The organism is Xanthomonas sp., assembly GCF_017163755.1.
In the GTDB taxonomy this organism is placed as follows: domain Bacteria; phylum Pseudomonadota; class Gammaproteobacteria; order Xanthomonadales; family Xanthomonadaceae; genus Xanthomonas_A.
On sequence record NZ_JAFIWC010000003.1, the window covers coordinates 1 to 111,475 of the forward strand.

Consider the following 111,475-nt stretch of genomic DNA (forward strand, 5'->3'; position numbering starts at 1 on the left):
GTGGTAGTTCAGTCGGTTAGAATGCTGGCCTGTCACGCCGGAGGTCGCGGGTTCGAGTCCCGTCCACTCCGCCAGTTGTACCGAAGCCCCTGAGAAATCGGGGGTTTTCTTTCTCAAAGCGCCTGCGTTGCCGTACGGCACGCCGATGCGAGGGAAATCGCAGGCCTCGCCGCCTGCATCCGTTCAAAACGCGGAGTGGTAGTTCAGTCGGTTAGAATGCTGGCCTGTCACGCCGGAGGTCGCGGGTTCGAGTCCCGTCCACTCCGCCAGTTCAAAAGGAAGCCCGTGGGTCGACGACCCGCGGGCTTTTTCTTTGCGTGCCGTTCGGCGCGGTGCGGCAAACGCCTGGACGAAAACAGGGGCCGCGCAAACGTTGCCGCGGGCCTGAGCGCGCCGGGTTCTGCTCGCCGACCGGATGCGGCGGCCGCGGCCCCGCCGGCTTGCAGGCCTGGGCTGCGTCGCCGGCGCGGCTGGGGCGGGGCGTGGAGCCGGGCGTCCGCATCTGCCGGCGCGCCGTCTGCCTGGCAAGGGCTGAAGCGGGTTAAACTGCGCGGCTCGCCTACAGGCCTCGGTTCCCAACCAATGCTGCAGAAACTTCGCGAAAAGACCTCGGGCTGGATCGCCACCGCGATCATCGGCCTGTTGATGATTCCGTTCCTGTTCGTCATCGACAACAGCTATCTCGGTGGCGTCGGTGCCAACAACGTCGCCAAGGTGCAGGCGCCGCCGTCGTGGTGGCCGTCGGCGCCGGGCTGGTGGCCGGCATCGTTCCTGTGGAAGCATCACGAGGTGAGCACAGAGCAGTTCCGCGAGCGCTTCGAGCAGGAGCGGCAGATGGAACGGCAGCGGCAGGGCGAGAACTTCGATCCGCGCGATTTCGAGAGCGCCGAGAACAAGCGCAAGGTGCTCGACCGGCTGATCGACGAGCAGGTGATCAAGCTGGCGGCCGAGCAGGCCGGCGTGGTGATCGGCGACGGCGCGGTGCGCGACTACATCGCATCGATCCCGGCGTTCCAGAACGACGGCAAGTTCGATCCGGAACGCTACCGCCTGGCGCTGGCGTCGGGTACGCCGCCGCGCACGCCGGCGATGTTCGAACAGCTGGTGCGCAACGAGCTGCAGCGGTCGGTGATCCCGGCCGGGCTGGCGCAGTCGGCGTTCGCGACCAAGCAGGAAACCGAGCGCCTGCTGAAGATGCTCGGCGAAACCCGCGACGTCGAGATCGCGCTGCTTCCGGAAGTACCGGCCGACACCGCGCCGGTCACCGACGCGCAGATCAAGCAGTGGTACGACGCGCACCAGGGCGACTTCAAGCAGCCGGAAAGCGTGTCGATCGAATACGTCGAGCTGAACGCGGCCGGCCTGCCGGCGCCCAAGCCGGCCGACGAGGCGACGCTGCGCAAGCGCTACGAGGACGAGAAGGCCCGCTTCGTCGAACCCGACCAGCGGCTGGCCTCGCACATCCTGATCAGCGCCGGCAGCGACGCCGCCGCGCAGAAGGCCGCCGAGGCCAAGGCCGCCAAGCTCGCCGCCGACGCCAGGCAGCCCGGCGCCGACTTCGCCGCGCTGGCGCGCGCCAATTCCCAGGACCCCGGCTCCAAGGACGCCGGCGGCGATCTGGGTTGGGTCGAGAAGGGCGTGATGGTCAAGCCGTTCGAGGACGCGCTGTTCGCGATGAAGCCCGGTGAGATCGCCGGCCCGGTGAAGAGCGAGTTCGGCTACCACGTGATCCAGCTGCGCGAGATCAAGGGCGGCCAGGGCAAGAGCTTCGAGCAGGTGCGCGACCAGCTCGCCGGCGAGCAGTTGCAGGCCGACAACGAGAAGGCCTTCAGCGACCTGAGCGGACGCCTGGTGGACCTGGTCTACAAGAACCCGAGCGCGCTGGCGCCGGCGGCCAAGGAGGTCGGGGTGCCGGTGCAGACGCTGGGGCCGTTCTCGCGCACCACCGCCAGCGGCATCGCCGCCAACCCGGCGGTGCTGCGCGCGGCGTTCTCCGACACGCTGGTGCAGGACGGCACGGTCAGCGATCCGATCACCCTGGGGCCGAACCACAGCGTGATGATCCGCGTGACCCAGCACACCCCGGAGCAGGCGCAGCCGCTGGCCAAGGTGCGCGACCAGGTGATCGCCGCGGTGCGCGCCGACCGCAGCGCCAAGGCGGCGGCGGCCGCGGCCGACGCGCTGCTGGCGCGCCTGCGCAAGGGCGAGACGCTGCAGGCGCTGGCCGGGCCGGAGAAGCTGCAGGTCAGCCCGATGCCGGGCCTGCCGCGCACGGTGCCGATGCCCAGCCCGGAGGCCAACCGCGCGATCTTCAGCGCGCCGCTGCCGGCCGAAGGCAAGCCGTCGGTGGGCAAGGTCGAACTGTCGGCCAATGGTCCGCAGGGCGGCGCCAAGCGCTACGCGATATTCGTGGTCAACAAGGTGACGCCGGGCGACCTGAGCACGGTGCCGGCCGAACAGCAGGCGACGCTGAAGGACCAGCTGGCCCAGATCGACGGCGCGGCGGCGGCCAAGGCCTATGTCGACGCGATGCGCAAGCGCTTCAAGGTCACGGTGGAGGAGGCGCAGCTGTAACCGGCTGCCTCGTCCGCCTGCGAAAAAGCCCGGTTCGCCGGGCTTTTTCTTTTTCGGTTCGAGCTATCGCGGGGAGGGGGAGGGCGTTGCGTTTCGCAGATCGACGCGCGGGCGAGCGGCGATCCGCACCTGTGGCCGATCGTTGACCAGGACGACGTGCGTCTAGCGGTTCTCCATCGGCCCCGAGGCGCCTTCCCGTTCACGACGTGCGCAGGCCGGTGCCGAGGTGGATGCGCGGAATGCGAAGCGCCGCGGCTGCGATCGGCACGAACGAGCGCTCAGGCATGCGGCTCGCGGTTCGGTGCCCGATCGGCCTGGCGACGGGCAAGGCTTCAACGCTGTTTGTCGGCGCAGCGACGCGTGTGCCGATGCGACGAAGCCAATGTCGGCGCTGTAATCGGCCGACGACCGCACGAGGGTGGTGGAAACGACGCGCAACCCCATGGCAGCCGGGCTGGTTCGGCCCCGGCGATGTCGGCGCGATGCCGGCGTCGCATAGCCGCAGTGCAGGGCGGCAGCGCCGCCCGCAGGCTCATTCCTCGTAGGTGAGCACCATGCCCGGGCGCAGCACGCTGCGTGCGGACAGGCCGTTCTTGCTGAGCAGCGCCTGCACGTTGACGCCGTAGCGCTTGGCGATGGTCCAGGCAGTCTCGCCGTTGCGCACGGTGTGGGTGCGACCGGACGGATCGCGCTTGCGCTTGCGCGGCGGCGCGGCTTCGGCGACGGTCGCCACCACCGTGGGCTCGGCGACGGCGAGCGTGTCGCCCTGCGGCGCGACCATGGCGGCCGTGTCGGCGCCGTGCTGTCCGGCCGGCGCAAGCACCGGCAGCGCGCGGCGGATCTTGCGCGCGTTGCCCAGCGCCGGATTCAGGCGCGCCAGCTGCGGCGCCTGCAGCGCGCGCTGCCGCGCCCACTCGTCCAGGGCGACGCCGGCCGGCAGCGTCTGCGCCTGCAGGATCGGCACCGGTCGGTCCAGCGACGCCATCCACTCGTCGCGGGTCTGCGCCTGTTCCAGCACGCAGGCCAGCGCATGCAGCTTCTCGACATAGGCGTAGGTGATCGGGGACAGGCCGGGCAGCTTCTCCGGTTGCGCGTTCTGCGCGTTCATGCCGGCGCGGCGCATCGACTGCAGGATCCGGTACTCGCCGGCGTTGTAGGCCATGATCGCCAGTCGCCAGTCGCCGCCGAACATCCCGTGCAGCGTCTTCAGGTAGCGCACCGCGGCGCGGGTCGAATCCACCGCCGACAGGCGGCCGTCGTAGCCGCCTTCGACCGGGACGTCGTGGTTGCGCGCGGTGTCGGCGATGAACTGCCACAGCCCGGCGGGGCCGCCGCTGTTGCGCGCGGCCGGACGGTAGCCGCTCTCGACGAACGGGATCAGCGCAAATTCGGTCGGCAGGTCGGCCGCGCGCAGTTCGTCCACCACGTAGCCGAACAGCGGCAGCACGTCCTCGTCGGCATTGGCCAGGTGCGCCGGCGCGCGCGAGAACTGCTGTTTCCAGCGCGCGTCGGTGGCGCCGCCGTCGCATTGCGCGTCGGCCAGGCCGTCGCGGAAGTTGGCCAGGATGTCGCGGCCGTTACGCGTGGTCGCCGCCGGCAGCGTCGCCGCATCCAGCGGCAGCACGCCCAGGCCGGCGATGGTCTGGTCCAGCGTTGCCCCGATCGGGGCGCCCGCCGCGTGTCCCGGGGATGCAGGGGCCGTCGCCAGCACCAGCATCGCCGCCCACCACACCGACCTCATGCGCGGAATTCGTCTTTCCAGCGCCGCAATTCGGCGAATACTTCCACCTCGTCGCGGGCGCCGCGGCCGAGCCGCGCGGACACCGCCTGCTGGATCGCGGCGGTGCCGGTACGCAGGAACGGGTTGCACGCCGTTTCGCTGGCGAGGGAGACGGGAACGGTGGGACGGGCGGCATGACGCATGGCCTGGGCTTCCTGATGGCGCTGCCGGAGGGCGGCGTTGGTGGGATCGACCGTGACGGCGAATGCCGCATTGGCCAGGGTGTATTCGTGTCCGCAGCAAACGAGGGTAGCGGCCGGCAGTGCGGCCAGTCGTTGCAGCGAACCCAGCATCTGGATCGGCGTACCTTCGAACATCCGACCACAGCCCAGGCTGAACAGCGTATCGCCGCTGAACAGATGGCCATGGCCGAAATAGGCGATATGCGAGCGGGTGTGGCCGGGTACGGCGATCACCTGCAGCGTCCAGCCCAGCGCCTGCACGCCGTCGCCGTCGCCGACGCGGCGGCTGGCGAGGGGAATGCGCGGCTCGTCCGGCGCGTACACCGGCAGCTCCGGCCAGCGTTCGCGCAGCGCGGCGACGCCGCCGATATGGTCGTCGTGGTGGTGGGTCAGCAGCACCGCGGCGGGAGTCAGGCCTTGCGCTGCCGCCTCCAGTACCGGCGCGGCCTGGCCGGGATCGACGATCAGCGCGCGCCCGTCCTCGGCGACGATCGCCCAGATGTAATTATCCTGGAATGCGGGCAGGGCGGTCAGTCGCATAGAATTGGCACCATGCCTGCCGCCCCATTCCCTCGTCAAGCCGGCGTCTCATCTTGGTTTGATACGGCTGTGGCGCAAATGCTGCTCCAGGCCGAGCAGCCCTTGATCCTGGAGGCGCTGCTCGGCCGGCCGGCGCAGCCGTGGTTGTGGCTGTCGCCGGTGCCCTCGGCGCCGCCGCCGCGCGAACTTCCCGGGCGCGGCGTGCGCCTGCACCGCACCCCCGGCGGCTTCGCCGGCGACCTGAACTGCGCGCTGCCGTTGCCGCTGTCGTCGGAGAGCGTCAACGCGATCGTGCTGCAGCACGTCGCGGCCGCCGATGCCGCGGCGCTGCTGGAAGAATGCGAGCGGGTGCTGATGCCGGGCGGGCAGCTGTGGCTGTTCGCGCTGAACGCGATGAGCCCGTACCGCTTGCGCTGGCGCCGGCAGGGCCTGGTGGCGCACCACCCCGGACATTGGCGCGACCTGCTGGCGCGCGCCGGGCTACCCTGTATCGACGACATCCGCTACCTGGGCCCGGTCTGGCCCACGCGCGGCGGCGTCGGCTCGGCCACCTCCGGCGCGCCGCTGCGCGCGGTGTGCGTGCTGCATGCGGAAAAACGCACCGCGGCCGGCATCGGGCCGATCCCGGTGCGCGCGCCGGTGCGCTGGCGCGGTTCGGCCGCCTCCATTTGATCTGCCACCCTGGACGTACATGAAGACAGTTGACATCCATACCGACGGCGCCTGCCTGGGCAATCCCGGGCCGGGCGGCTGGGCCGCGCTGCTGCGCTACAAGGGCCTGGAGCGCGAAGTCGCCGGCGCCGAGGCGCACACCACCAACAACCGCATGGAGCTGATGGCGGCGATCATGGCGCTGGAGACGCTGAGCGAGCCCTGCCAGATCGTGCTGCATACCGATTCGCAGTATGTGCGCCAGGGCATCACCGAGTGGATGCCGGGCTGGGTGCGGCGCCAGTGGAAGACCGCCGGCGGCGATCCGGTGAAGAACCGCGACCTGTGGGAGCGGCTGCATGCCGCCGCGCAACGGCACACGATCGACTGGCGCTGGGTCAAGGGCCACAACGGCGATCCGGACAACGAGCGGGTGGACGTGCTGGCGCGCAACCAGGCGCTGCGGGTGCGCGCCGGCGGCGCCGCGGTCGCGTCCTGATCCTTTCCACGCCTTATCCTGCAGCGAGCCCCATGCGCCAGATCATCCTCGATACCGAAACCACCGGCCTGGAGTGGAAGAAGGGCAACCGCGTCGTCGAAATCGGCGCGGTGGAACTGCTCGAGCGCCGTCCCAGCGGACGCAACTTCCACAAGTACCTGCGGCCGGACTGCGATTTCGAGCCCGGCGCGCAGGAGGTCACCGGCCTGACCCTGGACTTCCTCGCCGACAAGCCCGAGTTCCACGAAGTGGTCGACGAGTTCCTGGCGTTCATCGACGGCGCCGAGCTGATCATCCACAACGCCTCCTTCGACCTGGGCTTCCTCGACTACGAGCTGTCGCGGCTGGGCGCGTCCTACGGCCGCATCCTCGACCGCGCCTCGGTGATCGATACGCTGCTGCTGGCGCGCGAGCGCTTCCCCGGCCAGCGCAACTCGCTGGATGCGCTGTGCAAGCGGCTGGGCGTGGACAACTCGCACCGGCAACTGCACGGGGCGCTGCTCGACGCGCAGATCCTCAGCGACGTGTACATCGCGCTGACCTCCGGCCAGGAGGAGATCGGCTTCGCGCTGGCCGACGACCGTGGCGCCGGGCAGGCGCACGGCGCGGCGCTGTTCGACATGTCGGTGCTGCTGCCGCGGCCGCGGGTGCTGCCGACCCCGTCGGAGCTTGAGGCGCATGCGGCGCGGCTGGAGAAGCTGCGCAAGAAGGCCGGGCGTGCGCTGTGGGACGACGAGGCGCCGGTGCTGCCCGAGGCGGTCGCCGGCTGAGGCGCGCCACGGTGCGCGCCGCGCCGTTCAGTGGCAGCGCACCAGGATCGCGGTGATGTTGTCCGAGCCGCCGCCGTCCAGCGCCGCGGCGACCAGGGTGTCCACGCACTCCTGCGCGCTGCAGTCGTCGTAGCCCAGCGTGGCGGCGATGCCGGTGTCGTCCACTTCCTCGGTCAATCCGTCGCTGCACAGCAGCAGCTGCATGCCCGGGCGCAGCTCGCCGGTCATCGTGGCGACGTTGAGGTGCAGCGGGTCGGTCACTCCGAGCGCCTGGGTGACCACGTTGCGGTGCGGGTGCGCGCGCGCCTGTTCGGCGGTCAGCGCGCCCTGCGCGATGAGCTCCTGCACGTAGCTGTGGTCCTGGCTGAGCTGGGCCAGCTTGCCCTCGCGCCACAGGTAGGCGCGGCTGTCGCCGACCCAGGCCACTTCGAAGCGGTTGCCCTGCACCCGCGCGGCGACCACCGTGGTGCCCATCGGCAAGCTGTCGTTGCGCCGCCGCGAGGCGCGGATGATCTCCTCGTCGGCGATGCGGATCGCCTGCGCCAGCGGGGTGCCGCCGCGCACCTCGCGCACGATGGCCTCGCGTGCCAGCGCGCTGGCGACCTCGCCGCAGGCGTGTCCGCCCATGCCGTCGGCGACCAGCCACAGGCCCAGCTCGTTGTCGCCGTAATAGGTGTCTTCGTTGAGCTCGCGGCGCAGGCCGACGTGGGTGAGGTGTCCGAATTCGATCATTGCGCGCCCGCGGCTGGCCCGGCTTCCTGTCAGTCAAACGTCATCATCGCGGGCGAGCGGACATCCGGCAATGATCATCCGGGGCCGGGCGCAGGCGGGGTTCAGCGGCCCGGCGCGGGCGTGCCCGGCGACGACGGGAAAACGCCCGCTTGTCCGCGCCGGGCAGGAACCGTATGATGCACGCCCCCGGTCCGCCGGGGACCACCCGGAGAGGTGGCAGAGTGGTTGAATGTACCTGACTCGAAATCAGGCAGGCGTTTATAGCGCCTCGGGGGTTCGAATCCCCCCCTCTCCGCCAAGTTTGAAAGTGTCGAGATATGGCCCAGCCGCGTGAGTTTCGCCGGCGTCTGGGAGGGGGTGAGAGCCCCGGGGTTCGACAGGTGGCGTAGCCACCTGCACGGCGCAGCCGCCCGTAGGGCGAGGCATCGAAGATGCCGAGTGAATCCCCCCTCTCCGCCAGATTCGCAGAAGGCTCCCGTCTTGGGAGCCTTCTGTTTTTGTGGGGAGGGCCGTTGCGCCCATGCCCACATGGCGTTAAGACGCCATCGCTACACTTTCCCTTTCCATTGCGCCGGAGTCCCCATGTCCGAAATCCTGGTCCCCGTGTCCTTCGGCGAGTTGCTCGACAAGATCGCCATCCTGCAGATCAAGTCCGAGCGTATCGGCGACGAAGCCAAGCTGGCCAACGTGCGCGCCGAGCTGTCGGCGCTCGAGAAGACCTGGATGGCGCACCCGGCGGCCGGCGGCGACATCGTGCGGCTGCGCGCGGAGCTGAAGGCGGTCAACGAGCGGCTGTGGGTGATCGAGGACGAGATCCGGCTCAAGGAGCGGGCGCAGGCGTTCGACGAGGAGTTCATCAAGCTGGCGCGCAGCGTCTACTTCGAAAACGACGAGCGGGCGCGGATCAAGAAGGACATCAACCTGGCGTTGGGCTCCAGCTACGTGGAAGAGAAGTCCTACCAGGACTACCGCGCCGGCACCGCGTGAGAAGCGGGAGGCCTTGCGCCTCCCCCGAAACGCCCGCCTCGCCAGGCGCGGGCGACCTGCACCGAGTCAGGCGCCGCACCACCGGCAGCGCCACCAGCAGGGCGGAAAGGCGATCGGCCAGGACAGCGCCCAGGCGCCCAGCCACGGCGCCCAGGTCGGGTACCGGGCCGACGCCGCGCAGCGTGCTGATCAGCGCGACCGCGCAGGTCATCAGGATCGACAGCAACAACGGCATCGCCCGGCCGGCATGGCGAGGATGCAGCCTGTGTGGGGAGAACGGGAGGAAACCGGACACGGGCACTCCGTAAGCCGCCAGGTCGCAGGCGCTACCTGCACGCGCCCATCGGCACCGGCAGGAAACGGCCGCGGACGGATCCGGCGCGGTTGGCGCGTTGCTTGACGTGGACGCTTACGGCGGCGTCCGCAGGCCACCGGCGGTGGCGGATGCGCGCGGCGGTGCCGAGCCCGCGCGCTGCGGCGGCGCACCGCCGCGTCAGCGCTGGTCGGCGCGGTAGCGCTCGAACGCGGCGATCGCGTCGTCCACGCCGATCAGCGCCATCACGCCGTCGAACTCGATCTTGGCGCCCCACTTGAGCCGCTCGGCCGGCTTGCCGAGGAACTTGCGCGCCGCCGCGTCGTACTTGTCCACGCAGTAACGCAGGTCCGAGTACGGGCCGCTGCGGCGCGGGTTGCTCGCCGCGTGCAGCCCGAGCACCTTGCTGCCGACGGCGTTGGCGATATGCATCGGGCCGGAGTCGGGGGTCATCACCAGTGCGGCGCGTTCCAGCAGCGCCGGCAGCTGTTTCAGCGTGTCCTTGCCGACCAGGTCCAGCGCCGGCGCGCGCATCGCCGCGACGATCGCATCGGCGGTGCTGCGTTCCAGCGCGCTGCTCCCGCCGCACAACACCACGCGCCAGCCCTGCGCGGCGGCGTGGTCGGCCACCGCGGCGTAGCGGTCGGCGTACCAGTTGCGGCGCACGTGGCTGGAACACGGCGAGATCAGCAGGGCCGGCGCGCCGTCGTCGGGCCACTGCGCGCGCGCCCAGGCGCGGGCGTCGTCGGGGACCGGCAACTGCCAGCTGACCTCGGTCTGGCGCAGGCCCAGCGGCTCGCAGAAGCTGCCGATCGCGTCGAGCACGTGGATCCCCGGGCGGTCGGGGATGCGTTCGTTGACGAACAACCCGTGCAGGTCCTTGGAACGGCTGCGGTCGTAGCCGATGCGCCGGCGCGCCGGCACGAACGCCGACAGCACGTTGGCGCGCAGCGCCACCTGCATCTGCAGCAGCGCGTCGAACCGGCCGGGCGGCAGCGCGCGGCGCAGCGCGCGCATGCCGGCCAGGCCGCTGCGCTTGTCGTAGTCGTGGAAGACCACCCCGGGCAGGCCGTCGAGCAGCTTGTGCCCGGCCTTGTCGATGATCCAGTGCAGCGGCGGGGCGTCCGGCCAGGCGCGCTGCAGGGTGCGCACCAGCGGCACCACGTGGGTCACGTCTCCCAGCGCCGACAGGCGCAGCAGGCAGAGCGAGGGAGGCGTTGCGCGCATGGTGTTGTTAGACTCGCTGGATGGTTGTATTCGACGCCACCGAAGCACTGACGCCGTACCGCGATGGCCGCGGCTATGGCGCCATTCTGTTCGACCGTCAACGGCTGCGGCAAGCCGATCCTGCGCTGTTCTCGGCCGAGAAGTGGGCCGAGCGTGCGCGCCCGGTCGGCGAGGGCGGGCGCGGCGGCGCCTGGTTCGTCGATGCGCCGTTCGGCGCCTGCGTGCTGCGCCAGTACCTGCGCGGCGGCGCGATCGCCCGCTTCAGCCGCGACCGCTACCTGTGGCGCGGCGCCGACCGCACCCGCAGTTTCGCCGAGTTCCGGCTGATGCGCGCGCTGCTCGGGCACAAGCTGCCGGTGCCGCGGCCGCTGGCGGCCTGCTACCTGCGCCAGGGCCTGCGCTACCGCGCGGCGATCCTGATGGAGCGGCTGGAAGGCGTGCGCTCGCTGGCCGAGCGCGCGCGGGTGGCCGGACGCGGCGCGCCGTGGGAGGAAACCGGGCGGCTGATCGCGCGCTTCCACCGCGTCGGGCTGGACCATGCCGACCTCAACGCGCACAACATCCTGTTCGACGGCAACGGCCGCGGCTGGCTGATCGATTTCGACCGCGGCGTGCTGCGCATCCCCGCCACCCGCTGGCGCGAGGAGAACCTGCAACGGCTGCACCGCTCGCTGCTGAAGGTGCGCGGCGAGCGCGGCGTCGACGAGGTCGAGAAGGACTACGCGCGGCTGCGTCGCGCCTACGACCTGGCCTGGAACCGGGGCTACTGATGGCCTGGGCGCTGCGCTTCCAGGGCGTCGGCAACGCTTCGGCGGTGGAACTGGGCTCGCCGATGGCCACGATCGAGCGCGATGGCGCGCCGTGGCTGAGCATCGACTGCGGCGGCGAGGGCCTGAGCGCCTACCAGGCCCACTACGGCGCCATGCCGCAGGCTGTGTTCATCACCCACGTGCACCTGGACCACATCGGCGGCCTGGAGCGGCTGTTCGTGGACGCATATTTCTCGCCGGCGCGGCGCGGCAAGGTGCGCCTGTACGTGCCGGCGCCGGTGGTGCCGCTGCTGCATCGCCGGGTGGGCGACTACCCCAACGTGCTGGCCGAGGGCGGCGCCAACTTCTGGGACGCGTTCCAGCTGATCGTGGTCGGCGACGCGTTCTGGCACGACGGGGTACGGCTGGAGCTGTTCCCGGTGCGCCACCATTGGCCGGAAACCGCCTACGGGCTGCGCCTGGCCGGCGCCCTGGTATGGAGCGGCGATACCCGGCCGATCCCGGAAATGCTGAGCCGTTACGCCGGCGACGGCGAACTGGTCGCCCACGACTGTGGCGTTCACGGCAACCCGTCGCATACTGGGGTGGACGACCTGGAACGCGAATACCCCGCCGAGCTCCTGCAACGCACCATGCTCTACCACTACGCCAGCGCCGAGGATGCCCAGACCCTGCGCGCGCGCGGCCATCGGGTCGCGCGGCCGGGCGAATGCGTGGCGTTGAACGAACCGACCGCGGCGCAGGTCCAACCGGCATGAACGCGATCCTGCGCCCACCCGCCGCGCCGCCGCCGGCGGCCGCCGTCCCGCTGGACCGGCTGGGGCGGCCGCTGCGCGATCTGCGCCTGTCGGTGATCGAGGCGTGCAACTTCCGCTGCGGCTACTGCATGCCGGCCGACAAGGTGCCGGACGACTACGGCTTCGACGCCGCCTCGCGGCTGTCCTTCGAGCAGATCGAGACGCTGGTGCGCGGATTCGTGCGCAACGGGGTCAGCAAGCTGCGCCTGACCGGCGGCGAGCCGCTGCTGCGTCGCGACCTGCCCGAACTGGTGCGGCGGCTGGCACGGATTCCCGGGCTGGACGACCTGGCGATGACCACCAACGGCTCGCTGCTGGCGCGGCATGCGCAGGCGCTGCGCCTGGCCGGTCTGCGCCGGGTCACGGTCAGCCTGGACGCGATCGACCCGGCGACCTTCGCGCGCATGTCCGGCGGCCGCGGCGAGGTGGCCCAGGTGCTGGCCGGGATCGATGCGGCGGTGGCGGCCGGGCTTGGCCCGGTCAAGCTCAATTGCGTGGTCCAGCGCGGCGTCAACGACGACCAGGTGCTGCCGCTGCTGGCGCATTTCCGCGGCAGCGGCCACGTGCTGCGCTTCATCGAGTACATGGACGTGGGCACCTGCAACGCCTGGCGCCGCGACAGCGTGGTGCCGTCGGCCGAGCTGCGCGACCGCATCGCCGCGCAGTGGCCACTGCGTTCGCTGGACCCGCACTACACCGGCGAGGTGGCCTCGCGCTACGCCTTCGCCGACGGCGGCGAGATCGGCTTCGTCAGCTCGGTCAGCACGCCGTTCTGCGGCGACTGCCACCGCGCCCGCGTATCGGCCGACGGACGGCTCTACACCTGCCTGTTCGCCGCCGCCGGCACCGACCTGAAGCCGGCGCTGGCCGACGGCGAGGATGCCCTGGCCGCGCGCGTGGAGCAGGTGTGGCGGCGGCGCGGCGACCGCTACAGCGAGGTGCGCGGCGACGCCCAGGCGACGCGCGGCAAGCACGTCGAGATGTTCCTGATCGGCGGGTGAGCGGCATGGACGACGCTTCGGCCGAGCGTGTGGTCGCGCTGGAACTGAGCCTGCTGGAGCAGGCCGTGCGCGCATCGGCCGAACGGCTCGACGGCTTGCTCGACGAGGACTTCGTCGAGTTCGGCGCCTCCGGGCGGCGCTTCGGCAAACGCGAGGTGCTGGCGGAGCTGCCGGGCGAGTCCGAGGTCCGTTACCGTGCCTGCGATCTGCAGGCGCGGTGGCTGGCGCCGGATCTGCTGCAGCTGACCTATCGCAGCGAGCGCAGCAGTGGCGACGGCAGCTTCCGGCACGCGTTGCGCAGCTCGCTGTGGCGCTGCCGCGACGGGCAATGGCGCATGCTGTTCCACCAGGGCACGCCGATCGTCGGCGAGGCCTGAGAACCCGCCGTGGGAGCGGCATCGCGACGCATCATGAAGAAGAACCTGGCCAGGCAGGCGCCGCCGGCGCTGACCCATCTCGACCCGCAGGGGTTGCCGACGATGGTCGACGTGTCGGCCAAGACCGTCACCGCGCGCGTGGCGGTGGCCGAAGCGCGGGTGCGCTTTCCCGCGGCGGTGGCGGCGCAACTGCGCGCCGACGCCCTGCGCAGCGCCAAGGGCGGCATCGTCGATACCGCGGTGATCGCCGGCACGATGGCGGTCAAGCGCACGCACGAGCTGATCCCGTTCTGCCACCCCTTGCCGATCGACGGCTGCCGCTTCGCGATCGACTGGGCCTCGCCGCAGGTGCTGCGCATCGAGTGCAGCGTGCGCACGGTGCATCGCACCGGGGTGGAGATGGAGGCGTTGACCGGCGCCAGCGTCGCCGCGCTGACCGTCTACGATATGTGCAAGGCGCTGACCCACGCGATGACCATCGGCCCGGTCCGGCTGCTGGGCAAGCGCGGCGGCAAGCGCGACGTCGGGAGCGTGGCATGAGCGTGCGCGTGAGCGTGCTGTACTTCGCCAGCCTGCGCGAGGCGGCCGGCATTGACAGCGAGCAGTGGCACAGCGATGCCGCCGACCTGCGCGCGCTGTACGCCGAACTGGACGCGCGGCATCGCCTGGGCTGGCCGCCGGAGCGGCTGCGCGTCGCGGTGGATGGCGCGTTCGCGGCGTGGAACGCGCCGCTGCGCGACGGCAGCGAAGTGGTGTTCATTCCGCCGGTTTCGGGAGGTTGACGGTGTCTGCGACGATACGTTTCTGGCTGGCCGATACCGCGCTCGACGTGGCCGCGCTGCGCGCGCCGCTGGCGCATGCGCAGGCCGGCGCCTATGCCAGCTTCGAAGGCTGGGTGCGCGACCACAACGACGGCCGCGCGGTCGACGGCCTGCGCTACGAAGCGTACGCGGCCCTGGCCGAAGCCGAGGGGCAGCGCATCGCCGAGGAGGCGATGGCCAAGTTCGGGATCCTCGACCTGCGCTGCGCGCACCGCGTGGGCGAACTGGCGATCGGCGAGCTGGCGGTGTGGGTGGGCGTGGTGGCCGCGCATCGCGACGCGGCGTTCGCCGCCTGCCGCTACGTGATCGACGAGGTCAAGTCGCGGGTGCCGATCTGGAAGCACGAGCGCTATCGCGAGGGCGATGCCGGCTGGCTGCATCCGCAGGCCTGAGCCGCGGCCACCGGCCTGGGCGAGCGCAGCGCCAAACGAGGTGGCGGCCCGCCCGCCGACCTCGCTGCGCGCGGATCGACACGCGCCAAGCAAGCGCTGGCGTTGAAGGGATGTCTGCGCTGCCGCCGCGGTGGTGCCAGCCGCCGGGATCGAGCGTGGCGCCGCGAACTGCAGCGGGCGCGTCATCGCAGCCGGCAGCGCAAGGCCCGGCAGGAGGCGCCGATCGGCCATGCGTCGAAGAGAGGGTGGCGACCCCGCCGGCTGACCTCGGCGCCCGCGTCGATCGATACCGTTGCTGCCTTCCGGCCCTGGCGGAGTTTTCGACCTAGCGTCGCGAGGGGCCGACGGGGCCACCATAGAGACGGTATACACCGCGCCGAACAGCGCGGCCTTCCCTTCGAAATCCGCCGCCGGTGCGGAAGATGTCTGCGAGGGAATCGCATGGATCTGGCGGAGCGTATGCAGCCAACGGGTCGGCCGCGCTTCCTGCACGCAGCGGACAGCTGCCTGCCGGTGTGCGCGCATTGTAGACGGTCGCCGCGGTGGGCCGCTAGTGCGGGCGGGCGCACCTGCAGCCATGCCGTCGCTATGGCGGCGACTTCGCTGCCGCAGTGGGCGGCACCCGCGTCGCTTTCGCAGCCATCGTGCCGGTGGTGACGGCATCGCGTGCCAGGTTCGCAAGTTCGCCGTGCGAGCAAGACACCCCACGGCCGCACTCGCTCGCTGCCGGCTGCGCTAGCCGCGATCGAGTTCGGCGACCGCGCGTTCGGCGATCGCCAGGCAGGCGGTGAGCCCGGGCGATTCGATGCCGAACAGGTTGACCAGCCCGGCCACGCCGTGCACGCCGGCGCCGTCGATGCGGAAATCGGCGGCGCCTTGGCCCGGCCCGGCGATCTTGGGCCGGATGCCGCAATAGGCCGGGCTCAGCGCGCCGTCCGCCAGCGCGGGCCAGTAGCGCCGGATTTCCGCGTACAGCGCCGGGGTAGGGGGCACGGCGCGGTAATCCGGCGCCTGGACCCATTCGACGTCCGGACCGAAGCGCGCGCTGCCGGCCAGGTCCAGGGTCAGGTGCACGCCGAGCCCGCCCGGGCTGGGCAATGGATAGACCAGGCGCCGGAACGGCGCCGGCCCGCGCAGCGCGTAGTAGTTGCCCTTGGCCAGGAAGGCGCCGGGCACGTGCGTGGGGTCAAGCCCGTGGATCCGCTGCGCGAGCGGCACCGCGCCATGCCCGGCGGCGTTGACCAGCGCGCGCGTGCGGAAGCGGGTCCGCTCGCCGGCGTGCAGGTAGTCCACCTGGAAGCCGTCGGCCAGCACCCGCACCTCGCCGACGCTGGCGCGCAGCGCGAGCATGGCGCCGGCCGCCTCGGCATCGCGCCACAGCGATTGCATCAGGGCGTGGCTGTCGACGATGCCGGTTTGCGGCGAATGCAGCGCGGCGGCGCAGCGCAGCTCGGGCTCGAGCTGCCGCGCCTGCGCCGCCGGCAACCATTGCAGGCCGTCCACGCCGTTGGCCAGCGCCTGTTGCCACAGTGCGTGCAGCGCGTCGGTCTGCGCGGCGTCGGCCACGATCAGCTTGCCGCACTTGCGGTGGGCCACCGCGTTGCGCACGCAGTAGTCGTACAGCAACGTCCTGCCGCGCACGCACAGCGCGGCCTTCAGCGAGCCGCTCGGGTAGTAGATGCCGGCGTGGACGACCTCGCTGCTGCGGGAACTGGTGCCGGTACCGATCGCCGCCTCGCTTTCCAGCACGCATACCTCGCGCCCCGCCAGCGCCAGTTGCCGGGCGATGGCCAGGCCGACCACGCCGGCGCCCACGACGGTGCAGTCGATGTTCATCACGCTCCTGTGCCTGCATGAAAATTTTGCACAAAAGTCTCACTTTCACAAAATAATAACGGCTGCGACCGGATATTTTCAGATGCAGTGCGCTGTATGCGAGTTCCAGCGGAGCACCCAGCCTATACACATTCAAGGGAGGCGACCTCCACCCCACCTGCGGCCGCCGCGGCGCAGTCCGGAGGTCGTGGCCGAGGACACAGTGGATGACTACGCGGTCGGTGGTGACGGCCTCGAACTACGAGGCTTGGCCTGAGGCGTTCAACGGCCAGGCGTTTGCGTTCCTCAACGTGATCCGGCAGCTCGAAGACACCGATATCCACGTGCCCGCCGGCCTGGAACACACCGCAGGCAGAGGCGTGCATCCGACCCTGCGCTATCTGCGCAAGGAACTGTTCCATCGCCTGTCCAGCGCGGCATGGACGCGCCTGGGCGGCGCGCCGCTGGCCAACGCGGTGCCCTCGCCGATCGAGCGCGACCACGACCTGTTCTTCTACATGTGCCAGTTCCCGGCCGAACTGGGAACGCTGGGCGCATTGAAGCACTGGCGCCGGCGTTCGCATTGCGCGGTGGCGTACCTGCTGGAGACCTGGCCCGAGCTGCTCGCCTCGCAGCGCAGCCAGCTCAGGGTGCTGAACGAATTCGACCACGTGTTCCTGCTCAACGCCAGCTGCGTGGAGCCGATGCGCGACATGATCCGCACCCCGGTGAGCTTTCTTCCCAGCGCGTGCGACACGCTGCTGGCCACGCCGCTGCCCAGGCCGCCGGAGCGCAGCATCGACGTGCTCAGCATCGGCCGGCGCCAGGCCGCGGCGCACGACAACCTGCTGCGGCATGCCGCGCAGCATCCGGACTTCTTCTACGTGCACGACGTGGTCAAGGGCGGCGCGGTGCTGGATTGGGCGGCGCACCGCCTGCAGTCCGCGGCGATGATCAAGCGCGCCAAGTTCTTCCTGGCGTTCGACTTCGACGTGGACCGGGGCGGACACTTCAAGGGCGTGCGCAAGCGCGCGCTGGCCACGCGCTACTTCGAAGGCGCGGCGGGGGGCGCGGCCGTGCTGGGTTCGCGGCAGCAGTGCCCCGAGTTCGACGCGTGCTTCGACTGGCAGGACGCGGTGTTCGAAGTGCCGGCCGGGTGCGAGCGGATCGGCGAGTTCATCGCCGAGCTTTCCACCCAGCAGCGGCGCCTGGAGCGCGCCAGGCTCATGGGCATCTCCCAGAGCCTGCGCCGGCACGACTGGGCGCACCGCTGGGCCGCGATCCTCGACACCGTGGGCATGCGCCCCACCGCGCGGATGAACGAGCGGCTGGACACGCTCGGCGGGCTGGCGCGGATCGCCGAGCAGGCGCTGCAGCCGGAGGAAGCCAAGGCGGTGGGGATGACCGCCTGATCGCGTCAACGACTGATGCCGCAACGAAAGGGGGAAACGGATAAATGAAGGCGGTGATCCTGGCCGGTGGACTCGGCACGCGTATCTCGGAGGAAACCTCGGTGCGGCCCAAGCCGATGGTCGAGGTCGGTGGCAAGCCGATCCTGTGGCACATCATGAAGATCTATGCCCATCACGGCATCACCGACTTCATCGTCTGCCTGGGCTACCGCGGCGAGGTGATCAAGCGCTTCTTCCTCGACTACCACTACATGGAGTCCGACGTCACCTGCGACCTGTCCAACAACACCATCGCGCTGCACAACATGCGCGCCGAGCCGTGGCGCGTGACTCTGATCGACACCGGCGCCAAGAGCATGACCGGCGGGCGCCTGCGCCAGGTGCGCGCGCACCTGGAAGGGGAGGACGCGTTCTGCATGACCTACGGCGACGGCGTGGCCGACGTCGACATCGGCGCCTGCATCCGCCTGCACGAGCGCGAAGGCCGGCTGGCCACGGTCACCGCCGTGCAACCGCCCGGACGCTTCGGCGCATTGCGCGTGGAGGGCGGGCAGGTGACCGGCTTCCGCGAGAAGGCGGTGGACGGCGACGGGCTGATCAACGGCGGCTTCTTCGTGCTGCATCCGCGGGTGATCGATACGATCGACGACGACGCCACGCCCTGGGAAAGCACGCCGCTGGAGCGGCTGGTCGAGGCCGGGCAGTTGAGCGTGTACCGCCACGAAGGATTCTGGCAGCCGATGGACACGCTGCGCGACCGCAACTACCTCGAAGAACTCTGGGCCACCGAACGCGCGCCCTGGCGCGTATGGGAGTGACATGCGAATCCTGATCACCGGCAACATGGGCTATGTGGGCCCGGTCGTGGTGGCGCACCTGCGCCGGCGCTATCCGCAGGCGCACCTGGTCGGCGTGGACCGCGGCTGGTTCGCGCATTGCCTCACCGAGCCGCTGCGGCTGCCGGAGGTGCTGCTGGACCAGCAGTGGTTCGGCGACGTGCGCGACCTGCGCGCCGAGCAGTTGCGCGGGTTCGATGCGGTGGTGCACCTAGCGGCGATCTCCAACGACGCGATGGGCAACCGCTTCGAGCAGGTCACCGACGCGATCAACCATCGCGCCAGCGTGCAGGTCGCGCGCGCCGCCTCGGAGGCGGGCGTGCGCCATTTCGTGTTCGCCTCCAGCTGCAGCGTGTACGGCGCCGCCGCCGACGGCACGCCGCGCGACGAGCGCAGCGCGCTGGCGCCGCTGACCGCCTACGCGCGCTCCAAGATCGACACCGAGCGCGCGCTGGCCGGCCTGCACACCGACATGGTGGTGACCTGCCTGCGCTTCGCCACCGCCTGCGGCGCGTCGCCGCGGCTGCGGCTGGACCTGGTGCTCAACGATTTCGTCGCCAGCGCGCTGGTCCATCGGCGGGTCGACGTGCTTTCCGACGGCACCCCCTGGCGTCCGTTGATCCACGTGCGCGACATGGCGCGGGCGATCGAGTGGGCGCTGTCGCGCGGGCCGGAGCAGGGCGGCCGCTACCTGGCGGTGAATGCCGGCGCGGCCGGCTGGAACGTGCGCATCCGCGAGCTGGCCGAGGCGGTCGGCGCGGCCACCCCCGGCGTGGACGTGCGCATCGCCGACCAGGCGCCGCTGGACGCGCGCTCGTATCGGGTCGATTTCTCGCTCTACGAGCGGCTGGCGCCCGGGCACCAGCCGGCCGAATCGCTGGGCGAGGCGATCGCCGAACTCCACGCCCTGCTCACCCGGCTGGGCTTCGACGATCCGGACTTCCGCAATTCGCGCCTGGTCCGGCTGCGGGTGCTGCAGGCGCTGGTGGATTCGAACGCGCTCACCGACCAGCTGAGGGCCGCCGCATGATCTTCCATCCCACCCCGCTGCGCGGTGCCGCAGTGATCGAGCCGGAGCGACGCGGCGACCAGCGCGGCTGGTTCTCGCGGCTGTTCTGCGAGAAGGAGATGCGCCAGGCCGGGCTGCAGGAGCGCTTCGTGCAGATGAACAATTCCAGCAGCGCCGACGCCGGCACGCTGCGCGGCCTGCACTACCAGTTGCCGCCGTCGGCCGAGGCCAAGACGGTGCGCTGCATCCGCGGCGCGTTCTGGGACGTGATCGTGGACCTGCGCCCGGATTCTGAAACCTACCGGCAGTGGTACGGGCTGGAGCTGAGCCCCGACAACGGCCTGGCGCTGTACGTGCCGCAGGGCTTCGCCCATGGCTTCATCACCTTGAAGGCCGACAGCGAAGCGCTGTACCTGTCCAGCGCCTTCTACGACCCGGCCTGCGAGCGCGGCCTGCGCTGGGACGACCCGGCCATCGGCATCCAGTGGCCGATCGCGCCGGAGACCGTGTCGGCCAAGGACGCGGGCTGGCCGGACTTCGATCCCGCCTTCCATGGCGTGGAGCAGTTGCGCGGCCTCGGCGCGGACCGGGCGTTCGCATGATGATCGATCGCCTGCTGCGCGAACGCGCCGCGCAGGGGCAGCCGCTGCGCGTGGGCCTGTACGGCGCCGGCTTCATGGCCCGCGGCCTGATCAACCAGATCGCCAATTCGGTGCCGGGCATGCGCGTGGCCGCGGTGTGCAATCGCAACGTGGACAAGGCGCAGCGCGCGCTGCGCGAGGCCGGGCTGGAATCGCGACGGGCGGATTCGGCCGCGGCGCTGGAGCGCTGTATCGGCGCGGGCGAGCCGGCGGTGACCGACGATCCGGCGTTGCTGTACGCGTGCGGGCTGCTGGACTGCCTGGTGGACGCGACCGGCGCAGTGGAATACGGCGCGGCGCTGACCCTGGGCGCGATCGAGAACGGACGCGACGTGGTCAGCATGAACGCCGAGCTCGACGCCACCGTCGGGCCGCTGCTCAAGCGCAAAGCCGATGCCGCCGGGGCGATCTTCAGCGGCTGCGACGGCGACCAGCCCGGTGTGCAGATGAACCTGTACCGCTTCGTGCGCTCGATCGGCCTGACGCCGCTGCTGTGCGGCAACATCAAGGGCCTGCAGGATCCCTATCGCACGCCGGCGACGCAGGCGGCGTTCGCGGCCAGGTGGGGCCAGGATCCGCACATGGTCACCAGCTTCGCCGATGGCACCAAGATCAGCTTCGAGCAGGCGATCGTCGCCAATGCCACCGGCATGTCGATCCTGCAGCGCGGCATGCGCGGGCTGGACCACCGCGAGCACGTGGACCGGCTGGTGGAGCGGTTCGACGCGGAGGAACTGAAGGCGGTCGGCGGCGCGGTCGACTACGTGGTCGGCGCCACGCCGGGCCCGGGCGTGTTCGTGCTGGCCAGCCACGACGACCCCAAGCAGCGGCACTACCTCAACCTGTACAAGCTCGGCGAAGGGCCGCTGTACAGCTTCTACACGCCCTACCACCTGTGCCACTTCGAAGTGCCGCTGTCGGTGGCGCGGGTGGCGCTGCTGCGCGACCCGGTGCTGCAGGCCCTGGCCGGCCCGCGGGTGGAGGTGGTGGCCACCGCCAAGCGCGACCTGAAGCAGGGCGAGGTCATCGACGGCCTCGGCGGCTACATGAGCTATGGGCAATGCGAGACCGCGGAGGTGACCGCCGAGGCGCGGCTGCTGCCGATGGGCGTGGCCGAAGGCTGCACCCTGCTGCGCGACGTCGCCAAGGACCAGGTGCTCGCATACGCCGACGTGCGCCTGCCGCCGGGGCGGCTGCTCGATGCGCTGCGCGAGGAGCAGTACGCCGTATTCGGGCGCGGCCGGCCGGTCGCCGCGTGAGGGACTGAGGCGGCATGGCGAGCGCGCCGCGTCCGACCCTGGACGTGCTGCAGGGCGGACGCGCCCTAGCGGCACTGGCGGTGGCGCTGAGTCATTCGGTGCTGCCGACCGAGCACTTCGTCGGGCCGATGCCCGATGCGCTGACCGGCGTGCTCGCATACGGCTACCTGGGCGTGGACTTCTTCTTCGTCCTGTCCGGTTTCATCATCCACTACGTCAACGCCGACCGCGCCGCACGGCCCGGCTGGAGCTGGCGCTACGCCGAAAGCCGCCTGACCCGCATCTACATTCCGTACTGGCCGGTGGGGCTGGCGCTGGCGGCGCTGTATACGTTGCGTCCGGCCGATGGGCCCGGCTACGACTGGTCGTGGCCGGCGACGCTGACCCTGCTGCCGATCGGCGGCCAGGCGGCGCTGGGCGTGGCGTGGACGCTGGCGTTCGAACTCACCTTCTACCTGCTGGCGTGGGTGTTCTACCGCTGCGGGCGGCCGCTGCTGCTGGCGTCGGCATGGGCGCTGGCGATCGCGGCGAACGCGCTGTTCGGCGCGCCGTTCGAACAGCCGCTGGACCTGTCCGCGCGCTCGCTGCTGCTGAACCCGATCAACCTCGAGTTCGTGTTCGGCATGGCGGCGGCGGCCCTGGCGCAGACGCGGCGCTGCCCGCCGTGGCTGTGCGCGCTGTGCGCGCTGGCGGCGCTGGCCGTGTTCGCGGCGCTGGGGCTGCAGCGGCAGCAGTCGCCGTGGTTCGGCCTGGCCACCGCGTGCGCGATGGCGGGACTGGTGCAGATGGAGTGGCAGGGCAGGGTGCGCGTGCCGCGCTGGCTGGTGGCGCTCGGCGACGCGTCCTACGCCATCTACCTGATCCACATGCCGCTGCTCTCGCTCAGCTCGCGCGCCACGGCGCACCTAGGGCCGCTGGCGCTGTATCCGGTCAACCTCGCCATCGGCCTGGTGACGGTGGCAGCCGCGGGCCTGGCCTACCACTACCTGTTCGAGCGCCGCGCGTTGGCGCTGGCGCGGCATGCGCTGGAACGGCTGGCCGTGGCGCTTCGCCGCTAGCGCGGATCGGCACCGGCCGCCGCGCCGCCGCGCTGCGCTTCGATCCGCCGGCGTTTGCGCCAGGCCAGGTACTGCCCCACCAGCGCGGTGAGCAGCACCAGGCTGTTGGTGACCACGAACACCAGGTTGTCGACCAGCGCGCTGTAGGCGATGAACAGGCACGATGCGGTGATCTGGCCGACGAACAGCCAGCTGGATACGGCCTGGATATCGCTGGACTGCGATTGCTTGTAGATCTGCCGGCTCAGCGTGGCGATCAGCACCGCGGTGGCCAGCCATCCGACGAGGTCTGTCAGGTTCATTGCGCAGCGCGGCCTGGTCTGGGAAACGGGCAGTGTGTTGGCCGCGGCGTGGTGGGCGGGTCAATGGGATGCGATGGTTTCGTCTGGATCGGACGCCGAGCGGTACGTCGGCGCGGCGCGGGAACGCGGATGCCCGCTTGCGCCACCGCAAGCCGTTCGCGCCGGCAGGTCCGCCCCCAGTGCGCATCGGCAATCGCTGTTCCATGAGCCGCTCGCTGGGTCGCCGAGCCTGCCGATGCCGATCTCCATGCGGAGCGGCCGCAGAGCCTGCAGGTTGTGCAAGATCCGCTTATTTTTCGCGATAGAAGATCATTCCGCCATGGTGCAGCTCGTCCTGGCTGACGAACGTACCGTCGGCAGTGAAGCCGGTGTCGTCCCAGTAGTCGATATGGTTCCCATCGACTTCGTAGCGTCCCTGGTACGCGCTCTTGCGCGTGCCGCGCGCTTCGTCGTAGCGACCGTTCGGTAGCAGTGCCTGGCGGATATGGCCATCGGCCGTGACCCACATGCCGACATAGGGATGGTGTCGCATCTTCTGGTTCCGTTGCGTGTCTGTGGCGGGTTGGTTGGGATTGGAAGCGGCCGCCTGCGCGCTCGCGGCGGCCACGGTGGCCGCGAGCAGGGCCGCTGCGGCGAGCGACGCCCACCTGCGTGCCGCGTTCGGTTCGCCGCTCATCGTTCGCCTCCGCCGGCGGGCGCCGGAACGCGGTGGAGCACGTCGTCGTAGGGGGCGAGATCTAGGAATGCATTGACCTCGACGGCCTTGCCGCCTGCCATGCGGAAGATCCAGACATAGCGGTTGCGGTAGGGGCGGCCGTCGCCGGCGACGGCTTCGCCTTCCCAATGGATGATGACGTGGTCGCCGTCGGCCCAGACCCGTTTGGACACCGGGCGCACCGGCGTGCGCAAGCGGCTGACGAACGGCCGCACCGCGCGGGCCATGAACTCGTCGCGGCCCCGGTACGTGCCTGCGCTCGGTCCGGATCCTTCCACCGTCCACACGCTGTCGGCGGCGAGCATCTCGTCGAAGAAGCCCGTGCCGCCGGCCGCCCAGCGGTCGAACGCGGCGGTGACGGTGTGCCTGTTGCGCTCGGTCTGCATCGGCTCGGGCGCCGCAGCCGTCGCCACCGGCGCTGCCTGCAGCGCCATCAGCGCGGCCGTCCAGCCGAGCAGCATTCCGGCGACGGCAATGGCGGTTCTCTTGCTGAAGTTCATGCGGGCCATGGCGTCACCTGCGCCCCTGCACGCTGGACGTGCCGAAGATCAACTGCTGCGCCATCGGCCGGCCGATGAAGTTCTGCGGGAAAATCGGCGCAAGCGCGCTGGCCTGGTCCAGCCGCTCCAGCTGGTCGCCGCTGAAGGCGATGCCCAGCGCCCCGAAATTGTCCTGCGCCTGCTCCAGAGTGCGCGCGCCCATCACCGGCGAAACCACCGCCGGATGCTGCAGCGTCCAGGCGAGCGCGACCTGCGAGCGCGACGCGCCCAGTTCCTCGGCGATCTCGCCCACCACATCCGCGATCGCCAGCGCGCGTTCGTTGAGATGGCCCGACGAGGCGATGACGCCCTTGCGCGTGGCCGAGACGTTCGCGGCGTTGTCGCCGGACAGGTCGGCGCGGCTGTACTTGCCGGTGAGGATCCCGCCGCCGAGCGGCGACCAGGGCAGCACGCCCAGTCCCATCGCCTGCGCCATCGGCAGCAGTTCGTGTTCGACGCTGCGCTCGACCAGGCTGTATCCGATCTGCAACGCGACGAAGGGCGACCAGCCGCGCAGGTCGGCGAGGGTCTGCATCTGCGCCACCCGCCACGCCGGCGTGTTGCAGATGCCGACGTAGAGGATCTTGCCCGAGCGGACCAGGTCGTCCAGCGCGCGCATCACCTCCTCGGGCGTGGTGGTGAAATCCCAGGCGTGCACGTAGAGCAGGTCGATGCGGTCGGTGTCGAGCTGGCGCAGGCTGGTCTCGACCGAGCGCACGAGATTGAGCCGGTGGTTGCCGCCGGAATTGATGTCGGCCGGATCGCGCGCCATCGTGAACTTGGTGGCCAGCACGATGCGCTCGCGCTTGTCCTTGAGCAGGGCGCCGAGGATGCGCTCGGACTCGCCATTGGTGTAGTTGACCGAGGTGTCGACGAAGTTGCCGCCACGCTCGGTGTAGGCGTCGAAGATGCGCCGGGCCTCGCCCTGGTCGGCGCCCCAGCCCCAGTCCTGGCCGAAGGTCATGGTGCCCAGCGCCAGCGGCGAGACCCGCAGGCCGGAGCGGCCGAGCAGCCGGTAATGGTCCAGAGAAGAGGGTGCGGTCATGATGCGGTCGCTCCTGGGCAGTGGTCGATGCGCTGCAATTTGCGCCGGAGCGGTGCCGGGGCGATAGTCGGCTTTTCCCGAATCCTTGCACGATCGTCCGAGACGTCGGTTTTCGCCTTCCGCGGCGCGGGAGGATGTGGAATAAGAGGCCCATGACCCCACTGCAGACGCTGATCGACCTCATCGCCCGGCACGCGCCGCACGACGGCACGTTCGGTGGCCGCCTTCCGGGCGTGAAGCTCATCCGCTCGTCCACGCCGACCATGCCCATGCCGGTGATCTACGAGCCGACGGTCTGCTTCGTCGCGCAAGGGCGCAAGCGGGCGATGTTGGGAACGACGGCCTACAACTACGAGCCGGCGCGGCATCTGGTGGCGTCCGTCGGCCTGCCGGTGATGGGCGCGGTGACCGAGGCCACCGCAGCGAAGCCGTATCTGAGCCTTCAGCTGGACCTGGACCTGGCCGAGCTGGGCGAACTCGCCATCCGGCATCCGCCGTTGCCCGGCGAACCGGTCGCCTTGCCGATGGGCCTGACGCTCGACCAGACCGGGCCGGCGCTGCTGGATGCGGTGGTGCGGCTGGCGCGCCTGCTCGACGCGCCGCGCGACATCGACGCGCTCGCCCCGCTCACCACCCGCGAGATCCTGTATCGCCTGCTGACCGGGCCCGGCGGCAACGTCATCCGGCACATGGCGCAGGCCGACAGCCGGCTCAGCCAGGTCGCACGCGCCATCGTGTGGATCCGCACGCATTTCCGCGAGGCGTGCCGCATCGAGGACGCGGCGGAGGTCGCGGGAATGAGCCGCTCCGCGTTCCACCAGCACTTCCGCACGGTCACCGCGATGAGTCCGATCGAATTCCGCACCCAGCTGCGCATGCAGGAAGCGCGACGGCTGATGGTGAGCAGCGCGATGGACGCGGCCAGCGCCGGGTTCCACGTCGGCTACGACAGCCCTTCGCAGTTCAGTCGCGACTATTCGCGCATCTTCGGCACCCCGCCGGCCAAGCACGCGAAACTCCTGCGCGCGTCGTGAGCGCCGAGCCTGGATACAGGCGGCGAGGGTTCGCCGGCGACCAGGTCGAGCCTGGTTGCCTGGCGGCCCGCGGCGGCACTCGGGCCGAACACGACGATTGAGCTAGAGCGCTTTTCCCAAGCGTCTTGCCTCAGCCTTCCAGCGCCAGCGGCACCACGCGCTGCAATAAGGCTTCGACCAGGGCCGGGTCGAAGTCCGGTTCGCGCGCAGCCATCAGGGCCAGGCCGTCGGAAAAGCACTGGATCATCGCGGCGGCCAGTTCCAGTTCGTCCGCAGCACGGGTTCGGCCCTGGCTGGCGTCGCGCTGCTGCAGCCAACCCACGACCATCTGGCGCATGTCGCGGCCGTTGCGCTGCAGGTCGCGCGCGACGTGGACATCGCGCATGCCCAGCGCGGTGATCTCGCTCTGCAGGCCGACATGGAACGCGCTGACCTTGCGGCTGCGCCACAGTTCGAACGCCGATTGCAGCGCATCGGCCAGGCCGTCCGCGGCCTGGATCCGCGCCAGGCCCTGGCGGCTTTCCTTCAGGTGCTGTTCGATCAGCGCCAATACGATCGCGCGCTTGTTCTGGAAATAGTGATAGGGCAGGCCGGTGCTCAGGCCCGCACGCGCTGCGATCTTCGCCATCGACGCGGCCTCGAAGCCGTCCTCGATGAAGCACTCGCGCGCCGCGTCGAGGATGCGCTGGCGCTTTTGTTTGGCGTACTCGTTTTCCGAAGCGACGTCGCTGCTGGCGAATGAAGGCATGGATTCGCTCGCACGGTGGGATTGACGCCGATGGTAGCCCAGGGACGTACGTTGAACGGTCATTCAACTGTCAACGGCGGCTCGCAAGATTGCCGGCTAATTCCTCCCCCCTTCAGGAACCATCACGATGCGTCATCCTCTTTCCCGCGCCGTCGCCCTGGCGCTGGCCGCGTTGGCCGCCGGGCCGGCATTCGCGCAGGAAGCCCCGCAGGCAACCGCGACCCGCCAGGCGTCCGACCCGGTCACGCTCGATCAGGTCGTGGTGAGCGCGCAGAAACGCGAGACCAACCTGCAGGAAACGCCGATCTCGGTGTCGGTGCTCAACGACGAGGAACTGAAGGACCGCAGCGCGATTTCCCTCGGCAGCCTGGCCGACGGTTCGATTCCCTCGCTGCGTGTCGCGCCGTTCGCCACCCGCAGCTCGGCGCTGAACATCGGCATACGCGGCATCGGCGCCAGCGGCGACGCCAACCAGCCGGCGCGCGACCAGGGCGTGGGCGTGTACGTCGACGGCGTGTTCCTCGGCCGCGCCCAGGGACTGGGCACCGCGCTGTACGACGTGGAACGCATCGAGGTGCTGAAGGGACCGCAAGGCACGCTGTTCGGCCGCAACACCGAAGGCGGCGCCATCAGCATCGTGACCAAGGCGCCGACCGGCGAATTCGGGCTGAGGACCAGCTTCGGCGTCTCCAACTACGACGGCTACAGCAGCGGCATGCACCTGGATCTGCCGCGCGCGGGCCAGGTCAGCTTCAAGATCGACGCGGTGCAGGCACGCCGCGGCGGCACCACCGACAACCCGATGCGCGGCCAGGAGGATTTCAACGGCTACGGCAAGCGCGGCGCGCGCCTCAGCGCGCTGTGGCAGCCGAGCGACAGCTTCGAGGCCCTGTACGCGCTGGACCATTCCTACGACGCGACCACGCCCTACCATGCCCAGTACCTCGGCGGCGGCAGCGCGCGGCGCGGCCCGCTGCTCGGCGCCGGCGCGCAGCGCGACCGGCGCGACGCGGCCATCATCGGCGTGCCGCAGGAAGAGAACGTCGGCAAGACCGATGGCCACCTGTTGAACCTGACCTGGACGCTGTCGGACGATCTGCAGCTGAAGTCGATCAGTTCGTACCGCCAGCTGGAGCAGGGCCAGTTCGACAACGGCCTGAACGACGCGATTTCGACCTTCGCGCCGAATGGCGAGTTCGGCCGCTACAGCCTGGCCCAGTTCTACCAGCACCAGTACAGCCAGGAATTCCAGTTGATCGGCAACACCGCGCAGGTGGAATACGTCGCCGGCGCGTTCTACTACCACGAGACCGTGGGCGACAACGCGCAGACCCCGAACACCCTGCGCTGGAACGCCGACGGCAGCGCCTACACCACGATCAACCAGCCGCTGGACCTGGGCAGGGTGCGCATCGACCGCGCCAGCAAGGCCGAGGCCGACAGCGTCGGCGTGTTCGGCCAGGCCACCTGGACCCCGGCCTCGATCGAGGACCTGCACCTGACCGCCGGCGGGCGCTGGACCCAGGACGACAAGGAAGGGCGGCTGCATACCTTGAACGGCGCGGCGTCGAACCTGGCGTTCGAAGGTTCGTGGAGCCGCTTCGACCCGATGCTCAACGTGGCCTACGACCTCGGCGAGGACGCGATGGTTTACGCCAAATGGAGCACCGGCTTCAAGGCCGGCGGCGCCAATTCGCGCTCGATCAGCTACCGCGCGTTCGCGCCGGAAGAAGTCGAAGCGATCGAGCTCGGCGCCAAGACCCAGTTCTGGGACGACCGCGCGCGCCTGAACCTGGCGCTGTTCTCCGCCACGGTCAAGGACCGGCAGATGGATTTCTACCTGCCGCTGGGCCCGGGCCAGACCCGCACCGTGTCCGACACCACCAATGCCAGCACCGACGGCAAGTCCAAGGGCGCGGAGCTGGAACTGAGCGTCATGCCGCTGGACGGCCTGACCCTGAGCCTGGACTACGCCTACACCAAGGCCGATCCGCTGAGCGCGCCCAATCCGTACGTGGCCGGCAACCCGCTGGTCACCGTGCTGCCGTTGTACGCGCCGGAAAACGCCGGCAGCGTCGGCATCGACTACCTGCTGCCGCTGGGCGCATCGGCGCTGAAGTTCCATCTCGACGGCAACTGGTCCGACGGCTACTACACCAGCGAAGTCGAGCAGACCCTCACCGACAGCTCCTTCGTCGTCAACGCGCGCCTGGCGCTGATCGACGTGCCGATGGGCGGCAGCGGGGCCACGGCGGAGTTCTCGCTGTGGTCGCGCAACCTGCTGGACGAGGAGCACCTGTTCTACACCAGCAACACCGCCAGCCTGGGCACCTACGGCATCTTCAACGACCCGCGCACCTTCGGGCTCGACGTCGCCATCCGCTTCTGAGGAACCATCACATGAAGAACCGCAAGCCACTGTTGGCCCTCGCCATCGCCGCCCTCGCGTTCGACGCGCAGGCGCAGCTGCCGACCGACATCGCCGTCGAGCGCGTTTCGCCGACCAGGATCGCCGTGGTCTGGACCGGCGCGCTGGCCGCCGGCGAAAAACTCGACCTCGTGCTCGGCGATGCCCAGGGCAAGGTTCCCGGCAACGCCAGGCGGATCGACGATGCGCCCGGCACCCTCGGCCGCGTGGAGCTGGAACATGCCGCCGGCACGCGCCCGTACGTGCTGGTCGACGACAACCAAGGCCACCAGGAAGTCGTCGCCGAACGCGTGCTGTCGCTGGAAGGCGGGGTCAACTTCCGCGACCTCGGCGGCTACCGCACCACCGACGGCCGCAGCGTCAAGTGGGGCCGGCTCTACCGTTCCGGCGTGATGAGCGACCTGACCGACGCCGACTACGCCTACCTGCAGAAGCTCGGCATCAAGACCATCTGCGACCTGCGCTCGCAGGAAGAGCGAAAGGTCGAGCCGACCGATGCGCAGCGCATCGCCAACGGCGGCAACTACTACAGCCTCGACTACACGCTGGATTTCGATGCTGGCGGTTTCGCCAAGGCGTTCTCCACGCCGTCGGCCAACCCGGAGATGACCGCGCTGCGCGTATTCGGCAGTTTCTACCGGACGATGCCGAAGATGTACGCGGCGCAATTCAGGCAGGCCTTCGCCGACCTGCAGCAAGGCAACGGCCTGCTGTTCAACTGCAGCGCCGGCAAGGACCGCACCGGCGTGCTGGGCGCGCTGGTGCTCACCGCGCTGGGCGTGGCCCCGGACACGGTCAGCGCCGACTACGCGCTGAGCGCGCTGGTCTATCCGAAGCAGGAAGCCGCACGCCAGGCCAAGCATGCCGCGTCCAAGGCCAAGGGCGAGCCCAAGGCCGACGGGCCGCACAGCGCAACGATGGAAGCGATGGGCAAGCTGCCGCCGGAAGCGCGCAAGGTGCTGTCGGGCACCGACGCCTCGCTGATCGCGGCCGCGTTCGACCAGATCCGCAACGACTATGGCTCGCTCGACGCCTACTTCGAGAAGGAACTGGGCGTGAGCCGCGAAGACCGCAAGCGCCTGCAGGAGATCTACCTGGAGCCGGCGCCGCGGGTGGCCGCAAGCAAACGGGCTGCGGTCCGCTAGGATGCAGAGGCTCGACGGTCATCGCTCACCGCCGCGGCGCCTGTCGGGACGGCCGCGGGCGGTGACACGTAGCACCCAGCGCTGGGTGTGGCATTCACGGCACGCCCCTGTCCCAAGGCGCCATGGGCGCGAATGACCGCACCAGTTCGTCGACGGCTACCCTGACCTTCGGCGCCAGATTGCGCGTGGTGGGCCACAGCGCGTGAATCGGAGAGCCCTTGACGCCCTGCGGCCCAAGCACCGCGATCAGCGTGCCGTTGCTCAACGCGTCGGCCACCAGCCAGGTCGGAAGCTGTCCGATGCCCAGCCCATCTAGCACCGCCGCGCGCAATGCGTCCCCGTCGCTGATGGCGTGGCGACCCTTGATCCTGACGCTTACGATGCGATCGTCGATATCCTGCAACGTCCACGGCAGGAAGTGGCCACCTTGTCCAAAGGTGATGCAGTCGTGATGGGTTAGGTCCTCGATGGAAGCCGGGACCCCACGTTCTGCGAAGTATGCGGGCGCACCGCACACAACCGATCTTTGATCGCCCAGATGGCGCGATGAAAGCGAGGCGCTGTTGCCCGGATCGCCCAGACGCACCACTAGGTCGATGTGCTCTTCCAGCAGATCCACCGCCCGATCGGTAAACCGCACGTCCAGCACGAGCTTGGGGTGCAGCCGTGCGAGTCCGCATAGCACCGGCATGACCCATCTCCTGCCGAACGTCACCGGCAAGCTGACGCGCAGGAGGCCGGATACCTCGGCACGATGCGAAGCGGCCCGCGACTCAGCCTCGTCCAGTTCGGCGAGCACGCGCAGGCAGCTTTGGTAGAAGTCGGCACCTTCCGCCGTGAGCGCGAGCCGCCGTGTGGTCCGCTCCAACAGCCGCACGCCCAATCGCTGTTCGAGCATCGCCACGCTCTTTCCAATCGCCGACTTGGACAAGCCGATGCGCTGAGCGGCCGAAGTGAAGCTGCCGGCATCTACCGCTTGTACGAACGCGGTAATGCCGTGCAGGCGGGAGGCACTGTAGCTCGTCATTCTGAGCCTATTGAGGAATTCGGGTCGTCAGTCTAGGGAAAATAATCCGCAACTGGCGCATACGAGTCCTCAATAGACTGGGCAATCAAATTGTGCGAAGAGCTGAGGAGCGATGAACATGAGCGCGAAATCGATGACGGTCTGGCAACTGTCGGACTTCGGTCTGAACAATCTGCAGATGGCTAAGCGGCCTGTGCCGCGTCCGGAGCCCGACGAGGTATTGGTCAAGGTCGCGGCGGTATCGCTGAACTATCGGGACGCCCTGGTCATCGGCGGCGGACTGTTGCCGCAGCGCCCTGTAATGCCGTTCGTGCCGGCGTCGGACATGGTCGGGCAGGTGGTCGCGCTGGGATCGCAAGTGAGCCGCTTCAAGGTGGGCGACCGGGTCATGGGCAACTTCTGGACCCAATGGCTGGACGGCGAGCCTCCGGCAGCGATGCGCAGGCATGGCTTGTCCCTGGGTGGGCCGCTTCCGGGTGTGCTTGCCGAATTCGTTGCGCTTTCCGAACAGGCCGCCGTTGCTGCGCCTACGTCGTTGTCGGATGAAGAGGCGTCCACGTTGCCTGTTGCAGCGCTCACTGCCTGGTTCGGGTTGGTGGAAGCGGGAGGGCTTCGGAAAGGGCAGACGGTGTTGGTCCAGGGTACGGGCGGCGTATCGTTGTTCGGCTTGCAGTTCGCCCGGGCGCTGGGCGCGCGCGTGATCGTGAGCTCGCGCAGCGACGAAAAGTTGGCCCGGGCCAGAGCACTGGGCGCCTGGGCCGGAATCAATACCGAGCAGTGGCCTGCCTGGTCCGAAGCGGTGGCCGAACTGACAGGCGGCAACGGCGTCGATCACGTTCTGGAGCTGCGCGGCGGCGACAACCTGGGCCAGTCGGTGCAGGCCTTGGCGGACTCCGGGCACATCCTGCAGATCGGTTTCATGGACGACACCCAGATACGGATGCCGGCGATTCCGCTTCAACTCCGGCGTGCCACCTTGCGAGGTGTTTCTGTCGGGCACCGGCGTGCATTCGAGGAAATGAACTCGGCCATCGACCGGCACGGCATCAAGCCGGTCATCGACACGGTGTTTCCTTTTACCGAAGCTGCCGCGGCATTTGCGCGTCTTGGACAGGGGCCCTTCGGAAAAGTGGTCGTTCGTATCGGCGGATGACGTTCGAATCGCCGAAGAGCTGCAGTCACGCGATCGGCAGCTCGCCGTGGCGTAAGCAGCTGTAGCAGCTGTAGCGGCTGTTGTGGATGGCCGCCCTTCGGGTTGGCCGCTAGTCCTTTGCGCCTCGATGGCGCGTGACGGAGTCCCGTGGCGGCTGCTACCCAACGACTTCCACCTCGGGAGGCGGTCTATCAGCAAACCCAACGTTGGCTGCAGGCTGGGTGCTTTGAGGCCATGGTCACGATCTACGTTGGATCTTGCGCGTGGCTCACGGCGAACAAGGCCATCCGAGCGCGATCATCTTGGACGGCTGAACAACAAGAAGGCCACCTCGACGGGTGGCCTTCTTGCCCACCTAGCCCAGCACATCAGGCGTAGCAGGTCTTTTAGTAGGGTACTCGGAATTGCTTGGCCGAAGCCACTACCAATCGGATAACTGGCGGAGAGAGGGGGATTCGAACCCCCGAAGCGCGGTTTAGACGCTTACACACTTTCCAGGCGTGCTCCTTCAACCACTCGGACACCTCTCCGGGCCTGCCGGCACCACATCGCCGCCGGCAGGGGCGGGATTCTAGCCGCCGCGGGGCTTTGCCACAAGCTGAACCTGCCGGTCGCGGACGCTGCGACCGGGCATGGCACAATGGCGGTTCAGATGAAGACGGTTGCCTGATGTCCTACCTCGTACTCGCCCGCAAGTGGCGCCCGAAGCGGTTTGCCGAGCTGGTCGGGCAGGAGCATGTCGTGCGCGCGCTGGGCAATGCCCTGGATACCGGGCGCGTGCACCACGCGTTCCTGTTCACCGGCACCCGCGGCGTCGGCAAGACCACCATCGCGCGGATCTTCGCCAAGTCGCTGAACTGCGACCAGGGCACCAGCGCCGAGCCCTGCGGCCAGTGCCCGGCCTGCCTGGACATCGACGCCGGCCGCTACATCGACCTGCTGGAGATCGACGCCGCGTCCAACACCGGCGTGGACGACGTGCGCGAGGTGATCGAGAACGCGCAGTACATGCCCTCGCGCGGACGCTACAAGGTGTACCTGATCGACGAGGTGCACATGCTGTCCAAGGCGGCGTTCAATGCGCTGCTCAAGACGCTGGAAGAGCCGCCGGAGCACGTCAAGTTCCTGCTCGCCACCACCGACCCGCAGAAGCTGCCGGTGACGGTGCTGTCGCGCTGCCTGCAGTTCAACCTCAAGCGCCTGGACGAGGAGCAGATCCAGGGGCAGATGACCCGGATCCTGGCCGCCGAGCAGATCGAGGCCGATGCGTCGGCGATCGTGCAGCTGTCCAAGGCCGCCGATGGCAGCCTGCGCGACGGCCTGTCGCTGCTCGACCAGGCCATCGCCTACGCCGGCGGCGCGCTGCGCGAGGAGGTGGTGCGGGCGATGCTCGGCACCGTCGACCGCACCCAGGTCGCGGCGATGCTGGACGCGCTGGCCGAGGCCGACGGGCAGCGCCTGCTGCAGGTGGTCGCCGGGCTGGCCGAATTCTCGCCGGACTGGGGCGGGGTGCTCGAGGCGCTGGCCGAGGCGTTGCACCGGATCCAGGTGCGGCAGCTGGTGCCCGGCGCGGTGAGCGCGCTCGACGGCCTGGACCCGGCGCCGTTCGCCGAGCGCTTGCGCCCGGAAGTGGTGCAGCTGTGGTACCAGATGGCGCTGAACGGGCGCCGCGACTTGTACCTGGCGCCGAGCCCGCGCGCCGGTTTCGAGATGGCGGTGCTGCGCATGCTGGCGTTCCGCCCGGCCGGCAGCGGCGCGGTGCCGGCCGCGCCGGCGGGCGAAACGTCCACCGGCGCCCGCGCGGCGGCTGCGCCGGCGGCCAGCGCCGCAGCGGCCGCGCCGGCGCCGGCGTCCATGGCGGCGCCAGCATCCGTGGCGACGCCGCTTCCTGCGCCGACGCCGGCACCGGCGCGCCCTGCGGCGGTAGCGTCGCCGGCGCCGTCCGTGGCGGCACCGGTGCTGGATCCGCCCTGGGAGACCTCGCCTTCGCCGTCATCGCCCGCGCTCGCGCCGGCACCGCCGAGCGCGGCCATGCCACCGCCGAGCGCATCGGCGCCCGAGCCGGAGATGGCGATGATCCCGCCGCTGGCCGAGCCGGCCGCGCCGGCGGCCTCCCGCGCGCCGCGCGAACTGCATGCCGCCGAGGACTGGCTGGAGCTGGTCGCCGAATGCGGCCTCACCGGGCCGTCGCGGCAGCTCGCGGCGAACTCGGCGTTCGTCAGCTACGCCCAGGGCGTGCTGCGCCTGTCGCTGTCGCCCGGGTTCGAATACCTGCAGTCCGAGCGCTCGCTCGGCGAGTTGGCCAGCGCCCTGGCCACCGAGCTGGGCAACCGCCCGAAGATCGTCATCGAGACCGGCATCGCGGTCGATGCCGAAACCCTGCACGAGCGCTCGCACCGGCAACGCGGCGAGCGCCAGAGCGCGGCCGAAACCGCCTTCATGAGCGACCCCGACGTCCAGGCGCTGATCCAGCAGCAAGGCGCGCGGGTCGTGCCCGATTCCATCCGCCCTTACGATGAGTGAGCCACTATGCGCGGCAATATCGCCCAACTGATGCAACAGGCGCAGAAGATGCAGGAAAACCTGCAGCGCGCCCAGGAAGAACTGGCCAACCTGGAAGTCACCGGCAGCGCCGGCGGCGGCATGGTCAGCGTGACGCTGACCGGCGCCAAGGAATGCCGCAAGGTGCGGATCGATCCGAGCATCCTCTCCGACCAGGAGATGGCCGAGGACCTGATCGCCGCGGCCTTCAACGACGCCTCCAACAAGGTCGATGCCGAATCCAAGCAGCGCATGGGCTCGGCCACGGCCGGCATGCAGCTGCCGCCGGGCATGAAGTTGCCGTTCTGATGCCCAACGGCAAGCCAGGCGACCACCCGCTCAGCGACCTGCGCTACGGGCGCGGCACGGGCTACGGCGAGGAATTCGACACGCTGGCGCTCGCGCTGCTGGAGCGTCCGGGCAGCCATCACGCCGAAGTCGAGCGCATCGTGAGCTACATGCCTTCGGTCTACGTGGCGACGCAGGAAGACATCGCCAGCGCGCTGGCGCAGGCGTTGCCGCGCCTGCGCGCGCTGCTGCAACAGTGCGACGGCGCCGGGCCCGAGAACACGCACGACGCATGACCGCACCGCTGCTCGAACAACTGATCGACGCGCTGCGGATCCTGCCCGGCGTCGGGCAGAAGACCGCCCAGCGCATGGCCTACCACGTGCTCGAGCGCGAGCGCGAAGGCGGCCAACGCCTGGCCGAGCTGCTGGGCAAGGCGATCGAGCGCATCGGCCATTGCGCGCAGTGCCGCGATTTCAGCGAGACCGAGATCTGCGCGATCTGCGCCAGCGCCGGCCGCGACCGCCAGCAGCTGTGCGCGGTGGAATCGCCGGCCGATCGGCTGGCGATCGAGCACGCCACCGGCTACCGCGGCGTGTACTTCATCCTGCAGGGCCGGCTGTCGCCGCTGGACGGCATCGGCCCGCGCGAACTGGGCCTGGACCGGCTCGCCGCGCGCCTGGCGCAGGGCGAGATCGTCGAACTGATCATCGCCACCAATTCCACCGTCGAAGGCGAAGCCACCGCGCACTACCTGGCGCAGCTGGCGCGCCAGCACGGCGTGCGTCCGAGCCGACTGGCGCAGGGGTTGCCGCTGGGCGGGGAACTGGAATACGTCGATCGCGGCACCTTGTCGCATGCGTTCGGCAGCCGCAGCGAAGTGCCCAAGGGCGGCGCCGCCGAGTAGCGCGACATACGGGACGCGGCCGCCGGGCCACGACCGTAGCGTCGAATTGGGCTATAACGCTCGCCTACTTCCGCTTCCAGATCCCGCCCATGGACACCATCTTCGGCAAGATCATTCGCCGCGAAATTCCCGCCAGCATCGTCTACGAAGACGACGAGGTGCTCGGCTTCAAGGACATCGCGCCGCAGGCGCCGGTGCACGTGCTGTTCATTCCCAAGCAGGTGGAGATCGCCACGCTGGACGACGCGCGTCCCGAGCAGGCGGCGCTGATCGGCAAGCTGGCGCTGGCCGCGGCCGCGTATGCGCGCGAGCAGGGCCTAGCGCAGGACGGCTACCGGGTGGTGATGAACTGCCGCGAGCACGCCGGCCAGACCGTGTTCCATCTGCACCTGCACCTGCTCGCCGGTGCGCCGCTGGGACGCTTCGGCACGGCGTGATGCGGTGGCGGCCTTCCAGCGCGCTGAGCGGCTGGTGATGGCGTTGTCGGGACCAGGGACCAGGGACCCGAGTGGTCGAGGCGCGGCGAGGAAGCCAGCTGATGCATGGGTCCGCGTGTGTCGGTAGCCCTGGGCACCGCCGCGCCTTGATGGCGGACAGCACTAATGTCCTGCAGAACAAAGAGTTGGCACTGCCCGCGACATCCGCTCTTTGACTAGGGAATTGGTCCCGCCGACCTCCTGCTCTGAGAAAAGCCGCTTATAGGCTGCCGTTCTCCATCGGAGCGACATTGCCCGTCCAGGCTAGGGCTGTAGGTCCGCAGCGTTTGCCACGCGTTCGCGCATACCGGCAGTACGTCGCGGCAGCGCCGGTGGAGTTGTCATGAAAATTCTTGTTGGAGGCTAACACCTGAATTAACCCGTGCCGCGAGCCGATCGGGTTGAATGGATTGTTAGGCTGCACGCTTTTACTCTGCTGAGTAGATGGTGGCTTGGCGCACCAAGAGCTGCCAAGTACCACTTGCATCCGTCCAGATCTCGGTTGTACGACGCCGGACCTGCTTGTTGGCGAACTTGGCTTTCCCCACGGGAGTCAAAGTCTCTTCTCCCATGAGGAGGACCTCATGCTCACCGCGGAGTGCGGCATACTCAATTGACCGATTGAGGGTTGTGTAGTCAATCAAGCCCGTGCGGAGATTCTTAAGGGCGTCTGCTTTCCTGGCGATCTTGTTGAATGGATTATTGACAACCGCGTCATCCGCGAAAAGGCTTTCAAAAGCCACTGCGTCTTTCTTGAGAATCGCATTGTCAAAGCGGGTCGCGGCCTCGAGGGCAGCCGCTATCCGAGGCTGTTTCACGGATTCCTTCGCCTGCGGTGTCGTTGCGCGCCAACCTGCGATGGCCGGAGCCGTCACTACAGCGAGCGCTAAGAAGACCAAGCATCTACGCATCATCTTGAATCTCCTGACAGGGTGGAGAGGACGTATTGTGGTCAGCCTGACGCCTGAATTAAGCCGGCCCACGCAGGGCGGCGACTGAGGGCGAATATAGCCGAAGGCGTGCACCTAGGCGCGGCCCTGCCGTGGGTTCGGCTTGAATGAATTGTTAGGTCTCACTCGCGAAGATCGGCAAACCGGTTATGCGCACAGCACTATCCGCCGTCAAGGCGCAACGCCGGACAAAAAAAGCCGCTCGATGAGCGGCTTTTTTTGCGATCCGTCAGCGGCGCTTACCACCAGCCGCGACGATAGCCCCAGCGCGGGCCCCACGGATCCCACGGGCCCCAGGGGCCGTACGGGTAGGCGGGCACCACCTCGACCTGGCGCACCACCGGCCACAGGTAGACCACGTCGGCGCTGATCTTCGGCAGGCGGTAGTCGTACTCGCCGATGCGGGTGTTCTCGTAGCCGGAGACGTGGCCGATGAAGGTCACCTCGCGGCCCGGCTCGAACACGGCCGGATCGTAGAAGCCGGCGCGGCACGCGATGAAGCGTCCGTCGCTGGCGTCGGCCGAGCTGCTGTCCGGACGGCCGCTGCCGTTCAACGGCCGCGCCAGCATCTGGAAGCAGGTCTCGCCCTGCGCCGGCTTGGTCTGGATGATCTTGCCGCCCCAGCGCACCGGCGAACCGACCTGCTGGCCGGCGACCGAGTCGCGCGGGGTGACGGTGGCGAACTGGCCCTGCAACGGCTTGGGTGCGGTCACGCAGGCGCCCAGGGCGAGGGCGGCCACCACGGGTAACAGCAGACGAATCTTCATCGGGATGCTCCGGTTCGCGGACGGTGCCTGCGCAGGTCGCGCAACAGTGAAGCGCTGTCCGAATCAGCGCCAGCGTAGCGCGAATCGGCGAAACGCTGGCTGAGCGACAGCAGCGCCGGGTCGGGAATCACGCGCTGTACACGCCGCGCCCAGTCCAGCGCCGGCTCGTGCGCCTCGCGCGCCAGGCCGAGCCGCGCGTAGCGCTTGCCCAGGCGCCGCCAGGCGCGCAGCAACGGATCGCGCTCGCGCTCGCCGCGCGCCAGCAACCAGGCCATCGCGCCCAGCGTGAGCGCGGCGAAGCCGGCGAAGATCCCGATCAGCTGCGCCGGCTCCAGCTTGCCGATGCCCAGGCCGCTGAGCAGCCGCTGCTGGCGGTTGGCGTCGAACGACAGCACCAGGTCGTTCCAGCCGCGCCTCAGCCAGTCGCCGACGTCGCGCAGCTGCCAGTCGCCGCCGGCCAGGCCGCCGCCGCCGTCGCCGAGCCGGTCCTCCAGGGTGTCGTAGATCCGCTCCGGCGCCACCGCCGCGGTCGGGTCCACGCGCACCCAGCCGCGCTGCGGCAGCCATACTTCGGCCCAGGCGTGCGCGTCCATGCGCCGTATCACCCAGTAATCGCCGAGCGGATTGCGGGTGCCGCCGGCATAGCCCGTGACCACCCGCGCGGGGACGCCGGCGCCGCGCATCAGCGCCACGAACGCGGAGCTGAAATGTTCACAAAAGCCGGCCTTGTACTGGAACAGGAACTCGTCGATGCCGTCGCGGCCCGGCAACGGCGTGTCCAGGGTGTAGGCGAAGTCGCGGCGGATCCAGCGCAGCGCGCGGTTGACGATCGCCACGTCGTCGCGCCCGGCCTGCTGCCGCCACTGCCGGGCCAGCGCCAGCGTGCGCGGGTTGTAGCCGGGCGGCAGCTGCAGCGCCTGCCGGCGCTGCGCCGCCGGCAGCGTGGCCTCGAAGCGCTGCGGCGGCGAGGAGCGCAGGCGCCAGCGGCTCAGCGCGCTGAGCGGGCGCGCGCTGTTGAGCACGTAGTCCGACGACAGCCGGGTACCGTCCGGCGCGGCCAGCGGCAGGTCCAGCGCGATCACCTGGCGGCGGTCGGTGGGCTCGATCTCGATCTCGTAGTCCCACGCCGCGCCGCCCGCCTGCGTCGCCGGCGGCGGCTGGTAGTCGTGCCAGCGCTGCGCGCGCCAGGTGCGCCCGTCGAACTCCCACAGCACCGGGCCGCGCCAGTAGCGCTGGTCCGGCGCCGGCACCTTGCCGAAGAACTGCACCCGCGCCGCCGGGCTGTCGTCGGCCATCAGGTCCAGCCATTGCCCCGGGGTCATCGTGTCGGACAGTCCGGGCCGCGCCAGCGCGCGTTCGGGGACGCCCCACAGCGGCGAGCCCAGCCGCGGGAACAGCCAGAACGCGGCCAGCGCCAGCGGCAGCCCGATCGCCAGCAGCCGGCCCACGCCGCGCAGCTGGTCGCGCGCCGGCCGCTCGTCGCTGCGGCCTTCCTGGTCGGCCAGGCGCTGCATGCACAGCAGCGCGGCGATCACCGCGGCCAGCGCCAGCAGCATCGTCAGCGGCCCCTGGTCGAGCAGGAAGGCGGCGAACGGCGCGAACAGGGCGAAGCCGAGCAGGCTGCGCGCATCGCGCAGGGTCTTCAGTTCCGACGGCTTGATCGCCAGCATCGCGGCCAGCATCGCGCAGCCGGTGTCACGGCCGAAGCGCATGCCGATCTGCCAGTAGATCGCCGCCAGCATCGCCGCCACCAGCAGCAGCCGCAGCGGCGCCGGCATCGGCCGCCACCACGAACTGGCGCCGACCAGCAGCGTGGCGCCGCCGAACACCAGCATCAGCGCGCCCGGCAACTGCAGCAGCAGCGGCAGCAGCACCAGCAGGCCGGCGCCCAGGGCCCAGCCGCGGCTGGCGCGGGTCAGCGCGGGCGAGGAGGACTCAGCCATGCGGCAGCAGCGCCAGCGCGCGCAGGCACAGGTGCTGGTGTTGCGCGCCGCGGCCCGGCCCCAGCGGCGGCTGCCCGGGCAGCAGCAGGCGGTAGCGGCGGCCGTCGCGCTCGGCCTCGTTGACCCAGCGTGCCAGCCGCGCGATGCGGCGCTCGTACGGCAGCGACGGCAGCGCGCGCCAGTCCAGCACCACGTCCACCCCGATCGGGCGCTCGTACTCGCGCACCAGCAGGGTGTCGCGCCGCGCCGAGTGCTTCCACGAGATCGCGCGTGGCGCGTCGCCGGCGCGGTAGGGGCGCAGCTGGTGCAGTTCCTCGCCGAGCGCGTGCAGCCGGGTCTGGGTCGGGTTGCCGTCGCCGCCGGGCAGCGGCGGCCCGTCCGCCTCCGGCTGCGGGTACACCAGCAGCGGGGCGTCCGGCCAGAACCAGGCCCAGGCCTGCAGCAGGCCCAGCGGCTGGGTGGTGGAGACGCGGATGCGCTCCAGGTCCAGCCAGCCGCGGCGCTCGGTCGGCAGGCTGAGGTCGGCTTCGCCGCCGCCATCGCCGCCCAGGTCCAGGTAGGTGTACTGCTGCGCGTGCGCCACGCGCACGCCGCGCCGGCGCCGCGCGTCGCGCGCGGCCAGCGACAGGCGCAGGCGCAACGGCGTGCCGGCGGCGACCGGTTCGGCCGACAGCGCGTCCAGGCGCAGGCCCGACAGCTGCAGGTGGGCCACGATCGCGCTGGCCACGCCGGCGGCGCCGAGCAGCATAGCCAGCAGCAGCGCCGGGTTGTTGTTGTAGTTCAACGCGCCGAGCAGCATCGCGCCGAGCAGCAGCGCGATGAAGCCGCCGAACGGCGTCGGCAGGATGTAGATGCGGCGGCGGTCCAACTGCACCGGCAGCGGTTCGGGGTCGCGCGGCCGCGCCAGGTGCGCCAACGTCCGCCGCCACCGCTGCAGGCGCGTACGCACGGCGTTCAGTCCACCGGCACGCTGTGCAGGATCGCCTTGGCCAGCGACTGGCCCGACGCGGATTCCTGTTCGGCCACCAGCCGGTGTTCGGCGACCGCCACGAACAAGGCCTGCACGTCCTCGGGCAGCGCATGCGCGCGGCCGAGCAGCAGCGCATGCGCCTTGGCCGCGCGCAGCAACGCGATGCCGGCGCGCGGCGACAGGCCCACGCGCACCCCGGCATGCTGGCGGCTGCGCGCCAGCAGCGCCTGCACGTAGCCGACCAGCGCCTCGCTGGCGTGGACCCGGTCCACCGCATGGCGCAGCGTCGCCATGTCGGCGTCGCTGAGCATCGGTTGCGCCTGCGCGATCAGGTCGCGGCGGTCGCTGCCGCTGAGCAGCGCGCGTTCGGACTCGGCACTGGGGTAGCCGAGCGCCAGCCGCAGCAGGAACCGGTCCAGCTGCGAGTCCGGCAGCGGGAAGGTGCCCGACAGGTCCACCGGGTTCTGCGTGGCGATCACGAAGAACGGCGAAGGCAGCGGATGGGTCACCCCGTCCAGCGTCACCTGCTGCTCGGCCATCGCTTCCAGCAGCGCGCTCTGCGTGCGCGGCGGGGCGCGGTTGATCTCGTCGGCCAGCAGCACGTGGGCGAACACCGGCCCGGGATGGAACTGGAACTGCCGCGACTGCGCGTCGTACACCGACACGCCGAGCACGTCGGCCGGCAGCAGGTCGGAGGTGAACTGCACGCGCTGGAAGCTCAACCCCAGGCTCGCGGCCAGCGCGTGCGCCAGGGTGGTCTTGCCCAGTCCGGGCAGGTCCTCGATCAGCAGGTGTCCGCCGGACAGCAACGCGACAAAGGCAAGCCGCACCTGCTGCGGCTTGCCCAGTACCAGCGAATTGACCTGCTGCTGCGCCTGCGTGAGGGACTGGCGCAGCGTTTCGGTTAGCATTTCCGGCAAGCGGGGCGGAGTAGGCATCGCGTTCTCGCAACGGGTTTAGGGGAGTTTAAAGGCAATGCAGGGCGAACAACGCGCGCGAAGCGTCTTCCTGGTGCTGTGGACGCTGGTCACGGCGGCCAAGCTGCTGGTGGCCGCCCGCTTGCCGTTGTTCGTCGACGAAGCGTTCTATTGGCAGGAGGGCCAGCATCTGGCCGCCGCGTATTCGGACCTGCCCGGACTGACCGCCTGGCTGGCGCGCCTGGGCGTGGCCGTGGGCGGCGACCACCTGCTGGCGCTGCGCGCGCCGTTCCTGCTGTTGGCGGCGCTGATGCCGTGGCTGATCGCGCGCATCGCCACGCGCTGGTTCGGCGCGGTCGCCGGCTGGCGCGCCGGCAGCCTGACCCTGCTGATGCCGCTGTCCGGCACGCTCGGCATCCTGGCCCTGCCGGACGTGCCGATGGCGCTGGCGACGATCCTGTGCATCGACGCCAGCGCGCGGCTGCTGCGCCAGATCGATGCGATGAGCGCCGTTGAACTGGCGCTGGGCCTGGCGCTGGGGGCGCTCAGCCACTACCGCTTCGCCGGCATGGTCGGGGTCGGCTGCATCGCCCTGCTGCTGATCCCGCAGGGCCGCAGGATGCTGCGCGATCCGCAGGTCTGGGTGGCGCTGGCGATGGGCCTGGTGGCGTGGCTGCCGTTGCTGGCCTGGAACGTGGACAACGGCGAGGCGGGGCTGAAGTTCCAACTGGTCGATCGGCATCCGTGGAGCTTCCAGCCCAACGGCATCTGGTTCGTGCTGATCCAGGGCCTGCTGGTGACGCCGCTGCTGGCGGTGGCGCTGTGCAACGTCGCGCTGGTCGCCACCCGCGGCGGCGGCAGCGGCGGCGCCCGCGTGCAGTGGCGCTATTTCGGCCTGCTCGGCGGGATCTCCACGCTCGGCATCTTCGTCGCCGGCTTCTTCACCGACGCCGAGCGCATCAGTTTCCATTGGCCGCTGCCCGGCTACCTGGCCCTGCTGATCGCCGCGCCGGTGATCCTCGGCGGCTGGCCGAAGCGGCTGCGCCGCACCGCCTGGGCGCTGACCGGGCTCGGCCTGGTCGGCGCGTTCGCCTACTACCTGGCGGTGTCGGTGCCGTCGGTGCGCGAACACGCCGCCGGCAACAAGTACTACCCGCGCAACTTCGCCGGGTGGGGGCCGCTGGCCGCGGCGGTGCGCGAGGAACTGGCGGCGATGCCGCCCGGCGCGCGGGTGCTGGCCGACAACTTCAAGGTCGGCGCCGAACTGGGCTTCGAACTGGGCGATGCGCGCATCGAGGTGCTGCCGCACGCGTTGAACGAAAAGCACGGCCGCAGCGCGCAGCTGCGGCAATGGGGCCTGCTCGGCGACGGCCGGCGCGATGGCCCGCGGCTGCTGGTGCTGTCGCCCAGCGACCTGAAATACCGGCTGCTGCTGCAGCGCTACCACGAGGTCTGCGCGCTGGTCGGGCCGCTGCCGCCGCCGCGGGTGGTGTCCAACGACCACGGCAGCCAGCGCTTCCTGCTGTTCCGGCTGCCGGCGCAGCGCCTGCCGGGGCCGTGCGTGCTGCCGGCGATGGCGTGGATCAACACGCCCGCCAGCGGCGACCACGTGGCGCCGCATTTCGACGTGTCCGGCTGGGCGTTCAAGGACGGCGCGGGTATCGCGCGGGTGGACGTGCTGCTCGACGGCAAGGTGGCGGCGCAGGCCGAGTATGGCCAGCGCTACGACGTCACCGCGTTCTGGAAGATCTCCACCGACACGCAGCATCCGCACGTGGGGTTCCGCACCCAGCTCGATACCCAGGCGTTGGCGCCCGGCACCCATTGGCTGGGCCTGCGCCTGCACGGCCACGACGGCAGCGTCGAGGACTGGTGGGAGCAGCCGATCGTGCTGCGCCAGCGCTGAGATAGGATGGCGCGCCTCCACGCCCGCCGCGCCGACTCTTTCGCCATGACCCTACCCGCCGTTTTCCCCGCCGTGCGCATCGCGGTGATGGTGCCCTGCCACAACGAAGCGGCCACCATCGGCGGCGTGGTCGCCGATTTCGCCCGCCACCTGCCTGGCGCCAGCGTCCACGTCTTCGACAACAACTCCAGCGACGGCACCATCGGCATCGCGCGTGCGGCCGGCGCGCAGGTGCGCCAGGTCGGCCCGCAGGGCAAGGGCAACGTGGTGCGGCGCCTGTTCGCCGACATCGAGGCCGACGTCTACGTGCTGGTCGACGGCGATGCCACCTACGACGCGGCGATGGCGCCGGTGCTGGTCGAGCGCCTGCTGCGCGACGGCCTGGACATGGTGGTCGGCGCGCGCCGCAGCGGGCAGGCCGCCGCATACCGCGCCGGCCATCGCCTCGGCAACGTGCTGCTGACCCGCTGCGTGGGGCTGCTGTTCGGGCGCAGTTTCGACGACATGCTGTCCGGCTACCGGGTGTTCTCGCGCCGCTACGTCAAGTCGTTTCCCGCGCATGCGGCCGGCTTCGAGACCGAGACCGAGCTGGCGGTGCACGCGCTGCAGCTGCGCATGCCGGTGGCGGAGGTGGCGACCGGCTACGGCGCGCGCCCGCACGGATCGCAGAGCAAGCTGCGCACCTGGCACGACGGCGCGCGCATCCTGCTGACGATCGCGCGCCTGTTCAAGGCCGAACGGCCGCTGCTGTTCTTCTCGCTGGGAGCGGCGGCGTGCGCGCTGGCGTCGCTGCTGCTGGCGTTGCCGCTGCTGCTCACCTACCTGGATACCGGGCTGGTGCCGCGCTTTCCGACCGCGATCCTGTGCGCGGCGCTGATGCTGCTCGGGTTCCTGCTGCTGGCCTGCGGGCTGATCCTGGACACGGTCACCCGCGGCCGCATCGAGGCCAAGCGCCTGGCCTATCTGGCGGTGCCGGCCTTGCCGCTGCACGAGGCGCGCGCGCCGGAATCGGGCGAGTGAGCGCGGGCACGCAGGCCGCAGTGCCGCGGCCGGGCCGGCGCCGGCGCCTGGCGCAGGCGCTCGATCGGCGCTTCGGATTCCACAGCCGCGGCAACGTCGCCGCCGCGGGCGTGGCGGTGGCGCTGCTGTGCGGGCTGCTGTCGCTGTGGCTCGGCCAGGACGCCAACTGGGACCTGCGCAACTACCACTTGTACAACGGCTACGCCGCGTTGCACGGGCGCCTCGGCCTGGACCTGGCGCCGGCGCAGCTGCAGAGCTACTTCAATCCGTTGCTGGACGTGCTGCACTACGCCTTGATGACCGGGCTGCCGGCGCCGCTGGCCGGGTTCGCGATGGGCGCGCTGCACGGGCTGGCGTTCCTGCTGCTGGCCGGCATCGCCTGGCAAGTGCTGGATCCGCGCCTGGACCGCGCGCGACTGGCGCCGTGGCTGGCCCTGGCCGGCATGTGCAGTGCCGCGTTCCTGTCCGAACTCGCCGGCACCATGGGCGACAACACCAGCGCGCTGCCGGTGCTGGGCGCGCTGCTGGCCGCGCTGCACGCGCAACGCCGGCAACAGGTGGCCGGGCAGGGCGTGGCCATCGCGTACTGGGCGCTGGCCGGCGCGTTGCTCGGCCTGGCGCTGGCATGCAAGCTGACCAACGCGCTGTTTGCGCTTGCGCTGGGGGTGGCGGCGCTGGCCGCCGGCGGGCGGGCGCGGCAGCGCGTAGGCGGCGCCGCGGTGCTGACCGCGGCCACCGTGGCCAGCTTCGCGGCGCTGGCCGGGCCTTGGCTGCTGAGCGTATGGCAGACCTTCGGCAATCCGCTGTTCCCGCAGTTCAACAGCCACTTCCTGGCGCCGCTGGCGCAGCCGGTGGCGGTCAGCGATACGCGCTGGCTGCCGCAGGGCGGGTTGCAATGGCTGAGCTGGCCGGTGCTGTTCTCGATCGAACCGAACCGGGTCAGCGAAGTGGCCCTGCCGCAGATCGTCTGGCCGTTGCTGTACCTGCTGGGCCTGGCCTCGCTGCTGCTGTTCGCGCTGCGCCGACGTCGGCGCGAGGTGGCCGGCGACGTGGTCGCGCCGGCGTGGTGCGCGCTGCTGGTGTTCTTCGTGGTCGCCTTCGTGGCCTGGCAAGCGACGTTCAGCATCCAGCGCTACCTGGTGGTGCCGGAGCTGCTGGCGCCGTTGCTGCTGTGGGTCGGAGTGCGGCGGGTGCTGCCGCTGCGCATCGCGGCACCGGCGGCGCGCTGGACGCTGATCGCTTGCGCGCTGGTCGCGCTGCATGGCCGCGGCGACTGGGGGCACGAGCGCTGGGCGCGCGAGGCGTTCCGGGTGCAGGCGCCGTCGATGCCGCAGCCGGCGCGCAGCGTGGTGCTGCTGGTCGGCGACGAACCGCAGTCCTGGCGCGTTCCATCGCTGCCGGCGCAGGCCGTATACGCGTCGGTCGCGTCCAACTTTCCCGAATCGCCGGCCTATGCCGGGCGCGTGCGGTCCATGGTCGCCGCGCGCGGCGACGCCTACGCGATGCTGCCGGCGGCGGTGGACCGCAACGCCGAGCGGCTGCTGCGCGTCAATGCGCTGGCCGAGCGCCTGGGGCTGACCCGGGGCCCGGACTGCACGCTGATGCGCCGGCTGGCGCGGCGCCCGGTGCGCGCGCTGCTGAGCGAGGCCGGCGGGCGCTGCCGATGGACGATGATCCCCGGGCGCGGAACCGATATCGCGGCCGGCAACCGGCAGTACGCGGCGCTGGCCGACCAGCGCCTGGCGCGCTACGGCCTGGCCCTGGAGCCGGACTCGTGCCGGGTGTACTCGGCGCTGATCGGCCGCACCGACTTCCCCTACCAGTGGTGCCGCCTGCGCCAGCGCTAGCAAATCGGCAGGGATACGCATCCTGCTGTTGCTGTTGCGAGTCCGGGTCCCGGGTCCCCGGTCCCGAGTCCCGAGTCCCGACCTCAAGGCACCGCAAATCCCGCCTCGCGCAGCAGCCCCGACAGCGCGATCAGCGGCAGCCCGACGAGCGCGGTCGGGTCCTGGTTGTGGATCGCGACGAACAGGCCGATGCCCAGGCCCTCGCACTTGAAGCTGCCGGCGCAGTCCAGCGGCCGTTCGGCGGCCACGTAGCGCGCGATCTCCTCGCCGGACAGGGCACGGAACTGCACCTCGGTCAGGTCGATGGCGGCCAGCGCGCGGCCGCCGTGCAGCAGGCACACCGCGGTATGGAAGCGCACGCGGCGCCCGGACATCGCCGCCAGCTGCGCGCATGCGGCCTGCGCATGGCCGGGCTTGCCCAGCGCCAGGCCGTCCAGGTCGGCGACCTGGTCCGAGCCGATCACCCAGGCGTCCGGGGCCTGAACGGCGACCGCCGCGGCCTTGGCCCGCGCCAGCCGCTGCGCCAGCGCCCGCGGGGCCTCGCCCGGCAAGGCGGTCTCCGCGACCTGCGGGCGGGCGGTATCGAACGGCAGCCGCAGCCGCTGCAGCAGTTCGCGGCGATAGGCGGAGGTGGAGGCCAGGATCAGGCGCGGCATCGGCGGTCGTCGGGGCGGCGGCGGAAGCCGGGGCCGGCAGTCTGCGGCGAGGCGCGCGGCCGGGGCAAGCGGATGACAGGGGTGCCCGGGACGGTTTGACAGCGCCCCCGGCAGTCCTTAACATTCTGCGGCTTATGTCCGCGAACGTGCCCGAACTGTTGGATGCCTGGCGGATGGTCGCAGCGCGCCGGATGTTCGAAGGCCGGCTGCCGCTATCGGCGATGACCCGTCTCCAGGACAGTCTGGCCGATACCGAAGGCGAATGCCGGTACACGCTGGAATTCGGCCGCGACGAAGTATTGCAAGTGTCCTATGTCGAACTGGGTATCGAGACCGCGCTGCCGCTGATCTGTCAGCGCAGCCTGCAGCGCTTCCTGCTGCCGGTGTCGATGGTGCAGCGGATGGGGCTGATCCGCGACGAGGCCGACGAGGCCGCGTTGCCGCCGGAGTACGAGGCCCTGCTGGTGCCGGACGATGGCATGCTGCGGCCGCAGGATCTGGTCGAGGACGAACTGGTGCTGGCGGTGCCGCTGGTGCCGGTGGCGCCCGGGAGCGAGGCGGTCGAACAGGACTGGCCGGCGACCGAGGAAGAGTTGAGCAAGGCCAACCCGTTCGCGGCGTTGGCGGCGCTGAAGAAACAGTAGCGGCCGGCGCCCCGTCCGCTGCCTGAGGCTGTTGCCGGACGCGCGCGTCCTGCGCGACGTAAACGACAGATGTAAACGAACCGAGTTTGGAGCAATCCCATGGCAGTGCAGAAATCCCGTGTCACCCCGTCCCGCCGCGGCCAGCGCCGTTCGCACGACGCCCTCAGCGCCAAGCAGCTGTCGACCGATCCGACCAGCGGCGAGATCCACCTGCGCCACCACATCACCGCCGACGGCTACTACCGCGGCAAGAAGGTGATCGCCAGCAAGACCTCGCAGGTCGAAGAAGATTGATACGGCCCGACCCGTCGCGCAGCGGCGGGCGGTGCACCCATCTTCACAGGCCGCGCCGCGTCGGGGCGGCCTGCGTAACAGGCAGCAGGAACCAGCATGAGCAAGCGGATCTATTCAAGGATCGCGGGCACCGGCAGCTATTTGCCTGAAAAGGTGTTGACCAACGACGACCTGTCGCAGATGGTCGACACCAGCGACGAATGGATACGCAGCCGCACCGGCATCCGCGAGCGGCATATCGCCGCCGCCGGCCAGACCGCGGGCGACCTGGGCTACGAAGCCGCGCTGAAGGCGATCGAAGCGGCCGGCATCGACCCGGCCGAGCTGGACATGATCGTCGTCGGTACCACCACCCCGGACCTGATCTTCCCGTCCACCGCCTGCCTGATCCAGGCGCGGCTCGGCATGGGCGGCGGCGCCGCGATGGACGTCAACGCCGCCTGCTCGGGCTTCGTCTACGCGCTCAGCGTGGCCGACAAGTTCATCCGCTGCGGCGATGTGAAGACCGTGCTGGTGATCGGCACCGAGACCCTCAGCCGCATCGTCGACTGGACCGAGCGCACCACCTGCGTGCTGTTCGGCGACGGCGCCGGCGCGGTGGTCCTGCGTGCCGACGAGGACACCGGCATCCTCAGCACCCACCTGCACGCCGACGGCAGCAAGAAGGAACTGCTGTGGAACCCGGTCGGCATCTCCACCGGGCTCGGCGACGGGACCGGCAACGCGGCCGCGGGCGGCATCCAGATGAAGGGCAGCGAGGTGTTCAAGTACGCGGTCAAGGCGCTGGACGCCGTGGTCGACGAGACCCTGGAAGCCAACGGCCTGGACAAGCACGACCTGGACTGGCTGATCCCGCACCAGGCCAACCTGCGCATCATCGAGGCCACCGCCAAGCGGCTGGAGATGCCGATGGAGCAGGTGGTGGTGACGGTGGACATCCATGGCAACACCTCGTCCGCGTCGGTGCCGATGGCGCTGGACGTGGCGGTGCGTTCGGGCCGCGTGCAGCGCGGCCAGTTGCTGCTGCTGGAGGCCTTCGGCGGCGGCTTCACCTGGGGCTCGGCGCTGCTACGCTACTGATCGCGCAACGGCCGGCGGCGCGTCGGCCGTTGCGGCGGCGTCCGCCGCGGCACACCGCTCCCGCGGGAACGGCGAGAATCCGTCCTTCCGATCCACGGCCAGCGCTTGCGGCTCAAGCGGTGCGGTACGCATCGCGCCGCCTGCGCTGCGTCCCTGTGCCCGTTGCGCTTGCGGCACCGCCAGGCGCTGTGCGCCGCCGCGGGGTTGGAACAGCCGCCTTGGCGAACTTCCAGCGCGCCCGGATCGCCGCTGGCGCCGGCGGCCGATCCGCCGCGTTCGCGAAGATGTCGCGCATGTCGATTTCCGTTGCCGCCGATCGTCGCATGGCCAGGCAAGGCATCCGCCTTCGCCATTGTCCCGAGGATCGACGATGACCTTGCAGCTCTACGCCCATCCGTTCTCGTCCTACTGCCAGAAGGTCCTGACCGCGCTGTACGAAAACGGCACGCCGTTCGAGTATCGGCAATTGTCCAGCGACGACCCGCAGCCGATGGCCGAACTCGCCGCGCGCTGGCCGATGCAGCGCTTCCCCGTGCTGGTGGACGAGGGCCGCACGATCGCCGAGTCGACGATCATCATCGAGCATCTGGCGTTGCGCCATCCGGGACCGGTGCAGTTGCTGCCGCCCGATCCGCACGCGGCGCTCGAGGTCCGTTTCATGGACCGCTTCTTCGACAACTACCTCGCCACGCCGCAGCAGAAGCTGGTCTTCGATTGCCTGCGCCCGGAGGGCGAGCGCGACCCGCGCGGCGTCGCCGACGCGCGCGCCATGCTCGACACCGCCTATGCGTGGTTGGACCGGACCATGCAAGGCCGCACCTGGGCGGCCGGCGATCGTTTCAGCCTGGCCGACTGCGCCGCCGCGCCGTTCCTCTTCTATGCGGACTGGACGCATCCGATCGCCGCGTCGTTCGGCAACGTCATCGCCTACCGCACGCGCCTGCTGGCGCGGCCCTCGTTCGCGCGCGCGGTGGACGAGGCGCGGCCCTATCGCGCGTACTTCCCGCTGGGAGCGCCCGACCGCGATTGAGCGTTGCGGCGACGGGGATGCCCACACCAGGGCGTCGCGCGTGCTGCGGGGCCTGCGTCCCAACTGCACCGCTTTTCCAAAGAACAGCGATCGTTGCCGCGCGCGCGATGCGCTGTTCGCGAAGCAACGGTTGCGGGCATGTACGCGGCTGCGGGCCCGGCGCGCGGAGCGTCGAGGGCCGCTGCGCTGTAGGGCGCGCATGCGCCGGTGCGCATCCATGTGCGTCACGCCGGCCCGAAACAGCCGGCGCGGTTCCGAGGCCGGCCATGCGGGCGTGCGCGTGGCATGCGGTCGCAGCGACGCGTGCCGCCAGCGCCACCGCGGCGCAATGGCTTGACCGGTCCGGCGTCGGCGGCGCGCACCTGCGGCGCAATGTCGGGCGGCATCGTCACGCCACGGTCGAGGAGGCCGGCGGCGCGCCGGCGCGCGCACATACGCCCGGGTACAGACGTACGGCCGGTTTCGCCCTTATCATCGCCGCTCGTTTTTCGCTGTTGGGCTTTTCCGTGACCGATTCCACTTTAGCCTTCGTCTTTCCAGGCCAGGGTTCGCAGTCGCTGGGCATGCTGGCCGAACTGGCCGAGCTGCACCCGCAGGTCCGCGACACCTTCGTCGAGGCCTCCGATGGCGCGGGCGTCGATCTGTGGGCGCTGGCGCAGGGCGGTCCGGAGGAAATGCTCAACCGCACCGAATACACCCAGCCGGCGCTGCTGGCCGCGGGCGTGGCGGTGTGGCGGCTGTGGCTGGCGCAGCGCGGCGCGCGTCCGGCGTTGCTGGCCGGGCACAGCCTGGGCGAATACACCGCGCTGGTCGCGGCCGGCGCGCTGTCGCTGCGCGACGGCGCGCACCTGGTACGGCTGCGCGGGCAGCTGATGCAGGACGCGGCGCCGGCCGGCGTCGGCGCGATGGCCGCGGTGATCGGCGCCGAGGATGCGCTGGTGCAGGACGCCTGCGTGCAGGCCGCCGGCAGCCAGGTGGTGGTCCCGGCCAACTACAACTCTCCCGGCCAGATCGTCATCGGCGGCGATGCGGCCGCGGTCGACCGCGCGCTGGCGCTGCTGGCCGAGCGCGGCGTGCGCAAGACGGTGAAGCTGGCGGTCAGCGTGCCGTCGCACACCCCGCTGATGCGCGAGGCGGCCAACCGCCTGGCCGAGGCGATGCGCGGGCTGGCCTGGCACGCGCCGCAGCTGCCGGTGGTGCAGAACGTCGATGCCCGCGTGCACGACGGCGTCGATGCGATCCGCCAGGCGCTGGTCGAGCAGCTGTACCTGCCGGTGCGCTGGACCGAGTGCGTGCAGGCGCTGGCCGCGCGCGGCGCGACCCGTATCGCCGAGTGCGGCCCGGGCAAGGTGCTCACCGGCCTGATCAAGCGCATCGACAAGTCGCTGGAGGCGCGGCCGCTGGCCACCCCGGCCGACTTCGCCGGCGCGCTGGACGAATGGGTCCACTGATCTTCCTGCCGGGCGCCCCTTGCGGGTGCCGCCGGCCTCGTCCCCCAGGCGCCTGCGGCGCCGCCCGTTCCCGAGGAAACAGCAGATGAGCAAGCCATTGCAGGGCGAGATCGCCTTGGTCACCGGCGCCAGCCGCGGCATCGGCGCGGCCATCGCCGACGAGCTGGCCGCACAGGGCGCCACCGTCATCGGCACGGCCACCTCCGAAAGCGGCGCGCAGGCGATCGCCGCGCGCCTGGCCGCGTCCGGCGGCCACGGCCGTGCGCTGGACGTCACCGACGCGGCGGCGGTGGACGCGCTGATCGATGCGATCGGCAAGGAGTTCGGCGCGATCTCGATCCTGGTCAACAACGCCGGCATCACCCGCGACAACCTGCTGATGCGGATGAAGGAAGAGGACTGGCAGGCGATCATCGACACCAACCTGACCAGCGTGTTCCGCACCAGCAAGGCGGTGATGCGCGGGATGATGAAGGCGCGCAAGGGCCGCATCGTCAACATCGCCTCGGTGGTCGGCGTCACCGGCAATCCCGGGCAGTCCAACTACGCGGCGGCCAAGGCCGGGATCATCGCCTTCTCCAAGTCGCTGGCCAAGGAGATCGGTTCGCGCGGCGTCACCGTCAACGTGGTCGCGCCGGGCTTCATCGACACCGACATGACCAAGGCGCTGCCGGACGCGCAGCGCGCCGCGCTGCTCGAGCAGATCGCGCTGGGCCAGCTCGGCCAGCCGTCGGACATCGCGCATGCGGTGGCGTTCCTGGCCGGCCCGGCAGCCGGCTACATCACCGGCGAAACCCTGCATGTGAACGGCGGCATGTACATGCCGTAAGCATAGGACGCAAGGAGCGCGCCTAAGTGGTTGATCGGCTGGGTCTTTCGCAGCGATGCAAGCACCCGCTGGTTTCCACTACACTATCCACCGCGGCCATCGCAGCCCGATGGCGTTTTTGAACCACCACTACTCCATCTGGAGCGATATCCCAAATGAGCACCATCGAAGAACGCGTCAAGAAAATCGTCGTCGAGCAACTCGGCGTCAAGGAAGAAGAAGTCACCAACAGCGCATCGTTCGTCGATGACCTGGGTGCGGACTCGCTGGACACCGTCGAGCTGGTGATGGCGCTGGAAGAAGAATTCGAGTGCGAGATCCCGGACGAAGAAGCCGAGAAGATCACCTCGGTGCAGCAGGCCATCGACTACGTCAAGGCGCACGTCAAGAGCTGAAGATCGTTCTTGATCGCGATCGGCGCCGCAGGGTCCGGTCCGCGTGACAATCCCATGGGGCCGCGCATGCGGCCCTGTGCTTTTACAGCGTCAAATCCGCGCAGCTGCGGTGAGGAGATTTCGCAATGAGTCGTCGCGTCGTCGTAACCGGCATGGGCCTGATATCGCCGTTGGGCAATGACCTGGCCAGCAGCTGGGACGGGATCGTCAACGGACGTTCGGGCATCGGCCCGATCACGCAGATCGATGCCTCGCAATTCACCACCCAGATCGCGGGCGAGATCAAGGATTTCGACCCCACCTTGTTCGTGTCCGCCAAGGACGTGAAGAAGATGGATCCGTTCATCCACTACGGCATCGGCGCTGCGTTCATGGCGCTGGACGATTCCGGGCTGGAGATCAACGAAGCCAACGCCGAGCGCATCGGCGCGATCATCGGCTCGGGCATCGGCGGGCTGCTCGGCATCGAAGAGCAGACCATCAAATTCCACCAGGGCGGGGCGCGCAAGATTTCCCCGTTCTACGTGCCGGCCACCATCATCAACATGCTGCCGGGCCAGCTGAGCATCCTGCGCGGGCTGAAGGGCCCGACGTTCTCGGCGGTGTCGGCCTGCGCCACGTCCAACCATTCGATCGGCACCGCGATGCGCATGATCCAGTACGGCGACGCCGACGTGATGGTCACCGGCGGCGCCGAGCGCGGTTCGGCGCCGACCTCGGTCGGCGGCTTCTGCGCGATGAAGGCCATGTCCACCCGCAACAGCGATCCGACCCGCGCCTCGCGGCCGTGGGACAAGGACCGCGACGGCTTCGTGCTCGGCGACGGCGCCGGCATCCTGGTGCTGGAAGAGTACGAGCACGCCAAGGCGCGCGGCGCGCGCATCTACTGCGAGCTGGCCGGTTCCGGCGCCACCTCCGACGCGTTCCACATGACCGCGCCCAGCGACACCGGCGAAGGCGCCGCGCGCTGCATGGCGATGGCGATCAAGGACGCCAAGCTCAACCCCGACCAGATCGACTACCTCAACGCGCACGGCACCTCCACGCCGCTGGGCGACCTGGCCGAGACCCTGGCGATGAAGCGCGCGCTCGGCGACCACGCCTACAAGACCATGGTCAGCTCGACCAAGTCGATGACCGGCCACCTGCTGGGCGCGGCCGGCGGCGCCGAGGCGATCTTCTCGGTGATGGCGATCCACACCGGCATCATCCCGCCGACCATCAACCTCGACGAGCCGGGCGAAGGCTGCGACCTGGACTACGTGCCGAACGTGGCGCGCGAGAAGAAGATCGACGTGGCGATGTCCAATGGTTTCGGCTTCGGCGGCACCAACGGCACGCTGGTGTTCAAGCGGATCTGAGTGGGGGCGGGACTCGGGACTCGGGACTCGTAGAGCCTGCCTGCGCGTTCGGTCGCGTCCACTGCGGCCAGTACGACCGTAGACGTCCTTCTCCCGCATGCGAGGGGAAAAGGTGCCCAAAGCGCGGATGAGGGGACGCTTCTGCCAGCCCGATCCGCTCGGGCGGCGCCTGCCGCCATGCGCGCGGGCGGATTGTCTCGCAGAGCGGCGGACCTGGGCCCGGCCCTCGCAGCCGCGCGGTATCTGCATCCAGCGCATCCCCGCTGCGCAATACTGCAGGCCCGGCAACGGTTCGGGCATGGCGCCATCCAGCCGCGCCCGCATCCCCGTCACCTGATCCTCCCTTCCGGATATCCGATGCTGCGCACCGTCCCGCTGCCCGCCGACACCGACCTGCTGGCGCTGCACCGCCTGTCGCCGCAGCGCTATCCGCTGCTGCTGGAATCGGCCGCGTCCGGCACCGCGCAAGGGCGCTGGGACCTGCTGCTGATGACCGACGGCGGCGGCCTGCGGCTGGACCGCGACGGCACCACCCGGGACCTGCAGGGCGACGCGGCCGAAGGCGATTTCCTGTCCGCACTGGATGCGCGCTGGCGGGCGGCGCGTTGCGCGCGCGAGGAACCGCGCTGGCCGTTCCGCGGCGGCTGGGCGTTGCTGCTGGACTACGAACTGGCGGCGCAGGTGGAGCCGGTGCTGCGGCTGCCGCAGGACGCGCGCGGCACCCCGCTGGCGCTGGCGCTGCGCTGCCCGGCCGCGGTGCTGCGCGACCGCGCCAGCGGCGAGTGCGTGGCGCTGGCCGAGGCCGATCACGGCGCGTTGCTGGACACGCTGCTCGCCGACCTGCGCGCCATGCCGGCGATCGCGCCGCTGCCGGCGTGGACCGCGCCGCAGGCGATCGACGAGGACCCGCCGCAGCGCTTCGTCGACGGCGTGCGCCGCATCCTCGACTATCTGCGCGCCGGCGACGTGTTCCAGGTCAACCTGTCGCGGCGCTGGGTGGCGCGCTTCGCCGCCGCGCTCGACCCGGCGGCGCTGTACGCGCAGCTGCGCACCGCCAATCCGGCGCCGTTCGCGGGGCTGTTCGTCGGCCACGGACGTGCGGTGGTCAGCTCGTCGCCGGAGCGGCTGGTGTCGGTGCGCGGCGAAGTGGTGGAGACGCGCCCGATCGCCGGCACCCGCCCGCGCGCGCCGGGCGACGACGAGGCCGCGCGCATCCGCGAACTGGTCGGGCATCCGAAGGAGCGCGCCGAGCACGTGATGCTGATCGACCTGGAGCGCAACGACCTGGGGCGGGTGTGCGCGCCGGGCAGCGTCGAGGTCGACGAACTGATGACGGTGGAGAGCTACGCCCATGTCCACCATATCGTCAGCAACGTGCGCGGGCGCCTGCGCGCCGGCGTGACCCCCGGCGAGGTGATCCGCGCCACCTTCCCCGGCGGCACCATCACCGGCTGCCCCAAGGTGCGCTGCATGCAGATCATCGCCGAGCTGGAGCAGGGGCCGCGCGGCGCCTACACCGGCGCGTTCGGCTGGCTGAACCGCGACGGCGACCTGGACCTGAACATCCTGATCCGCACCGCCGAAGTGGACGGGGCGCAGGCGCAGTTCCGCACCGGCGCCGGCATCGTGGTCGACTCGCAGCCCGAGCGCGAGCTCGACGAAACCCGCGCCAAGGCGCGCGGCCTGCTGCGCGCGCTGGCGCCGTGAGCGCCGGCGCCGGGGTAACGGCCGGGGCGGCCGCGCGGTATCCTGCACCCCGCTGAATTCGCATCGAGGTGGCTGTGGCAGGTGGTAAACGCGGATGTCTGGCCGTGCTGGCGGCGTTGCTGGCGCTTGCGCTGCTCGCCGCCGCCGCGGGCGCGTGGTGGTGGCAGCGCTACAGCGCGTTCGCCGACCGGCCGATCGACAGCGCCCAGCCCAGCGTGGAAGTGGCGCGCGGCGATTCGTTCAACAGCGTGCTGCGCAAGCTGCGCGCGGCCGGCGTGGAGCAGGGCAGCCAGCTGCAATGGCAGCTGCTGGCGCGGCAGCTGGACGCGGCCGGCAAGCTGAAGGTGGGCGAATACGCGCTGCAGCCGGCGCTGAGCCCGCGCGAGCTGCTGACCCGGATGCGCCAGGGCCGGGTGATCCACTACCGCTTCACCATCGTCGAAGGCTGGAACATCCGCCAGCTGCGCGCGGCGCTGAACGCCGCCACGCCGCTGCGCCACGAGACCGCCGCGCTGGACGACGCGGAGCTGATGGCCCGGCTCGGCCACCCCGGCCAGCACCCGGAAGGCCGCTTCCTGCCCGAGACCTACCTCTACCAGCGCCAGGACAGCGACCTGGACCTGCTCAAGCGCGCGCATGCGGCGATGGAGCAGGCGTTGAAGCAGGCCTGGGACGCGCGCGCCGCCGACCTGCCGCTGCAGTCGCCGGAGCAGGCGCTGGCGCTGGCGTCGATCGTGGAGAAGGAGACCGGCCTGGCCACCGAGCGGCCGCAGATCGCCGGGGTGTTCGTGCGCCGCTTGCGGCTGGGCATGAAGCTGCAGACCGATCCCAGCGTGATCTACGGCATCGGCAGCGCCTACGACGGCAACATCCGCAAGCGCGACCTGGAAACCGACACGCCGTACAACACCTACACCCGCACCGGACTGACCCCGACCCCGATCGCGATGCCCGGCCGCGACGCGCTGCACGCGGCGGTGAATCCGGCGCCCGGCGACAGCCTGTACTTCGTCGCCGTGGGCGACGGCAGCGGCGCGCACGTGTTCACCTCCAGCTACGCCGAACACACCGCGGCGGTGGCGCGCTATCTGCAACAGCTGCGGCAGCGCCGCGCCCCCGCCGGGCCGGTGACGCCATGAGCCAGGCGCTGCTGCGGCACCACCGCTTCGTCAGCCTGGAAGGCGGCGAGGGCGCCGGCAAGACCACTGCGATCAACGCGATCCGCGACTGGCTGCAGGCGCAGGGCCACGAAGTGCTGCTGACCCGCGAGCCCGGCGGCACCCCGCTGGCCGAGCGCATCCGCGAACTGCTGCTCGACAACGCGCCGTCGCAGCAACCGGCCGAGCCGCTGGCGCCGGAGGCCGAACTGCTGCTGGTGTTCGCCGCGCGCGCGCAGCACGTGCGCGAGGTGATCCGTCCGGCGCTGCAGCGCGGCGCCTATGTGGTCAGCGACCGCTTCACCGATTCCAGCTACGCCTACCAGGGCGAAGGCCGCGGCCTGGACCGCGGCTGGATCGCCGACCTGGAGCGGCGCGCGGTCGGCCTGCAGCCGGGCCTGACCCTGCTGCTGGACCTGGACGTGCAGATCGGCCGCGCCCGCACCAGCGGCCGCGACCTGTGGCCGGACCGCATCGAGAGCGAGCAGGACGACTTCTTCCAGCGCGTGCGTGCCGGCTTCCGCCAGCGCGCCGCGCAGGAGCCCCAGCGCTTCCGCATCATCGACGCCAGCCTGCCGCCGCAGGCGGTGGCGGGCGAGGTGGCCGCGGCGCTGGCGGACTGGGTGCGGCAGGAGCGCGCGCCGTGAGCCCTGCTTCGACCGACACGCTGCCCTTCGCCCCCTGGCAGCAGCGCGCCTACGACCAGACCATCGCCGCGCTCGACGCCGGCCGGCTCGGCCACGGCCTGCTGATCTGCGGCCCGGACGGGCTGGGCAAGCGCGCGGTGGCGCTGAAGCTGGCCGCGCACGTGCTGGGCCAGGGCGAGCCGGCCGCGAACCTGCGCAGCGCGCAGCTGATCGCCGCCGGCACCCACCCGGACCTGCAACTTGTCTCGTTCATCCCCAACCGCACCGGCGACAAGCTGCGCACCGAGATCGTGATCGAGCAGGTGCGCGAGGTCTCGCAGAAGCTGTCGCTGACCCCGCAGTACGGCATCGCCCAGGTGGTGGTGGTGGACCCGGCCGACGCGATCAACCGTTCGGCCTGCAACGCCCTGCTCAAGACCCTGGAGGAGCCGCAGCCCGGCCGCTACCTGTGGCTGATCAGCGCGCAGCCGGCGCGGTTGCCGGCGACGATCCGCAGCCGCTGCCAGCGGCTGGAGTTCAAGCTGCCGCCGCAGGAGGAGTCGCTGGCCTGGCTGCTGGCCCAGGACTTCCCCGAGAAGACCGCGCGCGAGGCGCTGGACGCCGCGCGCGGCCATCCCGGCCTGGCCGCGCAATGGCTGCGCGAGGACGGGCTGAAACTGCGCCGGCAGGTGGCCGCGGACCTGGAGCAGGTGGCCGCCGGCAAGCTGGGCACGGTCGAGGCGGCGCTGCGCTGGAGCGGCGATGGCCATGCCGAGCAGCGCCTGGGCCATGCCGCGGACCTGGCGCTGGCGCAGGCGTCGCAGGCCGGCTTGACCGACCCGGCGCGATTGCACAAGCTGGCCGCCTGGTTCGACGCCGCCAATCGCACCCGCGACCTGCTGCGTACCACCGTGCGCGCCGACCTGGCCATCGCGGAACTGTTGCTGGCCTGGCGCGATGGCGATCGCCCGGCACGAAGAGGGGAGAGACGATGAGTGCGATGAGCGGACGCCAGGGCATCCTGTCGCTGGCGGTGAAGGACAAGGCGGCGCTGTACAACGCCTACATGCCGTTCGTGAAGAACGGCGGCATCTTCGTGCCCACGCCCAAGCGCTATTTCCTGGGCGACGAGGTATTCCTGCTGCTGACCCTGCCCGATTCCAGCGAACGCCTGCCGGTGGCCGGCAAGGTCATCTGGGTGACCCCGATGGGGGCGCAGGGCAACCGCACCGCCGGCATCGGCGTGCAACTGCCGGACAACAGCGAGGGCGAGACCATCCGCACCAAGATCGAGACCCAACTGGCCGGCACCCTCAACGCCGACAAGCCCACCCAGACCATGTAGCGCGCCGCGCAGGCGCGGCGCCCGCGGGGGCCGTTGACGCCAGCGATGGCGGCCCTATAATGTGCGGCTCGCGACACGGGCGGTTAGCTCAGCGGTAGAGCATTGCCTTCACACGGCAAGGGTCGCAGGTTCGAACCCTGCACCGCCCACCACGCGACAGACGATCAAGGCCACCTCCGCGGGTGGCCTTTTCGTTGTGCGGTTTGGTCGCCGCCGCCATGGCCGCGCCGGAGGCCGCGGGCTGCGCCGATGCACTGCAGGCGCTATTCGCCGACAAGGCAGAAAGCCGGTGCCTGCGTGCCGCGTTGCGAAGGTGGTGCAGCGGCGAATGCATGCACTTCTTTCAGGGCGGGCACCAACATCGAATTGGCGTCTTCTTGGGAGGCCGTGCCGCGCGCTTGGGCTCACGGTTCGCTCACGGCGGACATCGATACTGCGGCCATGCCTGAAGGTCCTTCGATCGTCATCCTGAAAGAAGAGGCGGCCGCGTTCGCGGGCCGCAAGGTGCTGCGGGTGTCCGGCAACAGCAAGCAGGACCTGGCGCGGATGCTCGACCGCAAGATCCTGTCGCTGCGCAGCTGGGGCAAGCACTTCCTGATCGAGTTCGACGGGTTCAGCGTGCGCATCCATTTCCTGCTGTTCGGCAGCTACCGGATCAATGCGCGCAAGGACGCGCCGGCGCGGCTGAGCCTGGGCTTCGCCACGGGCGAGGAGCTGAACTTCTACGCGTGTTCGGTCAAGTTCATCGAGGGCGCGCTGGACGAGGCCTACGACTGGCGCGCGGACGTGATGAACCCGGACTGGGACGCGGCGCAGGCGCGGCGCAAGCTGCGCCTGCGGCCGCGCACGCTGGCCGCCGATGCGCTGCTGGACCAGGACGTGTTCGCCGGGGTCGGCAACATCATCAAGAACGAGGTGCTGCACCGCATCCGCGTGCATCCGGAGAGCGAGGTCGGGGCATTGCCGCCGCGCAAGCTGGCCGAGCTGGTGACCCAGGCGCGCGAGTACAGCTTCGATTTCTACCACTGGAAGAAGGCCTTCGTGCTGAAGAAGCACTACCAGGTGCATACCAAGACCACCTGTCCGCGTGACGGCCACCTGCTGACCTACCGCAAGCATCTCGGCAAGGCGCAGCGCCGCGCGTTCTTCTGCGAGCATTGCCAGCGGCGGTATGCGCTGGAGGCTTCCGATCCAGGGGCGGCTTAGGAAGCAGGTGGAGTTTGTGGACGGTGCGTTTGCACCGGGCGCGACCGTTGCGCACTGTCTGCCGTCACCGATCCGTGTTGGGCTCCGACCGGCGACGTTGCAAGCCGCCGCGATGGCTGCGTCTAAAGGTTCAAGCTAGAGTTCCGCGGCCGCGTCGGCGCGTCGCTCCCGGCTTGTGGTAGGACCCTCGATATCGCAACTCGAGGCGATGTCGTGCTTGGTGCTCGGCTGCAGTCTCAGTAACTCCAGTAGTGATGAAGCCGATCAAGTCACCACCGCGATAGCCTGCCTGCCGGCAGCGGCTTGATCGACTCAATGGGCGCTTAGGCTCACTTAGGTTACGCCGGCGCGAATGCTCGGCGGCTCGGTGCTGGGTTCGGCAAATCCCTGTGCCGAAACTCTGCGTCAGCTATGGCGTGTTGCCGTCACCCGTCAAAGACCTGCTCGCCCCGACTTCGATGCGAAACTGGAACTAGCACGGTGGAAGCCGCGGGTCGATCGACTGGCGAAAGGGGGGAATAGGCCCCATTGACAAGCCGCGAATAGCTGCCGAGAATCCATTGACCGTTAAGGGGATGTAAAGACGGCTTGATCCATCGGCAAGTGCTGCATATTCAGCTGGTTCAACTCCGGCTTTCTTTGGTTGGCTATTGCTGCCGCGATAAGCAATACGCGCCACAGCGGTCACCAATGTCATCAGCCATAGCGTTTCGTGGTGTTTACGGCTCTAAAGCTACAGGGGAGGCGTGGATAAAGCGCTTTAATCGGCAATTTCTCGAAGGAACTGAGATATGCGTCTTCGCGGTCCGGCTGGTCGCGGCATGGGATTATCGTGCGGCTTGATGTTCTCTTTATCCTTAGTGCTTTCCGGGCCCTGCAGTGCCCAAGCGGTTGGCCTGGATGATCAATACAAGAAGAAGCTGGCAGATGCCCAGCAAATCTCTTCTGGTGTGGAGTTCGGTGATCAGATAGGCCTGCGCGACGGTTCCCTGGCGTTCAAGGCGACCGACGTCGAATTGCTAGGTACCGGCCCAGACATCAGGATCGTGCGTACGGCCACCGTGCACGACAACCGCCTGTCCAAGCTGCCGACCGCGAACAAGTTCGGCGCGTGGGATCTGGAAGTGCCCCGGATAAAGACCATAACTGCCAATGGCAGCAACTATGATCGAGGCAGCACCATATCGCCCACAAGCCCGGTGGGCTGGCAGGTGGCGGCGCCGGACAAGAACGCCCGTTGCAGCAGCTTCACCCTGCCCGCGGATGTGACCTATGAAGACCGGTCAGTGGAATTCTTCGTTCGGGACTGGTGGTTCGGGTACTTCCTGGTCGATACCGAAGGTAACGAGCACAAGCTGCTGCATCGCTCCGCCAGCTTGCCCGGATCCGAGCACAAAATCGGTACGAAGGACGGCTGGGTCGTGGACTGCCTCGGCTCGACCTCAAACGGCGAACCCGGGGAGGCATTCTTGGCCACCGCTCCCGATGGCACCCGGTACTGGTTCGATTACCTGGCCTATACCGAGGTGCCAGGCCTGTCGATGCCGTTCGAAGACATGCCACCGAAAGGCTACACGCTGATATTCACGTTGCATCGTCGCGCAGCGGCCATGCTGGTGACCCGCATCGAGGATCGACACGGAAACTGGGTCAGGTATTCCTATACCGCGGGACGGCTTTCCTCGATTGTGGCAAGCGACGGACGCCAACTAACCGTAGCTGGCCAGGCAGGGATCACTGCGATTTCAACAGGAACCGGCCGCACATGGACGTACGGCTACGCGGATGCCGAGCAGACGCAACTCAGCACAGTTACTCGTCCCGATGGCTCATCGTGGCGCTACGAGGGAAACTTCGCCGGCAATATGTTCTCTCTGAGCCCCTTCAAAGGGTGCGACCAAACGATACCCGGCGGAACATTGAACGGCACTCCGCGCACGTTGAACGTGACATCGCCATCCGAAGCGCGCGCGACATTCAGCCTGAATGCTCGGGCATTCGGTCGGTCTTATGTAAGCAAGCACTGCATCACCAGCATATATGCCCCGGACATAGTGATGAATCCGAAGCTATATGAGTCCCTGGCGATGACGAGTAAGTCCGTTTCCGGTCCGGGGGTCTCTGCCACGTGGCAATACACCTACTCCGATCACGGCGGAAGTTACCTGGAGGATTGTGCGTCGGTCGCCTGCACCACTCGCGTGTGGACGGATGTCGTCGAGCCCGACGGGTCGAGAACGCGTAATGTATTCTCGAACAAGGTGGATCAGCTCGAGAACAGTCTGGTCAGGCAGGAATTTTACGCGCCATCGGGCAACATGCTCAGATCGCGCGACATCGTCTATGCCGTGCCAGCGGCTGACGGAACCCATGCTTACCCCTGGCCGCTGCAATATGGAATCCAACCGGATGATGCTGGCAACTATTTGGTCAACCAGCGCTTGAGCCCCGTTGTCCAGGAGGTGATCAATGAGAGTGGCGCCGCGTTGGTCCTGCACAACACCGCCTTCGATCAATGGGGAAGGCCTGTGTCTACGGCCCGGTACAGCCCATGGCATTCCCGTACGGATACAGTGACCTATTACGATGATCTGCCAAGGTGGATTATTGGCCAGGTCAAGAGCGTCGTTAACGGAAACACGGGGCAAACGGTTTCCCATACCGAGTTCGATTCGAGGTCCCTCCCGTCCAAAATATGGCAGTTCGGGAAGCTGCAGCAAACGTTGACCTACAACAGCGACGGCACTGTGGCCGCGGCCAAGGATGGCAAAGACAACACGACTACGCTTTCGTCGTGGAAGCGCGGCATCGCCCAATCGATCAAGTATGCCGACGGTACGGCCACATCCTCGACCGTCAACGACGATGGTTGGATTACCGCAACCACCGACGAGAATGGCTATGTCACTGCCTATGGCTACGACCCGATGGGACGGCTAGCCAGCATTGTTCATCCTGGCGGCGACGGCATTGCCTGGAACGCCACCACGCAAGCGTTCGAGCAGGTGGCTGCGGCAGAATACGGGCTCCAGGCGGGGCATTGGCGGCAGACGGTCGCCACCGGCAACGCGCGCAAGGTGACCTACTTCGATGCCTTCTGGCGTCCGGTCATTACCCATGAGTTCGACGCTGGAAGCCCGGATAGTAGCCGTTACCAACGGTTCTCCTACGACCACGCAGGTAGAGTGACGTTCGCCTCATATCCGGGCCAGACGGATGCGCTCAGCAGCGGCACATGGACCGCCTATGACGCGCTAGGACGTATTACCTCGCATTCCCAGGACAGCGAACTGGGCCTGTTGACCACGCTGACAGAGTACCTGCCCGATAACCAGACGCGGGTAACCGACCCGCGCGGTAACCAGTCGTTGACCGGCTACCAGGTCTTCGATCAACCCGCTTACGACAAGCCGATATGGATCCAGCATCCAGAGCAGGCAAGAACGGAAATCGCCCGGGACGTATTCGGCAACGTGTTGCAGATCACGCGAGGACAGCAGTGATGCAGAGCGCATGGATCGCGATAGTATCGAAAGCGCTTACGGCGTCGGGGTTGCGAGCCTTCCTGCTTGCGCTTGTTGCATTGTTTGCAACGGTCGGCCCGGTATCCGAAGCGACCGCGGCACGCGCGGAATGTCCGGATGGTACGATTCCCCCGCATGGCGAGCCATGTGATCCCACGCCGCTACCTCAGCTGAGCGCCATCGTCGTGTCGCAGTCGGTCCCGGTCACCATGGTGGTCGGCCAATCTTATTCGGGCTCGGTCGTCATGCAGAATAAGGGGAACGCCACATGGTCTGCGTCCCGTGCTTTCAATCTCGGCTCGCAAAATCCGGGCGACAACGGCACTTGGGGGCTAAGCCGCGTAGCGGTCCCATCAGATACGGCGACCGGCGCACAAGCCAGGTTCGATTTTGCGGTTCGTGCACCCACGACGCCGGGCACCTACAACTTCCAATGGAGGATGGTTCAGGACGGCGTGGCATGGTTCGGCGCTCTGACGCCGAATCAGTCCATAACCGTCCTTGGTTCCAATATCGTTGGAAACATCGATGGAACCTCTGGGAGCGTCATCACCGGATGGGCATGTTCGACCCATCTGAACCAATCCATCGATGTGCATATGTATCTAGGTGGCCCTTCTGGCAGCGGAACGTTCGCCGGCGGCTATCGCGCGGATCGCGCCAGCGACGCGGCGGTGGCGTCAGCATGCTCGGCCGGAGGTGGAGCCTATCGGTTCGCGATCCCCATCACCGAGGATCTGATCACCCAGCACGGCGGCAAGGCGATCTACATCCACGGCATTTCCCCAGTGGGCGCAGCCCATGCAACGATTGGCGGCTCGGGCAATTTCCGTATCCCGGCCATCAACCGCAACGCCGAGTTCGTGGCCCAGTCGGTGCCCTCGACGATGGAGGCGGGCCAGTCGTATCCGGTCACCATCAACATGAGGAACACGGGGAACGTCACCTGGAAGCCGGCTTCCGGCTACGTGTTGGGCTCCTACAACCCGCTCAACAACGGCACGTGGGGCACTGGTCGCGCGGGCTTGTCGGTGAATATCCAGCCGGGGCAGACGGCGACGATCTCCTTCAACGTTCGCGCTCCGGCCGCTGGCTCGTACAATTTCCAGTGGCAGATGCTGCAAGAAGGCGTCGCGTGGTTCGGACCGCCGACCAGCCAGGCGGTCACCGTGATGCCGGCCAACCAGCCGCCACGGGTGGCCCTGACCTCGCCGCGCAACGGCGTCGTCCTGCCATCGCCAGCCGATATCCTCGTGCGTGCGGACGCCTCCGATCCCGAGGGCGGATTGGCGCGCGTGGATTTCTACGTCAATGACCAGTTGGCCGGCAGCGCCACATCGGCGCCCTACCAGATCACCCTCACCCAGAAGCCGGCCGGCAGCTACCGCTTGCGTGCCACCGCAAGGGACAACAAGGGCCTGAGTGCGGATTCGGCCACGATCACCGCCAACGTGCTGATCGCCAAGGCGCCGTCCTCATTGTCCCGCCGCTACGTCTACGACCAGTATCGGCAGCTGTGCAAGGTGATCGAGCCGGAGACCGGCGCCACGGTGATGGCCTACGACGCGGCCGGCAACCTGGCGTGGTCGGCGTCCGGACTGGACCTGCCGAGCGCCAGCAGCTGCGACTTGGACGCAGCCTATGCCAGCGGCCGCCGCGTGGACCGCACCTACGACCTGCGTAACCGCCTGGCCGGGCTGAGCTTTCCGGATCAGAACGGCAATCAGACCTGGCGCTATACCCCCGACGGCTTGCCCTCGGAAGTGACCACGCTCAACGACGGGGGCGCCAGCCGGATCGTCAATCGCTATGTCTACAACACCCGGCGCCTGCTCACCGGAGAGTCGATCGAACAGCCCGGCTGGTACACCTGGGGCGTGGGCTATGGCTACGACGGCAACGGCCACCTCGCCAGCCAGGCCTATCCGACCGGATTCACCGTCATCTACGCCCCCAATGCGCTGGGCCAGCCGACCGCCGTGCGCGATACCGCCGGCGGCACCTACGCCAGCGGCATCCAGTACCATCCCAATGGCGCCGCGCGGCAATTCACCTATGGCAACGGCGTGGTGCATACGCTTGCGCTCAATGCGCGGCAGATGCCGTTGCAGGTGCGCGATGCCAATGTCGCGGCGTACGAGTACCGCTACGATGCCGCCGGCAACGTCGCCATCATCTACGATCAGCAGCAGGGCGACGGCTACAGCCGCAGCATGAGCTACGACGGGCTGGACCGTCTGACCGCGGCCGGTTCGGCCAGCTTCGGCGGCGACCACTGGCACCGCTACGTATACGACGCGCTGGACAATGTGCTGTCGGCCCGGTTGGGCGGGGTGCGGCAGAACAACTACTGGTACGACGCGAGCAACCGGCTGACCAACGTGGTGGACGACAATGGCGCCACCACGGTGGGCTTGGCCTATGACGTGCAAGGCAACCTGCGGCAGAAGAACGGCCAGGTCTATGCCTTCGATACCGGCAACCGGCTGCGCGACGTTCCTGGCGTCGAGTCCTACCGCTACGATGCCCAGGGCCGGCGGGTCAATGCGATCGATGCGTCCGGGGCGAAGCTGACCTCGGTCTACACCCAGGGCGGCCAGTTGCTGTACGAGGAACGCCGCAACCGCGGCGGCTTCGAGTACGTGTACCTGGGCGGCAGTCTGCTGGCCACGCGCAACAATGGCACGACCAGCTACCAGCATACCGACGCTCTGGGCAGTCCGGTGGCCGTTACCAACACGGCCGGGCAAGTAACCGAACGCACCCAGTACGAGCCCTACGGCGCGGCGATCGGCAAGACGGTGGACGGCATCGGCTACACCGGGCATGTGATGGATGCGGCCACTGGCCTGACCTACATGCAGCAGCGGTACTACGATGCCATCTGTGGGTGCTTCCTCAGTGTCGATCCGGTCACTGCCTATGGCAGCGGCGATTGGCGGCAATTCAATCGGTATGCTTACGCCTACAACAATCCTTACCGCTTTACTGACCCGGATGGGCGGCAAAGCTGGGAAGAGTTTTCCAATGCATTTATGCAAGGGGCCAGCGAGGCTGCCGTTGATGAAAACCGTTTTCCGTATGGGGCTAGCGCAACAACGCAGGCAGGGTACTCTCTTGGCGTGGGTATGGTGCGAGGCGGGCAGAAGCACGCCGGCGTCAGAGTGCCTGCTTTGCGGATGGGAATTAAGCCTGCGATAAATGCTGGAAGTGTGCATGGCAACTCAAGCGAAAGCAGTAAGCCTCAGCATCGTTATATAATCAAAGACAAGGACGAGGATGTCGTCAAAACTGGCATAAGTGGCCGCATCTTAAATCAAGACGGGAGTTCCGGTCGGGCCAACTCTCAGGTCAACTCGTTGAATAAGGTTGAAGGTGCTGGCTCCTATTCATCAGAAATTGTTGAAGTCAATATTCCAGGGCGCGCGGCTGCCCTATCTGCGGAAAGATCAGCAACAACCGAACTTAGGAAGCAAGGGAATACTTTAAGACTACAGCAGCGCCCAAAGCCAGATTGGATAGCCAAATGACAAAAAGAAAATTCATTAATGAGTTTGATCTTGACGCGCCAACTTTGCCTAAAGAGGATCGCAGCGAATTCCGCTATCAAACCAGAAGCGTAACCAGCCTTTACGAAAGATGCTTAACAAAAAAGTTACAGCTGGGCACGGCGTGGAAAGTTTTAGTCGAAGTTGTTCCTTTGGTAAATTTTGCACATCATCGAAACTTGCTCGGCGTTCTTGTTATTCAAATAGAAGACGAAGCAAGCCGTCTCTTGCTTACACAAGAAGAAGGCAAAGCAGAACTCGTATTGGAATGGCTAACGCAAGGCCTCTTCAAGTTGTCGGACGAGGTCGGCATCGATAAAACGATCTTCTCAGATACCGCAGACGCGGTCCGCGCGATGGACTTCCGGAACATACGAGAGTGGATAAAGCCTCGCCGGAGTCCCGACGGATTCCTCAAGGCAGACATTATTGTTGACCACCGAGCGTTAGAGGCGAGGATTATCGGAAGAATTTTATCCAGAGATGGCAGCATTATCAGTGAACAGATACTGGCTACTAGCAAGCCAGATGAATTTATCTTCGCGCCGATGATGGGATCTCTTCATTGGGTAGATGAGAAGGTAGTGGAGCTTCGGTCCAAGGATGGCCTTTCCTCCCGGCGATTCGGGTTTGCGTCTGCTTAAGTGTGTTATGAATTTTTCGTCGTTTTCCCTACCCCCACTGAAAAGGCGTTATTCCGCGGATGGAAGAGATCGGGAGTAGCCTTGATGGTCGAGACAACCGCAATCGTATGTGGACACGTTTTTCGAAATGAGCGCGAAATAAGGTTGGTCGCCCACCACTCAGACGGAATTTGGCAATTGGTCTGTGGCGAAAGCGATCACCCTGAGGATTGTTCGGACTTTGAACCTGTTGGATTAGAGCATCTGCTGGAGAGACAAGAAGACCTTTCGGGAGTACTCGAAATTGGTAGAGGGTGGATCGCAGAAAGAGACAGATCTGGCCACTGGGTTCACAAGCCTGATGAAGATGATACGGTGTAGTCCATGCATGGTCTCTTGTGGGAGATCAGCCAGTTTTTTGGAATCGGCAACATCGGCTCGAAAGGCAGCAGCCCGTTTCAGCTTCGAGCTAGCGGATGTAATAGCACTGGTTGCGACCGAATAGGCACGACCATGATCCACGCGGCCTCCGCCGAGGATGAAGGCCGCCTTGGGAAAAGCAAGCGGATTACAAATCGCAGAGACGGCTGAATTCGCCGAGTTACTGGTATCTAAAATGACGCAGCAGCGAGCCCGGGAAAGAGCGCCCAGGATTTTATGGTTGCCTCGAGCGAAGTGGCAATCAGTGCAGCTGAAGCTCCGCTGCAAGGATCCATTGGCGTTGATGTTGGGACAGATGGCGCTGGCATATCTGGCGCTGGTGCGCGCGGCGGTGTTGGAGTCGGAATTTGGGCTGCAGGCGGGCCGCAGAACACTCACACTAGCGCGACAGATGATCTGAGGAAGAAATGAAAGGATCGATTATGATGGCGATACTGAAGATTCAGTATGTATCTGGTTTTGTTTTTTGTCTTCTCGGAATGTGCTTCGGTGTACTGGTTTTTGAAAAATTTCGCGATACCGGTGTGCCAATAGCGGGCTCCGATCAGACGCTCAGCGCTTTTGGCTGCGCCATAACCATTTCTGCCATAGCGATCGCCTTCGGACTTGCAGCGTCATTCGTCGCAAAGCATCAATTGCGAAAACAGGGCTCAAATGAAGCCAATGAGCATAAACTCAGGCGGTGATCCATCTGCTGGCGAATGAGCTGAAGGTATTGGCCGATAGGCAATGGGCGCCTTGCATCGGATACTTCGCGTGCTCCGCATCAGTGGAAATCGCGACTGCGGATGTCCAGCCCCAGCAGCAATGGGATCAGGTCTTCGAGGTGGCCGGCGATCAGGTGGCGCACGCAATCGGCGGTTTCCAGGCGGCCGCGCACCGCCAGCAGTTTGGATTCGATCAGCGCCTGGCGCTGGCGATCGGCCAGGCGCCGCCACACCACCACGTTGACCAGGCCGTGTTCGTCCTCGAGGGTGAGGAAGGTGACGCCGCTGGCGGTCTGCGGGCGCTGGCGCATCGTCACCAGGCCGGCGATGGCGACCGCGCTGGCGTGGGGCAGGGCGCGCAGTTCGCCGGAGTGGCGATAGCGGCGCGCGGCCAGTTGCCGGCGCAGCAGCGACCGCTGGCGCAGGCCGAGCAAGTCGGCTGGGGTTGACCGTGCCTGCGCCATCGACGGCGATGGGCGACGCTGCGGCCGCGCTTCGTTCCGCCGATCCGGATTTTCGCTCTGCGCTGGCGGCGTTTCGTCGCAGCGGGGCTGGCGTGAGCGTTGGCGGTGGCTATCTTCCATCGGCGCTGTCCGCGATGAGGTGGATGGCGATACGCGCGGCCTGATGCCACTGTGCTGTTTGCCTGCGCCCCGGCAGCGCGTGCGGCGATGCCGTACGGTGTGCAGGGCTGTCTCGCAGTGCATCAACCCTGCGCGGCCGCATGGGATGACGGTCTTCGTCCCAGGGGAGCCGCTATGAACAACGCACTCGCAGCGCTTGGATTTTCGTGTTTGCTGATGTTGGACCTGCCGGCACAAGCGGCACCGGCCGAATGCGGCAGCTTGGTCGCATCGGCCAGGCTCGTGGCCAGGTATCGCCAGCTGGGCGGGCCGCTGTCGGACATCGCCAGCCACGGTGCGATCGGGTCGAGCAAGGCCAGGCGCGCGCTGGCCGCCACCATCTACCGCGAGCGCCTGGGCGAAGCCGATGCGGTGCAACGGGCGATGCAGGCATGCGACGGTGCGGTGGATGCGCCGTTGCGATAGCGACGGGCTGGCTGTGTTCCAGCGCAACGTGCCGCTGTTGCGCTTGCCGCGTCAGTGGAAATCCCGGCTGCGCGCATCCAGCCCCAGCAGCAAGGGGGTCAGGTCTTCGAGGTGGCCGGCGATCAGGTGGCGCACGCCATCGGCGGTTTCCAGGCGGCCGCGCACCGCCAGCAGTTTGGATTCGATCAGCGCCTGGCGCTGGCGATCGGCCAGGCGCCGCCACACCACCACGTTGACCAGGCCGTGTTCGTCCTCGAGGGTGAGGAAGGTGACGCCGCTGGCGGTCTGCGGGCGCTGGCGCATCGTCACCAGGCCGGCGATGGCGACCGCGCTGGCGTGGGGCAGGGTGCGCACGTCGGCGGAATGGCGGTAGCGGCGCGCGGCCAGTTGCCGGCGCAGCAGCGACAACGGGTGCTTGCCCAGGGTGGTGCCGATCGTGGCGTAGTCGGCGCGGATGTCTTCGCCCTGGGTGGGCAGCGGCAGTGCCACCTGCCGCTCCGGCGTGGCCTGCAGCGCTTCGAACAACGGACGCTGCGCTTCGACGCCGGCCACCGCCCAGCGCGCGCGGTGGCGATGCCCGGCCAGCGGCTTCAGCGCGCCGGCATCGGCCAGGCTGTCGCGCGCCTTGTCGTCGAGCGCGGCGCGGTGGCACAGGTCGGCCAGGTCGCGGAACGGCGCCTGCGCGCGCGCCTGCTGCAGGCGCAGCGCGGCGTCTTCGGCCAGGCCGCGGACCATGCGCAGGCCCAGGCGGATCGCAGGCTGTACTGTCGGATCGGCGCTGTAGGCTTCCAGTCCGCAATCCCAGTCGCTGTAGCGCACGTCCACCGGACGCACCTGCAGGCCGTGGCGGCGCGCGTCCTGCAGCAGCTGGTCTGGGCTGTAGAAGCCCATCGGCCAGCTGTTGATCAGCGCGCAGGTGAACGCGGCCGGTTCGTGGCATTTGAGCCAGCAGCTGGCGTAGGTGAGCAGGGCGAAACTAGCGGCATGGCTCTCGGGGAAGCCGTAGCTGCCGAAGCCCTTGATCTGCTCGAAGATGCGCGCGGCGAATTCGGCGCTGTAGTCGTTTTTCAGCATGCCCTCCATCAGTTTTTGGCGGTGCGGCTCCAGCCCGCCGTGGCGCTTCCAGGCGGCCATCGAGCGGCGCAGTTGGTCGGCCTCGCCGGGTTCGTAGTCGGCAGCGACGATCGCCAACTGCATCACCTGTTCCTGGAACAGCGGCACCCCGAGCGTGCGCTTGAACACCTCCTTCAATTTCTCGGGCAAGTCGTCGGGTTGTTCTTCGCCGCTGCGACGGCGCAGGTAGGGATGCACCATGCCGCCCTGGATCGGGCCGGGGCGCACGATCGCCACCTGGATCACCAGGTCGTAGAACTCGCGCGGTTTCAGCCGCGGCAGCATCGCCATTTGCGCACGCGATTCGATCTGGAACACGCCGATGGTGTCGGCGCGCTGGATCATCTTGTAGGTCTTGTCGTCTTCGGCGGGGATGCTGGCAAGGTCCAGATCGAGGCCGCGGTGCGCACGCAACAAATCCAGCGTGCGTCGCAACGCGCTGAGCATGCCCAGCGCGAGCACGTCGACCTTCATCAGCCCGACCAGTTCCAGGTCGTCCTTGTCCCACTGGATCACGGTGCGCTCGGCCATCGTCGCGTTCTCCACCGGCACCAGCGTGTGCAGCGGATGCTCGGAGATCACGAAGCCGCCCGGGTGCTGCGACAGGTGGCGCGGAAACCCGATCAACTCGCCGGTCAGCACCAGCAGCCGGCGCATCAGCGGCGTGTCCGGATCGAAGCCGCGCTCGCGCAGCAGCTCCTGCGGCGATTCGACGGGGTCGCGCTGGCCGAGGGCGGCCGACAGCGCATCGACGGTGTCGCTGGGCAAGCCCAGCGCGCGCGCCACGTCGCGCACCGCGCTGCGCGCGTGATAGGTGATCGCCACCGCGGCCAACGCCGCCCGCCCGCGGCCGTAGTGGCTGAAGATGTACTGGATCACTTCCTCGCGGCGGTCGTGCTCGAAATCGATGTCGATGTCGGGCCGCTCCTTGCGCTCTTCGGAGATGAAGCGCTCGAACAGCATGCCGATGCGGTCCGGGTCGATCGCGGTGATGCCCAGCGCGTAGCACACGGCGGAGTTCGCCGCCGAGCCGCGGCCCTGGCACAGGATGTGGCTCGACCTGGCGAAGCGCACCAGGTCGTAGACGGTGAGGAAGTAGGATTCGTAGCCCAGGCGCTGGATCACGCCCAGTTCGTGTTCGATCAGGCGCCGCGCCTTCTCCGGCGCGCCGGCTTCGCCCCAGCGCTCGATGACGCCGCGTTCGGTGAGCGTGCGCAGCCATTGCGTCGGGGTCTGCCCGGGCGGCACCAGTTCGTGCGGGTACTGGTAGCGCAGTTGGCCGAGGTCGAACGTGCAGCGCTGCGCGATGCGCACCGACTCGGCCAGCAAGGCATGCGGATACAGCGTGGCCAGGGTGGCGCGCGGGCGCAGGTGGCGCTCGCCGTTGGCGAACAGGTGCGCGCCGGCCTCGCTCAGCGGCAGGCGCTGGCGGATCGCGGTCAGCGTGTCCTGCAGCGCGCGGCGGCCGCGCGCGTGCATGTGCACGTCGCCGCTGGCTACCGCGGGCAGGCCCAGGCGCTGCGCCAGCTGCAGGCGCGCGTGCAGCTGGGCGTCGTCGTCGGGGCCGCGCAGCAGTTCCACCGCCAGCCACAGGCGTTGCGGGAAGCGTGCCTGCAGCCAGGCGCCGTCGGATTCGTCTTCGCGATGGTCGCGCGGCAGCCACAGGCACAGCAGGCCTTGCAGGTCGCCGTCGAAATCCTCGCGCAGCGCGCGATACGTGCCCTTGTCGGCGCGGCGGCGGGCCAGGGTGATCAGCCGGCACAACTGCTGGTAGCCGTGCAGGGTCTCGGCCAGCAGTACCAGCTTGGGGCCGTGCTCGAGCTGGATCTCGCTGCCGACGATCAGCGCCAGGCCGGTGTCCCTGGCCGCCTGCCAGGCGCGCACGGTGCCGGCCAGGGTGCATTCGTCGGTGATCGCCAGGGCGCGGTAGCCGTGGCGGGCGGCGCGTTCGAACAGTTCCCGCGCATGCGAGGCGCCGCGCTGGAAGCTGAAGTTCGACAGGCAATGCAGTTCGGCGTAGTCGGGCAATGCCGTGCGCGTGGACGCGGCGTCGTGCGCCGATACGGATGGCGCGGCCGGCGCCTGTGCCGGCGCAGGCACGGCGTGCAGCCGCGGGCGTGGCGGGGCGTGGCTCATGCGAACCAGCCGTGCAGCATCAGCGCGTCCGGCGCGTCGGCGGGCGCGAACACCCAGGCACGCTGGCCCTGGCGGGTGCGCACGACGTAGTAGTCGCGGCGTACGTCGCCGTCGTCCCACCAGCCGCTCTCGATGCGTTCTGGGCCGGCCAGGCGTTCGGGAGCGCGCTCGCGCAGCGGGATCGGCCGGGTCAGCAGCCAGCCGGGCCGCGGCGGCGCCGCGGGCGCGGGGGCGGCGCTGGCCTTGTGCGCCTTGTGCGGCTGCGCCGGCCTGGCCGATTCGGCGCGCCATGCCTGTTCGGGACGATGGTCGGCATGCGCGCGCAGGCCGTGCACGGCGTCGTCGCCCAGGCGCGCGCGCAGGCGCTCGCGCAGTTGTTCCCAGGGCAGCGCCTGCTGCGCGCGGTCGTCGAACAGTTCGCGCGCGGCCGGCACGAACGGCGGCAGCTCGTCGGCGCGCAGGCGCAGGGCCTGCACCGGCGCCGGCACGCTGGCGTGCTGCAGGCGCCCGCGCGCCAGTTCGAACAGCATCGCCGCCTCGCGCTCGGCGGCGAGCAGGCCGACCGGCACCACGCTGTCGTCCAGGCCCTCGTGTTCCAGGTGCAGCTGGAAGCGCTGCACGCCGCCGTCGCGCCCGGCCAGGAACGCGGCCAGGTCGGAGGTCAGGCGGCGCAGCGGGAACAGCAGCGCCTGGCTGGATTCCACCGCATAGCCCAGTTCCAGCCGCGCGTCGAAGCGGTCCGGCGGCAGGTAGTACTGCAGCGGCAGCGGCGCCTGCCCGCGCAGGGCGTCCAGGTGCTGCAGCAGCGCGGCCGGGTAGCGCCGCGCCAGCGCCGTGCGCGGCAGCGCGAACAGCTGCTGCAGCCGGCGCAGGCCCATCCGCGCGAAGGCCTCGGCCAGGCCCGGCTCCAGCCCGGCGCGGGCGATCGGCAACTGGCCCAGCGCGCGCTGCAGCGCGTGGTTGTCGAGCAGGGCGATGCCGTCGTGCGCGTTGGCCAGCACGCGCGCGGCCAGCGGATGCGGCGCGACCACGATGCGGTGGCGGAAGCCCAGCGCGGTCAGTTCCTCGCGCAGGCGCGCCTCGAAGCGCGGCCACGGCCCGAACAGGCCCAGGCTGGCCTCGATCTCCAGCAGCAGCGCGCCGGGAGAGTCGGTGCTGACCAGCGAACTGAAGCGGTATGCCCAGGCGGCCAGGAGCTGCTGGCTGCGGCGGCTTTCGTCGGGGTCGTGCAGCGCGGTGGCGAAGCGGTCGCACAGCGCCTGCGCGGTGGCCAGCGACTGCCCCGGCTGCAGGCCGCGCGCGCGCGCGGCGGCGTTGACCGCCTTCAGCGTGCGCCGTTGCGGCGGACCGCTGAGCAGCGCCAATGGCTCCTGCGGCGTCGGCCAGCGCCGCAGCACGGTGTCGAGCGCCAGTTGCGGCAGCAGGATGCAGGCCCAGCGCATGCGTGCGTCCTCAAGCCGATGCCGGCGCCGGCATGGCCAACGCGGACAGCGCGATCGGCCGCGCCGGCGGCATGCCGCCGCGGCACTTGAGCACGCGCAGCTGCGCCGGCGCGGCATCGATGGCGATGCGCAGCGCGGCCGGCGACGGATTGGCCGCGGCCTTCAGCGGCCGGTAGGCGAAGCCCAGCGCGCGCCCGGTCTCGGCCGCCACCTGCAGCCGGCGCAGGGTCTTGTCGCCGGCCAGCGCCGGCCAGCACAGCACCGCCGCGCAGCTGCCCGAGCGCAGGCATTGCTCGGCGGCCCAGGCCGCATCCGCACCGGCGCGCACGATCTGCAACTGCGCCAGCGCCACCCCGGCCTGCTCCCAGGCGCCGGGGTAGGGCAGGTACGGCGGATCGACCAGCACGATGCGCCCACCGCCCTGCGACAGCCGCGCCAGCGTCGGCCACAGCAGCTGCAGCTCGCCGATGCCGTCGGCGGCATGCAGCAGCTCGGTCAGCGCCATCTCCGGCCAGCCGCGCGCCGGCAGCGCCGCGTCGAGCGCGGCATGGCCGGTGGGCTGCGCGCTGGGCGGCAGCGCGGCGGGCTGGCCGCGCCAGATGCGCCGTTCGGCGAGCAGGCGGTCGAGGGCGACGACGGCGCCCATCAGCCTTGCCGGATCAGGCCGCAGTACTGCCCCTCGATGGCGAAGTCCTGCCCCGGCTGGACCGCGATCGGCGCATAGGCCGGGTTGCGCGGCAGCAACTGGATGCGCCCGCCATCGTGCCGGTAGCGCTTGATGGTGATCTCCCCGTCCAGCCGCGCCACCACGATCTGGCCGTTGCGTGCGTCGGCGGCGCGCTGCACCCCGACCAGGTCGCCGTCGAGGATGCCGTCGTCGATCATCGAATCGCCCTGCACGCGCAGCAGGTAGTCCGGGCGCAGCGCGAACAGCGCACGGTCCAGGCGCAGTTGCTGGTCCAGGCCGATGTCGGCGCCGATCGGCGCGCCGGCGGCGACCCGGCCCAGCACCGGCAACTGCATCAGCCCGCTGCGCGCACCGGCCTGCGCCGGTCGCAGGCTGCGTGCCTGCTGCGGGACATGATCGAGCAGCCCGGCCTCGACCAGCGCCTGCACGTGCTTGCGCGCGGCGTTGCGCGAGGCGAAGCCGAAGCGCTCGGCGATCTCGGCCAGGGTCGGCGGCCGCCCGGCCTGCTCGGCGCAGTCGTGGACGTAGGCGAGGATGGCGGCGCGCTGGGGGGAGAGGGTGTTCATGGTGTACATTTGTACACCGTTGCAGACAAATTGGCGATGCGGGCCCACTGAATTGAAATGGCTACCCCTATTTGGTAGCCGTCATTGGCTTGCTATGGCTGCATCCGCTGGCGCTGCGCCATCCGGCGCCAGCGCGATCGAGCCCTGGGCAAGTTCGCCGTCGGTCTGTGGACGCTACGGACGCCCTGCATTGTCAGGTTCGTGCATCGGCCAGCGCTTTGCGCTTCGCCGTCGCCGATTTCTTGCCGGGTTTTTTCGCCTGGGCAACGACCAGTCCGATCTGTATCTGATAACCCAGGGCCGTGGCGGCACGGCTCAGCGTATCCAGGGTCAGGCCGGTATCCGTTTCGTCCAGCACGCGATCCAGCTGCGAGCGACTGGTGTTCATGCGCCGGGCCAATGCGGTCTTGGTGAGCTTGGCTGCCTTCATGGCTTCGGCGACTTGCCACGCGATCACGCGCTTGGCCGCGATGGAAGCAGCTTCTTCGAGGATGCCTTCCTCGGTGAGAAAGTCGTCGAAGCTGGATCCGATGTGGGTATTTCGACTCACTGCATCACCTCGTCTCTGCGCCGTTTGGCTGTTTCGAGATCGGACTTCGGGGTCTTGTCCGATTTTTTTGACGATGCCGTGCAACAGCACCATGTCCGATTTCACGATCGTGAAAAAAATCCGCGCAATGCCCTCGGGGATCGTGCTGCGTATTTCCCAGAGGCGATGGTCCATCTTGCGCACCAATGGCATGCCCAGGGGCCAGCCCAGTTGCACCGTCTTCATGTCGCCGCCGATGGTCCTTCTTGCCTGGGCCGAGACTTCTTCCCTGAGCCAGTTCCGCACCGGCTCAGCGCCCGATGCAGAACGGTAGAAGCGCACTTCCAGTGTGGTTTCCATGCGCCATGGTGTACTTATTTATGTACATGCGCAAGCAGCTGCCTTGCGTTCGCGCAGACGCCGTACTCAGCCCGGCGCCGCGCCGTCGGGCATCACTCCGGCATAGCGCGCGCGCGGGCGGATCAGCTTGCCCAGCGCCTGCTGTTCCAGCGCGTGGGCCAGCCAGCCCGACAGCCGGGCGGCGGCGAACAGCACCAGCGCATGGGCGGCCGGAAGCCCGTGGACGAGGCAGATCGCCGCCAGCATGCCGTCGATGTTCGGGCGCTGGCCGCTGCAGTCCTGCGCCGCGGCGATCGCCGCTTCCACATGCCGCAGCTGCGCGCTGCCGCCGCAGCGTTCGCGCAGCAGGCGCAGCACCTCGGCCGCGCGCGGGTCGCCGTCCGGGTAGAGGGCGTGGTGGAAGCCGGGCAGGTCGTCGCCGCGCTGCCAGCGTTCGGCGATGAAGGTGGCCGGGCTGGCGGCGTCCTGCGCGTCGCGCAGCAGGGCATGGGCGCGTGCGGTGGCGCCGCCATGGCGCGGGCCGGACAGCGCGGCCAGCCCCGCGCTGACGGTGGCGTGCAACGGCGCGCCGGTGGAGGCGACCACGCGCGCGGCGAAGGCCGAGACGTTGAGTTCGTGGTCGGCGCACAGCACCAGCGCGGCGCGCACCAGTTCGGCGAAGCCGGCATCGCCCGGCCGCCAGCGGTCGGCGATCAGGCGATGCACCGGCCGGACGTCCGGCTGGATGCCGACCAGCAGTGCGGCGTTCTGCCGCAGCAGGGTGGCGGCGATCTCGCGGCGCACGTTCGGCGCGGCGTTGAGCGGCTGGCGCAGCTCCAGGGCCAGCAGCGGGATGCAGGCCATGGCGCGCTCCAGCGGCGGCAGCGTGGTGTCGCCGGCCAGGGGCGCCACGCGCGCTGGCCAGGGGGCGGCGGGGGCGCCGGCGAACGGGTCTTCGTCCAGGCATTCCCACAGCAGCCGCGCGATGTCCTCCAGGCCGGCGCCCTCGCGCACCGCGGCCACCGCCGAGCGCCCGCGGTAGTAGGGGCTGTCGGGCCGGATCAGCGAGATGCGCGTCTCCAGCACCGGCAGGCCGCGGTCCAGGCTCTGCGCGGCGCCGCGCGCGGCACCGCGGCCGACGCGCTTGCGCTGGGCCAGCCGCTCCACCTCCGCGCGCAGGTAGGCGCGGCTGCGGTGGTCGGCACCGGCGCGGGAACTGAGCAGGCCGCGGCTCACGTAGGCGTAGAGGGTGGCGCTGCTGATGCCGAGCAGGGCGCAGGCTTGCGCGGCGGAGATCAGGTTGCGGTCGGCGGCGGGAGGCATGGGATCCGGCGATAGGTTGATTCATTGAATCAAGATTGATCGGTGCGGGCGATGGTGCCAGATTGGCGGCCATCGCGGAACGGCCGTGCGGGCCGCCGCCCTTCGCTCAGGAGTTCGCCATGTCGCACGTTTCCGCCGGTGCCCGTTTCCGCGCCGCGCTGGCCGCCGAATCGCCGCTGCAGGTGATCGGCGCGATCAACGCCCACCATGCGCTGCTGGCGCAGCGCGCCGGCTACAAGGCGATCTACCTATCCGGCGGCGGCGTGGCGGCCGGGTCGCTGGGCCTGCCGGACCTGGGCATCAACACCCTGGACGACGTGCTGATCGACGTGCGCCGCATCACCGATGTCTGCGAACTGCCGTTGCTGGTGGACATCGACACCGGCTTCGGCCCCAGCGCGTTCAACATCGAGCGCACGGTCAAGGCGCTGATCAAGGCCGGTGCGGCCGCCTGCCACATCGAGGACCAGGTCGGCGCCAAGCGCTGCGGGCACCGTCCCGGCAAGGAGATCGTCAGCCAGGACGAGATGGTCGACCGGGTCAAGGCCGCAGCCGATGCCAAGACCGATCCGGACTTCTTCCTGATCGCGCGCACCGACGCGATCCAGGTGGACGGCGTGGACGCGGCGATCGAGCGCGCCGTCGCCTGCGTGGAGGCCGGCGCCGACGGCATCTTCGCCGAGGCCGCCTACGACCTGGACACCTACCGCCGCTTCGTCGAGGCAGTGAAGGTGCCGGTGCTGGCCAACATCACCGAATTCGGCAAGACCCCGCTGTTCACCCGCGACGAACTGGCCCAGGCCGGGGTGGCGATCCAGCTGTTCCCGCTGTCGGCGTTCCGCGCCGCCAACAAGGCCGCCGAGGCGGTGTACACGGCGATCCGCCGCGACGGCCACCAGCAGGGCGTGCTGGCGACGATGCAGACCCGCGAGGAGCTGTACGAACGCATCGGCTACCACGCCTTCGAACAGCGGCTGGACGCCTTGTTCGCCAACAAGGGCGCATGATCTGCGGCGGCTCCCCCGACGCATAACCGAATGAACACCCACGCCACCGCTTCATCGTCGCCCCGCAGCGGCCGCATCGACCGCCGCCAGACCGCGCGCCAACTGCTGCAGAGCGAACTGGAAAAGCTGCCCGACGCCGAGCGCGCGGTGGTCGAGCGCTTCATCGCCAAGCGCCATGTGGCGCGCGACATCGTCAAGCAGGCCGATCACGACCGCTCGCTGGGCGAGCGCATCGCCGACCGGGTGGCCGAGGTCGGCGGCAGCTGGACCTTCATCATCGGCTTCGGCCTGGTGCTGCTGCTGTGGATCGCGCTCAACAGCCTGGTGCTGGCGCACGGCTTCGATCCGTACCCCTACATCCTGCTCAACCTGTGCCTGTCGTGCCTGGCCGCGATCCAGGCGCCGGTGATCATGATGAGCCAGAACCGCCAGGCCGCCGTGGACCGCCTGCGCGCGCAGAACGATTACGAAGTGAACATCAAGTCCGAGCTGGAGATCCTGCAGGTGCACGAGAAGCTCAACCAGCTGCGCGAGCAGGACTGGGCGACGCTGGTCGAACTGCAGAACCGCCAGATCGCCCTGCTGCAGCAACTGCTCGAGCGCGCCGGGCCGCCGCCGGCCGCGCCCGCGCACTGACCCTCATCGATCACACGACCGCGATACCCGGGAGACAACGCATGAACGACACCACCGCCAGCCAGGCCGCGCCGGCCTTCAAGCCGAAGAAATCGGTGGCCCTGTCCGGCACCGCCGCCGGCAACACCGCGCTGTGCACGGTGGGCCGCAGCGGCAACGACCTGCATTACCGCGGCTACGACATCCTGGACCTGGCGCGCAGCAGCCAGTTCGAGGAGATCGCCTACCTGCTGGTGCACGGCAAGCTGCCCAACAACGCCGAACTGCGCGGCTACAAGGCCAAGCTGCGTTCGCTGCGCGGGGTGCCGGCGGCGGTGAAGGCGGCGCTGGAACAGCTGCCGCCGTCGGCGCACCCGATGGACGTGATGCGCACCGGCGTGTCGGTGCTCGGCTGCGTGCAGCCGGAGAAGGACGACCACAACCATCCCGGCGCGCGCGACATCGCCGACAAGCTGATGGCCTCGCTGGGCTCGATGCTGCTGTACTGGTACCACTACAGCCACAACGGCAAGCGCATCGAGGTGCAGACCGACGACGATTCGATCGGCGGCCATTTCCTGCACCTGCTGCACGGGAGCAAGCCGCAGGACGAATGGGTCGAGGCGATGCACACCAGCCTGATCCTGTATGCCGAGCACGAATTCAACGCCTCCACCTTCGCCTGCCGGGTGATCGCCGGCACCGGCAGCGACATGTACAGCGCCATCGCCGGCGGCATCGGCGCGCTGCGCGGGCCCAAGCACGGCGGCGCCAACGAAGTGGCGTTCGAGGTGCAGAAGCGCTACGACACCCCGGACGAGGCGGAAGCCGACATCCGCGCGCGGGTGGAGCGCAAGGAAGTGATCATCGGCTTCGGCCACCCGGTGTACACGGTGTCCGACCCGCGCAACCAGGTGATCAAGGAAGTGGCGCTGGAGCTGTCCGAGGCGCAGCGCAGCCGCAAGATGTACGACATCGCCGAGCGCCTGGAGGCGGTGATGTGGGACATCAAGAAGATGTTCCCGAACCTGGACTGGTTCAGCGCGGTCAGCTACCACATGATGGGCGTGCCGACGGCGATGTTCACCCCGCTGTTCGTGATCGCGCGCACCGCCGGCTGGAGCGCGCACATCATCGAGCAGCGCATCGACGGCAAGATCATCCGCCCCAGCGCGAACTACACCGGACCGGAAGACCAGCCGTTCGTGCCGCTGGACCAGCGCAGCTGATTGCTCCCCTCTCCCGCCGGGAGAGGGGTTGGGGGTGAGGGTACGGGCGAAGCCTCGTGTTGTTTCGATCGCATGAGCTTCGCTCGTACCCTCATCCGCCCCATGTGGGCTCATTCGCACGAGGCTTCGCCCGTACCCTCATCCGCCCATTGGGCTCTCATTCGCACTAGGCTTCGCTCGTACCCTCATCCGCCTCATATGGGATCTCATTTGCACGAGGCTTCGCCCGTACCCTCATCCGCCCCTTCGGGGCACCTTCTCCCGATGGGAGAAGGGTCCGTCTTCGCTTTATCTCTACTGTAGCCAGCCATGAACAGCCACTACCGCAAACCCCTGCCGGGGACCTCGCTGGATTATTTCGACGCGCGCGCCGCGGTCGATGCGATCCGCGCGGGCGCCTATGCCACGCTGCCGTACACCTCGCGGGTGTTCGCCGAGAACCTGGTGCGCCGCTGCGATCCGGCCACGCTGGAGGCGTCGCTGACGCAGCTGATAGAGCGCCGCCGCGACCTGGATTTCCCGTGGTTCCCCGCGCGCGTGGTGTGCCACGACATCCTCGGCCAGACCGCGCTGGTGGACCTGGCCGGGTTGCGCGACGCGATCGCCGAGCGCGGCGGCGACCCGGCGCAGGTCAATCCGGTGGTGCCCACCCAGCTGATCGTCGACCACTCGCTGGCGGTGGAACACGGCGGCTTCGACAAGGCCGCGTTCGCCAAGAACCGCGCGGTGGAGGACCGCCGCAACGAGGACCGCTTCCACTTCATCGACTGGACCAAGCGCGCGTTCAAGAACGTCGACGTGATCCCGCCCGGCAACGGCATCATGCACCAGATCAATCTGGAGAAGATGTCGCCGGTGGTGCAGGTGCTCGATGGCGTGGCGTTCCCGGACACCTGCGTGGGCACCGACAGCCATACGCCGCACGTGGACGCGCTGGGCGTGGTCGCCATCGGCGTCGGTGGGCTGGAGGCGGAGAGCGTGATGCTGGGGCGCGCCTCGTGGATGCGGCTGCCGGACATCGTCGGCGTGGAGCTGAGCGGCCGGCCGCAGCCGGGCATCACCGCCACCGACGTGGTGCTGGCGCTGACCGAGTTCCTGCGCGCGCAGAAGGTGGTCGGCGCCTACCTGGAGTTCTACGGCGAAGGCGCGTCCGCGCTGACCCTGGGCGACCGCGCCACGATCTCCAACATGACCCCGGAGTTCGGCGCCACCGCGGCGATGTTCTACATCGACCGGCAGACCACCGACTACCTGAAGCTGACCGGGCGCGAGGACGCGCAGGTCAGGCTGGTGGAGACCTACGCCAGGACCGCCGGGCTGTGGGCCGACGAACTGGCCGGCGCGCAGTACGAGCGCGTGCTGCGCTTCGACCTGTCGGCCGTGGTGCGCAACATGGCCGGCCCGTCCAATCCGCACAAGCGCGTGGCCACTTCCGACCTGGCCGCGCGCGGCATCGCCGACGAGGCCAAGCTGCAGGCCGGCAAGGCCGAACAGGCGCAGGGCCTGATGCCCGACGGCGCGGTGATCATCGCCGCGATCACCAGCTGCACCAACACCAGCAATCCGCGCAACGTGATCGCCGCCGGCCTGCTGGCGCGCAACGCCAACGCGCGCGGGCTGACCCGCAAGCCGTGGGTCAAGACCTCGCTGGCGCCCGGCTCCAAGGCGGTGCAGCTGTACCTGGAGGAATCCAGGCTGCTGCCGGAGCTGGAGCAGCTGGGTTTCGGCATCGTCGGCTTCGCCTGCACCACCTGCAACGGCATGAGCGGCGCGCTGGACCCGGCGATCCAGCGCGAGGTGATCGAGCGCGACCTGTACGCCACCGCGGTGCTGTCGGGCAACCGCAATTTCGACGGGCGCATCCATCCCTACGCCAAGCAGGCGTTCCTGGCCTCGCCGCCGCTGGTGGTGGCCTACGCCATCGCCGGCACGATCCGTTTCGACATCGAGAAGGACGTGCTCGGCGTGGACAAGGACGGCCAGCCGGTGACGCTGAAGGACCTGTGGCCCAGCGACGAGGAGATCGACGCGATCGTCGCCGCCAGCGTAAAGCCGGAGCAGTTCCGCCAGGTCTACGCGCCGATGTTCGCGCGCAGCGCGCTGGCCGCAGCCCGGGTCGAACCGCTGTACGCGTGGCGCCCGCAAAGCACCTACATCCGCCGTCCGCCGTATTGGGAAGGCGCGCTGGCCGGCGAGCGCACGCTGCGCGGCATGCGCGCGCTGGCGGTGCTCGGCGACAACATCACCACCGACCACCTGTCGCCGTCCAACGCGATCCTGGCCGACAGCGCCGCCGGCGAATACCTGACCCGCATGGGTGTGCCGGAGGAGGACTTCAATTCCTACGCCACCCACCGCGGCGACCATCTCACCGCGCAGCGCGCCACCTTCGCCAATCCGCAACTGCTCAACGAGATGGCGGTGGTCGATGGCCAGGTCCGGCGCGGTTCGCTGACCCGGCTGGAGCCGGAAGGGCAGGTGGTGCGCATGTGGGAGGCGATCGAGGCCTACATGGCGCGAAAGCAGCCATTGATCATCGTCGCCGGCGCCGACTACGGGCAGGGTTCCTCGCGCGACTGGGCGGCCAAGGGCGTGCGCCTGGCCGGGGTGGAGGCGATCGTCGCTGAGGGCTTCGAGCGCATCCACCGCACCAACCTGGTCGGCATGGGCGTGCTGCCGCTGGAATTCCTGCCCGGCACCACGCGCAAGACCCTGGGCATCGACGGCAGCGAGAGCTTCGACGTGCTCGGCGCGCGCACGCCGCGCGCTGTGTTGACCCTGGTCGTGACCCGCAAGGACGGCGTGCGCCTCGACGTGCCGGTGACCTGCCGCCTGGACACCGCCGAGGAACTGGCGATCTACGAGGCCGGCGGCGTGCTGCAGCGCTTCGCGCAGGATTTCCTGGAGGCGTCCGCCGCCTGATCCGGCGGCATTCTCGAAAGGAACCGCCCACGGCTTGCGCCTGCGGGCTGGCGATGCAGAATTCGGCAATCTTCCGTTGGGGGTGTGTATGGCGACCAAGAACATCTCCTCGTCCGATGAACGCAAGCCGTTCGTGGACCAGCAGGTGGCCGAACACGCCTGCGGTTCAAGCGGCGAGTCCGTGTGCGAGTTGATCCACGGGCAGCGCGACGCGGAAGAACTCCGTGGCGCGCTGCTGGAGGGAGCCGATTCCGGCCCGGCCACGGCGCTGGAACCGGATTTCTTCGACATGACGCGCAAGCGGGCTAGGGATCGGGCCTTTCGCGGCAGCCAGTCTGCATGAACCCCGCAGCATGCTGCAGCGCTTCACGCAGGATGTCCTGGCAGTGTCGAAACCGGCCCGCCCCGTTCGTCGGTGTCACGAGCGCATGCAATCCTGCCTGCGCCATCCACCGATGAGGAACCCACCATGAGCAACGGCACTACCGGCACCGTCCGCCTGCACCGCGTCCTGCGCGCACCGGCCGAGCGCATCTACCGCGCGTTCCTGGAGCCGGCGGCGCTGGCCAAATGGCTGCCGCCGCACGGCTTCACCGCCACCGTGCATTCGCTGGACGCGCGCGTGGGCGGCAGCTTCCGGATGTCCTTCACCAACCTGGGCACCGGCGCCAGCCAGTCCTTCGGCGGCACCTACCTGGAACTGGTGCCGGGCGAGCTGATCCGCCACACCGACACGTTCGACAACCCGGGCCTGCCCGGCGAGATGCGGGTGACGGTCAGGCTGCGCGCGGTGGCCTGCGGCACCGAACTGGACATCGTCCAGGAGGGCATCCCCGCGCAGATCCCGACCGAGTTCTGCTACCTCGGCTGGCAGGAGTCGCTGGCGTTGCTGGCGCATCTGGTCGAGCCCGAGATTCCCGACAACCCCTGAGCCCTACGCCGACCGGAAACCCCCATGTCCTATGTTCCCCAGCTCCGCATTCCCGCCACCTACATGCGCGGCGGCACCTCCAAGGGCGTGTTCTTCCGGCGGCAGGACCTGCCGGCCGCCGCGCAGGTGCCGGGCGCGGCGCGCGATTCGCTGCTGCTGCGGGTGATCGGCAGCCCCGACCCCTACGCCAAGCAGATCGACGGCATGGGCGGGGCGACGTCCAGCACCAGCAAGGCGGTGATCGTGGCGCCGAGCGAGCGTCCCGGCCACGACGTGGACTACCTGTTCGGCCAGGTGTCGATCGACCGCCCATTCGTGGACTGGAGCGGCAACTGCGGCAACCTGTCCGCGGCGGTGGGCCCGTTCGCGATCGCCAACGGGCTGGTCGATGCGGCGCGCGTGCCGCGCGACGGCGTGGCCAGCGTGCGGATCTGGCAGGCCAACATCGGCAAGAGCATCGTCGCGCACGTGCCGATCGCGGCCGGGCAGGTGCAGGAAACCGGCGATTTCGAACTGGACGGGGTCACCTTCCCGGCGGCCGAGGTGCAGCTGGAATTCCTCGACCCGGCCGCCGACGAGGAGGGGGCCGGCGGCGCGATGTTCCCCACCGGGCGCATCGTCGACGAACTGGACGTGCCCGGCGTGGGCACGCTGCAGGCCACGCTGATCAACGCCGGCATCCCGACCATCTTCATCGACGCCGCCGCCATCGGCTATGCCGGCACCGAACTGCAGGAGCGCATCAACGGCGATGCGCACGCGCTGGCGATGTTCGAGACGATCCGCGCGCATGGCGCGCTGCGCATGGGACTGATCGCCACGCTGGAAGAGGCGGCCACCCGCCAGCACACGCCCAAGGTCGCCTTCGTCGCGCCGCCGGCCGACTACGTCGCCTCCAGCGGCAAGCCGGTCGCCGCCGCCGACATCGACCTGCTGGTGCGGGCGATGTCGATGGGCAAGCTGCACCACGCGATGATGGGCACCGCCGCGGTCGCGATCGGCACCGCCGCGGCGATCCCGGGCACGCTGGTCAACCGCGCCGCCGGCGGCGGCGTGCGCCAGGCGGTGCGTTTCGGCCACCCGTCGGGCACGTTGCGGGTCGGCGCCGAGGCGCGGCAGGTGGACGGGCAGTGGACGGTGGCCAAGGCGATCATGAGCCGCAGCGCGCGGGTGCTGATGGAAGGCTGGGTCCGGGTGCCGGGCGACGTCTGCTGACGCGGCGCGCGCGGGAGACACGGTCTGCCGCGGTCCGGCGGGCACCGGTGTGGCGCGCCTGCCAGCCTCATGTATTCGCTGGCGGCCTGCGCTCCGCCGATCGGGCCGGGCAGGGCACTTCGTGCGCAAGGCGACAGGGCAGCCGATCCGCCCGGCAGGAGGGGATCCGGCATGTTTCGCGGTCCGGCGGCATATGACCGGATCATGCAAACCGCGTGTATTTTGTGTTAATTATGTTGCGACGCGGCAACGCCGCCACGCCCGCTCCTGCCCCTCCCATCCGGAGTTCCCATGTCCGCCAGTTGGTCGCTGCGCACCAGCGCACTTGCCGTAGCCATCGTTTCCTCGTTGTCCTTCTCCGCCGCGGCCCAGCAGGCGGACGGTACCGAGGGGGTCTCCCGCCTGGACGCGGTCAAGGTCACCGCCGAGCGGCGCTCGGAAGATTCCAAGGACGTGCCGGTGTCGGCCAGCGTGCTGCGCCCGGAGTTCCTCGACGCGATCGCCACCAGCGGCTCGGACGTGCGCGTGCTGGCCGGCAAGGCGCCCAGCCTGAACGTCGAATCCTCCAACGGCCGCGTGTTCCCGCGCTTCTACATCCGCGGCTACGGCAATACCGACTTCACCACCTACGCCTCGCAGCCGGTGTCGCTGGTGTACGACGACGTGGTGCTGGAGAACGCCTTCCTGAAGGGCTTCCCGATGTTCGACCTGGACGGGGTGGAAGTGCTGCGCGGCCCGCAGGGCACGCTGTTCGGCCGCAACACCCCGGCCGGCGTGGTCAAGTTCAACTCGGTCAAGCCGGTGATCGGCAGCACCGAGGGCTACGTCAACGTGTCCTACGGCACGCATGCCACCACCTCGCTGGAAGGCGCGGTGAACCTGCCGATCAACGACGCCTGGGCCGCGCGCCTGTCGCTCCTGCAGCAGCACCGCGACGACTGGGTGACCAGCCAGATCACCGGGCAGAAGCTGGAAGGCTACGACGACAACGCGGCCCGCCTGCAGCTGCGGTTCAAGCCCAGCGAGGACTTCGAGGCGCTGTTCAACGGCCACGTGCGCAAGCTCAACGGCACCGCGCGCCTGTTCCGCGCCAACATCTTCCAGTCCGGCAGCAACCAGCTGGCCGACGGCTTCGACCCGGACACGTCCTACATCGACGGCCACAACACCCAGCAGCTGACCACCTACGGCGGCAGCGCCAACCTGAGCTGGAACCTGGGCGACATCGCGCTGCACTCGATCAGCGGCTACGAGGGCATCTCCAAGTACTACAGCCGCGGCGACATCGACGGCGGCTTCGGCCCCGGCGCGTTCGTCGACCCGAGCCAGCCCTCGGGCCCCGGCTTCATCCCGTTCTCGGTGGAGACCGCCGGCGGCATCAAGGGCCTGGACCAGTTCACCCAGGAGCTGCGCGCCGAGTCGCAGTACGCCGGCCCGCTCAACTGGCAGGCCGGCCTGTACTACTTCCACGACGACGTCGAAGGCGAGGCCTACGACTACGACACCATCGGCGGCGGCGGGCTCACCGGCTACGACCTGACCCGGCAGAAGAACACCTCCTGGGCGGTGTTCGGCTCGCTGAACTACCAGGCCACCGAGCAGCTCGACCTGCGCGCCGGCCTGCGCTACACGCACGACAAGAAGACCTTCGACATCCTGGACTGGGACCGCAGCACCGACGCGCCGATCGGCGGGGAGACCAGCGGCTCGAAGGTGACCGGCGACGCCAGCGCCATCTTCGCGCTCAGCGACGACGTCAATCTCTACGCGCGCTTCTCCACCGGCTTCCGCGGCGCCAGCTTCGGCCCGCCGTCCTCGGGCGTGCCGGTGACCGTGGCCGACCCGGAGACCGTCAAGTCCTACGAGGTGGGCGTGAAGGCCGACCTGTTCGACAAGCGCGCGCGGATCAGCTTCGACATCTACAACATGGACATCGAGAACCAGCAGCTGACCGCGGTCGGCGGCACCTCCAACGCCGTGCAGCTGATCAACGCCAAGAAGAGCCAGGCCTATGGCGCCGAGTTCGATTTCGAGGCGCTGCTCACCGAGAACCTGCGCTTCACCCTCAACGGCAGCTACAACCATACCGAGATCAAGGACCGCAACCTGGCCAGCGGGACCTGCTCGGCGTGGGTGTGCACGGTGACCGACCCGGTCAACGCCGACGGCTTCGCGCTGCTGTACGGCAACCCGCTGCCGCAGGCGGCCAAGTGGATCGGCAACGCCACGCTGCGCTACGGCATCCCGGTGGGCGACGACGGCGAGGTGTTCTTCTACACCGACTGGTCGTACCGCAGCGAGGTGAACCTGTTCCTGTACCAGTCGCGCGAGTTCGTCGGCCAGCCGCTGTTCGAGGGCGGCGCCAAGCTCGGCTACACCTGGGCCGCGGGCGCGTACGAAGCGTCGGTGTTCTGCCGCAACTGCACCGACCAGGTCCGCGCGACCGGTGCGATCGACTTCGACAACCTCACCGGCTTCATCAACGAACCGCGCATCTTCGGCGTGCAGTTCCGCGCCACGTTCTGAGCGGCGCATAGCCGAGACCGATAGCGCGACCGCCGGCCAGGGGGCCGGCGGCCCGCGTCCGCGCGGTGCCTGTCGCCGCGGCCGCGGCGCCGCCAGCCGAGCCGCTATGCTGATGCAGCCCTTGCCGATGCGCCTGTCCATGACCCGTTGCCGAATCCGTTGCGCCGTCCTGTCGCTGGTCCTGGCCCTGTTGCCGCTGCCGCTGATCGCCGCCGCGCCGGCGCCGCAGCCGGTGGTGGTCTCCACCGACGTCGGCGACGACATCGACGATGCGTTCGCGCTGGCGCTGCTGCTGCGTAGCCCGGAACTGCAGGTGCTCGGCATCGCCTCGGCATGGGGCGACACCGGGCTGCGTGCGCAGTTGCTGCAGCGCCTGCTGCACCAGGCCGGGCGCGACGATGTCGCGCTGGCGATCGGGCAGCGTACCGCCAGCGGCATTCCCTTCAGCCAAGCGCGCTGGGCCGCGAAGGGCGCATTGCCGCGGCACGCGCCCGACGCCGCCGACTTCATCCTGGCGCAGGCGCGGCGCCATCCCGGGCAGGTCACGCTGCTGGTGCTAGGTCCGTTGACCGACGCGGCGCGCGCGCTCGAACGCGACCGGGAGGGTTTCGCCCAGCTCAAGCGGGTGGTGCTGATGGGCGGCTCGGTGCGCGCCGGCTACGGCAAGTCCGCCTACCGGCCGGCGAATCCGCCGTCGCCCGAATACAACATCGTCGCCGACATCGGCGCCGCGCAGCGCGTGTTCGCCGCCGGCGTGCCGATCGTGATGCTGCCGCTGGACGCCACCCAGGTGACCCTGCAGGAGCCGGAGCGGGTGGCGCTGTTCGCCCATGGCGATGCGCTGACCGACGCGCTGGCGCAGCTGTACTACCAGTGGCGCGACACCGACCAGCCGTGGGCCAGCGCGTCGCCGACGCTGTTCGACGTGGTGCCGGTGGCGTGGCTGCTCGATCCGGGCCTGTGCCCGACCGTGCCGCTGCGCATCGTCGTCGACGACCGAGGCTACACGCGCGAGGTGCCGCCCGGCGCGGGCATGACGGATGGCGCTGCAGCCGGGGGCGACTCGGTGGATGGCGGCCATGCGACGCCAGCCGCCGCCAACGCACAGGTCTGCCTGGCGCTGGACCGGCCGCGGCTGACTGCGCTGTACATGCAGCGCCTGTTGCGCTGAGGCGTCTCGGCGAGCGCGCCACTCCGTTCGTCGCGGCTGAAGCCGCTCCTACAGGGGCTGCGGCCAACCCACCGGGCGCACTGTAGGAGCGGCTTCAGCCGCGACCTATCGCCGGAACGGTGCAGTCCAGCTCCGTTCGTCGCGACTTGAAGTCGCTCCCACAGGGACTTGCGGCCAACCAGCCGGGTGCACTGTAGGACTTCAGCCCCGACCGATTACCGAAACCGCCGGGGTCCAGGTTCCGTTCGTCGCGGCTGAAGCCGCTCCTACAGGGGCTTGCGGCCAACCCACCGGGTGCACTGTGGGAGCGGCTTCAGCCGCGACCTATCGCCGGAACGGTGGCGGTCCAGGCTCCGTTCGTCGCGACTGAAGTCGCTCCCACAGGGAGACTTCCCGGCGCTGCCGGCGGGTACTTTGTGGGAGGGACTTCAGTCCCGACTGCATCCAGATTGAGCGAGCCTGTCGCTGCGCTGGCCGCTTCCGACACTGCTCCCGCGGCGATACAGGCGATGCCGGTGCCGATGCGATGCAGGTAGGCCAAGGCGAGGCGAGCGGATGGCGCCGACGCCAATGCACCCCGCAGTCATGGTCCTTCCACGCCGCCTCCGCACCCCTGGCGGGTGCCGGCAGGCGCCGCGTTCGCAATCTCCACGCCGACCCTCCGGCCGCCGCGCCGGCGTTCTATACTCGCGCCACTTTCACGGAGCGAACACATGCATACGGATTCGAAGCCGCAGCGAAGCTTCCTGCGCGCAGGGTTGTTGGGGACCTTCCTGCTGGGCCTGGCGCTGGCCCTGGGCGGCTGCAAGCGCAACGAATCCGGGCAACTTCCCGACGCCAGCGGCGAGCCGGTCAAGGGGCAGAAGGAAGCGATCAAGGGCTTCGGCCTGGTCCGCGCCTACCCGGACCAGCAGAGCGACGGCCTGACCCTGGCGCTGGAGTTCTCGCGCCCGCTGGTCGGCACCCAGGACTTCGACAAGCTGCTGCGCTTCGAGGAGAAGGTCGGCACCGACGAGAGCGCCTGGTCGCTGTCCGACGACGGCAAGACCCTGCGCTATCCGTTCGTCGAGGCGGCCAAGGCCTACACCGTGCTGATCTCGGCCGACCTGCTCGCCGCCGACGGCAACCGCCTCGGCAAGCCGCTGAAGCAGAAGGTCTATACCGGCGAACTGGAGCCGGCGGTCGGCTTCGCCTCGCAGGGCAGCGTGCTGCCGGCGCGGGAGAGCCGGGGCCTGCCGGTGGTGTCGGTCAACGTGCCGGAAGTGGACGTGGAGTTCATGCGGGTCAAGGAAGGTTCGCTGCCGGCGTTCTTCGCCCAGTACCAGCGCGGCGGCCGCCGCGGCAGCTGGGAACTGGACAGCGACTACAGCGACCACACCCCGATCGCGCAGCTGGCCGAGTCGGTCTACGTCAACCGTTTCGTGCTCGGCGGCGAGCAGAACGAGCGCGCGCTGACCTACCTGCCGATCCAAGACATCAAGGAACTGCAGGAGCCGGGCCTGTACTTCGCAGTGATGAAGCGCCCGGGGCGCTTCGAGGGCGAGTACGACACCGCGTTCTTCACCGTCAGCGACATCGGCCTGCACGCGCGCGCCTACAAGGACAAGCTGTTCGTGCACACCGCCTCGCTGCAGAGCGGCGAGGCGCTGAAGAAGGTGGAGCTGCGCATCCTCGACGCCAAGGGCGAGCTGTTCCTGAAGGGCGAGACCGACGGCAACGGCAACGCGTTGCTGAACTACACGCTCGACGCCGGCCAGGTGCTGGTGGCGCGCACCGGCAACGACGTGTCGATGCTGCCGTTCAACCAGCCGGCGCTGGACCTGAGCGAGTTCGCCGTGTCCGGGCGCGAGAACGCGTGGTTCGACGTGTTCGCCTGGTCCGGCCGCGACCTGTACCGCCCCGGCGAGACCGTGCGCGTGTCGGCGCTGCTGCGCGACAACGACGGCAAGCCGGTCGCCGCCAGCGGCAAGGGCGCGCAGCCGGCCGGTACCCAGCCGGTGTTCCTGCGGCTGAAGCAGCCCGACGGCAAGATCTTCCGCGAGACCCGGCTGCTGCCGGGCGAGCAGGGCTATTTCAGCTTCGAGCAGGCCATCCCGGTCGACGCGCCGACCGGCCGCTGGCAGGTGGAATTCCGCACCGATCCGGCCAGCCAGGAAGCGGTGCAGGGCATGACCCTGCGCATCGAGGAATTCCTGCCCGAGCGCATGAAGCTGGACCTGGACAGCGCGCAGAAGACGCTCAAGCCGGGCGAGCCGCTCAAGCTGCAGGCCACCGCCGCCTACCTGTACGGCGCGCCGGCCGACGGCAACCGCTTCACCGCCAAGCTGGCGGTGATGGTGGAGCAGCATCCGGTCGAGTCGCTGCCGGGCTACTTCTTCGGCGACCCGACGCTGCAGCTGCCGGGCGAAGCCAAGGACGTGGTCGACACCGAGTTCGGCGCCGACGGCAAGATCGCCGAGGACCTGGCGTTGCCGGACGAGGCCAAGCCGGTCACCCCGATCGCCGCGATGGTCTCCGGCAGCGTCTACGAGACCGGCGGGCGCACCGTCACCCGCACGCTCAAGCGCGTGCTGTGGCCGGCGCCGGCGCTGGTCGGCGTGCGCCCGCTGTTCGACGACACCGACGGTGCCGACGCCAACGCCAGCGCGCGCTTCGAGCTCACCCGCGTCGACGCGCAGGGCAAGCCGCAGCCGGCCAAGGGCCTGAAGGTGACCCTGGTGCGCGAACTGCGCGACTACCACTGGGCGTTCAACGACAACCGCTGGGACTACGACTTCACCCGCCGCTTCGAGAACAAGCAGACGCTCACCGTGGATGCCGGCGCCACGGCGGCCAAGTTCGACTTCCCGGTGGAGTGGGGCGAATACCGCGTGGACGTGTTCGACCCGTCCACCGGCCTGACCGCGCGCTATCCGTTCCGCGCCGGCTGGAGCTGGAACGACGACAACCGCGGCCTGGACGCGCGCCCGGACAAGGTCAAGCTGGCGCTGGACAAGACCGGCTACAAGGCCGGCGACACGATGAAGGTGACGCTGACCCCGCCGCATGCCGGCCGCGGCGTGCTGATGGTCGAAAGCGACAAGATGCTCTACGTGCAGGACATCGACGTGAAGCCGGGCAGCAGCTTCGAGATCCCGGTGAGCAAGGAGTGGGAACGCCACGACGTGTACGTGACCGCGCTGGTGTTCCGCGGCGGCTCGGCGCCGAGCAAGATCACCCCGGCGCGCGCGGTGGGCGTGGCCCACGTGCCGATGGAGCGCAAGGGGCGGCGCGTGGCGGTGGGCCTGGTCGCACCGAAGCAGATGCGCCCGGAGCAGCCGCTGCCGGTGACGGTCAGCGTGCCGGAGCTGGCCGGCAAGCAGGCGCACGTGACCATCTCGGCGGTGGACGTGGGCATCCTCAACATCACCCGCTTCCCGGTGCCCGACGCCAACGCGCAGTTCTTCGCGCAGCGGCGCCTGGGCGTGGACGCCTACGACATCTACGGCCGGGTGATCGAGAGCTTCGACGGCACCACCGGCAAGCTGCGCTTCGGCGGCGACATGGCCCTGGCGGCGCTGCCGCAGGCCAAGCGCCCGACCGCGCGGGTGCAGACCGTTGACCTGTTTTCCGGCTCGGTGAAGCTCGATGCCAAGGGCAACGCGCGGGTGCAGCTGCCGGTGCCGGACTTCAACGGCACGCTGCGGGTGTCGGCGCTGGTGTACTCGGACGAGCGCTACGGCAACCGCGACGTGGAGACGCTGGTGCGCGCGCCGATCGTGGCCGAGGCCAGCATGCCGCGGGTGATGGCGCCGGGCGACCGCAGCACGGTCACCCTGGACGTGCAGAACTTCACCGGCCAGGCCGGCGAGTTCAAGGTGCAGGTGGACGGCGAAGGCCCGCTGGCGATCGCCGAAAACGCGCGCAGCGCCAAGCTGGGCAAGGACGCCAAGACCACGCTGAGCTTCCCGCTGGTCGCGCAGGAAGGCTATACCGTGGCCAAGGTGCGGGTGCGGGTGAACGGCAACGGCTTCCAGGTGGACCGCCGCTACGACCTGCCTGTGCGCGCAGCGTGGCCGTCGGTGCTGCGTTCGCAGACCCGCGTGCTCGATCCGCTGGCGCCGGTGACCCTGGGCGCAGCCGACGCCGACGGGCTGATGACCGGCTCGGTCAACGCGCGCATGCTGGTCAGCGCGTTGCCGCCGATCCCGTTCGCCAGCGCGCTGGACGGCGCGCTGAACTACCCGTACGGCTGCGCCGAGCAGACCACCAGCAAGGGCTACGCCGCGCTGCTGCTCGACGACGCCACCGCCAAGTTGCTCGGCGCCAAGGGCTTGAGCGCGGCGCTGCGCCGCGAGCGCATGGAAGGCGCGTTCGGGCGGTTGGCCTCGATGCAGATCTCCAGCGGCCACTTCTCGATGTGGGGCGACGACGGCTACGTCAATCCGGGCCTGACCCCGTACATCGCCGAGTTCCTGCTCGACGCCAAGGACGCCGGTTTCGCGGTGCCCGACAACGTGCTGCAGAAGGCCCTGAACCGTCTCAGCGAGGACCTGCTGTCCGGCGGCAACAACTTCTACGGCCAGGACAACCGCGAGAACCTGAAGTTCGCCAACCAGGCCTATTCCGGCTACGTGCTGGCGCGGGTCAACCGCGCGCCGCTGGGCACGCTGCGCGCGCTGTACGACAACGAACGCGGCAAGGCGCTGACCGGCCTGTCGCTGGTGCACCTGGGCGTGGCGCTGTCGCTGCAGGGCGACAAGAAGCGCGGCGAAGCGGCGATCAAGGCCGGCTTCGGCAAGGACAGCGCCGACCGTCCGCGCTACTTCGGCGACTACGGCAGCGCGGTCCGCGACGACGCGCTGATGATCGCGCTGCTGCACGAGCGCGGGCTGGCCAAGCCGGAATACGACGGCCGCGCCGTCGCGCTCGGCCGCGAGCTGGACGTGCGCCGCCGCAGCGGCTGGCTGTGGCTGAGCACGCAGGAGCAGGTGGCGCTGGCGCGCATGGGCAAGGCGCTGGTGGCCAACCAGACCAAGCTGGTGTCCGGGCAGCTGAGCATCGGCGACAGCAGCGAGGCGATCGCCGCGGCCAAGGCGTTCGGCCGCCAGTTCGGCGACGCCGAGCTGGCGCGCGGGGTCAGCTTCGTGCCGCAGGGCGAAGCGCCGATGTACGCCAGCCTGGACGTGGCCGGCATCCCGCGCAACGCGCCGGAGGTGGACGAGAGCACGCTGAAGGTGGAGCGGCAGTGGTACGGCACCGACGGCAAGCCGTGGACGCCGCGGCCGCTGAAGGAAGGCGAGGCGCTGATCGTGCGGGTGAGCATCACCTCCGGCGTGGCCATGCCCGACGCGCTGCTGACCGACCTGCTGCCGGCCGGCCTGGAGATCGAGAACTTCAACCTGGGCGATGCCGAGCAGTGGGCCGACGTGGTGGTGGACGGCATCGAGATCAGCGACCGTTCCGAGGCGGCCGAAGTCAAGCACGAGGAATTCCGCGACGACCGCTACGTGGCCGCGCTGAGCCTGTCCTCGGGCGACAAGGCGCAGGTGTTCTACCTGGTGCGCGCGGTGACCCCGGGCACCTACACCGTGCCGCCGCCGCTGGTGGAGGACATGTACCGTCCCGACCTGCGCGGCGTCGGCCGCAGCACGCCGGCCACGATCACGGTGGTGCAGCCGTAAGGCCCGCTGGACCGCGCCCGCATCGTGCGGGCGCGTTCCGAGGCGCCGCGGAATACCCGCCGCCGCACCATCGCGGCCACGCTCCGACCATTGGCATTTGCGGAGGATGTCCATGCCTTCTTCTCCCGTCCCGCGCACCCTCGGCCGTGGCATCGCCTGGCTGGCGGTGCTGTCGATCGCACTGCAGGTCCGCGACATCGCCGCGGCCGTCGGCATGCCGATCCCCCGCTTCCCGTTCGCCTACGGCGGCGCGATCCTCGACAACCTGCTCGGCATCGCGCTGGTGCTGGTGGCTGCGGCCTGCCTGCATCCGGGCACGATGGCGGCCGGCGTCGCGCAACTGGGGCTGCGCTGGCGCGGCGCGCGCGGCCCGATGCTGACCCTGCTGGCCACGGTGCCGTGCTGGCTGGGCTTGTGGACGCAGGCGCACTCGGTGGGCATCGACGACCTGCGCGGGTTCCTGCTGCTGGCGTTGCTGTTCCCGTTCGCCGAGGAACTCATATTCCGCGGCTTCGGTTTCGTGTTCGCGTGCCGTTCGCTGCACTGGCGCGCAGGGGTGCCGGCCTTGCTGCAGGCGCTGGTGTTCGCTGGCGTGCACTGGCTGGGCGCCGGCGGCGGGGGCGGCGAAGCGCTGCTGATCTTCGCCATCACCTTCGTCGGTGCATTGGCCTTCGCCATCGTCGATGCGCAGGACGGCTACTCGATCTGGAGCGGCTGGGTATTGCATGCCTCGCTCAACGCGGCGTGGATGGTGTTCGCCGTGTCCGATTCGGCCGCCAGCGGCGGGATCGGCATCGCGCTGCGGCTGGGCGCGATCCTGTTGGCGATGCTGCTGCTGCGCTGGGGTATGGGGAGCAGGCGCCAAGCCGGCGAAGGCGGGGACGTGCGGGCGCGCCCGTCGGCATAGCGCGGGTTCGCAGCGGCAGGCGTGGCGAATGGACGCTGATCGCTGTCTGCAAGTTTATGCATGTTGTTGCATGATTGTGCATGTTGCCCTAAAGTCAGCGCATGTCACACCAACCGCAGATCCCCATGGACGGCCAATCCCGCTCCTTTTCCGATGTCGCCGCCCGCCCGGCGATCCATGCCACCCGCTGGGTATTCTTGCTGTCCGGCATCGCGATGGCCGCGTGGGCGCCGATGGTGCCGTACGTGAAGGCGCGTTTCGCGCTGGACGAGGCCACCCTGGGCCTGGTGCTGCTCGCCTTCGGCGGCGGCTCGATCGTGGCGATGCCGTTGTCCGGCGTGCTCAGCCACCGCTTCGGCAGCCGCGCGGTGATGGTCGTCTCCGGGCTGGCGTTGTGCCTGGGCCTGCCGCTGGTGGCGCTGGCGCCGAGCCTGCCGGCCGTGGTCGCCGCGCTGCTGTACTTCGGTGCCGCGCTCGGCGCGCTGGACGTGGCGATGAACGCGCATGGCGTGGAGGCCGAGAAGCGCGTCGGGCGTCCGGTGATGTCCAGTTTCCACGGCGTGTTCAGCGTCGGCGGGCTGACCGGCGCGGCCGCGATGAGCGCGCTGCTGGCCATCGGCACGCCGCTGTTTGCGGCCACCCTCGCGGTGTCGGCGCTGTTGCTGGTGCTGCTGCTGTGGCAGCGCTCCGGCCTGCTGGCGGTCGCGGCCGGCGACCACCAGCAGCGCACCCCGCTGCGCCTGCCGCGCGGGGTGGTGCTGGTGCTCGCCGCGCTGTGCTTCATCTGCCTGCTCGCCGAAGGCGCGATGCTCGACTGGAGCGCGGTGCTGCTGCGCGATTTCCACGGCGTGGACACGCGCTACGCCGGCGTCGGCTATGCGCTGTTCTCGGTGGCGATGGCGGCCGGCCGTTTCGGCGGCGACCGCGTGGTCGCGCGCATCGGCCAGCCGGCGATGCTGGCGGCCGGCGCCTCGCTGGCCGCCTGCGGCCTGCTGCTGGCTACGCAGCTGCCCGGCCTGGCCAGCGGCCTGATCGGCTACGCGCTGGTCGGCCTGGGCGTGTCCAACCTGGTGCCGATCCTGTTCGGCGCCGCCGGGCGCCTGCCCGGCACCTCGCCGGCGGTGGCGATCGCGGCGCTGACCACGCTCGGCTACACCGGCCTGCTCGCCGGCCCGGCGCTGATCGGCTTCCTCGCCCATGCCAGCAGCCTGCCGACCGCGCTGCTGGCGGTGGCCGGGCTGTTGCTGCTGGTGGCGATGGGCTCGCGCCTGTTGCGGCACTGACCGGACCCAAGGAGAACCCCCGCCATGCCATCCCCTTCCGCGCACGCACCGGACACGGTGATCTTCGACCTCGGCGGCGTGCTGATCGACTGGAACCCGCGCCACCTGTACCGGCAGCTGTTCGACGACCACGACGAGATGGAGCGCTTCCTCGCCGAGGTGTGCTCGCCGCAGTGGAACGAACGCCAGGATGCCGGGCGGCCGTGGCGCGAGGCGGTCGCCGAGCTGAGCGCGCTGCACCCGGCGCGCGCCGAGCTGATCGCCGCCTACCACCACCGCTGGGAGGAGACGCTCGGCGGCCCGATCGAGGCCAGCGTGCAGATCCTGGAGGAGTTGCACGCGCAGGGCGTGCGCCTGTACGCGCTGACCAACTGGTCGCAGGAGACCTTCCCGATCGCGCTGCAGCGCTATGCGTTCCTGCAGCGCTTCGCCGGCATCCTGGTCTCCGGGCAGGAGCGGCTGGTGAAGCCGGACGCGGCGATCTTCGCGCTGCTGCTGTCGCGCTACGCGATCGACCCGGCGCGCGCGGTGTTCATCGACGACGCGCCGCGCAACGTGCACGCGGCCGCCGCGCTGGGCCTGCACGCGCTGCAGTTCCGCGACGCGGCCACGCTGCGCGCCGAGCTGCGCGCGCTGGGGCTGCCGCTGCGCGGCGCCGGTGTCGACGGGCAGGGCGCATGAACGCCGCCGCCGACACGCTGCCGCAGGAACGCCAGCAGGCCATCCTGCAACGCCTGCGCGAGCACGGCCGGGTCGTGGCCACGGAGCTGGCCGCCGCGTTCGCGGTGTCGGAGGACTCGATCCGCCGCGACCTGCGCGAGCTCGCCGCGCAGGGCCTGTGCCGCCGCGTCTATGGCGGCGCGTTGCCGCCCACGCCCGGTTTCGTGCCGCTGCCGCAGCGGCGCGAGGAGCATGCCGAACGCAAGCGCGCGCTGGCGCAGGCCGCCGCGGCGCTGGTGCGGCCCGGCCAGGTGCTGCTGATCGACGCCGGCTCCACCAACAGCGCCATCGCCGCCGCGCTGCCGTCGCGGCAGCAGCTGACCGTGGTCACCAACGCACCGGACATCGCCCAACTGCTGATGCCGCGCGAGGGGTTCGAGATCCTGCTGATCGGCGGCCGCGTCGATCCGCGCATCGGCGCGGCGGTAGGCGCGCAGGCGCTGCAGCAGCTGCGCCAGGTCCGCGCCGACCTGTGCTTTCCCGGCGCCTGCGCGATCGATGCCGAACGCGGGTTGTGGGGCATGGATGGCGAGGAAGCGCTGTTCAAGCGCGCGATGGTCGAGGCCAGCGGCGAGACCGCGGTGGTGGTCACCCTGGACAAGCTCGGCGCGCATGCGCCGCACCTGGTGGCCGCGGTCGCGGCGATCGATCACCTGGTGGTGGAGCACGACGCGCCGCAGGCGCTGTGCGCGGCGTTCCTGGCGCAGGCGGTGCAATTGCACCGCGCGGATGCGCCGGCGCCGCCGCAACGGGCAAAATAGCCGCTTCCACCGGGAGCCCGCATGTCACAGGACGTACCCGCCGCCGCGCCGAAGCCGCGGCGCACCTGGCGCTGGACGCGCCTGTTGCCGCGGCCGCGTTGGGGCGTGCTGCGCTGGGGCGCGGTGGCGCTGCTGTCCACGCTGCTGGTCCTGGACCTGGCGTTCCCGCTGCCGCTGCCGCGCTCGCGCGACACCAGCACGCTGGTGGTGTCGGCCGACGGCACGCCGCTGCGCGCGTTCGCCGACGTGCAGGGCGTGTGGCGCTACCCGGCGCGCCCGGAGCAGGTCTCGCCGCTGTACCTGCAGGCGCTGCTGAACTACGAGGACCGCTGGTTCTGGCACCACCCCGGGGTCAACCCGTGGGCGCTGGCGCGCGCCGGCAAGCAGTGGCTGTTCTCGCGGCGCATCGTCTCCGGCGGCTCCACGCTGAGCATGCAGGTCGCGCGCATCCTGGACCGCTCGGCGGACAGCCGGCGCACGCGCACGCCGTGGGGCAAGCTCAGGCAGCTGCTGCGCGCGCTGCAACTGGAAGCGCACCTGAGCAAGCGCCAGATCCTCACCCTGTACCTGGAGCGCGCGCCGTACGGCGGCACCATCGAAGGGGTGGAGGCGGCGAGCTGGGCGTACCTGGGCAAGCCGGCGGCCAAGCTGTCGCACGCCGAGGCCGCGCTGCTCGCGGTGCTGCCGCAGTCGCCGAGCCGGCTGCGCCCGGACCGCCATCCCGAGGCCGCGCGCGCCGCGCGCGACAAGGTGCTCGAGCGCATGGTCGAACTCGGGGTGTGGTCGCGCGCGCAGGTGGACGATGCGCGCATCGAGCCGGTGGTGGCGCGCTCGCTGCAGACCCCGCTGCACGCCGCGCTGCTGGCCGAGCGCCTGCGCCGCCAGCAGCCGCGCCACGCGCGCATCGTCTCCACCATCGACGCCGACCTGCAGCGCACCCTGGAAGAGCGGGTCGGCGCGTATTTCTCGCAGCTGCCCGAGCGCACCTCGGCCGCGCTGCTGGTGGTCGACAACCGCACGCTGGAGGCGCGCGCCTACATCGGCTCGGTGGCCTTCGGCGACCGCAAGCGGCTGGGCGACGTGGACATGGTGCAGGCCTGGCGCTCGCCCGGCTCCACGCTCAAGCCGTTCCTGTACGGCATGGCCCTGGACGATGGCCTGATCCATTCGGAGAGCCTGCTGGTCGATGCGCCGCAGAGTTTCGGCGACTACCGGCCGGGCAACTTCGACGAGGCGTTCAACGGCCCGGTCGGCGCGGCCAGCGCGCTGCGGCTGTCGCTGAACGTGCCGGCGGTGGACCTGCTCGACCGGGTCGGCCCGGCGCGGTTCGCCGCGCGCCTGAGCAACGCCGGCATCGGGCTGAAGTTCCCGCACGGCAGCACGCCGAACCTGGCGCTGATCCTGGGCGGCACCGGCGCGCAGCTGGAGGAGCTGGTCGGCGCGTTCGCCGCGCTCAACCGCGACGGCATCGCCGGGCACGTGCGCTACACGCCCGGCGACACGCTCATCGAGCGCCGGCTGATGTCGCCCGGGGCGGCGTGGATCGTGCGCGAAGTGCTGGAAGCCAATCCGCGCCCCGGCTACGGCGTGGGCACCTTCGACGTCGGCGCGCGCCCGCGGGTGGCCTGGAAGACCGGCACCAGCTACGGCTACCGCGACGCCTGGGCGATCGGTGGCACCCGCCGCTACACCGTCGGGGTGTGGGTCGGGCGTCCGGACGGCACCCCGCTGCCCGGCCAGTACGGCGCGGTGACCGCGCTGCCGTTGATGTTCGAGACCATCGACAGCCTGCCGCGCGCGCGTGGCGACAACGCCGCGCGGCCGCTGCCGGCCAGCGTACAACAGGTGGACGTGTGCTGGCCGCTGGGCATCGCCGCCGCGCAGACCCCGCCCGCCCTGTGCCAGCGGCGCTTTTCCGCCTACGCGCTGGAAGGCGCGGTGCCGCCGACCTTCGCCGAGCGCGACGCGCGGCTGTGGGGCGCCGGCCGCGAGCGCATCCAGGTCGACGCGCACAGCGGCCTGCGCCTGTCGCCGGACTGCGCCAGGCCGCACGTGGCCAGGGACGTGGAGATCGCGCGCTGGCCGGCGCTGCTGACCCCATGGCTGCGCGCCGGCGAGCGCCAGGCGGCGCAGCTGCCGGCGCTGTCGCCGGACTGCCGCGCCGACGGCCGCGGCGGCGCGGGCGTGCTGCGCATCGAAGGCCTCAACGACCGCGCCACGCTGGCGCGCGCGCCCGGCAGCGCGCGCGGCGTGCGCCTGCAGGTGCGTGCGCTGGGCACCACCGCCGCGGTGGACTGGCTGCTGGACGGGCGCTGGATCGCGCAGACCCAGGGCGCGCGCACCTTCCAGCGCGACTTCGACGAAGCCGGCGAGCACACCCTCACCGCGCTCGCCGCCGATGGCGCGTGGACGCAGTCGCGGTTTCGGGTGTTGCCGTGAGGGGCTGGGGACTCGGGACTCGGGACTCGGGACTCGGGACCAGGGACCAGGGACCAGGGACCAGGGACTCGGCTGCGGGATTCTTGCTCGGGACTCGGGAGCGATTCGGGATTCGGGATTCGCAACGGCGTCGCGTAGATCTGGCTTGAACGGGGAGGTCGGCAGGCCTGGCCTTCGTTTGTGACCGGAAGGGTGCGCGCCTGTTTCCGCAGCACGCACCGGTACCTGTAGGAGGGGCTTCAGCCCCGACAGGATCCGCCGGAAGCCAGCAAGCCTGCCGCTGCGCGCGCCGCGGCTGGAGTCGCGCCTGCAGAGGGCATCGGCAGCAGGCCGGAGCTGCTGCGGAGGGCTTCAGCCCTGGCGGTCCGAAGTCCGCCGCAAGCCTGCCGCTTCGCGCGTCGCGACTGAAGTCGCTCCCACAGGGACGCACCGGTTGCGTGCGAAAAGGCGGGGCCTGCGAACCGCGAACGGCCCGATGTCCTGTCGCGGCATCCTGCGATGGAGAAAGCGTCCGAAGACGCATCTTCGCTGTAGGAGAGGCTTCAGCCGCGACAGCCTTGCCCATGGATCCTGTCGCGGTTGAAACCGCTCCTACAAAAAAGCGGTGCCCGGCGGGTGCCGGGCATGGATTGCATCGCGTACGAGCGGGGAGCTACTTGCCGATCCAGCCTTCCAGCAGATCGGCGAACTCGTCGGCGTGTTCCTCTTCCTGGGCCAGGATCTCTTCCAGGATGCGCTTGGTGGTGGTGTCCTGGTCGCCGACGAAGTTGATCATCTCGCGGTAGCTGTCGATGGCGATGCGCTCGGCGATCAGGTTTTCCTTGACCATGTCGCGCAGGTCTTCGCCTTCCTTGTACTCGGCGTGCGAGCGCGCGGTAAGCGTGTCCGGGTTGAGGTCCGGCTCGCCGCCGAGCTGCACGATGCGTTCGGCGATCTTGTGCGCGTGCGCCTGTTCCTGCTGCGCGTGCTCCAGGAACTCGGCCTTGACCGCGTCGGCGAGCATGCCCTTGGCGGTGAAGTAGTGGCGGTAGTAGCGCAGCACGCACACGTACTCGGTGGCGAGGGCGTCGTTGAGCAGCTTGATCACCGCTTCGCGGTCGGCGCTGTAGCTCTGGGTGATCGCGCCGTCTTCGATGCTCTGGCGCGCGTTGGCGCGCAGCGTGGCGGTATCGGTGAGGCCGGCGGTGCGGTGCAGCGGCTTGGCGTCGTTGGCTGGCTTGTGGGACATGGCTGGCCGGGTTCCTGTGCAGGGGAGGGAATGTCTCAGTCGGGAAGATGCTGCAGCACGTAGTCGGCGGCGGACACCTTGAATTCGCCCGGCGCCTCGACGAACAGCGCGCGCACCACGCCGTCCTCGGCGTACAGCGCGAAGCGGCGCGCACGCACGCCCATGCCGTAGCTGCTGGCGTCCATCTCCAGGCCCATCGCGCGCGCCAGTTCGCCGTTGCCGTCGGACAGCATCTGCAGCCCGTCGGGCACCAGTTGGCTCTTGCCCCAGGCCTGCATCACGAACGGGTCGTTGACCGCCATGCAGTACACGTCGATGCCGCGCTTGCGGAACTCGTCGAAGTGCTCGACGTAGCCGGGCAGGTGCTTCTCCGAGCAGGTCGGGGTGAACGCCCCGGGCACCGCGAACAGCAGCACGCGGTGGCCGTCGAACAGGGTGCGGGTATCCACCGTCTCGACCCCCTCGCGGATGCGCTTGAGGACCACTTCGGGGATGCGTTCGCCGGGCTGGATGGACATGGGCAACTCCTTGGATGAACCGAGTCTAGGAAGGCGAATGGGAAGGTTGCGTCAACGGCTTGAAAACGCGGGCGGGGCACCTATCTGGCAGCCATGGCGACGGGCGCGGCCCGCCGCCGCGGACCAGACCCCAACTACCAAGACCACGTTTCCAGGAGACCACGATGAGCATCGTACGTTACCGCCAGTGGCCGGCTCAGGCCGCGTTCCAGAACGAGATGAAGCAGCTGTTCGACCGGTTCTTCGACCAGGGCGGCGACACCGACGAGTCGGCCGTCGTCACCGCGCAATGGGTGCCGCGCGTGGACATCAAGGAAGAGCCCGAGCGCTTCGTGCTGTTCGCCGACCTGCCGGGCATCGACCCGGCCGACATCGAGGTGTCGATGGACAAGGGCATCCTGTCGATCAAGGGCGAGCGCAAGAGCGAATCGACCACCGACAGCGAGCGCTTCTCGCGGGTGGAACGCCGCTACGGCAGCTTCCACCGCCGCTTCGCGCTGCCCGACAGCGCCGACCCGGAGCAGATCTCGGCCAGCGGCCGCCACGGGGTGCTGGAAGTGCGCATCCCCAAGCGTCCGGCGAGCACGCCGCGGCGGATCCAGGTCGGGACGGAATCGGTGCAGTAACGCGCCGTTCCCGCATCGGCGCCGCTGCGGCGGCGCCGCGCCATCACGGCCCGCCGCTAGAATGGGCGGGCCGATGGTTGACAGCATGCAACCGGCCCGTTGCCGCAAGGCGGCGGGCCGACTCTTTTTGAGGTGATGGATGGAATTCAAGGATTACTACGCGACCCTGGGCGTGGAGCCCAGCGCGGGCGAGGCGGAGATCAAGACCGCGTACCGCCGGCTGGCGCGCAAATACCATCCCGACGTCAGCAAGGAAGCCGGCGCCGAGGACAGGTTCAAGGCCATCAACGAAGCCTACGAGGCGCTGCGCGACCCGTCCAAGCGCGCCGCCTACGACCAGCTGCGCGCGCAGGGCTACCGCCCCGGCGAGGAGTTCCACGCCCCGCCCAACTACGGCGGCGCGCAGGGCTACGACTTCGAGGAAGTGTTCGGCAACGGCGGCGCCGGCGGCGGCTTCAGCGATTTCTTCGAGAGCCTGTTCGCGCGCCAGCAGCGCGCGCGGCAGGGCGGCGGGCCGGGCCCGGGCGCGGCGCCGCGCGGCGATACCCGCGCCAAGCTGGCGGTGCCGCTGGAGACCGTCTACAGCGGCGACAGCGTGCGCATCACCATCAACGGCAAGCAACTGGACGTGCGCGTGCCCAAGGGCGTGCGCCCCGGGCAGGTGATCCGGCTGAGCGGGCAGGGCAACGGCGGCAGCAACCTGCTGCTGGAGATCGAATACGCCGCGCACCCGCAGTTCGAGGTGGACGGACGCAACATCCTGTACACGCTGCAGGTGATGCCGTGGCAGGCGGCGCTGGGCACCAGCATCAGCGTGCCGACGCTGGGCGGCGAGGTCGAGCTGAAGATCCCGCCGGACTCGGACGCCGGGCGCAAGCTGCGCCTGCGCGGCCGCGGCCTGCCCGGCACCCCGGCCGGCGACCAGATCGTGGAACTGGAAGTGCTGGCGCCGGCCCCGGAGACCGAGGCGCAGCGCAAGGCGTATCGGGGGTTGGCCAAGGCGTTTGGTGGGGCGGTGTGATTGGAGGCCGGGACCAGGGACCAGGGACCGGGGACCCGGGGGATGGTCGCGAGTGCGCCGCATTTTTGCTTTCTGTAGGACGGGCTTCAGCCCCGACACCTTACCGGTGACGCGTCGGGGCTGAAGCCCCTCCTACAGAAAAAAGCGATCGACTGGAGTTGCAAAAAGGGCCGCTTTTTCTAAAAAAAGCGGCCCTTTTGTATCAAAGTACTTGACGGCAAATATTGCTCGGACACCATCTTGCGGTCCCCGGTCCCCGGTCCCCGGTCCCCGGTCCCCGGTCCCCGGTCCCCGGTCCCCGCTTCACACCTTCGGCGCTTCCTCGCCGCTGAACACCCGCTCGATGACCTCGGACAGTTCGTCCTCGGAGAACGGCTTGGTGATGTAGGCGCGCGCGCCCTGGCGCATGCCCCACATGCGGTCGGTGTCCTGGTCTTTGGTGGTGACCAGGATCACCGGGATGTTCTGCGTGCTCGGCTCGCGGCGCAGGGTGCGGGTGGCCTGGAAGCCGTTGAGGTTGGGCATCACCACGTCCATCAGCACCAGGTCCGGCAGCGCCGCCTTGGCCGCTTCCACGCCGGCGGCGCCGTCGGTGGCGGTGATCGTTTCGTGGCCCAGCTTCTCGACGATGCGCTGGATGCCCAGCAGCTGCGACGGCGAGTCGTCGACGATCAGGATGCGCGCCATGTTTCCCCCTTGGTTGCCCGGAGTGTAGTGGCAGCGGCGCGTGCTCGGAAAGCGCCCCGCGTCACAGTCCCCCGGCGGCGTCTACGCCGCCGTGTCCAGGCGCACCACGGTGCGCCCGAACGACTGCCCGGCGAGCATCGTCGCGAACACCTCCGGCAGTCCGTCCAGGCCCACCTCGCGGGTGCAGATCGCCTCCAGGTGGCGCGGCTTCCAGTCGCTGCCCAGGCGCTGCCAGATCAGGTCGCGCAGGTCGCGGGCGGTGCCGGCCGAGCCGATGCCCAGCAGCGACACCCCGCGCAGGATGAACGGCATCACCGTCATGTCCAGCTCCGGGGTGGCGGCCAGGCCGGCGCTGGCCACGTTGCCGTACGGGGCGGTCTGCGCCAGCAGGCTGGTCAGCATCGCCCCGCCGACGTTGTCCAGGCCGCCGCCGAAACGCACCGACTCCAGCGGCCGCCGGGTCTGCAGCGCGTCGCGGCCCAGCACCTGGCTGGCGCCCAGCGCCTTCAGGTGCTCGGCGCGGTCGGCCTTGCCGCTGACCGCGTGCACCTCGAAGCCGGCGCGGCTGAAGATGTCGATCGCCAGCGAGCCGACCCCGCCGGTGGCGCCGGTCACGCACAGCGGGCCGTGCGCCGGGGTCTGCCGGTTGTCGAGCAGGCGCAGCAGCGCCAGCGCCGCGGTGAAGCCGGCAGTGCCCAGCACCATGCTCTCGCGCAGGCTCAGCCCGGCCGGCAGCGGCACCACCCACTTCGCCTCCAGCCGCGCATAGGCGCCGTAGCCGCCGTCGCAGGTCTCGCTGAGGCCGCAGCCGGTGACCAGCACCGCGTCGCCCTCCTTGAACGCCGGGTCGCTCGAGGCCACCACGTGCCCGGCCACGTCGATGCCGCCCACCAGCGGGAAGCGGCGCAGGATCTTGCCCTGGCCGGTGCCGGCCAGCGCGTCCTTGAAGTTCACCGACGACCACGCCCCGCGGACCACCACCTCGCCGGGACTGAGCTGGTCCAGCGACACCGGCTCCACGCCGCTGCGGTAGCCTGCATCGTCCTGGTGGATGCGGAAAACGGGGAACTGGGCGGGGGTCGGCATGGCAAAACCTTGGTCGCTGCGAAGGAATGCACCAAGATAGCCCTTTCGAAACGTCGGATCTGCCCCATCTTGTAGAATCGGCGACTCACTTTCGGTGACCGGCGCGGGCGACCGCGGCCCCACCTTCTTATCGGAGCATGCATGGCCTGGAACACACCCGGCGGCAAGGGCACAGACGGCCCGGACAATAGCGGGCGCAATCCCTGGAAGCCCCGCGGCGGCAATGGCGGCGGCTGGGGCGGCCTGCCGGGCCCGCTGAAGGACCTGTTCAACGGCGACGGCAACATCGGCCGCTGGATCGCGGTGGCGGTGGTGCTGCTGCTGCTGTTCAGCAGCTTCCAGCTGATCGGCGAACAGCAGCGCGGCGTGGTGCTGCGCTTCGGCCAGTTCTCGCGCATCCTGCAGCCCGGCCCCAACTTCAAGCTGCCGTGGCCGATCGAATCGGTGCGCAAGGTCAACGCCACCGAGATCAAGACCTTCAGCAACCAGGTGCCGGTGCTGACCCGCGACGAGAACATCGTCAGCGTCTCGCTCAACGTGCAGTACCGCATCGACGACCCGCGCACCTACGTGTTCGGCTCGCGCAACGCCGACCAGGTGCTGGAGCAGGCCGCGCAGAGCGCGGTGCGCGAGCAGGTCGGCCGCGCCGACCTCAACGTGGTGCTGAACAACCGCGGGCCGATGGCCACCGCCGCCAAGGAGCGGCTGCAGGCCTCGCTCACCGCCTACCGCACCGGCCTGACCGTCACCGGCCTGACCCTGCCCGACGCGCGTCCGCCGGAAGAGGTCAAGCCGGCCTTCGACGAAGTCAACGGCGCCCAGCAGGTCAAGGAACGGCTGATCAACGAAGCCCAGGCCTATGCCGCCAAGGTAGTGCCGGAAGCCCGCGGCCAGGCCGCGCGCACCCGCACCGTGGCCGAGGGCTACAAGGAAGCGTCCATCGCCCGCGCGCAGGGCGACGCCGAACGCTTCAGCCTGCTGCAGCAGCAGTACCAGAACGCGCCGGAGGTCACCCGCAAGCGGCTGTGGCTGGAGACCGTGCAGTCGGTGCTGGCCGACAACCGCAAGGTGATCGGTGGCGACGGCCGCCAGCTGATCTACGTGCCGATGCCGGCCGACGGCAGCAAGGGCGCCGCCGCATCCCCCACCGGAAGCGGGCTGCCCACGCTGCCGCAGGACGTGGTGATGCCGCAGCTGTCCAGCTCGCCCGAGAACATCCGCAATTCGGAGCGCGCGCCGCGACCGACCGGCCGTGAGGAGGTGCAACCATGAAGAATTCCCTGTGGATAGGCGTGCTGGTGATCGCGCTGTTCGCGCTGTTCGGCTCGGTGTACGTGGTGCGCGAGGACCAGACCGCGATGGTGCTCAACCTGGGCCGCGTGGTCCGCGCCGACATCAAGCCGGGCCTGCACTTCAAGGTGCCGCTGGTGGAGTCGGTGCGGGTGTTCGACCGCCGCTTCCAGGTGCTGGACACCGCGCCGGCGCGCTACTTCACCGCCGAGCAGAAGGACGTGAGCGTCGACTTCTTCGCCATCGGCTACATCTCCGACGTGCGCGCGTTCTACCGCGCCACCGGCGGCGACGAGAAGGTGGCCAATGCGCGCCTGGCGCCGATCATCACCGACTCGCTGCGCAACCAGATCAACGCGCGCACCCTGCAGCAGCTGGTGTCCGGCGACCGCAGCGAACTGATCGCCAACCAGCTGGTGGCGATCAACGCCGCCAGCAAGACCCTGGGCATGCAGATCACCGACCTGCGCATCAAGCAGATCGACCTGCCGACCGACAGCCAGGTGATCACCGACGTGTACGAGCGCATGCGCGCCCAGCGCAAGCAGGAAGCCAGCAAGCTGCGCGCCGAGGGCGAGGAGCAGGCGCTGACCATCCGCGCCCAGGCCGACCGCGAGAGCACCGTGCTGGTGGCCGAGGCCGAGCGCGACGCGCAGCGCTTGCGCGGCCAGGGCGATGCCGAGGCCGCGTCGATCTACGGCAAGGCCGGCTCGGCCGACCCGTCGTTCTACGCGTTCTACCGCAGCCTGGAGGCCTATCGCGGCGCGATGGCCGACGGCAACAGCGTGATCGTGCTGGACAAGGACGATCCGTTCTTGCAGTACTTGAAGAGTGATCGTTGAGGGAGCCGGGACCAGGGACCGGGGACCGGGGACCCGGAAAAGCCGGCGCCCTATAGGCGCTGGCTAATCGGGCGAAGGTGAGGTTGACGTTGCTGCCCGAGTTTTGCCGGTATCCAGGATGGCTGGGCTTCTTTGCTGGGGCCGTGCCATCCCGCCGGTAGTGCCGGGTCGTGATGCCTGCATTTCGAAGCCTGCGCGCTGCAGCGCTTCGTGAGCGGCGGTCCACAGACCAGAGCTGCCGGAGTCCGCTCCTGCCGGGCTCGCGATGCCATCAGCTGCATGTAGGAGGGGCTTTAGCCCCGACCCCGCCGCAACGGACCCCGCCGCCTTGCCGCTGCATCTGCAGCAGCCGGCGGTCGCAATCGCAATGACCCATGCGTACGCTGCGCACCCGCGGCGTACGCGACCGCCGGTGCGCTGCGGCGACGCCTTCCCAACGCCTTCGTGGAGACATCGATGCGGGATCTGTTTGCGGCCTTGTGCCTGATCGCGGTGCTGGAAGGGCTGGTGCTGCTGGTGGCGCCCGATGCCTGGCGGCGCATGGCCGTGCAGCTGCTGTCGCTGCCCACCCGCCAGGTGCGCGTGTTCGGCGCGGTGACGCTGGTGCTGGGGTTGCTGGCGTTGTGGATCGTCAGGCATTGAGGCCGGGCTGGGGACCAGGGACCAGGGACCGGGGACCGGGGACCCGGAAGAGCAGAAGCGCGGCTGACGCGACCAGCGATGTCCGCGCGCATGTTCCTGTAGGAGGGACTTCAGTCCCGACGAGGCATTCCCGAGGCGCGGCCGCGGCGCGCAAGCACCGCGCCTGAACGCGGCGCCCGTGGGGGTGGTGACCATCACCCAAAACCCGGATAATGCACAAAAGCCGGCCGGGCCCGCTCCATGCGAGCGCTCCGACCGGCTTTTTCCGTGTAAGGGCCTGTCGCCGCCTGGACGCTCCCCGATGGAGCGGCCGCGCCGGCGCCGGCATCCGCCCGTGCATGGCCACCAATCCGTGCGGCCCCGATGGCCGCGCGCACAAACCAGGAGTTACCCAGCCATGGGTCAGTCAGTAGTCGTGCTCGGTGCCCAGTGGGGCGATGAAGGCAAGGGCAAGATCGTCGACCTGCTCACCGAGGAAATCGGTGCGGTCGTCCGCTTCCAGGGCGGCCACAACGCCGGCCATACCCTGGTCATCAACGGCAAGAAGACCGTCCTGCACCTGATCCCGTCGGGCATCCTGCGCGAAGGCGCGCTGTGCCTGATCGGCAACGGCGTGGTCATCAGCCCCGCCGCGCTGCAGAAGGAAATCGGCGAGCTGGAAGGCAACGGCGTGGAAGTGCGCTCGCGGCTGAAGATCTCCCCGGCCGCGCCGCTGATCATGCCGTACCACATCGCCCTGGACCAGGCCCGCGAAAAGGCCGCCGGCGGCAAGGCCATCGGCACCACCGGCCGCGGCATCGGCCCGGCGTACGAGGACAAGGTGGCGCGCCGCGGCATCCGCATCGCCGACCTGCACTACCCCGACCAGCTGGCCGAATTGCTGCGCACCGCGCTGGACTACCACAACTTCGTGCTGACCAAGTACCTGGGCGTGGAAGCGGTCGACTTCCAGAAGACCTACGACGAAGCGCTGGCCTTCGGCGAATACGTGCAGCCGATGAAGTCCGACGTGGCCGGCATCCTGCACGAGCTGCGCAAGCAGGGGAAACGCGTGCTGTTCGAAGGCGCCCAGGGCGCGCTGCTGGACATCGACCACGGCACCTACCCGTACGTGACCAGCTCCAACACCACCGTCGGCGGCGCGCTGGCCGGCACCGGCGTGGGCGCCCCGGACATCGACTACGTGCTGGGCATCGCCAAGGCCTATGCCACCCGCGTCGGCGGCG

The 111,475-nt window shown here is 69.4% G+C and carries 100 protein-coding genes, 4 tRNA genes, 1 other RNA gene and 1 pseudogene (1 of these 106 cut by a window edge); 76 read left to right on the forward strand and 30 right to left on the reverse strand.

Annotated features, from left to right (window positions below; all coding sequences use genetic code 11):
- Nucleotides 1–192: 192 nt before the first annotated feature.
- Both JR065_RS02730 and JR065_RS02735 read left to right on the forward strand, forming a co-directional pair.
- A tRNA-Asp gene (locus JR065_RS02730) sits at nt 193–269 on the forward strand.
- Between the two features lie 313 nt (nt 270–582).
- Nucleotides 583–2,574, forward strand: coding sequence for a peptidyl-prolyl cis-trans isomerase (locus tag JR065_RS02735; protein ID WP_206231891.1), 1,992 nt, complete (start codon nt 583–585; stop codon nt 2,572–2,574).
- 532 nt (nt 2,575–3,106) lie between these two features.
- Here the strand turns inward: JR065_RS02735 and JR065_RS02740 are convergent.
- Both JR065_RS02740 and gloB read right to left on the reverse strand, forming a co-directional pair.
- Nucleotides 3,107–4,315, reverse strand: a complete 1,209-nt coding sequence (locus JR065_RS02740) for a lytic transglycosylase domain-containing protein (protein WP_206231893.1) — start codon at nt 4,313–4,315, stop codon at nt 3,107–3,109.
- Nucleotides 4,312–5,076 (reverse strand): hydroxyacylglutathione hydrolase, encoded by a 765-nt coding sequence (gene gloB / locus JR065_RS02745; protein WP_206231894.1) that lies wholly within the window; start codon nt 5,074–5,076, stop codon nt 4,312–4,314. The genes JR065_RS02740 and gloB overlap by 4 nt, the downstream gene beginning before the upstream one ends.
- Nucleotides 5,077–5,088: 12 nt before the next feature.
- Between gloB and JR065_RS02750 the strand changes: the two genes are divergently transcribed.
- Genes JR065_RS02750 through dnaQ form a run of 3 tightly spaced genes read left to right on the forward strand, consistent with a single transcriptional unit; the run spans nt 5,089 to nt 6,996 of the window.
- Entirely contained in the window at nt 5,089–5,748 is a 660-nt protein-coding gene (locus JR065_RS02750) for a hypothetical protein (protein WP_206231896.1), read from the forward strand.
- 19 nt (nt 5,749–5,767) lie between these two features.
- Nucleotides 5,768–6,226: a ribonuclease HI gene (gene rnhA, locus JR065_RS02755; protein WP_206231898.1), complete on the forward strand. Its 459-nt coding sequence runs from the start codon at nt 5,768–5,770 to the stop codon at nt 6,224–6,226.
- Nucleotides 6,227–6,258: 32 nt separating this feature from the next.
- Complete coding sequence (gene dnaQ, locus JR065_RS02760) at nt 6,259–6,996, forward strand: DNA polymerase III subunit epsilon (protein WP_206231900.1); 738 nt, start codon at nt 6,259–6,261, stop codon at nt 6,994–6,996.
- A gap of 27 nt (nt 6,997–7,023) precedes the next feature.
- Here the strand turns inward: dnaQ and JR065_RS02765 are convergent, their stop codons facing one another.
- Entirely contained in the window at nt 7,024–7,728 is a 705-nt protein-coding gene (locus JR065_RS02765; protein ID WP_206231902.1) for a PP2C family protein-serine/threonine phosphatase, read from the reverse strand.
- Nucleotides 7,729–7,935: 207 nt separating this feature from the next.
- Here JR065_RS02765 and JR065_RS02770 point away from each other — a divergent pair.
- Nucleotides 7,936–8,026 (forward strand) — tRNA-Ser (locus JR065_RS02770).
- 284 nt (nt 8,027–8,310) lie between these two features.
- Nucleotides 8,311–8,715 (forward strand): DUF6165 family protein, encoded by a 405-nt coding sequence (locus tag JR065_RS02775; protein WP_206231904.1) that lies wholly within the window; start codon nt 8,311–8,313, stop codon nt 8,713–8,715.
- Between the two features lie 493 nt (nt 8,716–9,208).
- On the opposite strand, the gene JR065_RS02780 is transcribed toward JR065_RS02775, so the two are convergent.
- Nucleotides 9,209–10,255 carry a glycosyltransferase family 9 protein gene (locus tag JR065_RS02780; RefSeq protein ID WP_206231905.1) on the reverse strand — a complete coding sequence of 349 codons (1,047 nt, stop codon included), beginning with the start codon at nt 10,253–10,255 and terminating at the stop codon, nt 9,209–9,211.
- A 20-nt stretch (nt 10,256–10,275) separates the two neighbouring features.
- On the opposite strand from JR065_RS02780, the gene JR065_RS02785 reads away from it, so the two are divergent.
- Genes JR065_RS02785 through JR065_RS02815 form a run of 7 tightly spaced genes read left to right on the forward strand, consistent with a single transcriptional unit; the run spans nt 10,276 to nt 14,413 of the window.
- Nucleotides 10,276–11,025, forward strand: a complete 750-nt coding sequence (locus JR065_RS02785; protein WP_206231907.1) for a 3-deoxy-D-manno-octulosonic acid kinase — start codon at nt 10,276–10,278, stop codon at nt 11,023–11,025.
- The gene (locus tag JR065_RS02790; RefSeq protein WP_206231909.1) at nt 11,025–11,783 is read left to right on the forward strand and encodes an MBL fold metallo-hydrolase; all 759 of its coding nucleotides are present in this window, start codon (nt 11,025–11,027) and stop codon (nt 11,781–11,783) included. Before JR065_RS02785 ends, JR065_RS02790 begins: the two co-directional genes overlap by 1 nt.
- Nucleotides 11,780–12,823, forward strand: a complete 1,044-nt coding sequence (gene moaA, locus JR065_RS02795) for a GTP 3',8-cyclase MoaA (RefSeq protein WP_206231911.1) — start codon at nt 11,780–11,782, stop codon at nt 12,821–12,823. The genes JR065_RS02790 and moaA overlap by 4 nt, the downstream gene beginning before the upstream one ends.
- Nucleotides 12,824–12,828: 5 nt before the next feature.
- Nucleotides 12,829–13,200 carry a DUF4440 domain-containing protein gene (locus tag JR065_RS02800; protein WP_206231912.1) on the forward strand — a complete coding sequence of 124 codons (372 nt, stop codon included), beginning with the start codon at nt 12,829–12,831 and terminating at the stop codon, nt 13,198–13,200.
- Between the two features lie 33 nt (nt 13,201–13,233).
- Nucleotides 13,234–13,740, forward strand: a complete 507-nt coding sequence (gene moaC, locus JR065_RS02805) for a cyclic pyranopterin monophosphate synthase MoaC (RefSeq protein WP_206231914.1) — start codon at nt 13,234–13,236, stop codon at nt 13,738–13,740.
- Nucleotides 13,737–13,982 (forward strand): MoaD/ThiS family protein, encoded by a 246-nt coding sequence (locus JR065_RS02810; protein ID WP_206231916.1) that lies wholly within the window; start codon nt 13,737–13,739, stop codon nt 13,980–13,982. Before moaC ends, JR065_RS02810 begins: the two co-directional genes overlap by 4 nt.
- Before the next feature lie 2 nt (nt 13,983–13,984).
- Nucleotides 13,985–14,413 carry a molybdenum cofactor biosynthesis protein MoaE gene (locus tag JR065_RS02815; RefSeq protein WP_206231918.1) on the forward strand — a complete coding sequence of 143 codons (429 nt, stop codon included), beginning with the start codon at nt 13,985–13,987 and terminating at the stop codon, nt 14,411–14,413.
- Between the two features lie 251 nt (nt 14,414–14,664).
- Here JR065_RS02815 and ffs read toward each other — a convergent pair.
- Together ffs and JR065_RS02825 are read right to left on the reverse strand one after the other, a co-directional pair.
- Nucleotides 14,665–14,761: signal recognition particle sRNA small type (gene ffs / locus JR065_RS02820), an RNA gene on the reverse strand.
- Between the two features lie 387 nt (nt 14,762–15,148).
- On the reverse strand, nt 15,149–16,249 hold the full coding sequence (locus tag JR065_RS02825) for an NAD(P)/FAD-dependent oxidoreductase (protein WP_241093337.1): 1,101 nt from the start codon (nt 16,247–16,249) through the stop codon (nt 15,149–15,151).
- Between the two features lie 206 nt (nt 16,250–16,455).
- On the opposite strand from JR065_RS02825, the gene JR065_RS02830 reads away from it, so the two are divergent.
- From JR065_RS02830 to JR065_RS02855, 6 genes are read left to right on the forward strand one after another with little or no spacing between them, the layout of a single operon-like run.
- A complete protein-coding gene (locus JR065_RS02830; protein WP_206231922.1) occupies nt 16,456–17,640 on the forward strand; it encodes a glycosyltransferase family protein in 1,185 nt (394 codons plus the stop codon).
- Between the two features lie 44 nt (nt 17,641–17,684).
- Entirely contained in the window at nt 17,685–18,458 is a 774-nt protein-coding gene (gene rfbF, locus JR065_RS02835; protein ID WP_206231924.1) for a glucose-1-phosphate cytidylyltransferase, read from the forward strand.
- A 1-nt stretch (nt 18,459) separates the two neighbouring features.
- Nucleotides 18,460–19,506: an NAD-dependent epimerase/dehydratase family protein gene (locus JR065_RS02840; protein WP_206231926.1), complete on the forward strand. Its 1,047-nt coding sequence runs from the start codon at nt 18,460–18,462 to the stop codon at nt 19,504–19,506.
- A complete protein-coding gene (rfbC, locus tag JR065_RS02845; protein WP_206231927.1) occupies nt 19,503–20,087 on the forward strand; it encodes a dTDP-4-dehydrorhamnose 3,5-epimerase in 585 nt (194 codons plus the stop codon). Before JR065_RS02840 ends, rfbC begins: the two co-directional genes overlap by 4 nt.
- Nucleotides 20,084–21,385, forward strand: coding sequence for an NAD(P)H-dependent oxidoreductase (locus JR065_RS02850; RefSeq protein WP_206231929.1), 1,302 nt, complete (start codon nt 20,084–20,086; stop codon nt 21,383–21,385). The genes rfbC and JR065_RS02850 overlap by 4 nt, the downstream gene beginning before the upstream one ends.
- 14 nt (nt 21,386–21,399) lie before the next feature.
- Nucleotides 21,400–22,443: an acyltransferase family protein gene (locus tag JR065_RS02855; protein ID WP_206231931.1), complete on the forward strand. Its 1,044-nt coding sequence runs from the start codon at nt 21,400–21,402 to the stop codon at nt 22,441–22,443.
- Here JR065_RS02855 and JR065_RS02860 read toward each other — a convergent pair.
- From JR065_RS02860 to JR065_RS02875, 4 genes are all read right to left on the reverse strand, one after another.
- Complete coding sequence (locus JR065_RS02860) at nt 22,440–22,745, reverse strand: hypothetical protein (protein WP_206231933.1); 306 nt, start codon at nt 22,743–22,745, stop codon at nt 22,440–22,442. The genes JR065_RS02855 and JR065_RS02860 overlap by 4 nt on opposite strands.
- A gap of 289 nt (nt 22,746–23,034) precedes the next feature.
- Nucleotides 23,035–23,421, reverse strand: coding sequence for an Atu4866 domain-containing protein (locus tag JR065_RS02865; RefSeq protein WP_206231935.1), 387 nt, complete (start codon nt 23,419–23,421; stop codon nt 23,035–23,037).
- Nucleotides 23,418–23,969: a nuclear transport factor 2 family protein gene (locus JR065_RS02870; protein WP_343237239.1), complete on the reverse strand. Its 552-nt coding sequence runs from the start codon at nt 23,967–23,969 to the stop codon at nt 23,418–23,420. Before JR065_RS02870 ends, JR065_RS02865 begins: the two co-directional genes overlap by 4 nt.
- Nucleotides 23,970–23,973: 4 nt before the next feature.
- The gene (locus JR065_RS02875; RefSeq protein WP_206231936.1) at nt 23,974–25,044 is read right to left on the reverse strand and encodes an aldo/keto reductase; all 1,071 of its coding nucleotides are present in this window, start codon (nt 25,042–25,044) and stop codon (nt 23,974–23,976) included.
- A gap of 152 nt (nt 25,045–25,196) precedes the next feature.
- Here JR065_RS02875 and JR065_RS02880 point away from each other — a divergent pair, with 152 nt between their 5' ends.
- Nucleotides 25,197–26,078: an AraC family transcriptional regulator gene (locus tag JR065_RS02880; RefSeq protein WP_206231938.1), complete on the forward strand. Its 882-nt coding sequence runs from the start codon at nt 25,197–25,199 to the stop codon at nt 26,076–26,078.
- Nucleotides 26,079–26,208: 130 nt separating this feature from the next.
- Here JR065_RS02880 and JR065_RS02885 read toward each other — a convergent pair whose 3' ends face one another.
- Nucleotides 26,209–26,826, reverse strand: a complete 618-nt coding sequence (locus tag JR065_RS02885) for a TetR/AcrR family transcriptional regulator (protein ID WP_206231940.1) — start codon at nt 26,824–26,826, stop codon at nt 26,209–26,211.
- A 127-nt stretch (nt 26,827–26,953) separates the two neighbouring features.
- On the opposite strand from JR065_RS02885, the gene JR065_RS02890 reads away from it, so the two are divergent.
- The gene (locus JR065_RS02890) at nt 26,954–29,215 is read left to right on the forward strand and encodes a TonB-dependent receptor (RefSeq protein ID WP_206231943.1); all 2,262 of its coding nucleotides are present in this window, start codon (nt 26,954–26,956) and stop codon (nt 29,213–29,215) included.
- A gap of 11 nt (nt 29,216–29,226) precedes the next feature.
- Complete coding sequence (locus JR065_RS02895; RefSeq protein ID WP_206231945.1) at nt 29,227–30,399, forward strand: tyrosine-protein phosphatase; 1,173 nt, start codon at nt 29,227–29,229, stop codon at nt 30,397–30,399.
- Nucleotides 30,400–30,493: 94 nt separating this feature from the next.
- On the opposite strand, the gene JR065_RS02900 is transcribed toward JR065_RS02895, so the two are convergent.
- Nucleotides 30,494–31,426: a LysR family transcriptional regulator gene (locus JR065_RS02900; protein WP_206231946.1), complete on the reverse strand. Its 933-nt coding sequence runs from the start codon at nt 31,424–31,426 to the stop codon at nt 30,494–30,496.
- Between the two features lie 118 nt (nt 31,427–31,544).
- Here JR065_RS02900 and JR065_RS02905 point away from each other — a divergent pair, with 118 nt between their 5' ends.
- Nucleotides 31,545–32,579, forward strand: a complete 1,035-nt coding sequence (locus tag JR065_RS02905) for a zinc-dependent alcohol dehydrogenase family protein (RefSeq protein ID WP_241093338.1) — start codon at nt 31,545–31,547, stop codon at nt 32,577–32,579.
- 127 nt (nt 32,580–32,706) lie between these two features.
- Nucleotides 32,707–32,890, forward strand: a pseudogene (locus JR065_RS21400) (transposase); the annotation flags it as partial.
- Between the two features lie 126 nt (nt 32,891–33,016).
- Here JR065_RS21400 and JR065_RS02910 read toward each other — a convergent pair.
- Nucleotides 33,017–33,109: transfer RNA gene (locus JR065_RS02910), tRNA-Ser, on the reverse strand.
- Between the two features lie 139 nt (nt 33,110–33,248).
- On the opposite strand from JR065_RS02910, the gene dnaX reads away from it, so the two are divergent.
- The 5 genes from dnaX (at nt 33,249) to JR065_RS02935 (ending at nt 36,752) form a co-directional block, all read left to right on the forward strand.
- Nucleotides 33,249–35,102, forward strand: a complete 1,854-nt coding sequence (dnaX, locus tag JR065_RS02915; protein WP_206231948.1) for a DNA polymerase III subunit gamma/tau — start codon at nt 33,249–33,251, stop codon at nt 35,100–35,102.
- A gap of 6 nt (nt 35,103–35,108) precedes the next feature.
- Nucleotides 35,109–35,429, forward strand: coding sequence for a YbaB/EbfC family nucleoid-associated protein (locus JR065_RS02920; protein WP_206231949.1), 321 nt, complete (start codon nt 35,109–35,111; stop codon nt 35,427–35,429).
- Nucleotides 35,429–35,704: a hypothetical protein gene (locus JR065_RS02925; protein WP_206231951.1), complete on the forward strand. Its 276-nt coding sequence runs from the start codon at nt 35,429–35,431 to the stop codon at nt 35,702–35,704. The genes JR065_RS02920 and JR065_RS02925 overlap by 1 nt, the downstream gene beginning before the upstream one ends.
- Nucleotides 35,701–36,315: a recombination mediator RecR gene (gene recR, locus JR065_RS02930; protein WP_206231952.1), complete on the forward strand. Its 615-nt coding sequence runs from the start codon at nt 35,701–35,703 to the stop codon at nt 36,313–36,315. The genes JR065_RS02925 and recR overlap by 4 nt, the downstream gene beginning before the upstream one ends.
- A gap of 89 nt (nt 36,316–36,404) precedes the next feature.
- Nucleotides 36,405–36,752 carry a histidine triad nucleotide-binding protein gene (locus JR065_RS02935; RefSeq protein ID WP_206231954.1) on the forward strand — a complete coding sequence of 116 codons (348 nt, stop codon included), beginning with the start codon at nt 36,405–36,407 and terminating at the stop codon, nt 36,750–36,752.
- A gap of 467 nt (nt 36,753–37,219) precedes the next feature.
- Here the strand turns inward: JR065_RS02935 and JR065_RS02940 are convergent, their stop codons facing one another.
- The 5 genes from JR065_RS02940 to JR065_RS02960 form a co-directional block, all read right to left on the reverse strand.
- Entirely contained in the window at nt 37,220–37,705 is a 486-nt protein-coding gene (locus JR065_RS02940; protein ID WP_206231955.1) for a nuclear transport factor 2 family protein, read from the reverse strand.
- A gap of 275 nt (nt 37,706–37,980) precedes the next feature.
- Nucleotides 37,981–38,508 carry a Slp family lipoprotein gene (locus tag JR065_RS02945; protein WP_206231957.1) on the reverse strand — a complete coding sequence of 176 codons (528 nt, stop codon included), beginning with the start codon at nt 38,506–38,508 and terminating at the stop codon, nt 37,981–37,983.
- The gene (locus tag JR065_RS02950; protein ID WP_206231958.1) at nt 38,505–40,451 is read right to left on the reverse strand and encodes a transglutaminaseTgpA domain-containing protein; all 1,947 of its coding nucleotides are present in this window, start codon (nt 40,449–40,451) and stop codon (nt 38,505–38,507) included. Before JR065_RS02950 ends, JR065_RS02945 begins: the two co-directional genes overlap by 4 nt.
- Complete coding sequence (locus tag JR065_RS02955; RefSeq protein ID WP_206231960.1) at nt 40,444–41,400, reverse strand: DUF58 domain-containing protein; 957 nt, start codon at nt 41,398–41,400, stop codon at nt 40,444–40,446. Before JR065_RS02955 ends, JR065_RS02950 begins: the two co-directional genes overlap by 8 nt.
- A gap of 5 nt (nt 41,401–41,405) precedes the next feature.
- Nucleotides 41,406–42,359 (reverse strand): AAA family ATPase, encoded by a 954-nt coding sequence (locus JR065_RS02960; protein ID WP_206231962.1) that lies wholly within the window; start codon nt 42,357–42,359, stop codon nt 41,406–41,408.
- 37 nt (nt 42,360–42,396) lie between these two features.
- On the opposite strand from JR065_RS02960, the gene JR065_RS02965 reads away from it, so the two are divergent.
- The 3 genes from JR065_RS02965 (at nt 42,397) to JR065_RS02975 (ending at nt 47,111) form a co-directional block, all read left to right on the forward strand.
- Entirely contained in the window at nt 42,397–44,244 is a 1,848-nt protein-coding gene (locus JR065_RS02965) for a glycosyltransferase family 39 protein (protein WP_206231963.1), read from the forward strand.
- Between the two features lie 45 nt (nt 44,245–44,289).
- The gene (locus JR065_RS02970; protein ID WP_206231965.1) at nt 44,290–45,264 is read left to right on the forward strand and encodes a glycosyltransferase family 2 protein; all 975 of its coding nucleotides are present in this window, start codon (nt 44,290–44,292) and stop codon (nt 45,262–45,264) included.
- Nucleotides 45,265–45,560: 296 nt separating this feature from the next.
- A complete protein-coding gene (locus tag JR065_RS02975; protein ID WP_241093351.1) occupies nt 45,561–47,111 on the forward strand; it encodes a glycosyltransferase 87 family protein in 1,551 nt (516 codons plus the stop codon).
- 83 nt (nt 47,112–47,194) lie between these two features.
- Here the strand turns inward: JR065_RS02975 and JR065_RS02980 are convergent, their stop codons facing one another.
- Complete coding sequence (locus tag JR065_RS02980; RefSeq protein ID WP_206231968.1) at nt 47,195–47,767, reverse strand: Maf family protein; 573 nt, start codon at nt 47,765–47,767, stop codon at nt 47,195–47,197.
- A 134-nt stretch (nt 47,768–47,901) separates the two neighbouring features.
- On the opposite strand from JR065_RS02980, the gene JR065_RS02985 reads away from it, so the two are divergent.
- The 21 genes from JR065_RS02985 to JR065_RS03085 all read left to right on the forward strand — a co-directional run bounded on the left by JR065_RS02985 (nt 47,902) and on the right by JR065_RS03085 (nt 69,714).
- Nucleotides 47,902–48,411 carry a YceD family protein gene (locus tag JR065_RS02985; protein ID WP_206231970.1) on the forward strand — a complete coding sequence of 170 codons (510 nt, stop codon included), beginning with the start codon at nt 47,902–47,904 and terminating at the stop codon, nt 48,409–48,411.
- A 99-nt stretch (nt 48,412–48,510) separates the two neighbouring features.
- Nucleotides 48,511–48,705 (forward strand): 50S ribosomal protein L32, encoded by a 195-nt coding sequence (gene rpmF / locus JR065_RS02990; protein ID WP_206231972.1) that lies wholly within the window; start codon nt 48,511–48,513, stop codon nt 48,703–48,705.
- Nucleotides 48,706–48,801: 96 nt separating this feature from the next.
- Nucleotides 48,802–49,785, forward strand: a complete 984-nt coding sequence (locus JR065_RS02995; RefSeq protein WP_206231974.1) for a beta-ketoacyl-ACP synthase III — start codon at nt 48,802–48,804, stop codon at nt 49,783–49,785.
- Nucleotides 49,786–50,003: 218 nt separating this feature from the next.
- A complete protein-coding gene (locus JR065_RS03000) occupies nt 50,004–50,159 on the forward strand; it encodes a hypothetical protein (protein ID WP_206231976.1) in 156 nt (51 codons plus the stop codon).
- Nucleotides 50,156–50,815 carry a glutathione S-transferase family protein gene (locus JR065_RS03005; RefSeq protein WP_206231978.1) on the forward strand — a complete coding sequence of 220 codons (660 nt, stop codon included), beginning with the start codon at nt 50,156–50,158 and terminating at the stop codon, nt 50,813–50,815. The genes JR065_RS03000 and JR065_RS03005 overlap by 4 nt, the downstream gene beginning before the upstream one ends.
- Nucleotides 50,816–51,321: 506 nt before the next feature.
- Nucleotides 51,322–52,266, forward strand: coding sequence for an ACP S-malonyltransferase (gene fabD / locus JR065_RS03010; RefSeq protein WP_206231979.1), 945 nt, complete (start codon nt 51,322–51,324; stop codon nt 52,264–52,266).
- Between the two features lie 85 nt (nt 52,267–52,351).
- Entirely contained in the window at nt 52,352–53,095 is a 744-nt protein-coding gene (fabG, locus tag JR065_RS03015) for a 3-oxoacyl-ACP reductase FabG (RefSeq protein WP_206231981.1), read from the forward strand.
- A 155-nt stretch (nt 53,096–53,250) separates the two neighbouring features.
- Nucleotides 53,251–53,490, forward strand: a complete 240-nt coding sequence (gene acpP, locus JR065_RS03020; RefSeq protein WP_046981398.1) for an acyl carrier protein — start codon at nt 53,251–53,253, stop codon at nt 53,488–53,490.
- Between the two features lie 125 nt (nt 53,491–53,615).
- Complete coding sequence (gene fabF, locus JR065_RS03025; RefSeq protein ID WP_206231982.1) at nt 53,616–54,851, forward strand: beta-ketoacyl-ACP synthase II; 1,236 nt, start codon at nt 53,616–53,618, stop codon at nt 54,849–54,851.
- A 357-nt stretch (nt 54,852–55,208) separates the two neighbouring features.
- The gene (locus JR065_RS03030; RefSeq protein WP_206231984.1) at nt 55,209–56,558 is read left to right on the forward strand and encodes an aminodeoxychorismate synthase component I; all 1,350 of its coding nucleotides are present in this window, start codon (nt 55,209–55,211) and stop codon (nt 56,556–56,558) included.
- A 62-nt stretch (nt 56,559–56,620) separates the two neighbouring features.
- Nucleotides 56,621–57,697, forward strand: coding sequence for an endolytic transglycosylase MltG (gene mltG / locus JR065_RS03035; protein ID WP_206232211.1), 1,077 nt, complete (start codon nt 56,621–56,623; stop codon nt 57,695–57,697).
- Nucleotides 57,694–58,362, forward strand: coding sequence for a dTMP kinase (tmk, locus tag JR065_RS03040; RefSeq protein ID WP_206231986.1), 669 nt, complete (start codon nt 57,694–57,696; stop codon nt 58,360–58,362). Before mltG ends, tmk begins: the two co-directional genes overlap by 4 nt.
- On the forward strand, nt 58,359–59,336 hold the full coding sequence (locus JR065_RS03045) for a DNA polymerase III subunit delta' (protein WP_343237240.1): 978 nt from the start codon (nt 58,359–58,361) through the stop codon (nt 59,334–59,336). Before tmk ends, JR065_RS03045 begins: the two co-directional genes overlap by 4 nt.
- Nucleotides 59,333–59,686, forward strand: a complete 354-nt coding sequence (locus JR065_RS03050) for a PilZ domain-containing protein (RefSeq protein WP_206231988.1) — start codon at nt 59,333–59,335, stop codon at nt 59,684–59,686. The genes JR065_RS03045 and JR065_RS03050 overlap by 4 nt, the downstream gene beginning before the upstream one ends.
- A 77-nt stretch (nt 59,687–59,763) precedes the next feature.
- Nucleotides 59,764–59,838 (forward strand) — tRNA-Val (locus JR065_RS03055).
- Between the two features lie 289 nt (nt 59,839–60,127).
- Nucleotides 60,128–60,892, forward strand: a complete 765-nt coding sequence (locus JR065_RS03060; protein ID WP_206231990.1) for a DNA-formamidopyrimidine glycosylase family protein — start codon at nt 60,128–60,130, stop codon at nt 60,890–60,892.
- Nucleotides 60,893–61,734: 842 nt separating this feature from the next.
- Nucleotides 61,735–64,395, forward strand: coding sequence for an RHS repeat domain-containing protein (locus tag JR065_RS03065; protein ID WP_206231991.1), 2,661 nt, complete (start codon nt 61,735–61,737; stop codon nt 64,393–64,395).
- The gene (locus JR065_RS03070; protein WP_206231993.1) at nt 64,395–67,946 is read left to right on the forward strand and encodes an RHS repeat-associated core domain-containing protein; all 3,552 of its coding nucleotides are present in this window, start codon (nt 64,395–64,397) and stop codon (nt 67,944–67,946) included. The genes JR065_RS03065 and JR065_RS03070 overlap by 1 nt, the downstream gene beginning before the upstream one ends.
- Nucleotides 67,943–68,608: a hypothetical protein gene (locus JR065_RS03075; protein ID WP_206231995.1), complete on the forward strand. Its 666-nt coding sequence runs from the start codon at nt 67,943–67,945 to the stop codon at nt 68,606–68,608. The genes JR065_RS03070 and JR065_RS03075 overlap by 4 nt, the downstream gene beginning before the upstream one ends.
- 517 nt (nt 68,609–69,125) lie before the next feature.
- Nucleotides 69,126–69,428, forward strand: a complete 303-nt coding sequence (locus tag JR065_RS03080; RefSeq protein WP_206231996.1) for a hypothetical protein — start codon at nt 69,126–69,128, stop codon at nt 69,426–69,428.
- 25 nt (nt 69,429–69,453) lie between these two features.
- Nucleotides 69,454–69,714, forward strand: coding sequence for a hypothetical protein (locus tag JR065_RS03085; RefSeq protein ID WP_206231998.1), 261 nt, complete (start codon nt 69,454–69,456; stop codon nt 69,712–69,714).
- 80 nt (nt 69,715–69,794) lie between these two features.
- Here JR065_RS03085 and JR065_RS03090 read toward each other — a convergent pair whose 3' ends face one another.
- Nucleotides 69,795–70,169, reverse strand: coding sequence for an OB-fold nucleic acid binding domain-containing protein (locus tag JR065_RS03090; RefSeq protein WP_277420121.1), 375 nt, complete (start codon nt 70,167–70,169; stop codon nt 69,795–69,797).
- 366 nt (nt 70,170–70,535) lie between these two features.
- Here JR065_RS03090 and JR065_RS03095 point away from each other — a divergent pair, with 366 nt between their 5' ends.
- The gene (locus JR065_RS03095; protein WP_241093354.1) at nt 70,536–70,784 is read left to right on the forward strand and encodes a hypothetical protein; all 249 of its coding nucleotides are present in this window, start codon (nt 70,536–70,538) and stop codon (nt 70,782–70,784) included.
- A gap of 51 nt (nt 70,785–70,835) precedes the next feature.
- Here the strand turns inward: JR065_RS03095 and JR065_RS03100 are convergent, their stop codons facing one another.
- The 6 genes from JR065_RS03100 to JR065_RS03130 all read right to left on the reverse strand — a co-directional run bounded on the left by JR065_RS03100 (nt 70,836) and on the right by JR065_RS03130 (nt 78,920).
- Entirely contained in the window at nt 70,836–74,033 is a 3,198-nt protein-coding gene (locus JR065_RS03100; protein WP_241093339.1) for an error-prone DNA polymerase, read from the reverse strand.
- The gene (locus JR065_RS03105; RefSeq protein WP_206232001.1) at nt 74,030–75,475 is read right to left on the reverse strand and encodes a Y-family DNA polymerase; all 1,446 of its coding nucleotides are present in this window, start codon (nt 75,473–75,475) and stop codon (nt 74,030–74,032) included. Before JR065_RS03105 ends, JR065_RS03100 begins: the two co-directional genes overlap by 4 nt.
- A 10-nt stretch (nt 75,476–75,485) precedes the next feature.
- Nucleotides 75,486–76,121 carry a translesion DNA synthesis-associated protein ImuA gene (gene imuA / locus JR065_RS03110; protein WP_206232003.1) on the reverse strand — a complete coding sequence of 212 codons (636 nt, stop codon included), beginning with the start codon at nt 76,119–76,121 and terminating at the stop codon, nt 75,486–75,488.
- Nucleotides 76,121–76,729, reverse strand: a complete 609-nt coding sequence (lexA, locus tag JR065_RS03115; RefSeq protein WP_206232004.1) for a transcriptional repressor LexA — start codon at nt 76,727–76,729, stop codon at nt 76,121–76,123. Before lexA ends, imuA begins: the two co-directional genes overlap by 1 nt.
- 193 nt (nt 76,730–76,922) lie before the next feature.
- Nucleotides 76,923–77,618 (reverse strand): type II toxin-antitoxin system RelE/ParE family toxin, encoded by a 696-nt coding sequence (locus tag JR065_RS21405; RefSeq protein WP_241093340.1) that lies wholly within the window; start codon nt 77,616–77,618, stop codon nt 76,923–76,925.
- A 66-nt stretch (nt 77,619–77,684) separates the two neighbouring features.
- A complete protein-coding gene (locus JR065_RS03130; RefSeq protein ID WP_206232008.1) occupies nt 77,685–78,920 on the reverse strand; it encodes a citrate synthase family protein in 1,236 nt (411 codons plus the stop codon).
- Between the two features lie 119 nt (nt 78,921–79,039).
- Here JR065_RS03130 and prpB point away from each other — a divergent pair, with 119 nt between their 5' ends.
- From prpB to pbpC, 15 genes are all read left to right on the forward strand, one after another.
- Complete coding sequence (gene prpB / locus JR065_RS03135) at nt 79,040–79,927, forward strand: methylisocitrate lyase (RefSeq protein WP_206232010.1); 888 nt, start codon at nt 79,040–79,042, stop codon at nt 79,925–79,927.
- A 30-nt stretch (nt 79,928–79,957) separates the two neighbouring features.
- Entirely contained in the window at nt 79,958–80,563 is a 606-nt protein-coding gene (locus tag JR065_RS03140; RefSeq protein WP_206232011.1) for a DUF1003 domain-containing protein, read from the forward strand.
- Nucleotides 80,564–80,604: 41 nt separating this feature from the next.
- Nucleotides 80,605–81,771 (forward strand): bifunctional 2-methylcitrate synthase/citrate synthase, encoded by a 1,167-nt coding sequence (prpC, locus tag JR065_RS03145; RefSeq protein ID WP_206232013.1) that lies wholly within the window; start codon nt 80,605–80,607, stop codon nt 81,769–81,771.
- A gap of 309 nt (nt 81,772–82,080) precedes the next feature.
- Nucleotides 82,081–84,693 (forward strand): Fe/S-dependent 2-methylisocitrate dehydratase AcnD, encoded by a 2,613-nt coding sequence (acnD, locus tag JR065_RS03150; protein WP_206232015.1) that lies wholly within the window; start codon nt 82,081–82,083, stop codon nt 84,691–84,693.
- Nucleotides 84,694–84,781: 88 nt separating this feature from the next.
- A complete protein-coding gene (locus JR065_RS03155) occupies nt 84,782–85,036 on the forward strand; it encodes a ribbon-helix-helix domain-containing protein (protein ID WP_206232017.1) in 255 nt (84 codons plus the stop codon).
- A gap of 126 nt (nt 85,037–85,162) precedes the next feature.
- Nucleotides 85,163–85,624 carry an SRPBCC family protein gene (locus JR065_RS03160; protein ID WP_206232026.1) on the forward strand — a complete coding sequence of 154 codons (462 nt, stop codon included), beginning with the start codon at nt 85,163–85,165 and terminating at the stop codon, nt 85,622–85,624.
- 24 nt (nt 85,625–85,648) lie between these two features.
- Nucleotides 85,649–86,839 carry a 2-methylaconitate cis-trans isomerase PrpF gene (gene prpF / locus JR065_RS03165; protein WP_206232027.1) on the forward strand — a complete coding sequence of 397 codons (1,191 nt, stop codon included), beginning with the start codon at nt 85,649–85,651 and terminating at the stop codon, nt 86,837–86,839.
- Nucleotides 86,840–87,130: 291 nt separating this feature from the next.
- Nucleotides 87,131–89,365, forward strand: a complete 2,235-nt coding sequence (locus JR065_RS03170) for a TonB-dependent receptor (protein WP_206232029.1) — start codon at nt 87,131–87,133, stop codon at nt 89,363–89,365.
- Between the two features lie 139 nt (nt 89,366–89,504).
- Nucleotides 89,505–90,536: a nucleoside hydrolase gene (locus JR065_RS03175; protein ID WP_206232031.1), complete on the forward strand. Its 1,032-nt coding sequence runs from the start codon at nt 89,505–89,507 to the stop codon at nt 90,534–90,536.
- A 713-nt stretch (nt 90,537–91,249) separates the two neighbouring features.
- Nucleotides 91,250–96,199: an alpha-2-macroglobulin family protein gene (locus tag JR065_RS03180; RefSeq protein ID WP_206232033.1), complete on the forward strand. Its 4,950-nt coding sequence runs from the start codon at nt 91,250–91,252 to the stop codon at nt 96,197–96,199.
- Nucleotides 96,200–96,311: 112 nt separating this feature from the next.
- Nucleotides 96,312–97,106, forward strand: a complete 795-nt coding sequence (locus tag JR065_RS03185) for a CPBP family glutamic-type intramembrane protease (protein WP_206232035.1) — start codon at nt 96,312–96,314, stop codon at nt 97,104–97,106.
- 125 nt (nt 97,107–97,231) lie between these two features.
- Nucleotides 97,232–98,389: an MFS transporter gene (locus tag JR065_RS03190; protein ID WP_206232037.1), complete on the forward strand. Its 1,158-nt coding sequence runs from the start codon at nt 97,232–97,234 to the stop codon at nt 98,387–98,389.
- Between the two features lie 24 nt (nt 98,390–98,413).
- Nucleotides 98,414–99,070, forward strand: coding sequence for an HAD family hydrolase (locus tag JR065_RS03195; RefSeq protein WP_206232039.1), 657 nt, complete (start codon nt 98,414–98,416; stop codon nt 99,068–99,070).
- Nucleotides 99,067–99,870 carry a DeoR/GlpR family DNA-binding transcription regulator gene (locus JR065_RS03200; RefSeq protein ID WP_206232041.1) on the forward strand — a complete coding sequence of 268 codons (804 nt, stop codon included), beginning with the start codon at nt 99,067–99,069 and terminating at the stop codon, nt 99,868–99,870. The genes JR065_RS03195 and JR065_RS03200 overlap by 4 nt, the downstream gene beginning before the upstream one ends.
- Nucleotides 99,871–99,891: 21 nt before the next feature.
- A complete protein-coding gene (gene pbpC / locus JR065_RS03205; RefSeq protein WP_206232043.1) occupies nt 99,892–102,309 on the forward strand; it encodes a penicillin-binding protein 1C in 2,418 nt (805 codons plus the stop codon).
- 652 nt (nt 102,310–102,961) lie between these two features.
- Here pbpC and JR065_RS03210 read toward each other — a convergent pair.
- Both JR065_RS03210 and JR065_RS03215 read right to left on the reverse strand, forming a co-directional pair.
- Nucleotides 102,962–103,537, reverse strand: coding sequence for a ferritin-like domain-containing protein (locus tag JR065_RS03210; protein ID WP_206232044.1), 576 nt, complete (start codon nt 103,535–103,537; stop codon nt 102,962–102,964).
- A gap of 35 nt (nt 103,538–103,572) precedes the next feature.
- The gene (locus JR065_RS03215; RefSeq protein WP_206232046.1) at nt 103,573–104,055 is read right to left on the reverse strand and encodes a peroxiredoxin; all 483 of its coding nucleotides are present in this window, start codon (nt 104,053–104,055) and stop codon (nt 103,573–103,575) included.
- Between the two features lie 164 nt (nt 104,056–104,219).
- On the opposite strand from JR065_RS03215, the gene JR065_RS03220 reads away from it, so the two are divergent.
- Together JR065_RS03220 and JR065_RS03225 are read left to right on the forward strand one after the other, a co-directional pair.
- On the forward strand, nt 104,220–104,681 hold the full coding sequence (locus JR065_RS03220; protein WP_206232048.1) for an Hsp20/alpha crystallin family protein: 462 nt from the start codon (nt 104,220–104,222) through the stop codon (nt 104,679–104,681).
- Between the two features lie 139 nt (nt 104,682–104,820).
- The gene (locus JR065_RS03225; protein WP_206232050.1) at nt 104,821–105,702 is read left to right on the forward strand and encodes a DnaJ C-terminal domain-containing protein; all 882 of its coding nucleotides are present in this window, start codon (nt 104,821–104,823) and stop codon (nt 105,700–105,702) included.
- Between the two features lie 303 nt (nt 105,703–106,005).
- Here the strand turns inward: JR065_RS03225 and pilH are convergent, their stop codons facing one another.
- Entirely contained in the window at nt 106,006–106,389 is a 384-nt protein-coding gene (gene pilH / locus JR065_RS03230; protein WP_206232052.1) for a twitching motility response regulator PilH, read from the reverse strand.
- An 81-nt stretch (nt 106,390–106,470) separates the two neighbouring features.
- Nucleotides 106,471–107,475: an acryloyl-CoA reductase gene (locus JR065_RS03235; RefSeq protein ID WP_206232054.1), complete on the reverse strand. Its 1,005-nt coding sequence runs from the start codon at nt 107,473–107,475 to the stop codon at nt 106,471–106,473.
- 141 nt (nt 107,476–107,616) lie between these two features.
- On the opposite strand from JR065_RS03235, the gene hflK reads away from it, so the two are divergent.
- The 4 genes from hflK to JR065_RS03255 form a co-directional block, all read left to right on the forward strand.
- Nucleotides 107,617–108,747 (forward strand): FtsH protease activity modulator HflK, encoded by a 1,131-nt coding sequence (hflK, locus tag JR065_RS03240; RefSeq protein ID WP_206232056.1) that lies wholly within the window; start codon nt 107,617–107,619, stop codon nt 108,745–108,747.
- Nucleotides 108,744–109,607 (forward strand): protease modulator HflC, encoded by an 864-nt coding sequence (gene hflC / locus JR065_RS03245; protein WP_206232058.1) that lies wholly within the window; start codon nt 108,744–108,746, stop codon nt 109,605–109,607. The genes hflK and hflC overlap by 4 nt, the downstream gene beginning before the upstream one ends.
- 456 nt (nt 109,608–110,063) lie before the next feature.
- Complete coding sequence (locus tag JR065_RS03250) at nt 110,064–110,249, forward strand: DUF2065 family protein (RefSeq protein ID WP_241093341.1); 186 nt, start codon at nt 110,064–110,066, stop codon at nt 110,247–110,249.
- Nucleotides 110,250–110,646: 397 nt separating this feature from the next.
- A protein-coding gene (locus JR065_RS03255) for an adenylosuccinate synthase (RefSeq protein WP_206232062.1) crosses the window boundary here: on the forward strand, nt 110,647–111,475 show its 5' portion. 464 nt of this gene lie beyond the right edge of the window; only the first 829 of its 1,293 coding nucleotides appear in the window; the start codon lies at nt 110,647–110,649; the stop codon falls past the right edge of the window.

What these genes read in the sequence shown, in the direction of transcription:
- JR065_RS02890 (WP_206231943.1), top strand. Translation starts at nt 26,954, where the DNA reads ATGCGTCATCCTCTTTCCCGCGCCGTCGCCCTGGCGCTGGCCGCGTTG.
- JR065_RS02945 (WP_206231957.1), bottom strand. Translation starts at nt 38,508, where the DNA reads ATGAAGATTCGTCTGCTGTTACCCGTGGTGGCCGCCCTCGCCCTGGGC.
- JR065_RS02895 (WP_206231945.1), top strand. Translation starts at nt 29,227, where the DNA reads ATGAAGAACCGCAAGCCACTGTTGGCCCTCGCCATCGCCGCCCTCGCG.
- JR065_RS02960 (WP_206231962.1), bottom strand. Translation starts at nt 42,359, where the DNA reads ATGCCTACTCCGCCCCGCTTGCCGGAAATGCTAACCGAAACGCTGCGC.
- JR065_RS03065 (WP_206231991.1), top strand. Translation starts at nt 61,735, where the DNA reads ATGTTCTCTTTATCCTTAGTGCTTTCCGGGCCCTGCAGTGCCCAAGCG.
- JR065_RS02925 (WP_206231951.1), top strand. Translation starts at nt 35,429, where the DNA reads ATGCCCAACGGCAAGCCAGGCGACCACCCGCTCAGCGACCTGCGCTAC.
- JR065_RS02875 (WP_206231936.1), bottom strand. Translation starts at nt 25,044, where the DNA reads ATGACCGCACCCTCTTCTCTGGACCATTACCGGCTGCTCGGCCGCTCC.
- rfbF (WP_206231924.1), top strand. Translation starts at nt 17,685, where the DNA reads ATGAAGGCGGTGATCCTGGCCGGTGGACTCGGCACGCGTATCTCGGAG.
- rpmF (WP_206231972.1), top strand. Translation starts at nt 48,511, where the DNA reads ATGGCAGTGCAGAAATCCCGTGTCACCCCGTCCCGCCGCGGCCAGCGC.
- JR065_RS02970 (WP_206231965.1), top strand. Translation starts at nt 44,290, where the DNA reads ATGACCCTACCCGCCGTTTTCCCCGCCGTGCGCATCGCGGTGATGGTG.
- JR065_RS03215 (WP_206232046.1), bottom strand. Translation starts at nt 104,055, where the DNA reads ATGTCCATCCAGCCCGGCGAACGCATCCCCGAAGTGGTCCTCAAGCGC.
- JR065_RS02765 (WP_206231902.1), bottom strand. Translation starts at nt 7,728, where the DNA reads ATGATCGAATTCGGACACCTCACCCACGTCGGCCTGCGCCGCGAGCTC.
- JR065_RS03160 (WP_206232026.1), top strand. Translation starts at nt 85,163, where the DNA reads ATGAGCAACGGCACTACCGGCACCGTCCGCCTGCACCGCGTCCTGCGC.
- JR065_RS03235 (WP_206232054.1), bottom strand. Translation starts at nt 107,475, where the DNA reads ATGCCGACCCCCGCCCAGTTCCCCGTTTTCCGCATCCACCAGGACGAT.
- JR065_RS02995 (WP_206231974.1), top strand. Translation starts at nt 48,802, where the DNA reads ATGAGCAAGCGGATCTATTCAAGGATCGCGGGCACCGGCAGCTATTTG.
- JR065_RS02830 (WP_206231922.1), top strand. Translation starts at nt 16,456, where the DNA reads ATGACTACGCGGTCGGTGGTGACGGCCTCGAACTACGAGGCTTGGCCT.
- lexA (WP_206232004.1), bottom strand. Translation starts at nt 76,729, where the DNA reads ATGAACACCCTCTCCCCCCAGCGCGCCGCCATCCTCGCCTACGTCCAC.
- JR065_RS03080 (WP_206231996.1), top strand. Translation starts at nt 69,126, where the DNA reads ATGAAGGCCGCCTTGGGAAAAGCAAGCGGATTACAAATCGCAGAGACG.
- JR065_RS03180 (WP_206232033.1), top strand. Translation starts at nt 91,250, where the DNA reads ATGCATACGGATTCGAAGCCGCAGCGAAGCTTCCTGCGCGCAGGGTTG.
- JR065_RS02860 (WP_206231933.1), bottom strand. Translation starts at nt 22,745, where the DNA reads ATGAACCTGACAGACCTCGTCGGATGGCTGGCCACCGCGGTGCTGATC.
- JR065_RS02790 (WP_206231909.1), top strand. Translation starts at nt 11,025, where the DNA reads ATGGCCTGGGCGCTGCGCTTCCAGGGCGTCGGCAACGCTTCGGCGGTG.
- pbpC (WP_206232043.1), top strand. Translation starts at nt 99,892, where the DNA reads ATGTCACAGGACGTACCCGCCGCCGCGCCGAAGCCGCGGCGCACCTGG.
- dnaQ (WP_206231900.1), top strand. Translation starts at nt 6,259, where the DNA reads ATGCGCCAGATCATCCTCGATACCGAAACCACCGGCCTGGAGTGGAAG.
- JR065_RS03005 (WP_206231978.1), top strand. Translation starts at nt 50,156, where the DNA reads ATGACCTTGCAGCTCTACGCCCATCCGTTCTCGTCCTACTGCCAGAAG.
- JR065_RS03175 (WP_206232031.1), top strand. Translation starts at nt 89,505, where the DNA reads ATGACCCGTTGCCGAATCCGTTGCGCCGTCCTGTCGCTGGTCCTGGCC.
- JR065_RS02935 (WP_206231954.1), top strand. Translation starts at nt 36,405, where the DNA reads ATGGACACCATCTTCGGCAAGATCATTCGCCGCGAAATTCCCGCCAGC.
- prpF (WP_206232027.1), top strand. Translation starts at nt 85,649, where the DNA reads ATGTCCTATGTTCCCCAGCTCCGCATTCCCGCCACCTACATGCGCGGC.
- JR065_RS03095 (WP_241093354.1), top strand. Translation starts at nt 70,536, where the DNA reads ATGTTGGACCTGCCGGCACAAGCGGCACCGGCCGAATGCGGCAGCTTG.
- JR065_RS03170 (WP_206232029.1), top strand. Translation starts at nt 87,131, where the DNA reads ATGTCCGCCAGTTGGTCGCTGCGCACCAGCGCACTTGCCGTAGCCATC.
- JR065_RS02785 (WP_206231907.1), top strand. Translation starts at nt 10,276, where the DNA reads ATGGTTGTATTCGACGCCACCGAAGCACTGACGCCGTACCGCGATGGC.
- JR065_RS02870 (WP_343237239.1), bottom strand. Translation starts at nt 23,969, where the DNA reads ATGGCCCGCATGAACTTCAGCAAGAGAACCGCCATTGCCGTCGCCGGA.
- gloB (WP_206231894.1), bottom strand. Translation starts at nt 5,076, where the DNA reads ATGCGACTGACCGCCCTGCCCGCATTCCAGGATAATTACATCTGGGCG.
- JR065_RS03130 (WP_206232008.1), bottom strand. Translation starts at nt 78,920, where the DNA reads ATGCCTCCCGCCGCCGACCGCAACCTGATCTCCGCCGCGCAAGCCTGC.
- JR065_RS02810 (WP_206231916.1), top strand. Translation starts at nt 13,737, where the DNA reads ATGAGCGTGCGCGTGAGCGTGCTGTACTTCGCCAGCCTGCGCGAGGCG.
- acpP (WP_046981398.1), top strand. Translation starts at nt 53,251, where the DNA reads ATGAGCACCATCGAAGAACGCGTCAAGAAAATCGTCGTCGAGCAACTC.
- hflC (WP_206232058.1), top strand. Translation starts at nt 108,744, where the DNA reads ATGAAGAATTCCCTGTGGATAGGCGTGCTGGTGATCGCGCTGTTCGCG.
- JR065_RS02800 (WP_206231912.1), top strand. Translation starts at nt 12,829, where the DNA reads ATGGACGACGCTTCGGCCGAGCGTGTGGTCGCGCTGGAACTGAGCCTG.
- fabF (WP_206231982.1), top strand. Translation starts at nt 53,616, where the DNA reads ATGAGTCGTCGCGTCGTCGTAACCGGCATGGGCCTGATATCGCCGTTG.
- JR065_RS03155 (WP_206232017.1), top strand. Translation starts at nt 84,782, where the DNA reads ATGGCGACCAAGAACATCTCCTCGTCCGATGAACGCAAGCCGTTCGTG.
- JR065_RS03200 (WP_206232041.1), top strand. Translation starts at nt 99,067, where the DNA reads ATGAACGCCGCCGCCGACACGCTGCCGCAGGAACGCCAGCAGGCCATC.
- JR065_RS03250 (WP_241093341.1), top strand. Translation starts at nt 110,064, where the DNA reads ATGCGGGATCTGTTTGCGGCCTTGTGCCTGATCGCGGTGCTGGAAGGG.
- JR065_RS02900 (WP_206231946.1), bottom strand. Translation starts at nt 31,426, where the DNA reads ATGACGAGCTACAGTGCCTCCCGCCTGCACGGCATTACCGCGTTCGTA.
- JR065_RS02965 (WP_206231963.1), top strand. Translation starts at nt 42,397, where the DNA reads ATGCAGGGCGAACAACGCGCGCGAAGCGTCTTCCTGGTGCTGTGGACG.
- moaA (WP_206231911.1), top strand. Translation starts at nt 11,780, where the DNA reads ATGAACGCGATCCTGCGCCCACCCGCCGCGCCGCCGCCGGCGGCCGCC.
- JR065_RS02920 (WP_206231949.1), top strand. Translation starts at nt 35,109, where the DNA reads ATGCGCGGCAATATCGCCCAACTGATGCAACAGGCGCAGAAGATGCAG.
- JR065_RS03060 (WP_206231990.1), top strand. Translation starts at nt 60,128, where the DNA reads ATGCCTGAAGGTCCTTCGATCGTCATCCTGAAAGAAGAGGCGGCCGCG.
- rfbC (WP_206231927.1), top strand. Translation starts at nt 19,503, where the DNA reads ATGATCTTCCATCCCACCCCGCTGCGCGGTGCCGCAGTGATCGAGCCG.
- JR065_RS03075 (WP_206231995.1), top strand. Translation starts at nt 67,943, where the DNA reads ATGACAAAAAGAAAATTCATTAATGAGTTTGATCTTGACGCGCCAACT.
- JR065_RS03105 (WP_206232001.1), bottom strand. Translation starts at nt 75,475, where the DNA reads ATGCGCTGGGCCTGCATCCTGCTGCCGCAACTGGCGCTCGACACCGTG.
- JR065_RS02850 (WP_206231929.1), top strand. Translation starts at nt 20,084, where the DNA reads ATGATGATCGATCGCCTGCTGCGCGAACGCGCCGCGCAGGGGCAGCCG.
- JR065_RS02885 (WP_206231940.1), bottom strand. Translation starts at nt 26,826, where the DNA reads ATGCCTTCATTCGCCAGCAGCGACGTCGCTTCGGAAAACGAGTACGCC.
- prpB (WP_206232010.1), top strand. Translation starts at nt 79,040, where the DNA reads ATGTCGCACGTTTCCGCCGGTGCCCGTTTCCGCGCCGCGCTGGCCGCC.
- JR065_RS02825 (WP_241093337.1), bottom strand. Translation starts at nt 16,249, where the DNA reads ATGAACATCGACTGCACCGTCGTGGGCGCCGGCGTGGTCGGCCTGGCC.
- JR065_RS02840 (WP_206231926.1), top strand. Translation starts at nt 18,460, where the DNA reads ATGCGAATCCTGATCACCGGCAACATGGGCTATGTGGGCCCGGTCGTG.
- JR065_RS02855 (WP_206231931.1), top strand. Translation starts at nt 21,400, where the DNA reads ATGGCGAGCGCGCCGCGTCCGACCCTGGACGTGCTGCAGGGCGGACGC.
- imuA (WP_206232003.1), bottom strand. Translation starts at nt 76,121, where the DNA reads ATGGGCGCCGTCGTCGCCCTCGACCGCCTGCTCGCCGAACGGCGCATC.
- JR065_RS02735 (WP_206231891.1), top strand. Translation starts at nt 583, where the DNA reads ATGCTGCAGAAACTTCGCGAAAAGACCTCGGGCTGGATCGCCACCGCG.
- JR065_RS03220 (WP_206232048.1), top strand. Translation starts at nt 104,220, where the DNA reads ATGAGCATCGTACGTTACCGCCAGTGGCCGGCTCAGGCCGCGTTCCAG.
- JR065_RS03185 (WP_206232035.1), top strand. Translation starts at nt 96,312, where the DNA reads ATGCCTTCTTCTCCCGTCCCGCGCACCCTCGGCCGTGGCATCGCCTGG.
- JR065_RS02750 (WP_206231896.1), top strand. Translation starts at nt 5,089, where the DNA reads ATGCCTGCCGCCCCATTCCCTCGTCAAGCCGGCGTCTCATCTTGGTTT.
- JR065_RS03140 (WP_206232011.1), top strand. Translation starts at nt 79,958, where the DNA reads ATGAACACCCACGCCACCGCTTCATCGTCGCCCCGCAGCGGCCGCATC.
- JR065_RS02905 (WP_241093338.1), top strand. Translation starts at nt 31,545, where the DNA reads ATGAGCGCGAAATCGATGACGGTCTGGCAACTGTCGGACTTCGGTCTG.
- hflK (WP_206232056.1), top strand. Translation starts at nt 107,617, where the DNA reads ATGGCCTGGAACACACCCGGCGGCAAGGGCACAGACGGCCCGGACAAT.
- moaC (WP_206231914.1), top strand. Translation starts at nt 13,234, where the DNA reads ATGAAGAAGAACCTGGCCAGGCAGGCGCCGCCGGCGCTGACCCATCTC.
- JR065_RS02740 (WP_206231893.1), bottom strand. Translation starts at nt 4,315, where the DNA reads ATGAGGTCGGTGTGGTGGGCGGCGATGCTGGTGCTGGCGACGGCCCCT.
- JR065_RS02950 (WP_206231958.1), bottom strand. Translation starts at nt 40,451, where the DNA reads ATGGCTGAGTCCTCCTCGCCCGCGCTGACCCGCGCCAGCCGCGGCTGG.
- JR065_RS02985 (WP_206231970.1), top strand. Translation starts at nt 47,902, where the DNA reads ATGTCCGCGAACGTGCCCGAACTGTTGGATGCCTGGCGGATGGTCGCA.
- JR065_RS02780 (WP_206231905.1), bottom strand. Translation starts at nt 10,255, where the DNA reads ATGCGCGCAACGCCTCCCTCGCTCTGCCTGCTGCGCCTGTCGGCGCTG.
- JR065_RS03100 (WP_241093339.1), bottom strand. Translation starts at nt 74,033, where the DNA reads ATGAGCCACGCCCCGCCACGCCCGCGGCTGCACGCCGTGCCTGCGCCG.
- JR065_RS03190 (WP_206232037.1), top strand. Translation starts at nt 97,232, where the DNA reads ATGGACGGCCAATCCCGCTCCTTTTCCGATGTCGCCGCCCGCCCGGCG.
- JR065_RS03210 (WP_206232044.1), bottom strand. Translation starts at nt 103,537, where the DNA reads ATGTCCCACAAGCCAGCCAACGACGCCAAGCCGCTGCACCGCACCGCC.
- JR065_RS02940 (WP_206231955.1), bottom strand. Translation starts at nt 37,705, where the DNA reads ATGATGCGTAGATGCTTGGTCTTCTTAGCGCTCGCTGTAGTGACGGCT.
- JR065_RS02865 (WP_206231935.1), bottom strand. Translation starts at nt 23,421, where the DNA reads ATGAGCGGCGAACCGAACGCGGCACGCAGGTGGGCGTCGCTCGCCGCA.
- fabG (WP_206231981.1), top strand. Translation starts at nt 52,352, where the DNA reads ATGAGCAAGCCATTGCAGGGCGAGATCGCCTTGGTCACCGGCGCCAGC.
- dnaX (WP_206231948.1), top strand. Translation starts at nt 33,249, where the DNA reads ATGTCCTACCTCGTACTCGCCCGCAAGTGGCGCCCGAAGCGGTTTGCC.
- rnhA (WP_206231898.1), top strand. Translation starts at nt 5,768, where the DNA reads ATGAAGACAGTTGACATCCATACCGACGGCGCCTGCCTGGGCAATCCC.
- JR065_RS02975 (WP_241093351.1), top strand. Translation starts at nt 45,561, where the DNA reads ATGACCGGGCTGCCGGCGCCGCTGGCCGGGTTCGCGATGGGCGCGCTG.
- JR065_RS03070 (WP_206231993.1), top strand. Translation starts at nt 64,395, where the DNA reads ATGCAGAGCGCATGGATCGCGATAGTATCGAAAGCGCTTACGGCGTCG.
- JR065_RS02775 (WP_206231904.1), top strand. Translation starts at nt 8,311, where the DNA reads ATGTCCGAAATCCTGGTCCCCGTGTCCTTCGGCGAGTTGCTCGACAAG.
- recR (WP_206231952.1), top strand. Translation starts at nt 35,701, where the DNA reads ATGACCGCACCGCTGCTCGAACAACTGATCGACGCGCTGCGGATCCTG.
- JR065_RS03030 (WP_206231984.1), top strand. Translation starts at nt 55,209, where the DNA reads ATGCTGCGCACCGTCCCGCTGCCCGCCGACACCGACCTGCTGGCGCTG.
- acnD (WP_206232015.1), top strand. Translation starts at nt 82,081, where the DNA reads ATGAACAGCCACTACCGCAAACCCCTGCCGGGGACCTCGCTGGATTAT.
- JR065_RS21405 (WP_241093340.1), bottom strand. Translation starts at nt 77,618, where the DNA reads ATGGAAACCACACTGGAAGTGCGCTTCTACCGTTCTGCATCGGGCGCT.
- JR065_RS03085 (WP_206231998.1), top strand. Translation starts at nt 69,454, where the DNA reads ATGGCGATACTGAAGATTCAGTATGTATCTGGTTTTGTTTTTTGTCTT.
- pilH (WP_206232052.1), bottom strand. Translation starts at nt 106,389, where the DNA reads ATGGCGCGCATCCTGATCGTCGACGACTCGCCGTCGCAGCTGCTGGGC.
- JR065_RS03050 (WP_206231988.1), top strand. Translation starts at nt 59,333, where the DNA reads ATGAGTGCGATGAGCGGACGCCAGGGCATCCTGTCGCTGGCGGTGAAG.
- JR065_RS02880 (WP_206231938.1), top strand. Translation starts at nt 25,197, where the DNA reads ATGACCCCACTGCAGACGCTGATCGACCTCATCGCCCGGCACGCGCCG.
- tmk (WP_206231986.1), top strand. Translation starts at nt 57,694, where the DNA reads ATGAGCCAGGCGCTGCTGCGGCACCACCGCTTCGTCAGCCTGGAAGGC.
- JR065_RS03195 (WP_206232039.1), top strand. Translation starts at nt 98,414, where the DNA reads ATGCCATCCCCTTCCGCGCACGCACCGGACACGGTGATCTTCGACCTC.
- JR065_RS03225 (WP_206232050.1), top strand. Translation starts at nt 104,821, where the DNA reads ATGGAATTCAAGGATTACTACGCGACCCTGGGCGTGGAGCCCAGCGCG.
- JR065_RS02980 (WP_206231968.1), bottom strand. Translation starts at nt 47,767, where the DNA reads ATGCCGCGCCTGATCCTGGCCTCCACCTCCGCCTATCGCCGCGAACTG.
- prpC (WP_206232013.1), top strand. Translation starts at nt 80,605, where the DNA reads ATGAACGACACCACCGCCAGCCAGGCCGCGCCGGCCTTCAAGCCGAAG.